Consider the following 112,626-nt stretch of genomic DNA (forward strand, 5'->3'; position numbering starts at 1 on the left):
ACACCAGTGGACCTGCTCAGAATCGGCGCCAAAGACCTTGTCGACCATGCTCCGACTGGATGCCAGTGCGCGCTCCATCAATCTGGTCTGCTCTTCGGCCCAGAAAACGTTCGGAGCCAAGACGTCCTTCATCGACGTTTTCGGCCATGCGTAGGAAGCGACGGAGATTCTTGCGTCGAACGCCTTGGCCAGCTCACGGCAGAATTCGAGGGTCCCGGTAAGGTTACTCCGTGGACATGCATCGACAACGATTTCGCGGAAGTCCGTCACGGTAGAGCTCCTATGGCCTGTTCAAACGATATGCTCATTGTTCTGCGGGCTTGCGTTCCCACCCTGCGTGGAAGCGCTGCCACGCTTCCGCGTAGCTGAGGACAAAACCGCTTCGGTTATCGAGTTGGGCAACCTTCGAGGCGTCTCGACCAAGCCCAGCACAGGCATCACCACCAGAAAGAACGCGAAATAAATGACCGTCGAGATCTGCATCAACACGACATATATGCCATCCGCCGGTTTGGCCCCGAGCCATCCCAAGAAAAGGGCGTTTGCCGCAAACAACCAAAAGAACACTTTATACCACGGGCGATACACTGCGGATCGCACTTTCGATGTATCGAGCCACGGCACGAAGAAGAGCACCGCGATCGCTCCAAACATTGCCAGGACACCCCCTAGCTTCGAGTCGATCGGTCCGATGTTGAACGTCACGGCGCGGAGGATCGCATAGAATGGAAGAAAGTACCATTCCGGGACGATCTTCGCCGGCGTCTTCAGAGAGTCGGCCTCAACGTAGTTGTCTGGGTGGCCTAAGTAGTTCGGTATGTAAAAGACGAAATATGCAAACACGAGTAGAAACACTATGGCTCCAAATGCGTCCTTCACGGTTGCGTATGGTGTAAATGGCAGGGTGTCTGTCTCGTGCTTGACTTCGATGCCTGTCGGGTTGGTTTGACCCGTGACGTGCAATGCCCAGACATGAAGCACAACAACACCTGCAATCATAAATGGAAGCAGATAATGCAGTGCGAAAAATCGGTTCAGTGTCGGATTGTCGACGGCGAAACCGCCGAGAAGGAGCTGCTGTATCCACTCCCCCACAAGTGGTATCGCCGTGAAGAAGCCGGTGATAACGGTCGCGCCCCAGAAACTCATTTGGCCCCATGGAAGCACGTACCCCATGAACGCCGCCGCCATCATCAGCAGGTATATGATGCAGCCCAATATCCAGAGAAGCTCGCGTGGGGCTTTATATGATCCGTAGTATAGCCCCCGGAATATGTGGATGTATACTGCGATAAAGAAGAACGATGCGCCATTTGAATGGAGATACCGGAGCAGCCACCCCGAATTCACGTCGCGCATGATCTTTTCAACGGAGTTGAATGCGGTGGCCGTATTCGTGCTGTAGTGCATGGCCAGCACGACTCCAGTGAGAATCTGAAGGCCGAGCATCAGCGTCAGAATGCCGCCAAATGTGTAGAGATAATTGAGATTGCGGGGAACTGGATAGGAGACAAAGGAATCGTGGACCAACCGGGGAAGCGGCATCCGCGCATCGATCCATCGTCCGAGGCGCGTTTTGGGGCTATACGCTGACGGCGATCGCGACATCTACTTCCCTCTCGACGGTCAGATGGCCTACGTTTCCCCTCGTCGGTAACATCTCAGGTTGCTTGAGGTTCAAGCGCCGGCATTCTTGTTTCGATGCGACAAAAGGACATGCAGAAGTGTCGATGTACGACGCATTCATGGTCGCTGAGGGTAGCCCGTTCGACCCGCTAGGCGCCTTTTGATCGGCGAGGGCGACGATCCCAACCATATGAGGGAGCCTCAGCGTCGATCAGGCCATGCATTGGCGGATGAGTCTGAACTTGTGCTATTTTGGAGCGATCGACATCACGGGTCGGGGAAATGAGGGGTTTGGGAGCTGGTGTATAGAATGATATCCGGCAGGATTGGCTGATTGCGATGCAGATCGATCCAATTGATATCGTCAAGATCTGCAAAGAATGCGGTCTTCGCTTGACAGGCCAGCGGCGCGTGATCGTCGAGGTTCTTCAGCAAGCGATGGACCATCCCGACGCTTTGGAACTTCATCGGCGTGCGACGAAAGTCGATCCACGGATAGCGCTTTCAACGATATACCGAACACTCAGCCTTCTCGAGGAGAAAGGAATCCTTGAGAGGCACATTTTCGGCAGTGGGCCTGCTCGCTTCGAGCGCGCCGACGCTGAACACCATGACCATTTCATCGATGTCGAGTCAGGCCGGGTGGTCGAGTTTCGTTCTGATCAGATTGAGCAGCTTCAGCAACAAATTGCGCAGGAGCACGGTTTTGAGATCATCAGCCACAGGCTGGAAATCTATGTAAAACCGGCGAAAGCGCGAAAGCGGAAACCTGAAGAGGCGCCGCGAGGTCGCGACCGGAGCAAATAAGCGTTCGACACTCTCGCAATCTTCAGTATTGGTTGGGCTACGCAAAGGCCCCTCTACAAGCAGGTTTCAGTGTTCGGGGCGAAGCTACGACTACTGAACTGTCTGGGGATGTCATCGACTGGCCGGACACGGAATATTTTACATGGGAGCATTTCTAGATGACAAGCAAGCTTCGTCTGGACATTCCGGTCCTGCTCCCTGAGATCGACGACGTTGCAGATGCTTGCGTCAAGCGTCTGACTGATGACCTTGAGGTTCGAACGGGTGTCGAGAGAGTCCACATTGTGGCAGGTGCAGGCGCGGAGCCTGCGAAACTATGCCTCCATTACGACCCGGAGATCCTGCCGCTGGCCCGGATCCGCGAGATCGCTCGGACGGCCGGAGCGCAGATTTCAGCTCGCTTCGGGCATCTGACCTGGAATGTCTCCGGGATCGGTCACGAACGTCGGGCCCGCACCGTCGCTGCAAAGCTGCGGTCTTTAGACGGAATACTCGAAGCCGAGGCGAGTGCTGCCGGCCTTGTGCATATCGAATTCGATCGCAGCACGATCTCTGAAGACAGTATCGCGTCTTCGATGCGCGACTTGGGCGTCAAGCGGGTGGGCGACGCCTCGCCGGCGTTGGCGGGAAAACAGGATGCGCATGCCGGCCATGATCATGGGCCTGGGGAGCGACACTCCGAAGGTGATGGCCACGATCATTCGCACGGTGAATTCCTCGGGCCCAACACGGAACTGATCTTTGCGCTCACATGCGGTGCGCTGTTGGGGATCGGTTACGCGATCGAGAAGTTGGTGTCAGGCGCGCCAGGGTGGCTCCCCACCGCCTGCTACATCGCGGCCTACTTCTTCGGCGGCTTCTTCACCTTGCGCGAGGCTATCGACAATCTCCGCCTCAAGCGATTTGAGATCGACACGTTGATGCTGGTCGCGGCTGCTGGCGCGGCAGCGCTCGGCGCGTTCGCAGAAGGCGCTCTGCTGCTTTTCCTGTTCAGCCTGGGCCATGCGCTTGAACACTACGCCATGGGCCGCGCCAAGCGTGCCATCGAGGCTCTGGCGGAGCTTGCTCCATCGGTCGCGACCGTCAGGCGCGAGGGCGAGACGGCAGAAATTCCGGTTGAGGAGCTCGTGGTCGGCGACATCGTCGTTGTTCGCCCGAATGAGCGTCTTCCCGCCGACGGCTTCCTTAGCAAGGGTACGACCAGCGTCAATCAGGCGCCAGTGACAGGGGAGAGTATCCCGGTCGACAAGCGTCCGGTTGCCGATGTCGCAGCGGCTCGTGCGCGGCCTGATTCCGTTGACGGCGCTTCGCGGGTCTTTGCCGGCACGATCAATGGTGCGGGTGCGATCGAGATCGAGGTGACGCGAAGATCTACCGAAAGTGCGCTTGCCAAGGTCGTCAAGATGGTGAGCGAAGCAGAAGCGCAGAAGTCGCCGACGCAGCGTTTCACCGAGAAGTTCGAGCGAATCTTCGTGCCAGCGGTCCTGGTGCTCGCGATCCTGATGCTGTTCGGTTGGGTCGTCATAGACGAGCCGTTCCGCGACAGCTTCTATCGGGCGATGGCCGTGCTGGTGGCTGCCAGCCCTTGCGCGCTCGCGATCGCGACGCCAAGCGCCGTCCTGTCGGGTGTCGCTCGTGCGGCACGCGGGGGTGTCTTGGTCAAGGGTGGCGGACCGCTCGAGAACCTTGGCTCGCTGACGGCGATTGCCTTCGACAAGACCGGGACGTTGACGGAGGGCAGGCCCCGCATCACCGATATCGTCGCCGCCGACGGCATCACCGAGCAGGAACTGCTGGAGGTGGCTATCGCCGTGGAGAGCCTGAGCGACCATCCGCTGGCGGAGGCGATCGTGCGCGACGGCAGGGAAAAGTTGAGCGGAAAGGTTGCCGCCGCCGCGTCCGATCTCAAAAGCCTCACCGGCAAGGGCGTGACGGCGACTGTCGATGGTCAGACAGTCTGGATCGGCAAGGCCGAGATGTTCGGAAGCGAGGGTGTTCCGGCTCTGAGCCGGGCGATGATGGAAGCCGTGACGCGGCTGCGCGACGGCGGCCGCACCACGATGGTCGTCCGCCGCGGCGATCGTGATCTTGGTGTGATCGGATTGATGGACACGCCGCGCGGCGCCGCACGCGATGCCCTAGCTAAGCTGCACGAGATCGGCGTCACGCGCATGATCATGATCTCGGGGGACAATCAGAAGGTCGCCGACGCAATCGCGAAAGACGTCGGACTCGACGAGGCTTGGGGCGATCTGATGCCCGAGGACAAGGTGGAGGCAATCAAGAAACTGCGGTCCAAAGGCAAGGTCGCCATGGTCGGCGACGGCGTCAACGACGCACCGGCGATGGCGAGCGCCACGGTCGGCATCGCAATGGGCGCGGCTGGCTCCGATGTGGCGCTGGAGACGGCCGATGTGGCGCTGATGGTTGATGATCTGTCGCACCTGCCCTTCGCGGTCGGGCTCAGCCGCCAGACCCGCTCGATCATCCTCCAGAACGTCGTCGTCAGCCTCGGCATCGTCGCCGTGCTCGTACCAGCGACGATTTTCGGATTGAGCATTGGCGCGGCGGTTGCGGTGCACGAAGGCTCAACCCTTCTCGTGGTCTTCAACGCCTTGCGACTGCTCGCTTATCGTGATCCCTATCGAGCGGCGGCTTAGACCCCGAAGACACGGCGCACCTCTTACGACGGCCGGTAAGCCGGTAGTCAGTGCGGGTTGGAACCCTCGCGGATGCCGCCGGAACACGCGGAAGAAGGCGTATGACAGGGAGGGTTTGGGGTAGCCTGGCGTTTCGGCTTGCCATTCTCATGATCGTCACTGCCGATCTGCTATCCGGGTGGATCGTACTGAGAGAGGGTCCGGAAAGGCCAAGTTTGGTCTCATCGCCCCAGCAGGTAACGAAGGAAGAGGCCAGGGGGATATGCGTGCCATCTCGGCGAATACAACAATCCAAACTTTCTGAGGGGAAGCTATTGACCCTATAGGAACTGCAGGTCCCAGATTGGACGTCATCGCCATTCAGGAGTCGTCGATGACAGCATCAAGAATTATCGAGTTCAAGATTGGAGGCATGGATTGTTCCAATTGCGTCGGCACTATCGAGAGGGCGGTGCGGAGATTGCCGGGCATCGAGGCTGTAAAGGTTTCGCTGGTTGACAGCAGCGCACTTGTGAAACTCGACACCAGAAAAGTGTCCCAGAACGCGATTTACGAGGCAGTCAAAGATGTAGGCTACCACGTGCAGCGATAAGCAATTCAATCCCCGGTTCGGCCGCATAAGCACAACTGCCCGCGAAAGCCGCCCGCCTAGGGCGATCAGTAGCTGCTGTGCATCGAAAGTGTCGAGATCCTGCCTGATGCGAAAGGCCACCCCTCGCCATCCATCTGAAAGGAGATCGCGGTAGGCGGATAATCTTGGGGAGGGGTCTTGAACCTCACCCAACTAGAGGCGCTACCGGTTCCCACGAAGCTTGCGACATCAAGATTCTTCAGTTGGAACATCCTTGGTGAGACGAGCGGCTTGGCCGATGGGGCGCAGGAGCGTCGGGATGATTGTTGAACTTGGGCATTTTGCGCTCGTGCTGGCCTTCTCCCTGGCGGTCGTACAGTTCGCGGTGCCGCTTGCTGGAACACAGTTTGGCGATCCAAGGCTGACAGCCGTCGCGGATCCGACCGCGATGATGTGCTTTCTGTTCACGATGCTGTCATTTGTCGCACTGACGCTTGCCTACGTTCAGTCTGATTTCTCGGTGGCAAATGTTTGGGAGAATTCGCACTCAGCAAAACCAATGCTCTTCAAGGTCACCGGCGTATGGGGAAACCATGAAGGATCGATGCTCCTGTGGGTGCTGATCCTTACATTCTTCGGGGCTTTGGTGGCTTGGTTTAGCGGCAATTTGCCGGCGACGCTCCGGTCGAATGTTCTTTCGGTGCAAGGATTGGTGGCGGCAGCGTTCCTCCTCTTCATCCTGATGACCTCGAACCCGTTTATCCGGATGAATCCCGCTCCCATGGAGGGGCGGGATCTCAACCCGATACTTCAGGATGTCGGCCTCGCGATACACCCCCCACTACTCTATTTGGGCTATGTCGGCTTCTCAGTCTGCTTCAGTTTCGCAGTTGCCGCTCTCATCGAGGGAAAGATCGATGCTGCCTGGGCGCGCTGGGTGCGGCCATGGACGCTCACAGCATGGATCTTCCTTACCGGCGGCATCTCGATGGGCTCTTACTGGGCGTACTACGAACTTGGTTGGGGAGGTTGGTGGTTCTGGGACCCCGTCGAGAACGCGTCCTTTCTGCCGTGGTTGGCGGGCACGGCCTTGCTTCATTCCGCGATTGTGATGGAGAAGCGTTCGGCGCTGAAAATCTGGACGCTTCTACTCTCGATCCTGACCTTCTCGCTTTCGCTGCTCGGCACCTTTCTGGTCCGATCCGGTGTGCTGACGTCGGTTCACGCTTTCGCGAGCGATCCCGCACGCGGGGTCTTCATCATGATGATCCTCATACTGTTCATTGGCGGTGCACTCATGCTGTTCGCGGTGCGCGCGCCTGGATTGACGCCAGGCGGGCTGTTTCATCCGATTTCGCGCGAGGGGGCGCTGGTCTTCAACAACCTGTTTCTGACAACAGCAGCCGCAACGGTACTGATCGGCACGCTCTATCCGCTGGTGATCGAGGTGGTGACAGGCGACAAGATTTCTGTTGGTGCCCCCTTCTTCAACCTAACCTTTGTCCCTCTCGTGGTCCCGCTGCTGCTCGTGGTTCCGTTTGGGCCTCTGCTCGCGTGGAAGCGCGGCGACCTCTATGCCGTCTCCCACCGTTTGTTCGTGGCCTTGGGAGGAGCTTTGTTGGCAGCGCTCGTGGGCTTTTTCGTCATTGACGGCGCCAGTGCGTTGGCGACCTTTGGCGCCGGTCTCGCGCTCTGGTTGATGTTCGGGGCCCTCACCGACATTGCTTTGAAATCTGGCGTAGGGACGCTAGCTCCGCCTGTCGTCTGGAGCCGCTTCAAAGGCCTTCCGCGTTCGGTTTACGGAACGGCCCTGGCACACTTCGGATTGGGCGTTACGGTGATGGGCATCGTCGCCGTCACATCGCTGGAAATCGAACGGATTGTCGTCATGCGCCCCGGCGAAACATTGCCAATCGCGGACTATACTCTCAGCTACAAGGGCATTGCGCCTTATCAGGGACCGAACTTCTCCGAAGAGCGCGGTCAATTCACATATGTCGACAAGGCTGGTAGTGTCCTCGGTGAAATCATGTCGTCCAAGAGGCTCTACACCGCGCGCCAAATGCCGACCACGGAGGCCGGAATTGCGACGCGGGGTTTCAGCCAACTCTACGTCTCGATTGGCGATACCACGCCCGACGGCGGCCTCGTGGTGCGCGTGTGGTGGAAGCCGCTGATTTTGCTTATCTGGCTTGGCGGCGCGGTGATGATGCTGGGCGGGACCATATCGCTATTTGATCGCAGGCTCCGCGTCGGTGCGCCGGCCGCGCGCAGGTTAAAAGGTGAGACTAGGGCAGAATTGGGGGCTCTAGGACAACACTCTGGAAGCCATCGGAATGCAACCAACTGAACGTATCGTCGCTCAGATCGGAATCGAGCCGCCCCTGGTGATTGGACGCCGATCGACATCTATCGATCGGCGCGAAGTCTCGGCTCGATGGCTATGTGGTACAGTCCTCACCGGTATTACCTCCAGCTTGTTGATGGGAACGGCTTTATTCACTGCTCTCGAAAGTCGCGAACAAGTGGTGAGGACACCGGAACTTCTCGACTCGGAACGAGCTGGAATGAAATTCGATGGTCCGGCCCTCAAAAAGACAAACCGATTGATGCCGACACGCGCCCTGACGAACTTGTCGGAGGGGCGACGTATCGACGTGTCCACCATGACAAAATCTGGGGATGTGGATGTGGTCGCGATGAGGCCATTCGTGCAGATGAAAATGTCCCTGGTCACCGGCCACGCCGCCGGTAGCACGTACCCTCCTTTTGATCCATTGACTATATTCACCGAAGAAGACCCGGTGCAGGATACTTCCTTCGATAGCGCTATTTATGGTACGAATGTCGATGGCGTCGTCCGACTGCGAACGGTAGATTTTCCCCTCGAAGCAGCTGATTTTGAAGCGACAAGCGCCCTTTCCTCCGAAGAAGTGGAAATCGTGGTGCGTGAGCTTTCCGAATTCGTCACTATTGGCAATGTGGAAGTCGCGTCGCTCTCGTATGTCAATCCCAATCGCTTTGGCGCGGGCGGACCCACCGCAAGTTTGGATGCCAGTGCCAATGTCCGGATTGTCCAACAGAACGTCTCTATTGCCAGACGCAATATCGAAGATACTCGATACGCGGAGTATACAGAAGATGTTCTTACGGTTCGTTCAGAGCGCGAAATAGCCAAAACATTTGAAGAAGGAGGTTATGTTGGAGCGAGCTCGGACGGCATAGTCGAAGCACTTGTCGCAACGCTCGGCACCGAGACTTTGCAACCAGGCGATATAGTAAGACTGGGTATCGACAGACGGGGGCTGGCTCGCCATGTTGTTCGTGCCAGCATTTATAGAGCACGCGCGCATGTGGCAACGATAGCACTGAATGACAAGCTGAAATACGTCCAGGGCGATGAGCCCGAGCCCATATCCGCCGTGTCGGAGGCAATTCAAAGCCGCAGCAGGCATCTGGCAAAGGCGCCAGTCGACGCACCAACCATATATGACGGCATCTACCGCGCCAGCCTCTCCCACGGATTGACGGAGCCGATGACGCGCCAGCTTGTACGGTTGCTTTCCACCAATGTCGATTTGCAAGCTCCCATCGGTCCAGAAGACCAGATTGAGATGTTCTATTCCCAGCCTGACGAGAACAACAGGGCTACAAGCAACTCTCGGCTCCTCTACGTCGAAGCCAGGATAGACGGCGCCACCCGCCGCTTTTATCGATTCCAGTTGACCGATGATACCGTTGACTATTTTGATGAAGGAGGGCGCACTACCCGGAGTTTCCTGCTGAGGAATCCTATTCCCACTGGCCGGTTCACGTCCGGCTTCGGCAATCGACGCCATCCTATACTGGGATACGTGCGTCCACACACAGGAGTCGACTGGGCTGCACCGAGAGGCACACCAATCATCGCACCAGGAGACGGAACCGTCGATCGTGCTGGATGGAATGGTGGTTACGGGCGCCAAACAGCGATCCGCTACGGCGATGGGTACCTGACCACTTTCAATCACCAAAGCAAAATTGCGGACGGTGTGATTCCGGGCGCACGTGTTCGCCAAGGCCAGATCATCGGATACGTAGGGTCGACCGGCCAATCAACCGGCAATCACCTTCACTATGAACTGCTCATAAACGGAAAGAAAGTTGATCCGATGCGCGTCCGACTTCCATCGCGGCAAGGGCTGTCCGGTGCTGCATTGACCGCATTCCTAGCCGAGAAAAAGCGAATCGATAACCTGCTCGAAGACGATAGATGGTTCACCGCCAGCACGACGATCCACGACAAAAACATCTAGGGCCTCTTAAGCAAGCTTCTGAATTGCCTTGAATCTCGTCGGTCCGCCAATCCTGATGGGAAAAAAGACCCAAGACCATTGTTGTAATTTCAACCCGACTGGACGCGACATCCCAACCTATAGCAAAGATGAGGCATGACCGCTGTCGCGCCGCGCGAGGTTAGCCTAGGAACTCAAACCCGAGGGCGAAGTATGCGGACCACGACCCCGTCACGCATAGCGGCATGGACGATCGCTGCGCCAATATGAAGAGCGAGCATCGCAAGGATTAGATTCGAACCGAAGACGTGAAACGGCGCGATGGAGAAGGTGACATAGCTTGCAATGAAGCCGATCGCTGCCTGTCCCAGAAGCACGGCGTAGAAGCCGAGGTGAAGAAGCTGGGCCGCCGCTGATTCGAGGCTCTCTCGCTTCAGAACCGGCACGATCCCATGGGAGCGCCAGCGCAGGAACAGCCGCAGCACCATGAGCCCCCCGATCGCCATTCCGGACCAGTTGTGCACGGAGTGAAGCAGCAGGTCGGTCGGGTTCGGCTGAAGCCCTGCATGCACGGCGTCGTGCGTCCGCCCGATGCTGCCGCCCGTCTGGTACTGGACGAGCACGAGGGTCGCGACGAGCCAGTGCAGTGCGATCTGAATGAGCGAGTAGCCAGCTTTCATGGTCAGGTTCTCGCGAAAAGGCGTTGAAATCGAATGAACGGAAAGCCCGATTGCACCTAGTCGGCACCGGGTTCCGGCCGAGACGCGATCAATCGCGCGGTTGCAAGTCTCAGGCGGGGCGCGAGAGCGCCCCGCCCCGTATTTCAGGCCGAGACCGCGAACTCGGTCATCATGCCGGTCTCCAGATGCGGCATGTGATGGCAGTGCAGCATCCAGCGCGCCGCCTCGCCGGCGTCGAGCGCGATCGTTACCATCGCCATTGGCGGCACATAGATCGTGTCGCGCCGCGCGCCGGAAATGCGCTTTGCGTTCACGCCGACGACCTGGAACGTGTGGCCGTGCAGGTGCATGGGGTGGCCCATCATCGACATGTTGTGGAGCATGATCTCGACGCGTTCGCCCGAACGCGCGGTGACGGGTTTATGCTCGCCCCAGACCCTGCCGTCGATGGTCCAGCGATAGGGCTGCATCGTGCCGCCCAGCGTCACCATGGAACTGCGCTGTGCCTCGTGTTCCGGCAGCGGCGCAAGCGCGACGAGGCGCTTTTCCTGCGACAGGTCGGTGTCGAAGGCGGGCGCCTCTTCATCGGCCAACAGGGACAGCCGGGGCACAGCCGCCCCCGACGCGGCAAGAATGAGGCCGGTCCTCTCCCGCGCGCCTTCGCGCAGCGCAAGGATCGGCCAGGCGTCCGCGCCGTCGAGGTCCAGCTCCAGATCGAGCCTCTGCGCCATGGCGACGCCGAACCGCGAACCGGTGAGAGGCTGGATAGCCTGGCCGTCAACCGCGACCAGCCGCGCCTCGACCCGCCCGGTGTCGATCCAGAACACCGTGGCCGCGGACGCGTTCACGACGCGCAGCCGCACGCGGCCATTGCGCTCCACGCGGATCACGTCGGGATCGGAAAGCGTGCGGTCATTGGCCAGATAGGCGTCCCAGTCATAGTCGTTCAGGTCCATCGCCATACCGGCCATACCGGCCATGCCGTTCATGGCCATTCCGTTGCCGCCTTGCATCCCCTGCATCATGTCATGATTCATGCCGCCGCCGCGGCTGTCGTTACCGCTGGCAGCGCCCTGCATGGCGCCGTGTTTCATGCCGGCCTGGCCGGAAGACGAATGACCCCGGGTGATTTCTTCCATCACCTCGGCGGGTGACTTGAAGGCGAAATCGTGCAGGAACATCACCACGTCCTGCCGGTCGGCGCTTGCATCCTCCTTGCTGCGCACGATGAGCGGCGCAGCCAGAAGGCGCATTTCGTGCAAGGGAATGTGCGCGTGCATCCAGTAGGTGCCGGGAATGGTCGCGAAGTCGTAGCCTCGGGTCTCGCCGGGCGCGATTCTGGGCATCGGCATATCCGGAACGCCGTCCTGTTCGTTGGGCGGGATCTGCCCGTGCCAGTGGATCAGCGTCGCCTCGGGCAGGTCGTTGGTGAGGTCGACGCGAAAGCGCTGGCCGGGGTCGAGCACGAGGCCCTGTCCCGATGGCCCCTCAAGGCCCCATACGGTCGCGGCGCGTCCGTTGATATCGAGCACCCGCGAACTGGCTCGCAGGCCGATGGCCGGGGTTTGGGCGAAGCCCTGTCGGGCGAAAGGCGTTACCGCAAGTGCAGCGGCGCTCGCGGCGAGAAAGCCGCGTCTGGACATCAAAGTCATGATCGTCTCCAAGGGAACCGTCCGGTTCCTTGTCTCTGAATTGAAGGTTTGTCCGTCCGGGAATGCCCGGATCGGTGAAAGTTTCAGAGGAGACGCGGCTTGGGAGGTCGTTCGGCCAGAACCGGCTCAATGCCCTGCAACAGGTAAAGGACCTGCGGGTCCGGAACCGAGCGGGTCATGCGATGCGTGTCGCCCTCGCCGGAAATGCCGGCAAAGACCTGCAATCCGGCGCAGATCCACGCGCAGGAAGCCGCATCGCGGGAGCAATCCGTTTGTTCGGTGCAACCATGAGCATCCGCCATGGTATCCGTTTGACTCGCCATGCTCATCATATCGGCTGCCGGCATGGTGGCCATCGAGGCCGGATAGACGCGCGCCAGCGCCGGGGCGATCCCGATCATCAGGACGGTAATGAGCACGACTATCACACGCATGATTCATAGGAATTTCCGCCATCGGACCGCAATGTCCATGCGACATGATCTCCGGTTCCGCAACATCGGCCCCTGAAGCCGGCAATGGCTGCCTTTACTGGCCGAGGCGCGCATCAATCCGTTCCATCTGCTCAATTTCCTCGCGTTGCGCCTTGGTGATCTCACCGCAGAGCGCGACCAGATCGGCGTCGCGCAGATCAGCTTCCCGGCACATCAGGATGGCGCCGGAATGATGCGGAATCATCGAGGCGATGAACTGGCGGTCGTCGATCAGCGCCTGGGCGCGGGTGGCGCCGAAGGATGCTATAGTCAGCGCCAGGAACGCGACGTGGAGGGCGATGTTAAGCCGCTTGCGGGGGAACATGCTCGGCATGGTCGCCAGCATGACGATGCCCATCGGCGCCCACATGGTGATGGCCATGTAGAGCATGTTGATGTTGTTGCGGAAATCCCGCAATCCGTCGATCATCGTGAACATGACGAAATACATGACGATCAGGCCGAGCGCCATGTTGATCCAGAACATCAGATAGGGACGACCGCCGGAGCCGTGATCCAGCTGGCCGGGATGAGAGGACTGCGCCATATCGGTACTCCTTTTTAGTGGCCGATTTAGTGGCCGAGGCCGGCCGGCTTGAGCAGCATCCAGAAGGCCATGGCGACCATCATCAGGTTTTCCGTCAGCGACACGAAGCCCAGCGGCACGTTGCTGTCGCCGCCGACGCAGGCGCATTTCAGATCGCGCTTGTCGATGTAAACCGCCTTGAAAACCGAGACCGCACCGATTGTGCCAATGAAGAGGGCGACGGGTATGGACAGCCACATCAGCGCACCGCCGATCATGAGGATGCCGGCCAGCGCCTCGGCGAACGGGTAGATATAGGAATATCGCACCCAGCGCTGCGCCAGCAGGTCGTAATTGAGAAACATGGTGGAGAAACTCTCCACGTCCTTGAGCTTCTGAAGCGCAAGGAGACACATGGCGAAGGCGATGAACCACTCTGCCCCCTCGACGGTGATCAGGCTGCCGAATGCCGCCCAGCTCGCGGCGAGCGCCATGAGCGCCGCCATCGAGAACAATGCGGCCACGGGCGTATAGGTCGTTGCGTCCTTGTCCTTCACCTCCTTGCCGAAGAAGGCGAGAAGATCGTCATAGCCGCCGATCCGTCGCCCCTCGATGAAAGTCTGCGGCGTCGTTTCGACGCCGTGCTTTGCCTCGAAGGCGTCGATCTCGGCGCGCGAACTCAGTTCGTGATCCTCGACCTCGTAGCCCTCGCGCCTGAGAAGATCGAGCGATTTCAGACCCCATGGACAGGTGTGCTCCGCCGTCACCATTCGGTGGAGTTCGGCGTGTTTTCCAGATGCCATTCTCCGCTCCTTCGATATGCGGCGCCTTTTGCCCTGACGCGCTCTTGCGTAGATGCAATCCTCCCACCACGGATAAACCGCAAAGCCGGCCTGGGAGTTCCATTGGCGATCAGTCCCGGCGGGCTGATGGCAACCTCCCCTGCCATACAAGGGCAGAGGCGGGAGCAGCACCTTGTTGCTGAGGTGACTGGGTTGGGCGCGTGCTTTACCGTAGCAGATCGTCTGACGATGATCTGGCGTCCCTCAAGGCGAACCGAGCATCCCGGTCGGTCTGCAATCCGGCCACACCGGCGTCATCGCAGGCTATGCGGTCGAGGGTCATATTCCTGCCGGGGACGTGCTGCGCTTGATCGCCGAACGCCCTTTGGCGGCGGGAATCGCCGTGCAGGGTGCTCGGTTCGCCGGCATGGAGATCGGCCGGCGGCGCAATGCGTACGTCGTGACCTTGTTCGGCCCAGCCGGTCGCTCGGCCTTCGCCCACTACTAGATCAGGATGAAGGCGATGGGAGGGGTCCCGAACGGTCCATCTCACGATGGCCTTCCACAACTCATGCGGCAGGATCCAGTGCAGGCGCGTGGACAGGACGGTTGCGCTTGAAACGATACAGATCCCTGTCGGTCCTCACGAGCATATCCTTGAACGACATTCCCGGCCGACAGCGCTGCTGGCTGATGGTCATCGATAACGCATAGTCGCCAAGTCCGCTCCGTTTACGGAATTCCTGCATCGTTTCTTCGTTGACACGCCGGCGCAGCATGTCGAAATTCTTGCCGTCGATACGTGCGACGAACGCGCAGAACTCGTCACCGCCAATGCGGGCGATCAGTGCGTCCTCCCCGAGGACGCGCATCAAGGCAGCGGATGCCGCAAGCACGGCCTCGTCTCCCACGCTGTGGCCGTATCGATCATTGATCTGCTTCAGATAGTCGATATCGGCAAGGATGAAGGTGCCTCCCACGCCGATCGACTGCGCAAGCTTGAACTGCTCGATAAAGCTGCGCCGGTTGAGCAGGCCCGTCAGCGGATCCGTCATGGCGCGCCGGCTCAGTTCCGCGTTCTTCTGAAGCATTTCCCGATAGGAGCGATCCAGCTGCTCGAAGCGGGTGAAGATCAGGAGGCTGATCGGAATTCCGACAGCAAACGGCAGAACCAGCCTTACCGCGATGGTGATCGCGTCGGCTTCAGCACCGACGAGCCAACGGGCTCCTGTCGAAATCGATGTCGTCAGGCAGGCCGCAACCAGTGTTGTAATCGCTGTTCTTCGAACCACATAGCTCGAGGGATACCTCAACGCGCGTCTCTCACATCTCGATTGTTCCTGTTTCGCAGGCAGGTATCAATTGGATGGTGCCGATCCAGTTAAGGCGATCGGTAAAATGTCTGCCACGTCGTACTGAAGAAGTGACGCTCAGGGCGTGAACTACAGCTGCACCATGCCGCAAAACGTAGCACCAGGCCCCGCTTCTGCTTCATTCCCCGATCGCGATCGAAAGCGTCAACGACGAGCGTCTGTCGCAAAGGAAAGCCCGGCGCCACGCTCGTACCAGCCCCTGGAGCGGTTGACGATCCAGACGACGGACAGCATGACCGGCACCTCGATCAGCACGCTGACCACGGTGACGAGCGCCGCGCCGGACTGGAAGCCGAACAGGCTGATGGCGGCGGCGACGGCGAGCTCGAAGAAGTTGGACGCGCCGATCAGCGCCGAGGGACCGGCGACGCAATGCTGCTCGCCGACCAGCCGGTTGAGCAGATAGGCCAGGCCGGAATTGAAATAGACCTGGATCAGGATCGGCACGGCCAGCAGGCCGATGATCGCGGGCTGGGCGATGATCTGCTCGCCCTGGAAGCCGAACAGCAAGACCAGCGTCGCCAGCAGCGCGACGAGCGAAACCGGACCGAGCTTTGCCAGAAGCCCGTCGAGCGCGGCCTGCCCGCCGGTGGCCAGCAGGCGGCGGCGCATGACCTGCGCGGCGATGACGGGAATGACGATATAGAGAATGACCGAGAGGACCAGCGTGCCCCAGGGCACGGTGATGGCCGACAGGCCCAGCAGCAGGCCGACGATGGGCGCGAAGGCGACGACCATGATGGCGTCGTTGAGCGCGACCTGGCTCAGGGTGAAATGCGGTTCGCCCCTGGTGAGGTTGGACCAGACGAAGACCATGGCGGTGCAGGGCGCGGCGGCGAGGATGATGAGGCCGGCGATATAGCTGTCGATCTGGCCGGGCGGCAGATAGGGGCGGAACAGCCAGCTGACGAACAGCCAGCCGAGCAGCGCCATGGAAAAGGGCTTGATGGCCCAGTTGATGAACAGCGTCACGCCGATGCCGCGCCAGTAGCGGCCGACCGCGCCAAGTGCTGCGAAGTCGATCTTGAGTAGCATGGGGATGACCATGAGCCAGATCAGCACCGCCATCGGCAGGTTGACGCTGGCGATCTCGGCTCCGCCGATCGCCTGGAAGACACCCGGCAGAAGATGGCCGAGGGCGATGCCCACGACGATGCACAGCGCGACCCACAGGGTCAGGTAACGTTCGAATGTCGACATGATGTTCCCTTAAGCCGTCGCGACGCGGCGGCCATGCTCATCGATAAGCCGTTCGCCATCTTCCTTGACGAATTCTCCCTGTTGCGGCGGCAGCAGGTCGAGCACGGCCTCGGACGGCCGGCACAGCTTTACGCCCCTGGGGCTGACGACGATGGGCCGGTTGATGAGGATGGGATGCGCCATCATGGCGTCGAGCAGTTGCTCGTCGCTCAGCGCAGGGTCGCCAAGGCCGAGGTCGGCATAGGGCGTACCCTTCACGCGCAACAGGGCGCGCACCGGGATGCCCATGCGCGCAATGAGCTGGGTCAGCAGCGCCCGGGACGGTGGCGTCTTGAGATATTCGACCACATGCGGCTCGACGCCCGCATTGCGGATCATCGCCAGCGTGTTGCGCGAGGTGCCGCAAGCGGGATTGTGATAGATGATGACGTCCATGGCCCGCCTCACGCCGCGCTGTTTCGGGAAGAGGACGCGCCCTCGGACTGGCCGATCTCGGTCAGCCTCACGCGCAGCGACGCCCTGTCGAGGCTGGCGACCGGCAGGGACGTGAAGGCCGAGATGCGGTTCTTCATGTAGCGGAAGGCGGCGACGAAAGCGGCTTCCTTCGCCGGTTGTGTTGCAACGTTTTGAATACCGTTTTTGTGGCAAGGAGAGCTTCTGATCTTTCGGAGGATTGAATGTTCAAGGGCCGCCAGTTTGACCAGTCAGTCATCCTGCTTTGCGTGCGCTGGTACCTGGCCTACAGTCTGAGCCTGCGGGACCTGGAAGAAATGATGGCCGAGCGAGGCATTGCCGTTGACCACACGACCATTCACCGCTGGACCGTCCGCTACGCACCGCTATTGCTGGAGCGTTTCAACCGACGGAAGCGGAACGTGACCGGCAGATGGCATATCGACGAGACTTACATCAAGGTCCGCGGCCAGTGGATGTACCTATACCGCGCCATCGACAGTGTCGGCGACACGGTCGAATTCTGGTTCAGCGAGCAGCGTGACCTGCCGTCGGCCAAACGGTTCTTCACAAAGGCGCTGAATCGGCATGGCCGGCCAGGCTGCGTCGTTATTGATGGTAGCCAGACCAACCACGAGGCTATCGTTTCCTGTGACACCACAAATCGCTTGCAGGATCGTTCTCGGCGCCGGCTGAAGCCGATCGAAATCCGCAAGAGTAAGTATCTGAATAATCGGATTGAACAGGATCATCGGCGCATCAAGCGCCGCGTCCGGCCAATGCTTGGCTTCAAATCACAGGCATCAGCCGCGATCATCCTGTCCGGCATCGAGATGGTTCACATGATGCGCAAGCGACAGGCGAGATACGCCTTCAATCCGAATCCGTCCCTAGCCGAACAGTTCGCAATTCTTGCCGCATAATTGGCCTCGGACCGGCCCCCTTTGCGCTTCAAATCAGCCGTTGCAACAAAACCGCCCCCTTTGCGCTTCAAATCAGCCGTTGCAACAAAACCGCCGAACCGTCTCCCGGCTGACGACCACGCCACGCTCAGCAAGCAGATCCTCGACATCGGCCGTGCGGAGTGCAAACCGATGGTAAGCCCAGACGGCGTAGGAGATGATCTCGCGAGGAAAACGAAAGCCCTTCAGGCGCGGCATTGTTGGTGGAGTTCTCATAATGATCGCCTATCCTCACGCAAAGCCGTAATCAACTTGGCAATCCCCGCCCATGTCGTCCTCGGCGGCGAGAGTTTCGTGGCGTTGGCGGAAGGCCTGCAGAACGCGCTGTGGCTGCTTGGTGGTGCTCCCCATGAACATCGCAGCGACAGCCTGTCGGCCGCGTTCCGCAATCTCGACAAGGAGGCGCGCGAGGATCTGACACACATCGGCACCTGATCGAGCCGCCGCAGGGCCCGGTGCGTCCATGCTCAGGTTTATGTGACATCGCCCCCGTAGGATTTACAATGAGTTGGGACTACAGCTCAGGAACAGGCACCCCAAGCGACGGGTGAAGGTCAAGCTCAGGGAGGATCGCCAAGAGGCCATCGGACCGAACGATGTGTGGGCCATGGATTTTGTCCATGACCAGCTCGCGACCGGCAAGAAGCTTCGTGTCCTGACCATTGTCGACACTCATTCCCGCTATTGCCCAGCGGTCGATCCGCGCTTCTCCTATCGCGGCGAGGATGTCGTCCAGACGCTCGAGCGGACATCGCCATCAAGAGTTCTGCAGGATCAATCGGGAGAAAGGTCCAACGTCTCGCCTCGCTTTAGGATCTCGTAGATCACCCCTTCAAGGATCGGCAGGGCCTGCCGATCCTTGCTAAGGAGAAGCGTGGCGAGTGCGCTATGCGAGGACATGGCCCGGACCACTGCCGCCTGCACCGCGCCAGGCAGGTTCCCCTTCATCGCTTGATCCTTACTGTTCTTGTCGATCTGGGCCATCACAACCGGGTTCTGGCGGGTAATCGCGGCGACCTGGTTCACGAAAGCGACCTGGTCCTCGAGCGGGCTAGCCTCTCCGAAGAGGCTGTTCAGGCGCTCGATCAGCTCCTGCATGTAGACCGGGAGCGCTCCAGGCCGCCTACCGCCGCCACCGCCCTTCACCGGGTCGAGGGTCGGCGGCTCCTCATCCTCCCCGTCCTTAGGCTCCTCTCGCTCCAAGATGTCATAGCCAGTCAGCGCGATCCCGTGCAGGTCGATCTCGGAAGCGGGCACCCCGTCCAAACGGTTCGCGAGCAGCTTGGAGAAAGCGGCGAAGACCTCAAGGTCTGGGTCACCGAGATCGATCAGCTGAGCGACATAGGCGTAAAGGCGGCCGAACCGGGACAGGCCTGCCTTGAAATCCGTCAGCGACACGATCGCTGTCTCGAACTGTTCGCGCTCGTGATCGGCGCGCTTCATCCCGTCCTCGTTCCCGACCGCTTTCGCCTTCTGCCAGGCGTTCTCGGCCTCTGTGGCCCGGTTTCGAAGCTCCGTGAGCCGATGGTTATAGGCGTCGGTCGGTTCCTGCGTCGCGGCGTACATCGCCTTGTGCGCTGCCTCGTCATCCGTGCCGCTGGCGGCGGCGGTCGCTGTCCGAAACCGGGCCTTCTGGAAGTCGAGGACGTGTGTCTCGTCATAGACCCCCTGATCGTCGAGGAACTCCTTCAGGTCATAGATGACGTTGAGGTCCTGCACCTCCTCGATCTTGGCGCCCCGGTCATACTGGGCGAAAGCGGCCCGAACCACTTCCGGGTCGTTGATGAAGTCGATGATGAAGGTCTGGTCCTTCCCGGGAAAGGTCCGGTTCAGACGAGAGAAGGTCTGGACGATCTCGACCGCGTTCGCAATCTTCTTGTCTACATACATCGCGACTAGCTTCGGCTGGTCGAATCCGGTCTGGAACTTGTTCGCCACCAGCATGATCCGGTATTCCGGCCGGTCGAAGACGTGGCGCAGGTCCTTGCCGCCCGCGTCAGGGTTCATGTTCGCCTCGGTGAACTCCGCATCCTCCTCAACGACGAACGCATCCCCCTGCAACAGGTCGTCATTCGGGTGCATGACCTCTCGCCCGGTCAGTTTGCCCGAAAAGGCGACGAGGGTCCGGATGTTCCCGTATTCCGGGTTCGCCGCAATGAAGGCGTCGAACGCCCGCTTGTACCGGACTGCAGAGGCCCGGGAGCTGGTGACCACCATGGCCTTCGCTTTCCCGTCCAGCAGGTGGGCCACGTTCTTTGAAAAGTGCTCGATGATGAACCGAACCTTCTGTGTGACGTTCGTCGGATGCAGCGTCATCCACTTCGCCAAGGCCCGCTTTGCTGCCTTCCCGTCGACCCGCTTCTCCTCGACGATCTCCTGCCCGAGGTTGAAGGCCGTCTTGTAGGGGACGTAGCCGCGAAGCACGTCGAGGATGAACCCTTCCTCGATCGCCTGGCGCATCTCGTATTTGTGGAACGAGGCCGGGAGGTTGTCGTCCGCCGCGGGCCTCGTCGGGTCCGTCGGCCGTCCGAACAGCATCATGGTCGAATGTTTCGGGGTCGCCGTGAAGGCGAAATGGGACACGTTCGCCGGCCGTTTCCGAGACCGCTGGACCTCCAGAAGGATGTCCTCGACCGTCATCTCCGACATATCCTGCTTGGCTGACAGGGCCAGCGTTGCCTGCAGTTTCGAGGCCGTGTTTCCGGTCTGGGAATTGTGCGCCTCGTCGATGATCACCGCGAAGTTCCGGTCCCGGAGAGACTTTTCGGTCAGGATCGCCTCCATCGCGAAGGGAAAGGTCTGGATGGTCACCACGATGATCGGGGTGCCCTTCAGCATCGCCTTGCTCAGCTGTTCGCTCTTCGACTTCGACGAGGTCTCCCGGTCGATCGCCGCGATCAGCCCCTTCTGGTGGTCGATCTGCTGGACCGCGTCCTGCAGCTGCCCGTCCAGCACGTTCCGGTCCGTCACGATGATCACCGTGTCGAAGATCGGCGTCCCGTCGTCCCGGCGCAGCTTCACCAGGTCATGCGCCGTCCAGGCGATGGTGGAGGTCTTTCCGGACCCGGCGCTGTGCTCGCACAGGTAGGGGTGCCCCGGGCCCTTCGCCTTCGCGTCGCCGATCATCTTGTTGACCGCGTCGAACTGGTGGAACCGGGGGAAGATCAGGGTCTCCTTGACCGACCAGTTCCCCTTCAAGTCCACCACGTTCTTCTTCTCGACATAGACAAAGCTATGGAAGATCCGCAGGAACGCGTCGGGCTGACAGATCTCCTCCCAGAAATAGGCGACCGGGTATTCCCCGTCGGCCCGGGCCGGGTTTCCGGCGCGGCCGTTGTCGCCCTTGTTGAAGGGCAGGAAGAAGGTGTCGTCGCCCGCGAGCTTCGTGGTCATCCAGATCTCGCTGTCGGACATTGCGAAATGGACGACCGCGCCGCGATGCTGCGTCAGAAGCGGGTGCTTGCGTTTTGTGACCGGGTCGACCGGGAGCCGGTCCTTGCGGTACTGCGCCTTCGCGTGTTCGACCGACTGGGTGAAGTCCGTCTTCAGCTCGACTGTGGCCAGCGGCAGACCGTTCAGGAGCAGGACGAGGTCTATGGCGAGCTCGCGGCCCGCGTGATATTTCAGCTGCGGCACGACCCGTAGCCGGTTCGACCCATAGCGGTGCAGGACGGCATCGTTCCTCTGGTCCTCCGGGGCCGCTTCAGACAGGTCCAGATGCCCCGCGCCCGCGATCGAGAAGCCTCGGCGCAGCGTCTGGACCATCCCTTGCTTTTCCAGGGCCGTCTCCAGCCGGTCCATGATTACCTGCAGGGTCTTGTCACCGTTCATGGCCTGGATCCGGTCCCATTTCTGGGGCTGGGTGGCGCGCAGCCACTGTTCGAGATCCTCTGGATAAATGGCGCGGTCCGCGTCATAGGCGTCGGTCGTGCCGACCAGCCAGCCTGCGGCTGCGAGCTTCTGGACAATGTAGGACTCGAGGTGCTTCTCGTGATGCAGGTCGCTCATTCCGTCACCTCCGTACCGCCGGCCTGCGCCTGCTGCCACTCGTGATAATTCAGCTTCGATCCCCGGACCTTCCACTCCAGCCGCCCGTTGCTGTTCCGGTCCAGCACCACCGCTGCGGCGGCCGAGGGGCTGCTGAACGGCCAGGGTTTTGCGAAGCGCATCCGGTCCTTCGCGTGCGGCACCAAGGCGCCCTCGGCGATCATCTTGTCCTTCAACCCGCCATAGCTCTGCTGGACATACCCGGTCCCGATCAGGGCCTCGGACCCTTCCAGCACCACGAACTCACCGTCCTCTTCGACGGCGGTCGCCTGGACGCCGCTCTTGTGGCGGATTTCGAAATGGACCTCTTCGGCGGTCCTATCATCAGCCGGTTTCGCGACCTGCGTCACGGCGCGCGGCTGAGGTTTCAGCATGTCGAGCCCAATCACTGGCAGGATGATCCGAAGGTTCGCGAGAAATTGCTCCATGTTCGCGACATCCGCTTCGGGCAGGCGGCGGCGGTCGGTGTCGGGTTGGGTCCCGTTGTCCAGCGTCACCCGGCCTGCCTGCGTGGTAACACGGATAAGCCGGGCCTCGAGGTATTCGGCGTGCCCCTTCGACAGGTCGTCGTCGCTGGTGGTGACGGTGATCGCGGTTTCCCAGAAATCGCGCTTCTTCGCGCTCTGTTCGATCCGTTCCGCTACGGAGTTCCCCGACCCGATATAGACTCGGGTTACGCCGGGCTTGTCGGGGTCCGGGCCGGACAGGATGTAAACCCCGGTCCGGTCCACCTCGGACCGGGCTGTCAGATCGCCGAAAGCTGAGGCGCCGCTGACAAACAAGAGACCCGTCCAGCCGTGGATCGTCGCCTTGCGCAAGCCCGTGGGTTTCCCGTCGACCAGGAAAAGCTGGATAGTCCGGCCAAAGGTTTCGCCGGTGGTCATGCGGGCACCTCTTTCACAAGTCTTGCCAGCTTCATTTGGGCAGAAACCGGCATCCTCATACCTTCCATACCGCTCTTGCGCGCCAATCCGCCGGAAAGCCCATGCTAGCAGGATCGGCCAACGGACAACCGTCGATCAGTGCAACAAGGCGCTGTTTCCACTCATTGTCTGGTGCGATCAGGGCCAAAAGGTAATCGAGCATCACCAGTGTGTTGTGCAGGTAGCGCGGATCGGCATCCCGCATGGCGACGGGCAGCTTGGCGGGGTATTTCGGAACTGTCATCTTCACCGTGAAGCGCTTGTTCCACAGCCTTCCATGGTGGGCGCAGATGTTACGGACATGGCTGATATGATGGGCGAAAGACGTGACGACCTTTTCGTCCAGCGCGAAGGGGGCTGCGATAGCGTTTCTATCGCCGCGCAGTTTCAGGTCACTGTAGAATTTCGACAGCAAACCGAATGACATGACCTCTGCCGCCATCCAGACCGGCGGCAGCTTGGGCGAGGTGTATTTGTCGCGATAGTGGGTCGCGAAGGTGTCGCGTGAGCGGCTGAATTCCTTGTTCAACTCGGCAACGGCGGAGGCATGACGCCCGATGTGGGCATAGTGGCCCTGTTCGAGATAGCCATGGGGGCCATAGGTCATGGCCATGTGATGCGCCCATTGCGCGCGCAGGGCCACTTCGACCCGCTCGATGGCGTCCAGGACCAGCAGCCGCAGTTCACGGTCGAAGATATAGAGTGTCAGCACATCCTCGAAGGTTGTCCCGTCACGAAAGGCGTGATCACCGTTGATCGCCGCGGGCACCTCGAAGGGCAGCCAGTAGGCCCTCAGCCGATAGTAGGAGATGAAGTTCAGGTAGTGCTGTGCCTGGGCTTCGTCCCCGACAGTCATGCCGCGACGTTTGAGGAGTTCGATCTGATTCGGGACGGAAACGGCGTGTTTTTCGAACTTCATGCGGCACTCCTGTGCCGCGAAAGCGATACCCTGAAAACAAGTAACCCGCCGGGGTGCGCAGTGCGAAACCGAGGTTCCGTCCGAGGCGTGGCGGGTCTTGTTGAGCCATTAGATAGAGCAGGAAACCTACCAAAGCAATAAGAAACCGACCGGTCCGCGCCAAAAGTCATGCCGCCGCCCTAACGTCAATCTTGCCGGTCACGGCAGCGGTGATCAGGGCCGCGCGCTTCTCGCGGAGGAGGTCGATGCTACGCTCGGTCAGGGAGATCAGGCCGTCGATGCGGGCGGTTTCGGTATCGATCTCCGACAGGATGCGGTCCTGTTCCGCCAGCGGAGGCAGGCACACCTTCAGCGTCCGGAAATGATCCCAGTAGAGCCGCATCCGGAAATCAGCGATGCCGCGCGAGAACCGGCGGATTTCCTCGGCCGCACTCTTGGTGTGAAGAAGGTGTTCGATGAACTTGGTCCGGAACGTGGTGACAGGGGCCGCGACTACATAGGCGGGGCTGACCAATCCCTTGACCGTGACGGCCCCGAACGCGCCCTGCCATGCGCGCATCATGTTGTAGACCAGATCACCGGGCGCGACGCCCTGATATTTGGTCCGGTCTTCGCTGAGGGCGACCTTGCGGTCCCGGTCCTCGTCCGCCAGTTCCCCATCCGTCACACCGTCGTGGATGGACACGGACAGAACCGGCAGTACCGGGTCAGCCGGGCGCGATACCTCGCGGAACAGGGCCGCGATGCGCAGGATATCCCAATGGGCGAGCACGCGGCCCAGCCAGTCTACGCCCGAGTCCTTCATCGGCGCGTCCGGGTCGATGCCCTTCGTCACCGCATGGGTGATCACGGCCGCCCGCTTTTCCTTCAGCAGCGCGATGAACCGGGTCTTCTTCTCGATCAGGCCGTCAATCTCGGCAGTTTCCGAGCGGAGCCGACGAACAATCTGCCGTCTTTCATCCGAGGGAGGAAGCAGGACGAGGATGTTCTTGATCGTGTCCTGATCCAACCCGAACCGGGTCACCCCGGGGGTGTCAACGTAAAGCCGCGCCTTGTTGAGGTGGGACATGATAGAGAACTGAATGTACTCCGCCGTAATCGGGTCAGACGTCCTGATGATCGACAGGTGATATCCACACACGACGCCCGGCATGTCCTCCTGCACAAAGGCAGGAACGCCAATATCCCGAGGGTCCTCTGAATCCTTCGTGATGATCACGTCACCGGCACGGAGCCCGCACTTCTTGATCTCCGCTTGCGAGGCGGTTGCTTCCATGAAATCGAGATCGGGGGTTATGACTTCGTTGTAATAGACGTCGGTATAGTTGCAGAGCCGGACCGATACCTGATCGTCGTATGCTTTTTTGTCGACATTGCTGTTGGAAATGTCGGCAACGAAGCGGAGGCGTTTTGCCTCCCAATCAACCGGAATCTGATCAACCCATTCGATTTCGCTGGGTTTCACCTGGGCATGGCGCCGGTAACTCATTCCGTCACCTCCGCCAGCACCGCCGCGATTTCCGCCTCAACCGCCTTCAGCTCGGCGTCGATGTCCTTCAGATCGCGGGGCGGCTGGTATTCATAGAAGTAGCGGTTGAAGTTGATCTCATACCCCACGATGCCCACTTGGCCGTCGTATTCGTCGCGGAACGTCTCATCCACATAGGCGTCGTGCGCATGGGGCAGAACCTCCTGCGCCATGTAGTCCCGGATGTCCGTGCCGAGGGGGATGTTTTCGAAATCCGTCAGGTCGTCATCGGGGATGATCTCACCCTTCTTGTCGCGCACCGGATCGAGGTCCGGGTCGCGCACGCCGAACGCCTTCTGGAACGCCTTGATCAGGGCGGCGTTCACCTTCCCCAGCCCGGCGTCGCGTTTGACCGCGTTCTTGACCCAGGCCTCGAACCGCTGCCAGCCATGCGCCTCGCCCATGTCCGCCTCGAAGAGCGCGGTCCAGGCGGTCTGCACTTCGGGCGTGAGCTTGCCCCAGGCGGTTTCATCCGCCAGCGCCGCAAGCCCCTCGGCCGAGATCACGATCTTTTTCCGCAACGGGCGCAGGACCTTGACGCGCCGGTAGCCGAAGTCGCGGCTGTCGAACAGGCGGCTCTCCTTCGTCGGTGCGAAGTCGGAATACATCTGGACGATCTGCCGGATCTGGTCATCCCCGACCCGGCGCCGCTTGTTGCCCTCGCTCTTGCGCATTGGCTCATAGAGCGTGGTCGCGTCGATCAGCTGGACCTTGCCCTTTCGGGCGGCCGGCTTCTTGTTGGACAGGAGCCAGATGTAGGTGCCGATCCCAGTCCGGAAGAAGATCTCGGTCGGAAGCGCGATGATCGCCTCGACCACGTCCTCCTCCAGCAGGTAGCGCCGGATCTCGGATTCCCCTTGCCCCGCGTTCCCGTTGAACAGGGGCGAGCCGGACAGGACGATCGCCGCCCGCCCGCCGCCGCGCTCCGGCGTCTCCAGCTTGCTGAGAAGGTGGAGGAGGAACAGCATCGACCCGTCGCTGACGCGCGGCAGCTTGGGGCCGAAGCGGCCCTCGAACCCCTTTTCCTGATGTTCCCGGACCACGGCGGCCTGGTCCATCTCCCATTTCTTGCCGAAGGGCGGATTCGAGACGCAGTAATGGAACCGCTCGTTCGCGAGCTTGTCGTCGGACAGGGTGCTGCCGAGCTTGATGTTCTTCGACAGGTCGCGGCCCGGATCGGACTCGACGGTCTTGAGCAGCATCGAGGCGAGGCAGACTGCGTGGGTCTCCGGTTCGAGCTCCTGACCGTAGGGCACGATGACCGGAGCGATGGAGTAGCGGTCGCGCAGGGCATTCACGTGCTCCATCCCGTCGGACAGAAAACCGCCGGTGCCGCAGGTGGGGTCATAGAGGGTCCGGATGAGCCCCGGGTTGTCGATGAACATCTGGTCATCCGGGTCGAGCAGCAGCTCGATGGCCAGATGGACCACATCGCGCGGGGTCATGAAGTCCTCGGCCGCCTCGTTCACCTCGGCGCCGAAACGCCGGATCAGGTGTTCATAGACGTTGGACATGACCCGTTCCGGAACCGCGTCCGGGTGCAGGTCGATGGCGGCGAAGTTCTGACAGATCTTGTAGAGGACCCCGGCCTTGTCCATCCGGGCCAGCGTGTTGGCGAAGTCGAACTGTTCGAAGATAACCCGGGCGTTGTCGGAGAAGGAGGCGATGTAATCCTCGAGGTTCTGGCGGGTCCGGGTCGCGCCGAGGCTGCGCAGATCGTAATTCGAGGTGTTGTAGAACGGGTAGCCGGTCTGGGTCCGCAGGATCACGCCCAGGTCGATCGGGCTGTCCTTCATCGTCTTGACGGTTTCGCGCACTTGATCCCGGGTCGGTTCCAGCACGCATTCCAGGCGGCGCAGCAGGGTGAAAGGCAGAATTACCTTGCCGAAATCGACGTGCTTGAAGTTCCCCCAGAGGTCGTCCGCGTTCTTCCAGATGAAATCGGCGAAGGAGGTGTTCGTCGTCTGGGTACTCATCTATGCGCCTTCACTGCTATTCGTTTTCGTCTCAAGGTGCTGTTCCAATAATCGTGCTGCCAAACGGAAGCCGTCGACCTGACTCATCCGGTGCCGGACACAGAGTTCCTTGAAGGCCCACCGCTCATCCTCGGTGATCTTCAAATTTAGGTTCGAAAGTTTCGCGGCATCATCACCCATCGGGCATCTCCTCGCGGATAATGACTTACCTTCCATTCTTCCATTGAAGAATTCAATCACATTCCTTTGGGCGGCCCCGTTTCAACCTGATCCACAGTTGGAAAGCGGATTCTTTAAGGGGACTTCAGATCCAGTTCCTTGTTCCGCTCGATCTGTGTTCTTTCGGGTCACGCCGACACCTTCGATGTCGTTGTTTCTGAGAGTATTAGCCAGGACCTCGTATGGCGTCGCTCACCGGTTCGGCTGAGCGCACCTTTTTCGACCAGGTCCTGCAGATCGCGGGTTGCGGTTGCGCGTGAAGTTCCGGTGATCTTGAGATAGTTGTTGGCGCTGAGGCCGCCTTCGAAACCGCCAGGGCCTTCCCGAAACAGGCGAGCGATGGCCTTGGCCTGGCGTTCGTTCAAGTGGTCTCTGTGACGATCGTAGAAGTGCGCTTTGTTGATGAAGAAGCCGACGCGGTCGAGTGTGACCTGTTGGGCCTTCAAGACAACTTCTGCGGGCGATGTCACGTTAACTTCCGGTCAGCGCCTTGCGGTGTAGAGGCGCGAGCATGAGTACGTCCGCCATCAGCTACAAGCGTCACCGCTTTCCTGCCGAAATCATCGCCCATGCGGTTTGGCTGTATTATCGGTTTCCGCTGAGCCTGCGTCATGTCGAGGAAATGCTTTTGGAGCGCGGCATCGTCGTTTCCTATGAGACGATCCGCCGCTGGGGCCGGAAGTTCGGGCCGGACTATGCTGGGCGCCTGCGCCGCAAGCAGCCGGACCGCAATGATATCTGGTACCTCGACGAGGTCGCCATCACGATCGCCGGCAAGAAACATTGGCTGTGGCGTGCCGTCGACCAGGATGGCTATGTGCTCGATGAGATCGTCCAGACCCGGCGCAACACCAAGGCCGCCAAGCGCTTGCTGACGCGGCTGCTGAAGAAGCAGGGGCTCGCACCGAAGCGCATGATCACCGACAAGCTCCGCTCCTACGGAGCAGCCAAGCGGCAGGTGATGCCGCAGATCGAGCACCGCTCGCACAAGGGCTTGAACAACCGTGCGGAGAATTCGCACGTGCCGCTGCGAAAACGAGAACGCTCAATGCAGGGGTTCCGATCGCCGGGGAGCCTACAGCATTTCATCTCGATCTTCTCCGCCTTTCGCAACCTTTTCGTCCCGCCCCGCTCACAACGCTCTGCTCTCGGCATCCGCCGTCATCGCCTCCAGGCCATGGCGGAATGGAACGCTGTAACCATCGGCACCTGATCGAGCCGCCGCAGGGCCCGGTGCGTCCATGCTCAGGTTTATGTGACATCGCCCGCCAGTGGCCCGCAGGCGCGTGAAACTCTCTTGCGCCCTACACCGGACGGGAAAGCAGCAGTAGGGGAAACTATGGCTGACCTTCGCAATATCCAAGCGACCCCCGCACCGGCGAGCGCTCGCACCGAAGCGGCAATCGACGAGGGCCTGCGCGCGTATATGATCAGGGTGTACAACCTGATGGCGCTGGGCCTCGCAATCACCGGCGTGGCCGCATTCGCGACCGCTCAGATGGCCGTTTCCAGCGGGCAGCTCACCGGGTTCGGACAGCTCATCTTCGCCAGTCCATTGCGGTGGATGGTCATGCTTGCGCCGCTCGGCTTCGTATTCTTCTTGAGCGCCCGCATTCAAAAGATGACGGTCTCGGCAGCGCAGACGACCTTTTGGGCTTTCGCTGCGGTCATGGGCCTGTCTCTCGCTTCGATCTTTCTCGTCTACACTGGCGAGAGTATCGTGCGCGTGTTCTTCATCACGGCCGCCTCGTTCGGCGCGCTATCGCTCTGGGGCTATTCGACGAAACGCGACCTGAGCGGCATGGGCTCGTTTCTGTTCATGGGCCTGATCGGCCTCATTCTGGCGATGATCGTCAACATTTTCCTGGCGTCTTCGGCGCTGCAGTTCGCCATCTCCGCAATCGGCGTTCTGATCTTTGCAGGCCTGACAGCCTACGATACGCAGCAAATCAAGGAGATGTACTGGGAAGGCGACGATACGCTGGTGGCGGGCCGCAAAGCGATCATGGGCGCCCTCAGGCTCTATCTGGACTTCATAAATCTGTTCATGTTCCTGTTGCAGTTCCTGGGTAATCGCGAATAGGGGCGCTCGGCCGGATGAACACGCGAAGGGCGGTTCAGGGCCGCCTCTCCTTCATGATCGATCGGTTTGTCGGCGTCTGAGCAGCGAGCGCAACACTGGCTTCGCGAGGGCTCCCGCTGATCATTGTCACTGTGGGAGGGTGAATAGTCACGCTCGTCCGCATCCGTCAGTCGGCAGCCGAATCTACTTTCAGGAATACGCGATCATCCCATGACGAGATGTTTCAAGGGTATGTGCCGCCGGAGAAGCCCGGTCTTTGATCGGCATTGGTCCCGATGACTTTCCCAGATATCATCTTGACCGCTACGGTGCCCAACGGCGTAATCGAAACCTTCCCAAGGTCGGCACGTACACGGTCTGGAATCTCCTTGCTGACTGCATCCGTGCATCCTCACGGCGCTGGATTGTCACGAATCTGTTGCGCTTCGACCGGCTGCGCATGCTGAGCAAACCTACCAGAGAACCGGCCACCTCTAGCATTCTGCTGAGTATCACGTCGGGGTCGAACCGTCACTGCCCACACAAGCGAATTTCTCGGATCCCGGCATCTGTGCGGCCTCTCGTTCCTCCGGTTTGAACCGGCTTTCCTCCTGGTCGTTGAAGACGTGATCTTGCGTGATCACTTGCAACGCGCGGAGTCGTAGTCGTAGCCAATCAGCTCGACGTTCGCATCGACAGTTTCAGGAAACATGTGCCCGTTCTTCCTAAATCATCGAACTGATGTCGGATGCAAAGCTCGGATAGGCGAAGATGAGGCCCTTTATCTGGTTCGCGGTCAGGCCTGCGGCCATCGCCATCGCGAAGAGGTTGATCTGCTCCTCGGCGCCGGGGCCGATCAGGTGGGCACCCAGGATCTTTCCGGTCCCCTTTTCGACCAGAACCTTGTAGGCGGTGTGCTTGGCGCCGACGCGCAGCGATGAATACCAGCCTGCGGTTTTGTCGAAATAGGTGTCGAAATCCAATCCCTCCTCGCGTGCTGCAGCTTCTGAAAGTCCGACTGAGGCCAGTTGCGGCAGTGTGAAGACGACGCTCGGGATCGGTGGATAATTCACCTCCCGCTCGTCCTTGCCGGCGAGCAGGTTCTTAGCCGCGATCCGGCCTTCGTTGGCTGAGACGGGGGTCAGCATCGGGCCACTGTCCGCACAATCGCCGGCGGCGAAGATTGCGGGGTTGGTGGTGCGCATGAAGGGGCTGACCTTGATGCCCATGCGGCTATACTCAACGCCTGCGGCTTCGAGGTTGAGATGGTCGATATTGGGGACGCGACCGGTTGCGTGAACCACTAGATCGCAGTCGACGGTCTCAACGCCTGTCGGCGTCTCGTAAGCGACTGTAAAACCTGTGCCATTCTTCTCGATCTTGAGAACCTTGGCCTCAGTCCGCAGATCGACGCCGAGATCGGCCGTGGCTTCGGACAAGATCGCGACAAGGTCCGGATCAAAATTCCCCAGCGGCCGCTCCATCATTTCCAGAACCGTCACTTCGCGCGCCCCCGCACGCTTGGCGATATGGGCGAATTCCATCGCGATGAATCCGCCGCCAACGAACACCACCCTGTCGGGCCGTTCCGGCAACGCGAGGAAATCGGTACTGGTCGCCAGCAATTCCTCGCCGGGGATGTTCAGCGTCATTGGCCGGGCGCCGGTGGCGATATGAAAGTGTCGTGCCGATAGGACTTCGCCACTGACCTCGATCTTGTCACGCCCGGTGAAGCGTGCCTCGCCGTGCAACACTGTAATACCGGCTTTGTCCAGTCCGCCTTCGATGCGGTCGGGCATCGCATCGGTAAACGTGCGCTTGAAGGCGATCATGTCCGGCCAGTTGACGGAGGTCTGTGCCACCAGCCCCTTGCCGTCGAGGTTGCGGGCCCATTCGACCCCCTCGGTCACGGCGATCAGCATCTTTTTGGGATCGCAGCCCCGCAACGCACAAGTGCCGCCGAAGGGCAGGCTGTCGATGCTGGCAACCGTCCAGCCAGCGTTGGCGGCCATCCGAGCGACACCGTTTCCACCCGTACCACCTCCGATCACAATCAGATTGAACCTTCCGGTATTGCCCATGTTTTCCTCTTTCGATCGGTTGCGGCTGTTAGACCGCATTCACACTCTTCCAGACGAACAGTTTCAGGTTTGTTTTGGGCTCCTCGACTGCCTGGCCTTATGTGGAGTGGCAGCGGTTACATTCACAGCCCTTTTCACGAAGAGTGCCGCCGGTTCTGACGAAGGCCTTTTCAAGCTAGTCGTGGAGGGGATGCGTGACGGCGTTCCATTATTCCTTCCTATCCGGCGCAGCAGGAGAGCTTCGCCACGTCCTTGCCGAAGCCCTGCGCGGCAAGCTTCAGCCCTTCGACCGTGGTGAGATAGGGAAAGATCGTCTCGCCCAGTTCCCGGGTCGTCATGCCGTGCTTGATGGCCAGCACCACCGTCTGGATGCTGTCTGCGCCCTCGGGCGCAAGGATCTGGCCGCCAAGCAACCTGTCGGTCCCGGCATCGGCAACCAGTTTGATGAGCCCACGCGTGTCGCGGGCAGCCAGCGCCCGCGGTACCTGGTCGAGCGGGACGATCGAGGTCTTGGTCGTAAAGCCTGTGGCCTGAGCCGCCCGCTCGGTCAAGCCGACACCGGTCACCTGCGGATCAGTGAACGTCACCCACGGCATGGCCGCGTTATCATAGACGAGGCTGTCGCCGTTCAGCGCGTTTTTCGCCGCGAGCTTGGCGCCGTAGGCCGCCATGTAGACGAACTGGTCACGGCCGGTCACGTCGCCCGCCGCGTAGACGCCAGGCCTTGAGGTGCGCATCCGCTCGTCGACGACGATGCCGCCATTGCCGGACAGCCGCACGCCCGCGTCGGCTAGCCCGAGAGCATCGGTGTTCGGAGATCGCCCCGTGGTCAGAAGAACCTCCTCGGCGGGGATCACTTCCTCCGCCCCGCCGATGGCAATCGTCAGCTCGACACCTCGATCGGTCCGCGCGATCCTGCGATAGGCAAGATCGGTGCGGACGGTGATGCCCTCGTCACGAAGATAGCCGGTCAGGGCCTTAGAAACCTCCGGCTCTGCCTCCGGCAGCAGGCGGCGACGGGTAACGAGTGTCACTTCCACCCCCGCGCGGGCAAACATCTGCGCGAGCTCGCAGCCGATATAGCCGCCGCCGATCACTAGCAGCGAACGCGGCAAGTCGGTTAATTCGAGCGCGGTCGTGCTGGTGAGGTAGGGAACCTCCGCAACGCCGGGAATATCGGGCAAGGCCGGCGAAGAACCGGTCGCGATGATGATCCTGCCGGCCGGGATCGCGGCGCCATTCACGAATACGCCCTGTCCGTTCAGGCGCGCAGGACCCTCAAGATAGACAATCCCGTTATATTCGGGCAGCAGGTCGATATATTTCTTCTGCCGCAGGGTTGTGACCAGATCATCCTTGGCCGCGATGAGACCTGCCCAGTCAATCACATTGGCCTCGCCGGCAAGGCCGGGAAAACGATGCGCGGCGCGCGCACCGTGCAGCGCCTCGGCGGCGCGGATCATCGTCTTCGACGGCACGCAGCCAACATTGACGCAAGTGCCGCCGATCGTGCCGTGGCCAATGAGCGCGACCTGCGCGCCCAGCTCAGCGGCCGTGATCGCGGCCGAGAACCCCGCGGAACCGGCACCGATCACCGCCAGATCATAGCGGCAATTATTTTTTGACTTGCAGCAGTCGGACATGAAAATCTCCTACTGATTTCTGTTATAGACGCGTGGCCGATGTCGCCACAGCAGGTAACCCGCTGCAGCAACAATCATGATGAGAACAGGCAATAGACCGTAGACCGCTGTTGTGAGTGCGCCCACGCCGATCACGCCTACAGCGCCGGCAGGAGCAGCGCCAACCAGCACAATGCTACATCAGAGCGCCAACCAGTCCGAAGCCAGGTATGGACCGGTCATGCATGGGTCTAACTCCCGATCGCCTTGGCAGGATAGCCAGCATCGGTGGAAGCAGCGGCAATAGCCGCGACCGTAGCGGTCGACGGGTCGTAGACAACCGTCGCCGTCTTGGCCTCGAAATCTACCTTGACCGATTTCACTCCCGCAACACCTTCCATGGCCAAGCGTACCGTGATCGGACACGACGCGCACGACATGTTCTCGATGGCAAACGTCTGCGTCTTTTCTGCCACGGCAACTGCTTCTGACGGCGACTGGGCGGAAGCGGAGCTGACTAACGACAACGCAATCATCGTGCTTGTCCCGAGAGCAAGTGCGGCGAAGATAGCTTTCGGCAAGTGTTTCACGTGTTGTCTCCTACTCTAATAGAACAGCGGTGCCCACCAGCCGATCGTGATGGCGAGCACGATGATGACCGTCGCGATCCAGAGCGCGGTCTTGGTGATGATGGCGGAGCGCGGACGGGCGCAGTAGGAACCCGGTTCGCAAACGGTCTTGGGCTTGAAATAGACTTGCCATAAGCCAAGCCCCAGCGGCACGAGCGTCGCGGCCACGATATAGGGCTTATAGGGTTCGAGCATCGTCAGGTTTCCGATCCATGCGCCGGAGATGCCGAGCATCACCAGGAGCAGGGGGACCACACAACAGGCCGATGCCAAGAACGCGCCGATGACGCTTAGCGTTGCGAATCCGCCCTCACTCCGAACCCGATCACTGGCAACCTCCCGAGAGTTGCCACCGATTTCTTTCATCAACGACCATCGTCGATTTTGAATCGCTTCACGTACATCATTCATCATCCAAAACCCTCACGACAATTCTTGGGTCCCATGGTACATAACTCCTGTAGCAACTACAGGCTCAAGAGGGAAATTGCGTCATGACAGAACACGTTCCGGTGAAGGGGCTGCAGCGTAGCCAGCTCTCCAAGCGCACCGGCTGCAACATCGAGACCATCCGCTACTATGAAAATATTGGCCTGATGCCGGAGCCGCCGCGCACCTCCAAGGGATATCGCCTGTATGACGAGACCCACGTGCGACGCCTGCGCTTTGTCCTGCGCAGCCGCGAACTTGGCTTTGGCATTGATGAGATTCGCGGCTTGCTCCACCTGGTTGATCGCAAAAGCCAGACCTGTGCCGAAGTCCAGGAACGGACGAAGCCGCACCTGGCGGAAATCAGAGCCAAGATCGCCGACCTCCGGCGCATCGAACGGCTCCTGTCCCGGACCATGGCGCAATGCTCGGGCGAAGATGTGCCGGAATGCCCGATCCTCGATGCGCTCGCCGCATGACGGCAAGACTTGGCCGGGGTTTTCATCGGTATACCCCGGGAACATGAGGCCAACACCTACTATGAGGCGCAGTGCCGTGCGGTCCGGGCACGCGTTCGTGGCGCGAAAGCCGAATTCTATCACTGGGCCAAGGTCGCCGCCGAAATCGCCCGCATCGCCCCGCGCGCGGAAATGGACACCGACAGGGTGATCGCGATTGTCGCCGAGGAAGAGCGACGCAGCGGTTGACGTGCGGGTGTGCGTGCCGCTTGCGCGCTGCGCCCGGCAAGGGAAGCTTCGCCGTGGCGGGCGAGATCGGTCCGGCCCCGCAATTCTGCCGGGTTGCCCGCCACGCCCTTGCCCGCCTTGCTCTTCGCGGCATGCCGATCCTCGTCCCGGCACGGACCGGGAGCGGGAATCGGTTAAGAGGAGCGCGCGAAGGCGCAGGCGAGATATGGAAAAAGCAGACCTGGAAGAGCTGAGAGGAAAGGTGCCCTGCAGCGCCGTGCTGGAGGACGCGGGGTTCGCGCTCGATCTCAAGGAGAGCAGCCGCAAAGCGATGAAGTATCGCCGCGCCAGCGAGATCATCATCGTGATCCATGACGGCAAGGGCTGGTTCGATCCCTTGTCGGATGCGAAGGGCGACGTCTTCACGCTGGTGGAACATCTCGACGGCGTTCCTTTTGCCGCAGCGCTTTATGTCGTCGCCGAGCTGGTCGGCTTCACGCCGTCCGAGCCGGTCTGGACACGCGCGGCCAGAGACCGCGCGCCCGACCTGACGATCGTGGAACGCTGGCAAATTCGGCGCAAGCCCTGGCCCGGCTCGGCAACATGGCGCTATCTGCGCGACACGCGCCATATCCCCGAGGGTGTTATCCGAAAGGCCATTGCCGCGAACCTCCTGCGCGAAGGCCCGAAGGGTAGCATGTGGGCCGGCCACACCGATCACGCCGGTCAGGTGACCGGCTGGGAGGAGCGCGGTCCCGATTGGCGCGGCTTCGCGACCGGCGGCGCCAAGATGCTGTTCCGTCTCGGGCGGCCCGAAGCGCTCCGGCTTTGTGTCACCGAGGCGGCGATCGACGCCATGAGCCTGGCCGCGATCGAGGACATTCGATCAGACACCCTCTATCTCAGCACCGGCGGCGGCTGGGCACCGGCCACGGTCGAAGCCCTTCGAACATACGCCCACCGGCCGGGCGCTCGTCTTGTGGCGGCCACCGACGACAACGCGCAGGGCGAGATCTATGCCCGCCGCCTGCAGGCCCTTGCGGACGAAGCAAAATGCGGGTTCGAGCGGATGTGTCCGCTGGCGGAAGACTGGAACGCCGAATTGGGAAGAAACCAGGAATCGAGAGGGAGGGAGAAGTCGAAGGAGGACGGCTGCCGCATGCCCGCCGGCCGCCTCAAGGGTGACGCTTCGCCCGGCTGACGCCGGCCCTTGACCCGGCCGGACGGAGAGGCGGCCGCTTGAGAGGGGTCCGGAAGGGCTGAAGACGATGGCGACGTCGAGAGGATGAGCCGCGCTCCAGCCCGGAGGCCAAGGAGCCCACCCATGACCCTCTCTCCCATCCGCAAGATCTATTTCGGAGTTGCCGATCGCCGGCAGATGTTCCGTCTGTTCGATCGCCACGCCCAGCGCCCCAACCGTTGGCAGAACGACGACGGCGCCCTGTTCGCGGGCGAATGGTTCGAGATCGCCCGGCCCGAACACGATTACATGCTCGATATCCTGCCGCCGCTCTGGATGCGCGGTGAGATGTTCGCCCTGGGCGAATTCCTGACCGGCAGCATCACCAGCGTGTTCTATGCGCTGCGCATCAATGGGGCGGACCGCTACTTCCATGCCTATTGCGATCTCGCCCGGCCGGGTTCGCCGGTCGAGATGCGCGATGCCATCGTCGAGCGGGAGCGCCGTCCGGTCAAGGCGATGACCCGCGAGGAGCGGATCGAGCATATCTGGAGCGCCACCGAGGACCGGTATCGCAGCTATGCCGGGGCGGGTTTCCGCCCCGAGAACCGCGGCCAGCGCACCATCATCGTCTATGGCAGGCATGGAAGCAGCTTCGCTCTGCTGGATCATCTGACTGACGTGCAGATCTCGGAAAAGCTTCCCGTTCATCTGCGCCACCTGCCGCTCGCCGAGGCCGCGTGAGGCCGCCATGTTCACCTTCCCGATCATGGCCGTGCGTAAGGTCATCGCGCGCGGAGAAGCCGACGCGGCCGCCAATGGCGGCTTCCGCAATCCCTATTACGGTACCAAGCCGGGCGAGGGCGAAAAGCCCGGCCTTTGGCTCGTTGGCGACGAGGGCGTCTACGTCATCTCGAACGGCAAGCTCGCCGATGGCGAGAGGCCACTCGTCGTCTATTCCGCCGAATGCCACCCGAAGGGCAATCCGGACTGGTGGGACTACAAGCGTCGCCATTTCGGTGGCGATGACGGCATCGAGTTCATCGACGCCGACCTGCTGATCCCGAGTTTCAACCGGAATTTTGGCGCCACGCATCTGAGGGTGCAACTCACCGAGCACGACATCTCGTTCTCGCTGATCACCCGCTGACCCCATCCCGAAACTGTCGCGTGCGTCGCGCCGCCGGCCATCCCGGCGGCGGGCGGGCGTGAACCTTAACACATGGAGAACAACCGATGCCCAATGAGGACCCCTTCACGCTCGATCTCTTCGGCAACACCACCCTTTCATCCGGTCTCGGTCTTGGCGTCACCGCGTTCGCAACGCCGCCCGAACAGCCGGGGGATCGCGATGATGACGCGCCGGAGGACCGAGTGCCGGGTTTACAACGCTGCGGCAAGACCGCCGCCAACGAACGTGGCGAGGACTTCCATCTCGTCGGCGATCGCGGTCTGGCCCGTGGCTGGAGGCAGCGCGCCCATGACAATGTCGCCGCCATCGCGCTCGCCCAGACGATCGAAACCGAAGGCCGTCCGGCGACGGTTGAGGAACAGGCGGTCCTCATCAGGTTCACCGGGTTCGGTGCTTCGGAACTGGCGAATTCGGTGTTCCGGCACCCGGGCGAGGAGGAATTTCGCAAGGGCTGGCAGGACATCGGTTCCGATCTGCAGGATGTTACCTCGGAGCAGGAATACGCTTCGCTCGCCCGCTGCACGCAATATGCGCACTTTACCCCGGAGTTCATCGTCCGGGCCATCTGGGCGGGCTTGCTGCGGCTCGGCTGGCGCGGCGGCCGGGTGCTCGAACCCGGCATCGGAACGGGGCTGTTTCCCGCCCTGATGCCCGAGAACCTGCGCCCGGTCACCCATGTCACCGGGGTCGAACTCGACCCGGTCACGGCACGCATCGCCCGCCTGCTGCAGCCCCGTGCCCGGATCGTCAACGGCGATTTCGCCCGTACAGATCTGCCGGCGCATTTCGATCTGGCGATCGGCAACCCGCCCTTTTCTGATCGCACGGTGCGCTCGGACCGGGCGTATCGCGGCCTCGGTCTGCGGCTGCATGACTATTTCATCGTCAAGGCGATCGACCGTCTGAAGCCAGGCGGGCTTGCGGCCTTCGCCACCTCCAGCGGCACCATGGACAAGGCCGATCCAACCGCGCGGGAAACGATCGCCCGAAAGGCCGATCTTGTCGCCGCCATCCGTCTGCCCGAGGGCAGTTTCCGGGCCGAGGCCGGCACGAATGTGGCAGCCGACATCCTCTTTTTCCGGAAGCGTAAACCAGACGACGCCGAGGGCGACATGTCCTGGCTGGAGACCGACGAGGTCCGGCCTGCAGCCGAGGATGAAGGCCCCATCCGGATCAATCGCTGGTTCGCACGGCATTCCGATCACGTGTTGGGAACCCATACCACGACCTCCGGACCTTTCGGTGAGACCTATACCTGCCTGCCGCAGCCTCATGTCGATCTGGAGCAGGCGCTTGGCGCCGCCATCCATCTTCTTCCGGAAGCGATCTATGACGGCGAGCCGGAAGCCGTCGCCCCGGAAGCCCACGAATTCGATAAGCCCGAAGGGCAGGGCATCCGCGAGGGCAGCTTCTTTGTCGGGAAGAACCAGGCGCTGATGCAGATGCGCGACGGTGAACCCGTCAGCATCACGGTGCGCAAGGGCCGCGCCGCTGACGGCATCTCCGACAAACACGCCAGGATCATCCGCAAGCTGATCCCGATCCGCGACGCCGTGCGCGAGGTCCTCAAGGCGCAGGAGCTTGATCAGCCCTTCAAGCAGCACCAGGTCAGGCTGCGCATTGCGTGGTCGAATTTCGTGCGCGCCTTCGGTCCGGTCAATTCCACCACCGTATCGGTGAAGGAGGATCCCGAAACCGGCGAAGTCCGCGAGACGCACCGCCGCCCCAATCTCCAGCCCTTCCTCGACGATCCCGATTGCTGGCTCGTCGCCTCCATCGAGGGTTACGACCTCGAGACGAACACGGCGCGCCCCGGTCCGATCTTCACCGAGCGGGTCATTGCCCCGCCGTCGGCGCCAATCATCACCTCCGCCGCCGATGCGCTGGCTGTGGTGCTCAACGAGCGCGGACATGTCGATGTCGATCATATCGCTGAGCTCATGCAGGCGGACGCTGATGTCGTCATCGCAGAGCTGGGCGACGCGATCTTTGCCGATCCGGAGACCGGATCCTGGCAGACCGCCGACGCCTATCTCTCGGGCAAGGTGCGCGACAAGCTCAAGGCCGCGGAAGCCGCCGCTGCACTCGATTCGGTGTTTGAACGCAATGTCCGGGCGCTGCGTGATGTCCAGCCGGCCGACCTGAACCCGTCCGATATCACGGCGCGACTGGGTGCCCCCTGGATTCCAGCCGACGACGTGGTCGCCTTTGTACATGAGATGATGGGTGCGGACATCCGAATCCGCCACATGCCCGAGCTTGCCTCCTGGACGGTCGAGGCGCGCCAGCTCGGATATACCGCCGCCGGGACGTCGGAATGGGGCACTGATCGGCGGCACGCCGGCGAGCTGCTTGCCGATGCCCTCAACAGCCGGGTGCCGCAGATTTTCGACACCGTGAAGGAGGGCGATAGCGAGAAGCGCGTCCTCAATGTGGTCGACACCGAGGCGGCCAAGGAGAAACTCACAAAGATCAAGACGGCGTTCCAAACCTGGATATGGTCCGATCCCGACCGCACCGACCGGCTTGCCCGGGACTATAACGACCGGTTCAACAACATCGCCCCGCGAATGTTCAACGGCGATCACCTTCAGCTTCCGGGCGCCTCTGGCGCCTTTTCTCTTTATGGGCACCAGAAACGCGGCATCTGGCGCATCATCTCGGCGGGTTCGACCTATCTCGCCCACGCCGTCGGCGCCGGCAAGACCATGACAATGGCGGCGGCAATCATGGAGCAGAAGCGGCTCGGGCTGATCGCCAAGGCGATGCTGGTCGTTCCCGGTCATTGTCTGGCCCAGGCGGCGCGCGAGTTCCTAGCGCTCTACCCGACTGCCCGCATCCTCGTTGCCGACGAGACCAACTTTACCAACGAGAAGCGGCACCGCTTCCTCGCCCGTGCCGCCACGGCCAATTGGGACGCAATCATCATCACGCATTCGGCGTTCAGGTTCATCTCCATTCCGTCCGCCTTCGAACAGCAGATGATCCAGGACGAGTTGGGGCTCTACGAGGAGCTTCTGACCAGGGTCGAAAGCGACGACCGCGTGTCGCGCAAGCGGCTCGAGCGGCTGAAAGAGGGGCTCAAGGAACGGCTGGAGGCGCTCGCGACGCGCAAGGACGATCTTCTGACCATATCCGAGCTCGGCATTGACCAGATCATCGTCGACGAGGCCCAGGAGTTCCGTAAGCTCTCTTTTGCCACCAACATGTCGAGCTTGAAGGGGGTCGATCCTACGGGCTCGCAGCGGGCATGGGACCTCTACGTCAAGTCCCGCTTCGTTGAAACCAAGAACCCCGGCCGTGCGCTCGTTCTGGCGTCGGGCACGCCGATCACCAACACGCTCGGCGAGATGTTCTCGGTGCAGCGCTTCCTCGGCATAGCGGCGCTGAAAGAGCGTGGTCTGCACGAGTTCGACGCCTGGGCTTCGACCTTCGGCGATGTGACGACCGACCTCGAGCTTCAGCCATCGGGCAAATACAAGCCGGTTACGCGCTTTGCCACATTCGTCAATGTGCCCGAACTCATCGCCATGTTCCGCTCCTTTGCGGACGTCGTGCTGCCGGAGGACTTGCGCCAATATGTGAAGGTGCCGGCCGTCGCGACCGGCAAGCGCCAGATCAGGACCTCCAAGCCGTCCGCCGCTTTCAAGCGCTACCAGACGTTCCTCGACGCCCGCATCAAGGCGGTAGAGGAACGGGAGGGACCGGCGAAGCCCGGAGACGACATCCTGCTGTCGGTGATCACCGACGGCCGCCACGCCGCGATCGATCTGCGCCTGGTCAACCCCGACAATGGAGACGAGCCCGACAACAAGCTCAACGACCTGATCGGCAACGCCTTCCGCATCTGGGTGGAAACCTCACAGAACACCTATCGCAAGCCCGATGGCGATTGCTTTGAGCTGCCCGGTGCCGCGCAGATGATCTTTTCCGATCTCGGCACGATAAGCGTGGAAAAGAGCAGGGGGTTCTCTGCCTATCGCTGGATCCGGGATGAGCTTGTGCGCAGGGGCGTGCCGGCGTCGGAGATCGCCTTCATGCAGGACTACAGACGCGCGCAAGCCAAGCAGCGGCTGTTCGGTGACGTCAATGCCGGCAAGGTCCGGTTCCTGATCGGCTCGTCGGAAACCATGGGCACCGGCGTCAACGCCCAGCTGCGCCTCAAGGCCCTGCATCACCTCGACGTGCCCTGGCTGCCCTCGCAGATCGAGCAGCGGGAGGGGCGCATCGGCAGGCAGGGCAATCAGCATGACGAGATCGATATCTTCGCCTATGCGACGGAAGGCTCGCTCGATGCCACCATGTGGCAGAACAACGAGCGCAAGGCTCGGTTCATCGCCGCCGCACTTTCCGGCGACACCTCGATCCGAAGGCTCGAGGATATGGGCGAGGGCCAGGCCAACCAGTTCGCCATGGCCAAGGCGATCGCGTCGGGTGACCCGCGCCTGATGCAGAAGGCCGGGCTCGAAGCCGACATCGCCCGGCTGGAGCGCTTGCGCGCCGCCCATATGGACGATCAGCGTGCGGTCCGCCGTCAGATGCGCGAGGCCGAACGCGACATCGAGATCGCGACCCGCCGCATTGCTGACACCAGCATGGACATCGACCGGCGCGTTTCGACTGCGGGCGAGGCCTTCGCAATGACGGTCGCCGGCAGTTCCTTTTCCGAGCGTAAGCCCGCCGGGCGGGCACTGATGAAGGAGATCCTCACCCTCGTCCAGCTCCAGCAGGAGGGTGACACGGCAATCGCCTCGATCGGCGGCTTCGATGTCGAATTCTCCGGCGAGCGGTTCGGTGGGGACGGATATCGCTACACCACCATGCTCATGCGCACCGGCGCCGAACACGAAATCGAACTGCCCGTCACGACGACACCGCTCGGCGCAATCTCACGCCTCGAGCATGCGCTTGCGGCATTCGAGGACGAGCGGCTTCGCTATCGCCAGCGTTTGGCGGACGCCGAGCGCAGGCTCTCCTCCTACCGCGCTCGCCAGGGCGAAGCTTTCGCCTTTGCGGGAGAACTTGAAGACAAGCGCCGGCGATTGGCCGAGATCGAAAAGGATCTGGCCGACGATGTTATCGCCAACGCGCCGGGTGTCGATAACGCGGCATGACGCGCGTTGCGCTCAACCCAACCGATCCTCATCATCGATCAGCTCCAGGCGGGACGGGCCGCTCGCGCTCCATTTCCAGAGCACCAGATTCATGTCACCAAGACCGGCTCCCTTCGCGAAACTGCGAACGAGCAGCCCGTTGTAGCCTTCCGCAATCAGGTTGCGCGCGAAACGCTGTGTGGGCGCCTCGCCTGTCTCGATCATCTGGTCGCGCCAGGTCGGATCTGCCAGTGAGGCTTCGTTAAGACCCGCCGCCGTAAGGGCGGCCGTATCTGAGGCGTCGAAGACCATATCGATCTCGGCACGGTAACAGACCAACGTTGTCGGCTGCAGATCGCCCACCTGGTTGGACTCCCTCAGGGCGGTCAGCACGGATGTCGATGTGTAAAGGGCCGGCACACCCTTCGGATTGAACCGGCCCCCATAGCGCTCCGCACCGCGCCCCGACATCGGTTCGCGCGCGAAGACCGGATTGATTGCCCGGTAGAGCTTTCCGGAATAGGTGAGCGCCACGATCAGGCGTGAACGCCGGCGTCGATGGCATCGATAAAATCGAGAACCTCTTCGGCCCGACCGTCGCGAACCAGCTGCATGGCCGTCTGCCCGGAGAATCCAGGCAACGGCTCGGACCGATACCAGGCGTAGGCCATGAGCGCGGACCCGAACCGCGGTTCGACCTTATTGACGATCTCCACCATTTCGCGCAGGCGGCGCTGTGTCTTGTCCGAACGGACGCGATCCTTGCGCTGGATCGCGTCCTTGCCAAGACCGACCGTGCGCGCAATCTCTTCGCTCGTCGTGCGAAAGACGGTTGCGATCTTGTTGGGCGCGAACAACCCGTGATCTGAATATTGTGCGAGGTTCATCCTGCCGCCTCATTCATTGCCATTGTTTCTGACGCAGTATAGCGTCATAGAAAGCGGCATTCAAGGACCGCGCCAGTCGTTTTGCGGGAGAGGGTGAAGACAAGCGCCGGCAACTGGCGGAGACCGAAGCCGAGCTCGCGGACGCAGCGGCAGTGTCCGAACGGGCCGCCGCGTGACGAACTCTCTCTGAGGATAGTCGATCATCCGGAGTTGACCGGAGCCGGTCGGCGGCTAATCTTGCAACATGCCTGAGTAGAAGACGGAGCCTGGCATCTTCGACATTCCGTCATCATAACCGGCGACCGGCATTGCCCCGTCACGCCGAAGATAATCAAGACAGCACCAGCTCCGACTGGCCATGCTGCGGTTTGCTTCCATCCAAAACAAACAATCGGCGCCCGCCTCTCTGGCGGATGCGCGTCAATATATATGGAGCCGGACATGCGCTATGCATTGGTCAACAACGAACGGGTTGAAGCCAGCCACGGTCTTTCTGCCCTGTGCCCGGGCTGCGGACAGCCCATGGTCGCAAAATGCGGCGACCGGCGGGTCCATCACTGGGCGCACCGCGGCAGGCGAACCTGCGATCACTGGTGGGAACCCGAAACCCGATGGCATCGCCAATGGAAGAGCCGATTTCCGGCCGGTTGGCGGGAGTTCGTCCATGTTGCCGCCGACGGCGAGCGACACATCGCCGACGTCAGGACCGGGCACGGACTGGTGCTCGAATTCCAGCACTCCCATTTGCGGCCCGACGAACGCGCCGCGCGCGAGGCCTTCTATCCGAACCTCATATGGGTCGTAGACGGCACCCGCCTCAAGCGCGATGCGCCGCGCTTTGCTGCAGGTGGGCAAATGCTGCGGCCAACGCCCTGGAGGGGAATCTACACGGTCGCCTTCCCGGAAGAGTGTTTTCCGCCGAACTGGCTCGATTGCCGGGCTCCCGCCTTTTTCGATTTCGCCGGTGCGGGACCCGTTGCGCCGGGTGCCATGCCGGTCGAGCGTTATCTTTGGGGGCCTCTGCCCGGGCGGGCGGAGGGCCACGGCGTCGTCGTGGCTCTCGGCCGCGAGACTCTCGTGCGGGCCGCGCGCGAGCGTCCACAGATCCTGGACGCTGTGGGGATCGTCGGCTTCCTTCAGGCGCGGTTCCGGGCGGAACGCGTGGCGGCAATGCAGGAGGGCCACCGGCTCCCATCCGGAAAACCATCGAAGCGCAGGCGCGTGTGGAGAAGGCCGCGGCAACGGCGGCGGTTCTGACGACCGGCAGTCAAGAGCCGTAAACATGATAGGGAGGGGAGGAAGAAGTACCCCTCGCAGAGCGGCCAGGCCGCTGCCGGTTTCACCTCAACCGCGCCGCTCGCGATCCCGGCCCGTCGGTCGTCGCGATGGCTCACGAGCCATGCTCGCCCTGCCGGACAGGGATGCTCCGCCGCAGTTGCACCGGCCCGTCTGCTCCGCGGGCCGGGGGATGTCTTCGGGAAGAAGACGAAAAAGGGGACTGGCGTGGTGCCGGGCCCAAACCCCGAAAGGAGCATCCCGATGGAAATCAAGCTCGTTGATCCGCGCGCGCTCGTCGAAAACCCCGACAGGGCCCGCCGCTCGAAATCCAATCCCCAGGCCGATGCGCTGCTGCTCGCAACGATCAAGGCGGTCGGCATCGTGCAGCCGCCCGTCGTGGCGCCTCAGGCCGATGGCGGCAACGGTTTTGTCATCCAGGCCGGGCATCGCCGCGTCAAACAGGCGATCGCCGCCGGTCTCGACGAGATCGCGGTCATTGTCGGAGAGGCCGCCGAGGATGGCGGCGCCATGCGTTCGCTCGTCGAAACGCTCGCCCATGAGGGGCTCAATCCGGTCGACCAGTGGCGGGCGATCGAGCGCCTCGTCGCCATCGGCTGGACCGAGGAGGCGATCGCCGTGGCGCTCGCGCTTTCGGTCCGCCAGATCCGAAAGCTGCGGCTGCTCGCCAATGTGCTGCCTGCCATGCTCGATCATATGGCCAAGGGCGACATGCCCAACGAAAGCCAGCTACGCACGATCGCGGCTGCTTCGCTCGAGGAGCAGAAGGAGGTCTGGAAGGCGCACAAGCCCAGCAAGGGCGATCCGCAGGTTCCCTGGTGGAGCGTGGCCAACGGCCTTTCCAAGACCCGCATGTATGCGCGCGATGCGAGTTTCGACGACGAGCTCGCTCAGGCCTACGGCATTTCCTGGGTCGAGGACCTGTTCGCGCCCGCCGATGAGGACAGCCGCTACACCACCGACGTCGAGGCCTATCTCGGTGCCCAGCAGGAGTGGATGACGCGGAACCTGCCCAAGAAGGGGGTCATCACCGAGGCCAATACGTGGGGCCAGCCGGAGCTGCCCAAGAAGGCCGAACGGGTCTACGGCAAGCCGAAGAAGTCCGATCACACAGCCATGTATCTCGACCGCGACGGTATGGTGCAGACCGTTCATTTCCGGATGCCGGAGCCGAAAGCAGCCAAGGGCAACGGATCTTCGGGCGAGGATGCCGTGGTGATGCCCAGGACGCGGCCTGACGTCACCCGAAAGGGCATCGAGATGATCGGCGACCTTCGCACCGACGCGCTTCATGAGGCGCTCGGCCGTGCCCCGATCGAGGACGACACGCTGATGGCCTTGCTGGTCCTCGCCTTCGCCGGCCAGAATGTCAGGGTCGATTCCGCCAATGGGGGTGGAGACGACTATTACTATGGTAATCGGCGGATCGCGCGTCACGCGGCGTCGCTCTTCGACACCGAGGGCAAGCTCTCCTTCGACATGGAGACCCTGCGCGTCGCGGTCCGCTCCATGCTGATCGAGGTGCTCTCCTGCCAGGAGAACCGGACCAATAGCGGGATCGTGGCCCGCGCTGCGGGCGATGTGATCGGTGCCGACGGCTTCCTGCCGAATATGGGCACGGAAGAATTTCTGTCCTGCCTGTCGCGCTCCGCCCTCGAGGCATCGTGCGAAGGCACGTCCGTCCTGCCCAGGGCACGGGTCAAGGATACGCGGGCGGCGCTGGTCGAGGCGTTCAACGAGCAGACTTTCGTTCATCCCTCGGCGTTCTTCGCACCCGACCGCGACGCGCTCGCCGCATGGCTGGCCTCCAACACGGTCACCGAGGAGGACGAGGAGCCGGACGGCACGGACGCCGAACCCGTCGACCCGGACCACGACGACAGGGAAGGGTTCCGCGAGGCCGCCGAATAGCCCCACCACCTTTCTCTTTCGAATGCCTGACCCGCCGCCGGTCCACCCCGGCGGCGCTTTCGTTTCAGCAAACAAGAACAGGAGCACACTGTGTCCGCGCAATTCATCTTTGACCACGTGCCGATGGGCGCGATCATCCGCTATTCTGACGGCAGCCTGCGGCCCCCCCCCCCCGGAGCGCCATCGGCGCAAGCTGCGGGCCTGGGAAAGTCGCAACAACACCGGCCGGCTCGTCAGGAAACAGGCCGGCACACGCATCGGTGAAACCACGATACCGGCCGCGATCACGCTTCACGAAGGGGATTTCGGCAGCAAGGCGGTGATCGTCCTGCGGGTCTTCAAGACCTTTTCGGTCGATTGCGACCTCGCCTTCACGGTGGTCGAACGGCCCGCCATCGGCTCCGTCCTCGTGTTCGACCGCCCCGGCGATGAGGCCGAGCTCGTCCATGTCACGACCAGCCGCCAGGCCGCCGATCTTCGGAACCGTTCTGCAGCCTGGCGAATCCCGCGAGAAGGATCGCCGGACGTTCGAGGCGCGGCATGCCGGTGACTGGGTCGTCGTGTCGGCGATCAGGTCACAGCACCACGATGGTTTCGTTGAGGTGATCGCCACACTCGGTGGTGGCCGAGGTGAGGGAATGGAGCGCCGGCGCTTTCTGGTCCCGGCCAGCGAGTACGAGGTCGGCCGTTTCGGCTTCGTCGTCGATCCGGCGCGCCACGCTTCCTATGGCGGACCCTCGAGCTTTGTCGCCTGGGGGCGGTGATGTCGATTCCATGGAAGGCCATGGCGGTCCGCTTCGGCTGGCAGGCTGTGTTCGGGATGGAGGGCGCACATCCCCGTCTTGTCGTCCAACACACGCGGCATCGCCATCGCTTCACAGGCGCCGATGCCTGGAAGCGCGCTGTGCTCGTCTCGATCCGCGCGCCACGCTTCAACTATCCAGCACGGAAACCCAACCGATGACCACCTATCTCGTCGCGGTACACATCCTCGTCGACACGCGCGCCGCCAGTCCCCGTTCGGCTGTCGTAGCTGCTTTGGAGAACCGCCTCGACCGTTGTGCAGCGGCTGTTCCGGCGGCCGGCACGATACTCGACTGGGCCGTCGCCGGCGAGGACCTCGCCGCATCGATGGCACCTGTCGTAATTCCGGCCGACTACATGCCGGGAGCAACGCCATTTCCCGAATGGAACGCCGCGCGAGAGCCAAGCGCGGATCAACGGCTCGGATCCGCCCATCAACGCACCGATCCCGCATGCAAGGCGCCTGTCGGCTGATACCTGCAGATGTCGAAGGAACTGATGCGATCGATGCCTTGTCACGTGAGCTCGCTCGTCGGGCGTGTGCGACCGCCATCGTCAGGAAGAGAAGCGAGAACAGCAGTGTTCGGCCGCAAGGATGCTGGGGTGTCCAGCCACTCGGGATGACGGGCGTGCGGTTCCGAGTCATCGTCATTTCCTTCATGGGTCAGCTTCGGTGGAAGGCCACCCCTGCCGGCCTCCCTTCGGTTTTGGCTTCGGTCCTAAACCGGCGGCCGGAGCCTTCAAGGCCGCTGGCGCGCCGCGGAGCGGCCATGCGCACCAGCCTCGGCAAACCAGCCCCGCGGGACGGCGCGAGGGCAATAAGCCCTGCTTGCCCGCAAGGCTGGTCCGCTCGGCTTTGGTCCGCACGGACCCTGAAGCCTCCTTCTTCCGCCGGCTTTCTTGGACCGCGCCCGAAGGGAGGGCCGGCAGGGGCCGGCTCGGGCCTTCGGAAAGACCGTGAAGGAAAGGACTCTCACATGACCAGAACCGCTCGTTCCAGCCGTCAATCCAGCAAGGTCGTCCAGCTCCGCAAGGGCGCCTCCCTCGAAATGGTCCGCCTCGCTTGTCCCGACAGCGCTCAGGCATCGCTCATCTCCGAAAGCTTCGGCCTCCCCGTCATCGACAGCGACGGCATCCGCGAACTCCATCGCAAGATCATCATTGACACGGCCGACTCCTTGAACGAAGGCCTCGGCGAACGCGCCATGCAGATCCATCTCCAGCGGATCGTCGGCTCCTATGTCGGCTCAGCCCACGGCGCCGGTCAATTCTATTCCCGGGCGGTATCGGAAGCCCGCGATGCCACGGCCAGAAACGCCAACGACGATCGCGACGCGGACCTCGACGGTCCTGTTGGCTTCGACAGCGCCGCCCAGCGCAAGCGCGAGTTCGCGGCCGACATGGGCATTCAGGCCCACGCGCTCCGTTGCGCCGCCGAAGGTGTGGTGGCTGCCTACGAAGAGGTCGTCGGCGAAGCCTGGAAGCCCTTCGAACGCCATGTCGAAAATCCCGGGCAGACCGTCGATCGCAAGGCGGCCGAAATGCAGATGGCCGCCCTTGGCTGAGCGGCTCGGGCGGAGCTCCGGCTCCGCCCATCAAAACAGGTCCGCGTGTATGCCCGTTCTATGGCGCGTTCGTGCGTTGACCCGAACCCAATCAGGGTTTTGAAGGCGTGTAGCACATCAGATTCCTTCCGTTGTGGACGACGACGGAGGCAATGATGAACGCACTCTTGGTGCGACAAGCTCGCCCACAACTTCCTGTCCGCTGTGGCCCTCGCAAGCCTCATCGCGTTCTGGGTCAGATGAGTTTCGACCCTAGCTCGCCATCTCAGGCCGTTTCCACTTCGACGTCTACGCCGATCGCATTGGCGATTTCGGTGTAGAGATCGATGGTCGTCTGCGCGCGCAGGGTAAGAATGAGAGCATAGCGCACTTCCCTGTCATAGCGTTCGAGACGCTTTTTCTCACGCCACCAGCCGCCGGTCGGATAGACCGCTATGCCGTGGCGATTGGCAAGGTCGGCAGCCGTACCCTCCCAAACGTCCGAGTGAAGGGAACCCCGATCCCGAAGGCGCGGCCCCAGGACCCATCCATCGTCCTGTCCACCGCCGTAAGCGCCATCTTCCTCTTCACGCGCGGCCGCATTGATGCGTCCACGGAAGGTATCCACGTCCTCTTCGGGCCGCTTCACAGCAAAACGAAGACCGTGCGAGGCGTAGCGGTGGCGTTTCGTCCAGCCCCGCTCTCCCGGATTTGGCTCAATGAAATAGCTCAGCGTCACGCGCAGCTCGACCTGTTCCTCACCGAGGCCCTCCAACGTTTCCACCGGCCACGGCAGATCGTGGAAAATCATGTCGCGTGTCTTGATCGTTGAGCCGTCCAGGAAGAAGGGCTGCATCGAATTCTCGATCACAAGCGTGACATCATTGTTCTGGCTACGGATCGCCCTGGCCAAATCAGGCACGCCGTATCCGTAACGGCGCAGCAGCACGCGTTTATGATTCTGTTTCGGATTAACCGGAAGATGTCCGCGCATGGCTGGAGTCCAGTCAGCGGAATGAACAATCAGCCCCCTGACCGTTTCGGGCCAAAGCTCCGTCCGGTCGGCCAATACCTGCGCTGCCATGCGAGAAGCTAGGGCAGTTGCAGCGCTCGTGTCCGCGATGACGTTGAAGTAACCGGCCTGCAAACGATTGTTCGTCGTCAGCAAGGTGAGATCATCCAGATGATCGCTGTCGCCGTTTGCAGGATTGACCCCGTAATTGCCACCCTCGAAGACAACATCCGGCTTGATCGGCCACTCATGTTGCCATGGCACCGATGTCCGGCTGAGTGGCGAAAGATCGCCTACAGCGGCCAGCGGGCTCCAGCCGGCAAAGGTCGCACCGGTGATGGTGCATTTCTCAGTCACCGCCCCCACCGTCAGCACGTTCCACGCCTGTGCCGGGCTTTCGATCGGCGCCGCATCATTCTGATCGAGATACTCGGCTGCCGGATAAAGGGCGTTCACGTTGCCTGCCGAAACAGCAACAATGCGCTGAACTTCTCCTTCGCCATAGGCCAACTCATCAAGCGCCGCAGACCATGAAGACGGACGCCCGCGCCAATGATCGCCCGCACTGGTGACGGCAAGACAGAACACCCGCGAACGCTCCGGTGCTTGTATTTCGGCGCGGCTGATCGCTTCCGCCGTGATGTATCCGTACAGATCGGGATCATTGCCCCCCTGATCCGGCAAGATTTTAACTGTCTCCAGCGCATGGCTAAGGCTGATCGGATCGGCACTGACAAGCGGATTGGTAAGGTCCCCATACAGGGCCAGACCGCTCATTTTCGTTCCGTGTCCCCGCCATGTGGGGCTCGTGTCCTCCACCGGCCAAACCCCGTTCCATGACTGTTGGTCTCCTGCATCGAGGACCGGTTCGATCAGGGGGTGAATCCGCGTCGAACCGGAGTCGAGAATGCACACTGATGGCGCGTCGGCATCAGGCACTTCCAACCGGTCGGTCAGTTCGTCACTCCAGTCTCGCTGCTCAGCAGGGTCCATCGCCAGAAATACGGATGGCGTATCTCTTGCGAGCCGGAGTTCGGCAATGGCGTCGGTATTGGCTACGATCATGCCGATCTGATTGGGCGTCGCGAGCACGAGCACGACCTCGCGCTCGGGGAAACGAACGACATGCTCTCTCAGCACGATATCGAGAATGTTCGCCGCATGTTCAAGGATGGGCCGGCCTCCCGTGCGCAACCAGACTTCCCACCAGGCCTGCTGTCCTGCCGCCGGAAACAGCTGAATGTCATCCGTGAAGAGCGAGCGGGCATGAGCAAGCCGCACGTCTTCCAAGGAAGCGACCAGCGGCTGGTTCTTGGGCTTGCCAGTTGGCGTCTCCTGCGTCCGATAATCTTCGACCTTCTTGAGGTAGAGTTCCCGCTTGGCCTCCGGAACGAACACCGTGGCCGACAAGCGCGTTTCCGGATCGGCCTCTGCGGGCCGCACAGCCACCAGCTCGATATGATCCTTGCCACGCTTGTCTTCGAGCTTGTCGAGCAGCGCACGCTGCTCTTTGCCTATATCAAATTCGAGATAGAAGCCGGCCTGCCCGCCGGCAATGTCCGGATTGCGCGCTGCGGCCTGTTCGGCTGCGGCGGCAATCGCGGATGTCAACGCCTGTTCCAGCCGAGCCGCATGCTGCGCGCGATTGCGCGCCGGAAGCACAACTTCACCGCCTCCGCCTCTTGGCCACGTGAACTGCTCCCGCCGCCCGTTACCGGCAATATAAATGTGCTTGAGATTCCGCTGTTCCCCGTTCGGCATCAGTACCCTTACCTATGCGCTGCCGAACCCCGCTCCTGTATGGAGACTGACAAGTCCTCGTCGGTGACATTGCTGCGATCGGCCAGTATCGCCCGCTTTGCGGCCTCGTCAGCCGCGCGGGAGATTTCGGCCTGGCTTAGACCCGCGGTAAGCTCGACAGCCTTGCCCCAGTCAAGCTTATCGGCTTCAAAACCGACCAACCGCGATTGAAGAATCTTCAGTGTCACACCTTCGTCGGGGAGGCCGTACTGGATCACGTCGTCAAAGCGCCGGAACAGGGCCGGGTCGAGCAGTTCCACATGGTTCGTGGCGGCGATGATGAGGCTGTCGCTGTCGTCTTTCTCCAGAAACTGGAGAAAAGAATTCAGGACGCGGCGGATTTCCCCGACATCATTGCGCTCGGATCGCCGTGAACCGATCGCGTCGAACTCATCAAAAAAGTAAACACCACGCGTTTCGGTCATCGCGTCGAATATGATCCGCAGCTTAGAGGCGGTCTCGCCCATGAACCTTGTAATCAGGGTGTCGAAGACGACAGTGAAGAGCGGCAAATGCAACTCGCCGGCCAGGGCGCCGGCGGTCATGGTCTTTCCGGACCCGGGCGGGCCTACAAGGAGAAGCTTCCGTCGCGGCTGTAACCCCCGCTCGACCAGCTTGTGCTGCTGGCGCTGCTCGGTAAGCACTCTCTTGAGGCGCAGCTCCAGTTCGTCGGTCAAAGCCATGCTGGCAAGCCGCGTCTCTGAAAAACTGACCGATACCAGCGCGGCGAGATCGCCTTTAGGCTGTGCGATAGGAACCGGCCTGCGCGCCCGCTCGACCTTGCCGCTGCGTGCCTGATCGACGAGCGCCCGCAATTGCTGGGCAACCTGACCGTGACCTTTGCGCGCCTCATGGGCAGCCACCTGCATCGCGATGGACAGGAACTGATCGTCATCGCGAGCGATGTGGCTCTTCAGGAGCGCTATGAGATGCTTTGAGGCCGTCATATCCGGTCCATTGCGTTAATTCGGCCATACGCCTGACAGGAACGGGCCACGAACACGATCAGCCGACTGATGTCGCAAAACCGCTTGCCGCGCAAGCGCGGATCGCGGGCTGGTATGTCTATTCGGCTCCGGTTGTGGAGCATTTTTAAGATACGATTCATATGTAAAAATTAGATTCCGCGCGAGTAATATTGTATCAACGCCTTACAAATAGATATTAAAACATCGTTGCCTCCAAATCCGAATATAAGAACTTCACAAGACGCTGAGCATGCGGCAAGGCCTGACCATCACGCTACCGTTATCCGCAGCATCCCGGTCCTGAAAGTCCCCGACACCGCTTACTGAGAAATGGAGCGATCCCGCGCGCAGTGCCCAGTCTTGTTCGTAAATGGCGCCGGACGAGATTCGAACTCGCTCTGTATTTCGAAGGCAAGCAAATGTCTGCAGTCCGAGCCTCGCTCCCGAACAGACGCCGGTCCATTCACGGCCCCACAGGACGATCGAGGTGTTGTTCCGGGCATCTAAATGTCGGGCCAATGCGCTCCTCTCATTTGAGCGCCACACGTCAGCTCTGAAACTGATGCAGCGGTCGGGCAAGCAGGGTGCCGCCTGAAGCGCCGGTGCGTGCCCCCTGCACGAAAGCGCGCAGCATCGGGCTCAACCCCCTGAGGACGATCCAATCCCGCTCTTCAGGGATGGCATTCCTGGTGCGGCCGCGGAACTTCCACGATCAACCCATAAAGGGTCCGCTAGCGAAGCTGCGGCCGTTTGGCTTACGCCTTCACGGTGATCGCGTCCGCTTGCCGCACACTGACGGAGCCATCAGAGCGGGAATTGGCCCGCTCCAACGATGGAGCCCTCGGATGTCGCACGATCTTTCCCTCGCCCAGAAACACGCCTGGACACTCGCCCGCACCCTGATGACCCCGGTGGTCCTCTTCCAGTCCGACGACGCATACGGGGTGCTGCCCGCCGATGAAGTCGACGACGCCGAGGTCGACATCCTCTTCGAATACGATCCTTACACTGGTGGACACGCGGTTCACTGAACCGGCTCTCGGTTCACTTTCCGCAGCGGCGGCGCCTGGCGTCGCCGCCCCTCCTTTTTGAGCCGACCGCGGCCCGTCCCGGTCGGTGGCCTGGGCAGAGCCGGCCGCGCCGGCAACGGCTTTGCGCCGTCCTCCCCTTTGGTCCGGCCCTGCGGGTGCAGGCGCGCCCTGAAGCTCCGCCTGACCGGCCCCGTGACGGGGCCGCGATCGGCGCGGCCTCCAAAAACGGAGGTTGAAATGAGCAGGAAAGAAAAGGGCGCGAAGACCGATATCTACGCGCGCATCACGGAAAAGATCGTTGCCGATCTGGAGAAGGGCGTGCGGCCATGGGTGAAACCCTGGAGCGCCGGCCATGCCGACGGGCGGATAACCCGGCCGCTGCGCCACACCGGTGAGCCATACACCGGCATCAACGTCCTGTTGCTGTGGTCGGAGAGCCTGGCGCGCGGGTTCACGGCACCGCTCTGGATGACCTATCGGCAGGCGGCACAGATCGGCGCACAAGTCCGCAAGGGCGAAACCGGCGCGACGGTCGTCTATGCGAGCCGGTTCACGAAAACCGAGACGGACGCGCAGGGCGAGGAATTGGAGCGCGATATTCCGTTCCTCAAAACGTACACCGTCTTCAATTGCGATCAGATCGACGGGCTTCCCGACCACTATTACCACCGGCCCGCGAAGGTCATCGATCCTGCCGAGCGGATCGAACATGCCGACCGTTTCTTCGACAACACCGGGGCGGTGATCCGTCATGGCGGCGCCCGGGCCTTCTACGCGCCGGCAAGCGATCACATCCAGATGCCGCCCTTCGAGACGTTCCGGGACGCCGAATCCTACGTCGCCGTGCTCAGTCACGAAACAGTCCATTGGACCTCGAGGCCCGAGCGGGTTGGCCGCGATCTGAGCCGCTACGCCAGGGACAAGTCCGAGCGCGCGCGTGAAGAGCTCGTCGCGGAGATTGGTTCGGCGCTGGTTTGTGCCGACCTCGGCATTGTTCCCGAACTCGAACCGCGGCCTGACCATGCGTCCTATGTTGCGAGCTGGTTGCGGGTGCTTTCCGACGACCGGCGGGCAATTTTTCAGGCCGCCGCCCATGCGCAACGGGCCGTGACCTATCTGCACGGTCTGCAGCCCTCCGCCACCGGCACGGGACAGTTGGAGGCGGCCTGATGCTTTCCTTTTCGAATGCTGCTGCGGAGGGCATCGAGCCCTCCGCCATCCGACTGCGCGTGCTATCGCTCGGCGCCGGCGTCCAATCGACCACCCTGGCGCTGATGGCCGCCCATGGCGAAATCGGCCCGATGCCCGATTGCGCCATATTCGCCGATACGGGCTGGGAGCCAAAGGCGGTCTATGAGCATCTCGACTGGCTGCGGTCGCCCAACGTCCTACCGTTTCCCGTCCATCTCGTTTCGGCGGGCAACATACGTGATCAGCTCATGGGCGCCGCGAAGGGTAAACGCTGGGCATCGATTCCGGCGTTCGCCAAAACCATCACCCCGGTGGGATCCTCCGTGCCCGTATTCGACGAGGATGCGGCCGGTGCGCTCGTCGAGGTCTCCACACGGCGCACAACACGCGACACTGTTTCCATCGGCATGATCCGGCGTCAATGCACCACGGATTTCAAGATCGTGCCGATCCGCCGGAAGGTCAGGGAGCTTGCGGGGCTCGCCCGCAAGCGCTCGCCCGGCCATCCCGTTGTCGAGCAATGGATCGGAATCTCGTGCGATGAGATCATGCGCGTCAAGCCGAGCCGCGAAACCTGGCAGGTCAACCGCTGGCCGTTGATCGAGATGCGCATGAGCCGGCGGGACTGCCTCGCCTGGCTGCGCCGCCACGATTACCCCGACCCGCCGAAATCGGCCTGCATCGGGTGTCCGTTTCACGACAACGCGCGCTGGCGTGCTGTGCGCGATCATGATGCCGCTGCCTGGTCCGATGCCGTCGAGGTCGATCGAGCCATCCGGACGGCCTTGCGTGGAATTCGGGGAGAGGTCTTTCTCCATCGGTCCGCCGTTCCCCTTGACGAAGCCGATCTGTCGACGCTGTCCGACCACGGGCAACTCGACCTGTGGCCGAACGAGTGCGAGGGCATGTGTGGTGTCTAGGCAGCCTTCGATCCTTTCGATTGCAGTCCGGTCGCGAGATATCGTGGGCATCGGGCTGCGGGCTTCCAGTGGATGCCGGAAGCGGTAATTCTGCCGAAGCTGGCTGACCAGCGGAGGACGGTCAGGGCGATGGTTGTGTTCTTGGGCCGACTGCTCACGGGCACCCTTCGTCGTGCGCGCGAGAACGAGCGAATAGAGCCCGTTTGCAGGCGTGGCGGCTGCCGTGAAGGTCGCCAGCGTCGAGCGCGCGATTGATCCCACCGACGGATGTCGCGGAATAGCAATGGCTCCGGGCCCGAACGCCATGGTCATGTTCCCTTCACCTCGATGTCCTGGAGCTCGCCCGGCGCGGTCTCGATGGGGCATGTCTGACCGGGAACCGGCTCCGCCTCGTCCGGCATCTCGCAACGCCCGTCCGGAACTTTCTTCCCCTGCGAACCGACGTTCGCATTCCTCGCGAACCAAGAAAGTTCATCCCGGCCGTCCTCCATTTCATTGCGGCCTTTCAGGTGCGTGCCGGTCGTTCCCGATCTTTTCGACAGCCATCGAGACCGCGATGGGCGCGGCTCGAAACTTCGAAAGGAACACGACAATGGCAAACATCGGCACCTTCACCACCACCAAGACCGGATTCACGGGTGCGATCAAAACTCTAACGCTCAACGTCAAGGCCCGCTTCGAGCGCGTCGAAAACCCTTCCGAGAACGGACCACATTTCCGCATCTACTCGAATGCAGTTGAGCTGGGTGCGGCGTGGCAGAAACAGGCCAAGCAGACCGAACGCGACTACCTTTCGGTCAAGCTGGACGACCCGAGCTTCCCGGCTCCGATCTACGCCACCCTGATCGAAGTGGAAGGCCAGGAAGGCGTGCAGCTCATCTGGTCCCGCCCCAACGGCAACCGAGACTGACGAGGTCCCAAACGGCCCCGCCGCGAAGGCGGGGCCATTTCTGTGTCGACGAAACGACGGCCGCCAGATGCGACACCGGTCGTCCACTTCACTCCCGCCTGCCGCTCCGCGAGACTTGCGGGTCAAGATAGCCCCGGCGCCGCTTCCTCCGTTCGAGCCGAGTCATCGCATCGCTGGCCTCAATGGGCGTGTCGAAGGTTTCGATCATCGACTGGCCGCGCGTTCCGATCCGGCCCCAATCGCGCACGAGGGACGCCCCGCCGAACAATGTGGGCTGAAGGGAAATGCTGTAGAACCGCCGCATGTTCTGCGACGGGTCGATACGGCGAAGATGAACCGGATGTAGATCTTTCATGCTGGGGAGTCTCGCTTCCTACGGAAGCGGCGTCCAACGACTTTCTTGAATCGATGAACGGTCATCGATTCATGGCATTGATGCCGAGAACCCTTGCGCGATTCTTGGCGACTACGTCCGGTGAAACCGGTTCTCCCCAACGACCGAGATCATATCGTCTCGCCGGAACCAGATGGCGCGGCCGCATCGCAGCGGCGGGTTGCCTGAGGTGAACACGATCTGCTCGTCTCCGCGCATGCGCAGCACCTCTTCCGGAAGGATCAGTGGCCGCGCGGAGAGCTGCCGCGAGCGCGTGCGCGAGGAACCCGACATGCGCGACGTCCGGCTGAGCTGGTCGACTTCGACCGTCGTGTTGCCGCAGCGCCGCGAGATGTAATCGGCGGTCTCCGGGTCGTTGATTGCGGCGAATGATATCCACGAGGCCGACTCGAACCATTTCGAAGTCGCGTCGCGCCCGCCATAGGTTTCGCGCATCTGACCAATGGACTGGAACAGAAGCAGCAGGCTGATGCCGTACTTGCGCCCGGCGTCTCGAGCGGTCTCGAGGATGCGCAGGTACCCAAGCCTTGCGACCTCATCGAGCAGGAACAAGGTGCGCCCCTTCACCTTGCCATTTCGGTTGTAGATCGCGTTGGCCAGGGCGCCGATAATGGTGCGCGCCAGTCCGGGATGCGCCTCGAGCGTCTTGAGATCGAGATTGACGAACACGTCGGTGTCGTCGTCCGCCAAGTCGTCGGTCGAGAAGCTGTTGCCGGAAACCAGCGCGGCATAGTTCGGATAGGAAAGCCAATGCGTCTCCTTGACGGCATTGGCATAGACGCCGGAGAAGGTTTCCGGCGTCATGGCGATGAATGGTGCCACGTTCTCCTTGACGAACGCGGATTCGGAATTGTCGTAGATCAGCTGCAGCCGCTCGCGCAGCTTGGGCTCCGGTTCGGAGAGGTTCGCTCGCATCTGCCGCAGATGCTGGTTTTCCTTTTCCGTATGTCCCGACAGGCACACATCGGCGATCAACACAGTGATGAGCTGAAGCGCGGACGCGCGAAAGAAGTCGTCGCGGATCGAAGCCTGCCGGGCGGTGTCGGTCACGACCCAGGTGGCGACCGCCACCACGTCCTCTTCCTTTGTCCCGCCGAACCGCCCGATCCAGTCAAGCACGTTGAAGCCGGTGCCCGGCTCCTTCGGGTCGAGGACGAAGACCGATCGGCCGGCCTTGCGCCGGTGCCCGATCACCATCGGCGCGACCTCGTTCGACGGATCGAGCGCAACAAGCCCGCCGCCCCATTTGAGCGCGGTCGGGACTGTGACCGAGGTGGTCTTGAAGCCGCCCGACCCGGCGAAGACCAGCCCGTGCGAGGAGCCGAACGAACCGTCGAAACACAGCAGCGGCGATTTTCCCCCAGCACCCCATGTCTCGCGGTCGTCGGCGCGGAAACCGCGCCCGCCGTCCGCCTGCCTGTCGACGCGGCAGGCCTCGCCGACGACGATGCCGCCGGCCTCGGGAAAGAGGCGCCGGGCCGCAGAGATGGTCATCCACGCGCTCTCCCCATGGATGGCACGTTTGCCCCAGACCCGGCGGGGCGCGGCCGACGCGAAAGCGGCATTGCCGCGCAGGGCGACGCGCAGACCGAACACGCCGGCGACCGCCGCAACAACCGCCCCCGTCAGCGTGGCGGGGTCAATGTATTCGACGATCGATGTGCCTGGCGGCACCGTTGCAGCAAATGCGGCGAGCCTGCCGATCTCGCGGACCGCAGCGATTGTGATCACCACCAGCGTGCCGGCGACGACCCCCCAGCCCGCGAGCCGGATCGAGATCGCGCCCCTGGCCGCAAAGAGAAAGACGACACCGGTCCCGCCGGCCGCCGCGTAGGGCAGCGCGATGCCGATCCGGCCAAGCATCAGGCGCGCGTCCGGCGCGCGGGCGAAGCCTGCGAGCCAGTGCTCTATGCCTGTCAGGGCGAGGCAGGCACCAGTCATGATTATGACCGGGGCAAGAAGCAAGGCGAGCTTAGTCGGGGTCATCGGCGAACACCTTCATCCCGATCGCCGTCAGCCGCGCGCGCTCGGCTTCGTCGGTCCTGATTCGGCTGGCGCCGTCGATCAGCAGGCCGAGCAGCAGAGCGCGCTTCTCGTAACGAAGCCCGGCCTTGGTGATCAGCCCACCGAGCTGGATCTTCTCGCGCGTATCCTTCTTGCGCGCCTCTGACTGGTTTGCCTGTCGCATCCGCTCAAGCCTCGCCAGACGGCCCATGAGCCGCGCCAGACGCGACCGGCGCGGATGCTGGCCTGACCGCCCGTCCGCTCCCCTTGCGAAACCGCGCCGCGAGTTCCTCGAACGCGGTCACAAGCGCGCGCTCCTCAATCTCGATATCGCCGAGTCCTGCCTTGAGGGCGAGCCGTCCGATGCGCTCGGCCTCGCGCGTTTCGGCCTGCTTGAGCCGCTCCTGCAGCCTGGCGATTTCTTCCCTGATCTTCGATGACGGCTTCTTCATTCCGGTCGTCTCCTTCTCGACCATTCGCTTTGTAGTGATGGCGAGGATCGGCCGGGATCGCGCGCAGCGCGACCCGGCAGAAATGACGGGTCGGCGAAGCCGACGCTTTGAGAGATCATCCCGGCGTTCCGAAGGAATGCCTCCAAGGGCGCAGTAATACGTCGCTGACGCGACGTTCCGCGCTCGGATCCGACCGGGAAGAGGCGTGGCCTGAGGAACGTTGTCGTTCAACCGCCGGGATCGGTTTCATCGTGGCCATCACGCATTTCACGCCCCAGATCATCGGACGCGCTGACGGGCGCAGTGCCGTTCTGTCGGCAGCCTACCGCCACTGCGCGAAGATGGACCATGCGGCCGAGGCCAGGACGGTCGACTATTCGGGCAAGCGCAATCTCGCCCATGAAGAGTTCCTGCTTCCGGCCGATGCGCCGAAATGGGCCCGCGAAATGATCGCCGACCGCTCGGTCGCGGGCGCCGCGGAAGCGTTCTGGAACAAGGTCGAGGCCTTCGAAAAACGTGCCGACGCGCAGTTCGCCAAGGAATTCATCATCGCCCTGCCGGTGGAACTGTCGAAGGCGCAGAACGTCGCGCTGGCGCGCCAGTTCGTCCATGAGCAGGTGCTCGGCCGCGGGCAGGTTGCCGACTGGGTCTATCACGACGATCCCGGCAATCCGCATGTCCATCTGATGACGACGCTGCGCCCGCTGACCCAGAGCGGCTTCGGGGCAAAGAAGGTCGCCGTAATCGGTGCTGACGGCCAGGCGATCCGCACGAAGAACGGAAAGATCCAGTATCGGCTCTGGGCGGGCGAGAAGGCCGAGTTCCTCGAGCAGCGGCAACGCTGGCTCGATCTCCAGAACCAGCACCTCGCATTCGGCGGCTTCGAGATCCGCGTCGACGGACGATCCTATGCGGAGCGCGGCATCGACCTCGTGCCTACGACCCATATCGGCCCGGGCGCAAAGGCGATCGAGCGCAAGGCGATGCGCGAGGGCAGGGACACCAGGCTCGAACGTCTCACAGCGCATGCGGCTGCGCGCGCGGTGAACGCCGAGCGCATTCAGGCCCGGCCGGAGATCGCGCTTGATCTCGTCTCTCGCGAAAAGAGCGTGTTCGATGAGCGCGACATCGCCAAGGTGCTGCATCGATATGTCGACGATCCCGGCGCCTTCCAGCAGCTCCTGGCGCGGATTCTTCAAAGCCCGGATTGCCTTCGTCTCGAATCCGGGACGGTCGACTTTGCGACCGGCGCGCGCTTGCCGGACAGGCTCACCACGCGCGAGCTGATCCGCCTCGAAGCGGAGATGGTGTCCCGGGCATCCGCGCTCGTGAAGGCGAAGGGGTTCGAGGTCCGGGAGAAGATCGTTGCCGACGTGTTCGCGCGTCACGACCGTCTTTCGAACGAGCAGCGCACGGCCATCGAGCACGTGACCTCCGGCGCGCGGATTGCCACCGTTGTCGGCCGCGCCGGCGCCGGCAAGACGACGATGATGCGCGCGGTGCGCGAGGCATGGGAGGCGGCAGGCTACACGGTGGTCGGGGGCGCGCTGGCCGGCAAGGCTGCCGAGGGCCTCGAGACGGAAGCAGGAATCCCGTCCCGCACCCTGGCGTCCTGGGAGTTGCGCTGGAACGAGGGGCGCAACCGCCTCGACGACAAGACGATCTTCGTTATGGACGAGGCCGGCATGGTCGCGTCGAAACAGATGGCGACATTCGTCGAGGCGGTCTCGAAGGCCGGCGCCAAGCTGGTGCTTGTCGGCGATGCCGAGCAGCTCCAGCCGATCGAGGCGGGGGCTGCCTTCCGCGCCATCGTCGAGCGCACCGGCTATGCCGAGCTCGAGACGATCTACCGCCAGAAAGACGCCTGGATGCGCACCGCCTCGCTCGATCTGGCGCGCGGCAATGTGACGGCCGCGCTCTCGGCCTATCGGGGCTGCGGCAAGGTGATCGGGGAGAAGCTGAAGGCCCAGGCGGTCGAGAGCCTGATTGCATCCTGGAACCGCGAATACGATGCCGAGAAGACCACAATCATCCTGGCCCATCTGCGTCGCGACGTGCGTGAACTCAACCGGCTCGCGCGCGAAAAGCTGGTCGAGCGCGGCATTGTCGGCGTGGGTCATGCGTTTCAGACGGAAGAGGGGACACGGCATTTCGACGCTGGCGACCAGATCGTGTTTCTCAGGAACGAGGGCGCGCTCGGCGTCAAGAACGGCATGATCGGCAGGGTGGTCGAAGCCGGCCCCGGCAGGATCGTCGCCGAGACCGGTGAAGGGGAAGACAAGCGCCGGGTCGAGGTCGAGGAGCGCTTCTACCGCAATCTCGATCTCGGCTACGCCACCACGATCCACAAAAGCCAGGGCGCGACCGTCGATCGCGTGAAAGTGCTCGCCTCGCTCTCGCTGGACCGGCATCTGACCTATGTCGCGATGACCCGGCACAGGGAAGACCTTCAGCTCTTCTATGGCGAGCGGTCGTTCCAGATCGCGGGCGGTCTCGACACGCTTCTGTCGCGGCGCAACGCCAAGGAAACCACTCTCGATTATGCCGCCGGACGCTTCTACCGGCAGGCGCTCAGCTTCGCCAACAGCCGCGGACTTCATCTCATGCGGGTCGCACGCACACTCGCCCGCGACCGGCTGGAATGGACGCTGCGCCAGAAGCGGCGCCTTGCCGATCTCGGCCGCAAGCTTCGCGCCGTCGGCGCCCGCATCGGCCTGGTCGACACCACCCTGTCCGCCGTCCAATCGAAGAAGGAGGCCGAGCCGATGGTCAAGGGCGTCACCACATTCGCCAAATCCATTGCCGACGTCGCGGCCGAGAGGGTCCACGCGGAAAAGGAGGTTGCCAGACAGTGGGAGGAGGTTTCTGACCGGTTCCGCCTGGTCTTCGCCGATCCTGAGGCGGCGTTCCGCGTCATGGACTTCGATGCCGTCCTCGCCGACCCTGCAGTTGCTTCGGAGCGGCTCGGGCAGCTTGCCCGTGAACCCGCCTCCATCGGCGCGTTGCGCGGCCATGATAGGATTCTGGCAAGCCGTGCGGAACGAGAGGCGCGGCACGAGGCCGAAGCGAACGTCCCGGCCCTCGGGCGCGAGATCGAACGCTACCTGCGTTTGCGCGAAGCGGCCACGCGCAGGCTCGAGGCCGATGAAACCGCGCTGCGCCATCGCGTCTCGATCGATATTCCCGCGCTTTCGCATTCTGCTCGCGCCGTGCTCGAAAAGGTCCGCGACGCAATCGACCGCAATGATCTTTCGGCAGCACTCGGGTTCGCGCTGGCCGACCGCATGGCCAAAGCCGAAATCGACGGCTTCAACAAGGCCGTGTCCGAGCGGTTTGGGGAACGCACATTGCTCTCCAATGGCGCGCGCGACACCGAAGGTGCCGTGTTCAGAAAGCAAGCCCTCGGCATGCCCGCGGCCGAACGCGAAAAGCTCGCTACGGCCTGGCCGATCATGCGCACAGCGCAGCAGCTCGCTGCCCACGAGCGCACTGTCCAGGCGCTCAAGGAGACCGAGGCGCTGCGTCAGAGCCAGCGTCAGTCCCAGGTGCTCAAATGACCCGCAGGCGTCGTGCGCTCACAGTTATCTGGATCGGCGCCGCTGTCGTGATCGGCCTGTTCGCCCTCGGCTATTTGGGTGGCCTGCGCATCAACCTCACGCCGAGCTACCCGCTCGGGATCTGGCGGATTGTGCCGCTCGATCGTGAGATTGCCCTCGGCGATCTCGTCATGATCTGTCCGCCGCCAACGTCCGCGTTCCGGCTCGCGCGGCAGCGGGGATATCTGCGGTCGGGGCTCTGTTCGGGATGGCTGAGCCCGCTGATCAAGACCGTCGCCGCGACGCAGGGACAGCGCGTTGAGATCGCCGGTTCCGTTTCCGTCGACGGCGTGCCGCTCGCAGGATCGGAGCTGCGCGCTGCTGACGGCGAGGGCAGGGCGCTCATTCCCTTCGCCGGCGGGGTCGTGCCGCCCGGTCACGTTTTCCTTCATTCTGATTTCGCAGGTTCCTATGACTCGAGATATTTCGGGCCGCTCCCGGCCGCCGGTGTCCTCGGCCTGGCCCATCCCGTCCTCACCATTCACCGGTGACGTTGTGAAGACTGTTAGTCTCACGGTGCTTGCCATTGCCGCCGGAGCAATCGGATGGAGCGGTAACCCCCTCACCCTCCCGCTCGCCTTTGGGTTCCCCGCCCTGTGGGCGAACTCGCCCTCGCGGATCGCGGCCGCTATTGTGTCGGCGGGATATTTCCTTGCCGCGTCACGCGGTCTGCCACAGGGTGTTGTCAATTATTTTGGCAGCGGGATCGCCGAAGCTCTCGCGCTCTGGCTCGGCGCATCGCTCGCCTTCGTCGCCGTGCATGCTGTGCTGTGGACATCGCGGCCGGGAAGGGGACGGACTGTACGATATGCCGTGGCAGCGGTCCTCATGAGCGTGCCCCCCTTCGGCATCGTGGGTTGGGCGCATCCGATAACGGCCGCCGGCATCGTGTTCCCAGGCTGGGGATGGTGGGGCCTTGCGGCGGCAGCGATCGGCCTCCTTGCCATGACGACGAGGTTCTGGCCGATCGCAACGCTCGTCTTGGGAGGAGCGTTTGCCTGGTCCGCCGCAACCTGGACGGAGCCCAGCCTGCCCCAGGGCTGGATCGGTGTCGATACGAAATTCGGGGGTGAACGCGGCATATATGCCGGGTTGTTCCAGCATCGCGAGACGATCGCCGCGGTAAAGGCAGCAGCGGCCCAGGGCAACAAGATCGTGGTATTGCCCGAGGGTGCCGCCGGTGTGTGGACGCCGACCGTTGAACGCCTTTGGGTCCGTGAGCTCAAAGGAGTCGACGTCACCGTCAATGCCGGAGCGATCCTGGTTGACGGGCAGGGCTATGACAATGTCATGGTCGAAATCTCGGGCGAGGGAGCGCGCATCCTCTACCGAGAGAGAATGCCGGTGCCAATCTCAATGTGGCAGCCCTGGCTAACGCTGATTGGCGAGTCCGGCGGCGGGCGGGCGCACTTCTTCGCCAATCCGATCGTCGAAGCCGGCGGTGTGCGGTTGGTGCCGCTGATATGTTATGAGCAGCTGATTGTCTGGCCCGTCCTGCAATCGGCACTCTACGCACCCGACATCATTGTGGCGACGGGAAACGGCTGGTGGACAGACGGCACAAGCATCGTCGCTATTCAGAAGTCAGCAACCATTGCCTGGGCGCGGCTCTTCGATCTTCCACTTATCATGGCGTTCAACATCTGAGAGGAGCAGACAATGGGCGCTGAGCTATCCGCACCCCGTGTCGCTATGCAACTATTGCCTCAGCCTCGAGGAACTGCCAATTTCTGTTTTTTCGGGCTGTACGGTTCGCATCAGGGGACCACGCTACCTGCGGCGATGTCTTCTCGCGAAATTAGATGGCGCGAACCAAGCCGAAATGGAAAGTACAAGCCGATCATGAAGAGCACTTGCGAAGGCTCGGATCTGATCACGCATACTCCTTGATTTTCCGCAGCCGTTGTGCATCTAAAAGATGAACAAACAAGTCATCTTTTAGCCCTTCGAACTCACGCAGCAAAAACAGGGCCTCAGGTGGAGATTTGCGGCCACATAGCTCGGGACAATGGTCGCCTTCATTGAGCCGGAGCTGATCCCGGCGCCATTTCGTCGGGCGTAGGCCAGGTCTTAAATGCGACCGACGGGTCGATCGCTTCGAGCGTACCGTTCGCCACGGCCTGGGCGAGCACGATGGAGGCGCGGCCAGCAGCCCAGAACGTGAGCGGTTCGGGCGCCCGAACGGTGGGTGGCGGCGTGATTGTCGCCGCTGCGGCGGTTACGAGGAGGATTCGATGGTTGAGCATTGCGGCTCCTTTCTTGGGTTCCTCTCGGCTGTGCCTCAGAAGTTGCCTTGGGGCCGGCATAGAATCCTCGACCCTCACCGGGCGGGAATGTCGCTTGGTCCAGTCTTCCTTGACCGGCGATCAGCGGTCGTACGCACTACAGCACTGCAGGAGGAGCATTGAGCATGAGACGGCGCGATCGACATGACGATGATCCAGAACTGTTCGAACTGCTCGCAAACCTAGAGGAGATTGCAGAAGCGACTCGGATTCCCGCGCTCTTGTGCAGGCTACTCGAGATTTATGGGCTGAAGTCCGTCGCCTATCTGGGCTCTGGGCTCTCGGCGCAGCCTGGGCAAGGTCCATACCTCGCGGTGACCTATTCGGACGACTGGGTCGATCACTACAAGGCCCAGCGCTTCGTCGATGTTGATCCTGCTGTGCAGATCGGCATGCGACGCATGCTGCCGATCGACTGGGATACCTTCGATCGGAGAGACAAGAACGTGCGGCGTCTGTTCGGAGAGGCCGCTGAGTTCGGGCTCGGCCGCCGCGGCATCTCTCTTCCCGTCCACGGCCAGCATGGTGACAGGGCCTTGGTCTCGATCACGAGCGACGCCAGCGATCGGGACTGGAGACACTTACGCCTCTACTACATGCGCGACTTCCAAATGCTGGCCCTCCATATGCATCAGGCCATCCTGCGGCTGGAGGGCCAGAGAATGGAGACCGCCAGCCTTTCTCCGCGCGAGCGGGAATGTTTGTCGTGGGTCGCCGAGGGGAAGACGGCGTGGGAAACCGCCATCATCCTGGGTTTGTCGGAGCACACGGTGCGCTGCTACCTCGAGAGCGCCAGACATAAGCTCGGAGCTGCCAACAACACCCATGCGGTGAACAAAGCCGGCAAGGCTAATCTGCTCAGCCAAATACCGTAAATCCGGCAGATACACCGGATTTAGGGTCCTTCTCCCGGGGTTTAGTTGCTTCAGCGTTTTCAACAAACGCTAGGAGCAACACCATGATCACCATCGTCGAAGGCGCGGAGCGCGAGCGTCACTCCACCCTGATTGATGAGATGTTCCGGATGCGGGCAGCGGTCTTCGCCGACCGGCTCGAGTGGGATGTCATCGTGACCGATGGCAGGGAGATTGACCGCTTCGACGCCGAAGATCCCCTATACCTTCTGTCGCTCGACAACCAGACCGGAGCGCTCCAGGGAGCGGTGCGGTTACTGCCGACTACCGGGCCAAACATGTTGCGCGACGTCTTCCCGGTTCTTGTGCCGGGCGGCGCCCCAGCGAGTCCCCTCATCTGGGAAAGCTCCCGGTTCGCGGTAAACCCTGCCGCATTCAACGCATGCGAACGCGCGGAGGCCAACCATGTCGTTAACCGCACGACGATCGAGCTTCTGTGCGGCATCGTCGAGGTCTGCCAGCGCGCCGGCATCGAGCACGTCGTGTCGGTCTTCGATGCGCGAATGGCGCGAATCTTTCGCACGATCGGTTGCACCTTCGAGGTCATCGGGACCCCGGCCCGAATCGGTAGGACGATGACCTATGCCGGTATATTCGATATGTCGGAAGCCATGCGCGAGCGCCTGGGGGAAACTGGCAGGCTTCTCACACCTGTGCTGGCGACTGTTGAGCCGCGGCGGATTCCCCACCCCCGCCACGCCTGATTGACCCATCGCTTTTGTCACATGGTTCTCTGGTCGACGCGACAACCATGTCCTATAAGTGCCCCGAGGCGGTACGCGCTGCCTCGGGGCGTAGAAACCCCTTTTCCGCGGTTGGTGTTGACCGGATCAGCACCGGAGATCCTCTGGCCAATGGCCGGGGGCCTGGGACGCATGTCCAGGCGCCTCGGTGCTAAAGGTCTCAGGGCCGTCGGAAAACGGTTTCTACCCCCCGGCTTGGGGTCATGATCTTTCTTTGTTAGCGGGGGCGTACCGCCAACCAAGCCGCAGGGATTGCATGCGGACAAAACTAGACGTCGACATCGGACCTGGCCGGGCGGCGAGATCCATTCAGGCTCTCCTCACCGGCTTGACGGAGCACGAGCTGAAGCAGGTGGCCATCGCGGTTATTCGGGAGAACAGGAACCGTCTGCAGAATGCCCATGAGCTGTTCGAGGAGCTAGATAGGCTCGTAGCTGCCGGTTCAACAGATGAGCATCTGGCGCAGCTGAGGCATGACTACCGGATCGCGATGCTCAACCTCCATGCGCAACATCAGGTCGTGAGCCTGGTGGTTGAACATCTCGGTTTCGTGCCCGAGGTCGATGGACAACGCCCGGTGCTCAATTAGCTGGCGTTGTCGGGGTTAGATCAGTCCGATTCGTGTGGCAATCGTGCCTGCCTGCCGGTTGTTTGCGGCCCCGAGCTTATTTGTCGCCTCGTCGATATAAGACCGCACCGAGCGATACGAGATGTCCAGCATGAGCGCGATGTCCTGCATTGACATTCCCTCAGCGAACCACCTCAGGCACTCGGCCTCGCGCGGCGACAAGCGAATGGCGGAGGCAAGCGACGCATCGCCGCTCGCCGCTCCCAACCGGGAGTGCACAAAGGCGACCGAAACCGCCGCGGTGACTGGATCGATGTCCTCAGTCAGTTTGGACACAGGCCTCCCGCTCGCAAGAGTGAACACCATGCGGTCCCTGAATCCCACGGGAATCGAGATCGAGATTCCGGACCTGATACCGAACCGGTCGGCCTCAACGAAGAACTTGATCACGTCCCGCCGCCCGTTGCGCCTCGCCTCATCGGCCGACCATGAGAACAGCGGCGGTCCGTGCTTTGCCTTGGTCACCACGGGATCGACCCGGATGAACTCCCGTTCCACATAAAGCTCCTGCCACGCGCGCGGATAGTTCGAGACCGCGAAGCTCTCCGGACCGCGGAGGTAGAGATAGGCGAAGAAGTCGAACCCGGTATCGTCCGCGAAGTCTCGCAACGAACGGCGGGCTGCACGCTCGTCAAGCGGCAGCGAAAGCCTGTCGATGAGATTGAGCAGATTGGAGTTCAAGGGTGGGCGGGTCCAATGGCAAGCCCCGCGACAGAAGGCGACCCTTCTGCACGGAGCGTTGAAAACGAAATGGGTCATCGCTACCGATAGGACCCGGGGAAGACGATGTCCTGGTCGACCAGGACGTTGAACCGGTAACCCGGGCGGATCTCCAGTGTCGGCTGGACGTTGAGGTTGCGCGAGACCGTCTGCTCGGAGATCTGCCCGAAGGTTTCGGCGAAGGAGCGCCTGGCGGCGTCCTCGGCACTGTTGGCCGTGCCGAAGCTGTTGCGATCCTGCGGCAGCATCATTTCGGTCCCGGCGCCGATAAGAGCGACGAGGATCGCCGAGCCGAACGTGCGCAAATAGTGGTTGTCCACCTGGTCCCGGAATCCGCCATAGCCAGCTGAATCGGTCCCCGCCATGCCGCCGATTTGCAGCGTCGATCCGTTCGGAAAGATGAGGTCGGTCCAGATCACAAGCACGCCGTCCTGCCCGAATGTGACCTCGGAATCGTAGCGGCCGAAGAGTTTCGATCCTTGCGGGATGAGGAGGTGCCGGCCCGTCGCGCTGTCATAGACATTCTGCGAGACCTGGGCGGTGATGCGGCCGGGAAGATCGGAATTGATGCCCGTAATCAGCGTGGCCGGGATGACCGACCCGCGCTTGAGCTCATAGGGCGAAATCTGGCCGACGACGGGATTGGGAAGGTAACCAAGGTCCCGGATGTCCTGATTGAAGAAGCGCTCCTTGGCCGCTTGCCCGTTCGCGTCCCTGGCGCCACCAAGCCCCGCCTCCATGGCCGCGGCGTATAGGTCAAGCGCGCTCTGCGGCCGCGTTGTCGACGATTGCGATTGGCCAGGCACCGTGGCTCTGCCGTCGTTGGCGTCAGCCGAAAAGCCGCCCAGCGAAACGGCGATCGGGGAATCGAACGCCGCGTCATTGGCTTGATAGCGCGCCATGCGCTGACGGTGGAGCTCGCGCATGAGCTGTTCTTCTTGCTCTCGCTCAAGTCTGGCTCGCCATATCTCTTCGGGCTCCAGAGCCGCCCGTTGCTGTTCGGCCGTGGACGCATCCGGTGGCTCCGGCATGAACGGGTTTTCCTCTGGCTCCGCCGGCTCAATCGGAATCGGTTGCGGTTGCGCCGGTTCGCCGATGATGCCGTCCGGGACACCCTCCTTGAGCTGGTCGGCATGCGTCGAGGCCGGGCGGGAGCCAGGTGTGAACGCTGCATCGTCATCGCCCAGGCGAATGCCGCGCGAGGACAGGCCATAGAAAATCGCGGCCAGAAAGAGCACCACCAGCATGATCGCTACGACGATCGGCAGGCGATTGAGGCGCCGGATTCGCGGCCCGCCAGTCAGATCGGAGCCACCGAGCTTGAGACTCTCGGTCATGACGGTTCTCTTGCCGCGCGCTGCATGACCGAAAGTGGAGAGATCGGCGTCGCCCCCTCTCCGCCCATCTGGTACATGCGCGTGAGGTCGAGTGTTCGGGTCGACAACCGGACCAGGATGCTACCCTCGAATGCGTCGACGACGTAGGCGAGGGGAACGGTAGCCGTGCCCTCTGTCGTCTGGTCCGTGGCGACGGCATAGCCCCAACCCTTCAGCGATGACTCGAGCGCCTCGCCGAATATGGAGCCGTCCGGCTCAAGCTGGATCGTCGTCGTGCCTGGACCAACCTGCTCGGCAAATCGCCCGACCATGTCCCCTGCGATCGAGGACGCCGCCTCCGGAGTGAGCTCTGCGGTCGCAGAACTCGTGACTAGACCCGCCCCGCCCAGGGTCTGGCACCCGGCCAACAGGGCCGCGAACAGGACGAAAACCACCAGGCGAGGTTGGAGAATAGACTTGTGCATCTCCTACCCTCCCCGCCTGATCGTGACTTTCTCCTGGGAGCGTCCGACGCCCGAGACCAGGATCGCGCTGTCGACGTAGTAGTCGACCACCATCATGGTGCCGTTCATGCGGTAGTTGACGATCCGGTTCTCGCCGCCGGAAATCACGAACAGCACCGGCGCATCCTGGCCTGACAGCGACGAGGGGAACTGGATGTAGGTTTTCTGGCCGTCGCTGTAGATGCGGGTCGGCCGCCACCGCGCCGTTCCGCTCACACGAAACGAGAAATTGAGTTGCTCGGCCGGCACGCCTGCGCCGGGCACGATGCTCGCCTCCATGCGCGTGGCAATCTCGGCAAAGCGGGCATTGACGTCTTCGGGATATTCGAAACCCACCCGCGCCATGTAATTCGTCTGATGGGACTTGAGCTGGATGTGGTAGGTGCGCCGCGAGGTCGTCACCACCATCGAGGTGACGAGGCCGGGTTCCGATGGTTTGACGATCAGATGCACTGCCTGGCTGCCCGGCGCGCCCGACGTCGCCGGTTCGACCTTCCAGCGCACAGTGTCGCCGAGCAGCACGTCGCGCACGATTTCGCCCGGCTGGAGTTCGATGTCGCACACCTGCAGCGGCGAGCAGACCACCGATGGCTGAACCTGGCCGAAGAGGAAGATGACCTTACCGTCGGGGCCGCGCGTCACGACCCCCTGCCCTTGCTGCCACTGGCTGGAGAGGCTCGTGCCACGCTGTTCGTTGACACTCAGGGGCTGTGCCAGGGCCGGCACTGCAATTGTCGAGAAAACAAGCCCGGTGCAGAATGCTGCGCTCCGGAGTCTGGGTAAGTTCATGAAAAGAGTCCTCCGGGCACTCACAATTGCGCCGTCCAGTCGAAATCTCTGAGGTAAAGGCCGATCGGGTTGAGGCGGATGACTGCCTCGTCCTGGGGCGGCGTCAGGGTGACCGTGGCGACGCCCCGAAACCGCTTTACGTCCTGTTCCCTGCCCTGCCGGTCGCGCTCATATTCCGTCCAGTCGACCTGGTAGCTCTGGTTGGAAAGCGGCACGATGTTCGTGACCTCGATGGCCACCGTCATCGTGCGGGCGCGGTCGAACGGAGAGTTGCCCCGAAACCAGGCGTTGACCTTCTCGGTCGCCGGATCGGCGGTGCGCAAGTGCGCATAGGTGCGGTCGATATATTGCTTCTGGACCACGGCATCGGGCGTGACCGAACGGAAATTGCTTACGAAGCTGCCAAGCGTGGCACGCACGACGCGAGGGTCGGCATATTCGATCTGTTGCGGGAAGCCGGCGCTCACCGCCGTGCCGAGCCGATCGACTTCCACGATGTAGGGCACCAGCTGCACCTGCGTGCTCTGATAAAGCGCATAGGAGAAGCCAATCACCGCCATCAGCATCCCCGTCACGCCGACGATGCGCCAGGACGCGGCCGCTTTCACATACGAGCCGTAGCGCTCGTTCCATTCCTGGCGTGCGGCAAGGTAGGGATTTTCCGGTGGGCTCTTTGCGGCCATGGTCACGCCTTGTCGTCTGCTGATTTTCTGGTGGTGGGGCGGCCCTGGCTCTGATCGAGCTTGGAATTGGCAAGGCCGAGCGTCGATGCCCCCCAGGTGCCGGGAACGCCGATCGCCTTGTCCCGCCCGGCCGAGGCGAGCGCGGAGCCGGCTGCCGTCGCGCCGCTGGTCATGCCTGTGAGCGCCGCGGCTCCGAACGAGCTGCCAGCGGCCCGTGCATCGGAATAGGCCGAGGCCCCTGCCCTCGCGCCGCCCCAGGCCAGCGCGGCGCTGCCGGCGGCCATGGTTGCGGCCTGGCCGCCGTGGCGGATCGTCTCCATGCCGCCGGTCACCGATACCCCCTGCACGACACCCTGGACGATGTTGGGTACGTACATGGCGATGACGAACACCACGACGGAAATGCCGCCGATCGCCAGCGTGGAGAGAAACTCGTCGGCGCCCGAGGGGGAGTTGGCGAGATTGATGAGGACTTCAGAACCGATGCGCGCGATCATCACCAGCGCCATCAGCTTCATGCCGACCGAGAACGCATAGACGAGATACCGGACGGCGAAGTCCTTGGTGAAGCTCGAGCCGCCGAGACCCAGCATGATCATCCCGGCGAGCAGCCCGACATACATCTCGGCCATCACGGCCACGAAGATCGCGGCCACCAGGCTGAAGGCAATGACGACGATCACCATGGCGAACACCGCCGCGATCGCCAGCGCGTTGTCCTCGAACAGCCCGAACTGCGCCTTCTCCGACATCTGGCTCGCGACCTGCAGGCCGGCGTTGAAGACGTTCGCTGGCGATGCCGAGCCGCCCCCTGCGCCGATCTGGAAGAGGCTGTCGACCATTGCGCGTGCGAAGTCCGGCCCCTGCTCGAGGATGAAGACGAACAGGCCTATGAACATGATGCGCCGCACCAACTCGGCGAACCACGTGTCGAGCGACGCGGCGCCGAGCGCCAGCCAGACAGCCGCAATGCCAACTTCGATGCCGGCAAGGATCCAGAACAGCGAGCGCGCCGCCTGCATGACGGTCGTCTCCCAGCCCTGCGCGGCGTCCGCGACCTCGTTTTCCAGCGTCGTGAGAAGCGAGCCATCCTGTGCGAGGGCGGGCTGGAGAAAAAACAGGACGCCGAGGCTGGCGGCAATGGCGAGCTTAGTTGTCGGGGGCCTCATCGCCCTGCCCCTCTCCGTTGCCCCAGCGCGGCCGCATCTCCTGCCCGGCGGTGGTGTCATACTCAGTCGGTGTGTCGAGGACTCTGCGTGCCCGGTCCGGTTCCCCGCCAAGGTTCGGGACGACCCAGATCGCAACAGCGATTCCGACAATGACAGTGGCCGCCGCCACGATGATAAGTGTTCTCGTCACCAGCGCGGCTCCATGACCTGGCCGCCCGATGTCGACGGCGCGTTCGAGTTGAAGAAGTCCTCTCGACGTGTCTGCGCGAGATCCTTTGCGGCCTGCTCGGATTGATGCCAGGTCGCCATCATCGTGATCTGCTGGGAGACGAGGCCGCGCAGTTTCTGCGTCTGCGCCACCTGTTGCGCGGCAATCTGATGGCCGACCTGAAGCGCCTGCATCTGTCCGACGGAGCTCTGCGACATCGAGCGAAGTTGGCTCATCGTCGCCTCTTCACTGGCGAACTGATCGGCCGTCAGCCCGGCCGCCCGCAGCGTCGCCGAAATCGTCTCGCGGTTGGTGTCCGACCATGACTGATAGCTCGAGGAAAAATCCTCGCCGTTCGCGAGCCCCGTCTCGAACTCGGCGAAGCTCTCGAAGCGTTGCTTGAGAACGTCGTCGATATTGCCCATCGCAAAGGCGATGCCCTCGCCCTGGTTGACGAGGCTCTGGAGTTGCATGAGGTCGCTTTCGACCTGCCCCCAGATGTGATCGGGCAGCTGCAACGTGTTCTGCAGCATGTTCTCGTAGATGCGGATCTGGTTCTGGATTTGCTCGGAAAGTTGCGTGATCTGCGTCATCTGGTTCTGGATCTGCTCGGCCGACTGGCCTGTGAGCCCCACCAGCTCGGCGTTGTTGAGCAGCTGCGTCCATTCGGTTGCGTTCCCGGTGACCGCACCGGCATGAGCCGAGCCTGGGAGAACCAGGCACGCGCTCATCACCGAGGCGGCCGTGATCCTAATCGCGTGTAAGAATGGCTTCGGCATTGCTGATCCCCCTTTCCATAAGCCACGCAGCCGGCCAGTCCGGACCATAATCCTTGTGCAACTGATCGATGCGTTTGAGGTCTTCCTTGCCCGAGGCGCCTGCGAAGGCGAGCGCGACCGGGCCAAGCGCCATGTCGAATAGCCGTCTGCCCTCGGGGCTTGCGACGTAGTATTCGCGCTTCGGCGTCGCGGTCGCGACGATCTCGATCTGGCGCTCGTTAAAGCCGATGCGCTCATAGAAGTCGCGCGTGCCCGGTTCGCGCGCGGCGCCGTTCGGCAGACAGATCTTGGTCGGGCAGCTTTCCTTGAGCGCGTCGATGATGCCCGAGCGTTCCGCGTCCGAGATCGACTGTGTGGCAAGCAGAACGGCGCAGTTCGCTTTCCGCAGGACCTTCAGCCACTCCCTGATCTTATCCCTGAAGGTGGGATGGCCGAGCATCAGCCAGGCTTCGTCGAGAACGATGAGACTGGGCGCGCCCGTCAGGCGTTTTTCGATCCTGCGGAAGAGATAGAGGAGCACGGGCACGAGATTGCGCTCGCCCATGTTCATCAGCTCCTCGATTTCAAAGGTCTGGAACGCGCCGAGCGCCAGCCCGTCTTCCTCGGCGTCGAGAAGTTGCCCCATCGGCCCGTCGACCGTGTAATGGTGGAGCGCGTCCTTGATTTCGCGCATCTGCACCCCGCTCACGAAATCCGAGAGCGAGCGGCCGCGCGCCGACGCCATGAGGCCGACCTGCCGCGAGATCGCGTTGCGATGATCTGGTGTGATCGCAACACCTTGCATAGCGATCAGCGTCTCGATCCATTCGCTTGCCCAGGCCCGATCTCCCTCGGTCGACAACTCGGCCAGCGGGCAGAACGACAGGGAAGTCCCCTCCCCTGCCCCGACCTCATAATGATCGCCCTCCGCGGCGATCGTGAGCGGGCGCAGGGACCGGCCCTTGTCGAAGGCGAAGATCTGCGCGTTCTCGTAGCGGCGAAACTGGGCCGCAATCAGCGCGAGCAATGTCGACTTGCCCGAACCGGTCGGACCGAACACGAGCGTATGCCCTACATCGTCGACATGAAGGTTCAGCCGGAAGGGCGTCGAGCCCGAAGCGACCTGCATCAAGGGTGGGGATCCGGTCGGATAGAACGGGCACGGCGCGGTCGTGCTGCCTGACCAGACCGAGTTGAGAGGAATGAGGTCCGCCAGATTGCGCGTGTTGACGAGCGGTTCGCGGACATTGGCATAGGTGATGCCCGGCAGGCTGCCGAGATAGGCTTCGGTCGCATTGAGTGTCTCGATGCGCGCGCCGAACCCTTCGGCCTGGACAAGCCGGCGCACCGCCTCGGCCTGGTCGCGCAACCGCGCGTCGTCGGTATCGAAGAGGACGATCACCGGTGTGTAATAGCCAAAGGCGACGAGCTGGGAAGAGGCCTCGGCAATGGCGTCCTCGGCCTCGGCGACCATCGTCATGGCGTCCTGGTCGACCGCGCGGCTCTGGGTCTGGAAAAGCTGGTCGAAGAACGGCCGCACCTTCTGCTGCCATTTCTTGCGGGTGCGTTCGAGCTTTGCACGCGCTTCCTGGTCGTCGAGGAAAATGAAGCGGCTCGACCACCGGTAAGTGAGCGGCATCAGGTCGAGCGAATTGAGAATGCCCGGCCAGCTCTCGGCCGGAAGCCCGTCGATCGCGACGACGGCCAGATACCGCCCGTCGACCACCGGCGAGAGGCCATGGTGGAACTCGGCCGTGGCCAGCCAGTCGAGATACATCGGGATCGCCGGCAGTCGAACCGGATGGCTCTCTCCCACGATGCAGAACCGGATGAACTGGAAGAGTTCATCGTACTGGATCTCGCGGCCGGTCTCAGGGTCGGCGACCGTGCGCGTCACCATGCGCCGGATCGAAAGCACATTGGCCAGATACTGCTCGAACTCGCGGATAGACGTGCGGAAGGTCTCCAGGACCACATCGGCGTAGGTCTCCGAGCGGCTGTCACTGTCAGAATAGACATAGCGTGCGAGGCCCGACCGCCGTCGTTCGGGCGGCCGGTAAGTGAGAATGATCGCGTGCTGGCTCTCGTAATGCCCGCTTTCGGCCTCGAAATGCGCCCGGCGTTCGTTGTCGATCGCGCGTGTCACAGGCTCAGGGAAATGACAGTCCTCGCGTGCGGGATAGGCGACGGTGGGGATGCGCACCGCCTCGACCTGGATCATCCAGCCCGAGCCGAACCGGGACAGAATCGTGTTGATCTGCCTCGACACCTCATTGCGCTCGAGATTGGTCGAGCTTTCCGAGTCCGGGCCGGCAAAATACCAGCCGGCCATCACCGACCCATCCTTGAGCAGGATCACGCCGTCGTCGACCAGGCCCGCATAGGGCAGAAGGTCGGAGAAGGACGGCCGGGTGTTGCGGAACTGACGAAGCGCGACCATTCCAGTCAGGGCCTCCGCCATGGTGAGGCGGTCGGACGGTAGCCCGCGCGGTAGCGAATATGGCGCAGATAGACCTGCCGCATCATCGGATCGGCTTTGGCCATCATGCGAAGCGCAGCCAACACGGCGGTCCAGATAGCGATCCCGAGCAGCACGGAAAACCACGTCAGGACCACGAAGATCAGGATCACCGCGGCAAGACCGGTCAGCAACACCAGCTCCCGATCGGCCCCCATCAAATGGTTCGGGCGCGAAAGCGCCCGATGGATGCGGGATCGTGTGAGAGCAACGCCTGGCTCAGCCATCGCTCCCCTCCCCTGCCCCGGCCGGCGGCGCCTCGTCGGCCGGATAGCCGATCGAGGCGCCGCTCGCGCCGAATAGGCCAACGATCTGCGTGGCGCCGAGGAGGATGCCGGCGACCAACACGACATACATCAGCCGGCGCGCGAAATCGTTGAGCTCTCCGCCAAAGATGAGCATGCCGCCTGCGACCGCAACGGCGGCCAGCGCGATGAAGCCCGCAACCGGACCGGTGATGGACTGCTGTATCTGTTGAAGCGGCCCTTCCCAGGGCAGACCGCCGCCACTTGAGGCGAGCGCTGGCGTGGCAAGCGCGACAAGCAAGAGCGTTGCCGCGACCGGGACGGCGGCCAGAGCGCGGGTGTTATGCGGCATGACTTTCCTCGTCGATCTGGGGATGGTGATCGGTTGCGTAGCGCGCGCCGTCGAAGGCCGTGACACGCATGACATCACGCACCCGCCGCCCGTGGCCGGCACGTTCGATCGAGACGACAAGGTCGACGGCTTCGCCGATGACCTCGCGCATCGGCTGCTGGCTGACCTCCGCGGTCAATTGCTCGAGGCGGCGAAGCGCGGAGACGGCGCTGTCGGCGTGAATGGTCGTCACGCCACCCGGATGGCCGGTATTCCATGCCTTGAGCAGGGTGAGCGCGGCACCGTCGCGGACTTCGCCGACGATGATCCGATCCGGCCTCAGTCGCATCGTGCTCTTCAACAGCCGGGCCATGTCCACTGTGTCGCTGGTATGAAGGGCAACCGCGTTCTCGGCGGCACACTGGATCTCCGCGGTGTCCTCCAGGATGACCAGACGGTCATCGGGCGACAGGGAGACGATCTCCGCAATCACGGCGTTGGCCAAAGTCGTCTTGCCCGACCCAGTGCCGCCGCTGATCACGATGTTCATGCGCGAGGCAACGGCGCTTCGTAGCACCGTAGCTTGACGGTGGGTCATGATCCCGGCGCCCACATATTCCTCCAGCGGGATGAGCCGGGATGCCCGCCTTCGAATGGTGAATGTGGGCGCAGCGACGATCGGTGGCAGCAGTCCCTCGAAGCGGTGCCCTCCGATGGGGAGTTCGCCCGAGATGATCGGCTGGCTCGCATCCACTTCGGTCTGCAACGCATGGGCCACGCTGCCGATAATGATTTCGGCGGCGCCGGGCGCGAGCTCACCAATGGACTCGATCCCCTGCCCCAGCCGTTCAACGAACAGCCGGCCGTCCGGATTGAGCATGATCTCGACGACCAGCGGATCGTCGAGCGCCTGGCAGATTGCCTCTCCGAGTGCGTCCGTCAGTTTGCGCACGAGCCGCGAATGGGAAGGAGTCGAACTCATGGCTCGCTCCTTCCCGAGATTGTCAGGTCACTTTCGCTACGGCCATTCATTGCCGACATTGCATCCACCGCCACTACTCCTGTGCGAGATGCAGTTCTTGCCCGAAGGACCAGAATTGATCACCCCGGCAGAAGTGCCGGGGTGGTTCCCTGATTTGCCCTGGATACCTTCTTGGCAGGGGCGTTGATGCGACTCACTTTTGCTGAGTCGGGTTCAGAATCGGCAGAGTTCCGCCAATTTCGGATCAGTGACGAGGCTCAGCCGGTGCCATCGCTGTCTCCCCCGTCAAAACTGCCAGTATAAAATCTTGGGCCAAATGCGCGGAGGGTGCGGCGTAAGTGACAGAAAAAACGACAAGAAATGGCTCAGAGCCGAAATGTGACGCTCTCTCGGCGCGACTCGTATTAGGGTTTCATTAACCAAAAACCGCTTGCACCCGAACCAGAATCGCCCATAGTAATAACGCTTTCCCGTGCGTTGTTTTGGAAAAAGCGTTATTTCAAGGAGAGAGCTCGGTGGTGCCGGTCATAGAGCAACAAGAGTTGGATTTCGACGAAGAGATCATCCAGCAGGGTGAGTTGATCTCTGACCGGTTGAACATGCTGCGTCTGGAGCAGTATCCGCCTGACGCGCAAAAGGGACTGCGATTGTTCTCGCTTGCCGAAGTGGCTGATTTTATCGGTGTAACACAAAACCACATCAAGAAGCTTCACCTCGACGGAAAGGGTCCTGTTCCGACGGTGTCATCCTCGGGCAGACGCTCTTACACGGCAGAGCAAATGCTGGAGCTTCGCCAGTATCTTGACAAACACGGCCGAAGCGACGTGAAAAACTATGTGCCGTGCCGTCGCGAGGGCGAGCACCTGCAGGTGATCTCTGTTGTCAACTTCAAGGGTGGTTCGGGCAAGACAACAACCACTGCCCATCTCGCTCAGTATCTTGCGCTTACGGGACACAGGGTCCTCGCCATTGACCTTGATCCACAAGCGTCGCTGACGGCACTTCACGGTATTCAGCCTGAGCTCGACAAAAATCCTTCCTTGTTCGAAGCACTGCGCTATGACGATCAGCAGCGCTCGATCAAGGACATAATCCAGCCCACAAACTTCCCGGGATTGGATATCGTTCCCGCGAATTTGGAACTCCAGGAGTACGAGTACGAAACGCCGTTGGCAGCCGCCAACTCGCATGAGGGCCGCCTGTTCTTTACGCGCATCTCGAAAGCCCTGAAGGAGGTCGACGACCAGTATGATGTGGTCGTGATCGATTGCCCCCCGCAGCTCGGCTATTTGACGCTGACCGCCTTAACCGCCTCCACTGCAGTGCTCATCACCGTGCATCCCCAGATGCTCGACATCATGAGCATGAGTCAATTCCTGCTGATGCTTGGCGGTATCCTGCAATCCATCAAAGGTGCCGGAGCCAAGGTCAATCTCGACTGGTTCCGATTTCTTGCGACGAGATACGAGGCGACGGATGGGCCCCAGTCGCAAATGGTTGGCTTCATGCAGGCTATGTTCAGCAAGAGAATGCTGAACAATCAAATGGTGAAGTCTACAGCCATCTCCGATGCCGGTATCACGAAGCAGACAGTCTACGAAGTCGAGCGCACTCAGTTTGTGCGGGCGACCTATGACCGGGCGGTCGAGTCGCTGAACGCTGTGAATAGCGAAATAACCGCTCTTGTTCACAAGGCTTGGGGTCGAAAATGACCGGGAATTTGACAGCCGTGCAAATCGCCAAAAAACAGAGGCAGTTCAACAAGATATCTTTGATTTCGGGTATGACGAATGGCTAGGAAGCATCTTCTCGCGAATATTGGCGTGCAGCCAGCAAAGTCAGCGGAAACCGCCGAGAAGGGGGAGTCGCGCGTCGAATACGCGCGTCGTGGTGCATCGCGTTCAATGATGCAGTCGCTGGATGACCTAGCAGAGAATTCGATGCGGGTCCTAGAAGGTGACGTGGTCGTTTCACTGGACCCTGAAACACTGGATCCCTCCCCTTATCAGGACCGAATTGGTGAGGATCCAGGCAAGGATCAGGAACTCCTCGAAGCCATCAAGGAAGCGGGCCAACATCAGCCCGTGCTGGTTCGGCCGCATCCCAAAGAAAGCAACCGTCATATCATTGTGTTTGGACATCGCAGGGTGCGCGTCGCCAAAAAACTTGGCCAGAAGGTCAAGGCGGTAATCAAGCCTCTCGAAGAGATTGCCCACGTGATTGCGCAGGGCCAGGAGAACTCTGCCAGAGACGACCTCAGTTTTATTGAAAAATCGCTCTACGCAAGACGGCTCCAAGAGTCCGGGATCGACAAAGGCACAATTAAGAGCGCTCTCACCATAGATGATACCTTGCTGTCCAGAATGCTCTCGGTAGCCGAAACGGTCCCTGCTCCTGTTCTCGAAGCTCTTGGCGCCGCCAAGGGTATCGGACGTGATCGCTGGGAAGAACTCAAGAAGATCGTACAGGTGCCCGCGAAATCTGCCCAGGCTCTGGAACTGGTTCAATCGGACGCGTTCACCGCCCTTGAGGAGGCCGATCGGTTTGGCTTCTTGCTTGAAAAGCTCAAGGTCTCGGGCGCAAGGAAGCCTAAGAAACAACCACCCACGGAAAGGGCCTGGAGCCTATCCAACGACGCCGTGAAGGTTTCAACCAAGGACAACGGAAAGGCTTTCACCTTAGCTTTGAAAGCCAAGGACGCCTCGCAGTTTGGCGCCTATCTCTCGAGGAGACTAGAGCGCCTCTATCAGGAATTTCAGGAAAACGGAGAGGAGGGCAGCGACTGAATCAACGGCCGGAACTCCGGCCAGAAGGAAATTTGGCAAAGAAAAAGGCCACCGAAATCGCTTCCGGAAGCCCTCTCTTGTTGTGGTGACTAGAGAATCGCACTTCCGAGAATCACAGTCAAGGCTCTTCTGAGTCGTGAGCGCCGATTCGGCGAGCAGTTTTCTATTGCCTAGCGATAGGTGAAGAAAAATGCAGACGCATACCCCAACGACGCCCTTTGGGCGGCGAACGATGTCGCTTGGCATGATGGCAAGCCAGGCTGCGGCAAAGACCGTGCCGGAAGGTGCGCAGGTCCAGAAATGGAAGGTGTTCCACACGATCCGGGAAGCGCGCGACCTGATCGGCGCCACGGACCGCTCGCTGGCCATTCTCAATGCCCTGCTCTCGTTCCATCCAGAAACGGAGCTCTCGGGCGACGGTGAACTGATTGTCTGGCCGTCGAACGAGCAACTCATGGCTCGTGCAAACGGCATGCCGGCGACAACGCTGCGGCGGCACCTGGCTGTCCTGGTCGACTGCGGACTGATCATTCGTCGCGATAGTCCGAACGGCAAACGCTTCGCCCGCAAGGGCAGGGGCGGGCAGGTCGAACAGGCCTACGGGTTCGATCTGGCCCCGATCGTCGCCCGTGCAGAGGAATTCGAGGAACTGGCGGACGCGGTTCGAGCCGAAAAGAATGCATTTCGGCTTGCCAAGGAACGCCTGACGCTACTGCGCCGCGACATCGTCAAGCTCATCGAGACCGGCATCGAGGAGAACGTTCCGGGCAATTGGGGCAGGGTACAGCAGACCTACCAGGCTATTGTCGGCCGCCTGCCGCGATCTGCCCCTAGGCAACTCATCGAGGACATCTGCTGCGATCTCCACGGTCTCTACACGGAGATCCTCGAGGTGTTGGAATCATTTGCAAAAACACAGAATCCGGACGCCAATGAGTCCCATTCTGGCCGCCACATACAGAATTCAAACCCAGACTCCATATCTGAATCTGAAGAAGGCTCTCGAAAAGAAGATGAAGCGGGCGGCAGCGCCGCGGAGAACGACAACCTGCGGAGCTTGCCGAAGCGGGAATTGCCCTTGGGGATCGTGCTTGATGCCTGCCCGGACGTGAAAGATTTGGTGCCAGGGGGTGAGATTCGCCACTGGCGGGACTTTCTGGCGGCCGCGGAGGTGGCCCGGCCACTGCTTGGGGTCAGCCCCAGCGCCTGGCGAGAAGCGGGCGAGGCAATGGGGGAGGTGCAGGCTGCGATTACGCTCGCGGCGATCCTGCAGCGCTCCGACCAGATCAACAGCGCCGGCGGTTATCTGCGCAGCCTGACGGACAAGGCAAGGGAGGGCAAATTCTCCACATGGCCGATGGTTATGGCGCTTTTGCGCGCCAAGCTGGACGCCAGCAGGTCTTCCGCCGCGAAGGCTCCAGAGCCGCAAAGCGACGGGAACAAGGCGGGCGAGCGTTTGGAAGTCTCGGACGCGCTGCTGCGATCGCTGGAACGCCCGAGACGGTGAGGGTACCTCGATGAGCCGAACTGCCTCGTTTCCCCCGGCCACCTTTTGGCGGAAACATTGTGCTCAGTCGCCGTCGACAAGCTCGTCGAATGCCTCGAGCAGTGCGTCGACGATCGCTTGGCCAAGAGCGTTTGCGGTTTCACCGATCCGTCGTTCGCCTTCGTTCCGGACCGCTGTAGCGAGTTCCGAACCTTGGTCCTCTAGGATCGATCAGGCCCGCGCGATCGCCCATTGCGCGAAGTCGTCCCGGCTGTTGACAGTCATCGTTTCCATTGCAGCGCTCTCCGGGTTTGTTGGCGTATGCTGGCGACGGTGGGCACCCGCGATCTGTACCGCGTTCGCGCCCCAACGTCATTCCGGCTTCCGTGCTCAGGCTGCCTCGAGCAGGCCGCTGCGCTTTGCCCGGTCGAGAAGATTCTTGACGGAGGAGGGCGCCCATCTCGTACCACCCCGCGGCGTGCGCTCATGAAGGCGCTCGAGCTGGTTTGCGATTTCTCGCAAGGTGAGCTCCGGATTGGAGGAATGGATGCCCGCCACAAGCGTCATCAGGCGATCCTCGGGCGGTCGAGGCGGTGACTTCCTCAGGAGCGACTTGTCGGCCATGCCTTCGCTGACCATCCATCTTACCGCACGCCGCAGGCGCTCCGGGGTCCAATCGAAGCCGCGTTGCTTCAGCACGCGCGAGATATCGTCCCAGGTGTGGTCCGGGCGCATGCGCCGAACGATCGGAAGCCATTGATTGGCAGTGGACTGGATGCGCGCGCCGTAGGCCGCCTTCTGAGCAGCCGTCATCCTGGCCAGTGCCTCCGGCCTGCGTTCGCGAATACCGGGATTGCCTGGTAGTCGGCCTTTTGCCTTGGCAGCTTTGACGCCTGCCTTCGTCCGCTCCGAGTTGAGAGCCCGTTCCAGCTGGGCGACGGCGCCAAGGACCTGCAGCGAAAACATGCCCTGCGGCGTCGTGGTATCGATGGGATCGCTCAACGAGCGGAAATAGGCGCCTTTGGACGTCAGCTCCTCGATGACATTGAGCAGGTGGCTCACCGAGCGCGCCAGGCGGTCGAGGCGAACCACAACAAGGGTGTCGCCGGCGCCGATCTCGCGAACAAGCCGGGCGAGGGCGGGGCGGGTCCGCGAGGCGCCAGACCCATGCTCCTGGATGATAGTATCGCATCCGGCCGACCTCAGCTCCATCTCCTGCGCTTCCGTCGCCTGCTCGTCCGTGGAGACGCGCGCATAGCCGATAAGCCGGCCCTGTGGCCGACGGGAAGAGGGATTGGGCGGTGTTTTGGCCATTTGGAGCGCCTGATTGCAGTGTTGAAGGCGAGTTTACAAACATAGAAGATACGGATAACCGATCGTTTGTAAACGTCTCCTGAGTGCCTTTCTGACACTTGGAAGTGCGAAAAACCCCGGAAAAACAAGCTCTCTCGTCGATCTGAGCACGGATTGCCAGGTCTCTGTTCAATCCCGGAGGCCGCAGCGCTCATTATATATAGAGGGGCTGAAGAATTACTGGTGTGACGGAAGCGAAAAGCATGTTAGCTTCCGTAGTGAAATCGAAGCATCGTTATATCAATGACTTATGAAATCGGGAAATTGACCCATGAGACCCTCTTGGGGCCGATTGCGGCCGCAGAGGACGCGCTTGCCCGGCTTGATGAGCGCGTTGCCCGATCCGAAGTCGGTGCCGGCTTCGCCGAGCGGGCAGATTTCTTCGATTCCGTCTCCAGTATGTGGGTCGGCGGCGAACTCGTCCATCTCGAGGATCTGGTTCTCCACGACGCACAGATGGACATTCGCGCGCCGAGCCATGAGCTCGTCATTGCGCACCGCATCGTCCGGGCCCGGCGCCGCGTGTCACGAAACGATCCCGGCTGGGCAGTTTCGCGATCGGGCATACTGGCGCTTGCCGGTGTTGCCGAAGAGCCACCGCTCGAGAGCGAACCGTCCGACAGGGGAGGGGAGGGGGTCGAACTCGACTTGGTCGATCACGATGCACTGTCGCCCGAGCTGGCCGAGATCGATGAGGTCCTCGCTCGCACGAAATGGCTGGTCGATGGCAATGACCCCGCAGAGACAAGGAAGCAGGAGCCCGAGCTCAGTGTCGGCGAGCTGCTCATTCGCGATCCGGATTGGGACGAAGGCGAACGGATCGGCGAGTGGCTCGAGCTGGCCAAGCAGGTTGAACGGCTTCCAGCCACATTGGCGGCGGCCGTTCTCTGGGATGCATGGGAACATCTCGAACCCCTGCAGCGTCAGCACTGGCTCGGTCAGGTGCTTGTTTCGGGCTTCCTGAGAACTCGCAGAAAGGTCCGATCGCACCTGTTGGCGTATGCCGTGGGCTTGCGGGAAATTCCGCGTGAACGACGCCGCGCCCGTGATCGGACTGTACGATTGGTCGCCTTCCTAGATGCGATGAGTGCGGCCGCCGCAGCTGGAATGAAGGACATCGACCGACTGACTTTGGCAAAACGCCAACTCGAGCGGAAGGCAGCGGGCAAACGCACAACAAGTAGTCTTCCAGTTGCCATCGATCTTCTATTGTCGCGACCCATCGTGTCGGCACACATGGTCGCGAAGGTGGCAAGGATCACGCCGCGCGGCGCCCGGAATTTGGTCGAAGAACTAAGTGTTCGCGAGATGACCGGGAGGGGGCGTTATCGAGCTTGGGGGATCCTGTAACCGTCTTGTTCAGTCAACCCCGTTTGCGGCCTGCAGGCGATGTCGCGGGAAAGTGCTCTGTTCGGGCTAACACCATTTAATCCGGCCGTCGCGAAGCCAAAAATGGCTGCGGCAACCGGTCTTCCTCCAAATACTAGGATGCAATGTGGGGTATCCACTTGCTTCCAATCTCACGGACCACCTTGGTCTAGCCTCCGGGATCAATAGCAGCTCGAGGCGATCGCCACATCCGCACGGACATCTAAGTGCAACTGCCCAGTCATCACCATCGTCACGAGCGAGGAAGATATCTCGTGTTCGGATGATGTCCGGTGGGGTGTCGGCGTCCACGACAATCATTTTTCGGGCGGGGGCAACCTTTGCCCAAAGCTTCAGGAACCAAAGTGGCAGTTTCATGCGGCTTCGTCCTGTAGTTCCGCAAGAGAAGGCATCCCGAGCAGAGGTTCAGCGAGTCCTCTGCCGAGCAGTGGCTTTGGACTGTGTTCGAACGCGCTTTCGGGGAAGTAGTCTTCGTCCATGGCGGCGAGCGAAAACAGGGTACGCGCATACGGCCAGTTTCCGTCGAGACGGAACTTGAACAACCTCGAAAGCCATTCGTTTACAGCTGCACTTGCAGCACGCATGTTGAGACTGATCACTGAGGGGGCCTCGTCGGGAATACCTTTTAAATAACCCTCTTTGAGCTGATCCTCTGCCTCCTCGGGTGCATGTCGAAGGAGATACTCCCGGCGTAGCGCTTCAGGTGTTACCACGCGCCGGTCTTGCAGGGACGGACCACCCGGCCTCACAAAGTCGATTCGGCCGCAAACATCTGCAATGAGACGGCCTCCTTCCGATGCAAGTCTTGTTGGTATCGTCACCCCCACATCTATCAGGGGTACCAGAGCGCACTGGGCGATGTGATCGCAAAATAGCCGGCCTTCGGAACTGTCGACACAGCAGAACATGACGTCGGCGGTGCTGGCGGCTACAATGGCACCCGGCTCGCTGATGGGCCGGTCGATCTCAATGATCTCAATATCGCTTCGATAGGTGCGGATCGCCTTGGCCATCATTGTTACCTTCAGCGTCTTCGCCAGAGCGTCGTCGGCGGTCGAGTTGACGATCCGATTGAGATTCTTGCCTTCAACGATATCGAAATCGATCAAAATCAGCCGACCTATTCCAAGTCGGGCAAGTATCTCCGCAACAATGGATCCGGTGCCGGAAACGCCGATAACGCAAGCGGTTCGGCGCGAAAGGCATGCCCGCATAGCATCGGAGAAGGCAAGCACTGGCTGCAGGCCAACTGGCGAGAGTTCTGTAATGTCTTCGCCTACGAGCGTTGTAGTCAGGCGCAAAGGCCTCGCGCCAGGACGGGTGTACAGCCGAGCGCAAATGGCTCCGTCAGGAGTCATCGTCGCGCTGCCGTGCGGCCCGTCCGGCAAGGCTTGAAAAAGAGCAGTAATGGTCCTTTCGTCACTTTGATTGTCCACCTCTGAGAAACCGTAGAACCCACCGGGGTGAGAATGTATGAGGAAAACCGAGTCGCCGGTCGCTTCCGCCCGATCTATGGCTTCTTCGATGCGGCGACCTGGCCAGCTAATCTGTACATTGCTGCGATTGCTGCATTCGGCATACGGCACCAGAATTAGATCCCGGACGCAAAAGCGATACCTCGTCGAACCCGCGCGTCCACAAATGAGGATCGCCGCCGCTTCAAGCCCGTCGCCCGAAAATAGGTGGGTACGTAGGGCATCAAACTGTGGCTCCAACAGAACAAGGGTCGGCTCAGATCTCATCGCCAACTTCCCGGAGCAGAGACTCCTCAATCACTGCCAAATGCGTCACGACACTGTCGGTTTGAGGATTCCAGCGAGTTTTTCCATTCAGATGCCGGGACCAGCGCTGATAGCTCACTCCCTCGATAGTCTTGGTAGACTCGGTTTTGGATATGGATGCGCCGCTTGCAAGTCTCAGGTGTGGGGCGCAGTAGAACATGTCAATTGCGGCGCTGGGGTAGGTGGCTGGGATGTCGATGGCGATATCGACCGACGAATGGTTGAAGCCCGCAGGTAGTCCCATCGAGCGGATGATCAGCCAGCGCCTTCCACCTTCGATGATTGAATCCCAAATCAGGGCACGCTTTGCCAGATAAGCTTCGTCCTTTTTCAGCAGTCGGAATTGACGGCGAAGGCCACTCGGGCCCTCGCCATTGTTGATCTCCGCAGGGGTAAGGCGGAGCTTCTCGATACCGGGCGTACTGAGATCGATAGTATCGGTGAGTGCCACCTGCTGTTTCGGCTGTCCTACCTTCTTGAGGATCGCGATCCATCCGGCGTCCGGGTCGAAGCCGGCTTGCGCCAGTGCGTCCTTAACGACGACCGAAGGGGTCATCAGAGTGATAATGACGCCCTGAACGTTCAGCTTCCAGCTGCGCGGTTTTGAATACAGCTTCTCCAATTCACGGCCGCCCAGGTCGATGGAAGCGCCTGGAGCAATTTCCTCGTCCGGTTCGTCTGACCGCTCAAGGAAGAGTGCCTTGGTCTCTGGGATGCGCCCGATCAGCCGCACGAGATCTTCGGAGATCCTGCGCGCACCCCAAGCGTATCTTTTGCCGTCGATCGACCAGTTCCAGATGCGGTCGGTCTTGAAAGCGAAGAAGCGCTCGGCTCCGCTGGCGCGGATGTCGATCGTCTCGGTGAGGTCGACAACGATCAGGCCGTCGTCCCTTGTCAGCATGAGCAGGACGTAGTCCTCAGCCGGGTTGCGTTCGAAAAGCTCCAGTACCTGCCGCCCAGTCGGCATGGGATCGCTGAGAATACGCTTTTCGTCGAAGCCGTCGCCGTCCCACAGACGGACACGATAGTGATTTGACTCGGGAATTGGCTGGCTACGGGTGCCGGCCGCGTACTGTTCGAGATCGATTGCGTCAGACATAGCGTCATCCTTCTTTGGTTCGTTGCAGACCGTTTTGGCCGCCGTGGTACAGATATAGTAGCCAAAAAGTAGCTATACAATAGCTAATAGATATATTTTTTATGTTGACTATTCAGCCAGAATTGCTATGTGAAGGGCTGTCAGGAGGTGATGCGTATGGCAAAGAAGACAATGACTCTGAATCTCTCCGACGAGGAGATGGAAGTGCTGGAGCGCCTTTGTGAAAAGAAGGATCTCAGCAAGACAGCCCTGATCCGTCAGTCGCTACGGCTCTATCAGCGGATCGAAGAGCGGCTCGAAAAAGGTGACAAGCTGTTTTTTGAGCACGAGGCCAGCAAGGAAAAGGCCGAGGTGATGATGCTATGACGTCAGATCGAAAACCTGACGTGACCCCCGTGGGCCTGTTCGATGTGGCGGGCAATCGAATGGTTGATGCGGAACTCTGGGACGCAATAGCGGAAAAGAACCTGGCTGATTGGGAAGCCGAGTGGATCCCGGAGCTTTTCAAGCTTCTGCAAGCGCTCAATCGCAAAGGGGTCGAGCGGCGATTTTGGCCACAAAGTCGCCACTGGGACTGGCGCGATAAGATGAAAGCGATTGAAGGCCGATTGGCGAACCAGTCGTTTTCGATCGTGTGTCAGGATATGACTCAGGCGATGATGACCACAGACGTGACAAAGCGGGCACAGATTGCCAGCCAGAAAAATGATCATCTCGTTTATGTTGACTTCCTGGAAGCGGCACCGTGGAACCGCCGCGAAATGACCCAGATGCCGCCGCGCTTTTCCGGAGCCGGCTCGATTCTTATCCTCGCCGCGATCGAGCAGAGTAAGATGGAGGGCTTCAGAGGCCGCATCGGATTGCATTCGCTTCCCCAAGCCAATGATTTCTACGCCAATAAGGTAGGCATGACGGATCTGGGGCAGGACGCGGCATATCAGAACCTTCGGTATTTCGAGATGACTCCCGAGCAGGCCGAAGCGTTCATAGAGAAAGGACGAAAGAAATGAAGATCGAAGTGACAAAGGACTGGTGCGAAGCCATGGCGCGGCAGGAAGCCGACGTCGAGGTCGGCGCTGGCCTTATCGCTGCTGATCCGATCTTCAATGGAGAAGCAGCACATGACACGACATTTGATGAATCGCGCATAGCGCTCGGTCGATTTGTTCATCTCATGCGGAGAAGGGATAAGCTTTCGTTGGAAGCATTGGCCGAACGCGCAGATGTAGACCTTGCCGAGCTGATGAGCATCGAGTTCGATGCCCATTATCTACCTGAGTCGCGGACGCTTTATCAGCTAGCGCATACCTTCAAGGTATCGCACAAAAAGCTGATGGGTTTGTCGGGACTGACCAAGCCCAAGGACGTTCAGTATGTCGAAGAGGCAGTGAGATATGCTGCTCGATCAGAGTCGATTGAGACGCTCAGCGCGGAGGAACAAGCCGCTTTGGAAGGGCTGATTTCCGTACTGAGTGAAAAGTAATGCCGTGAAAGGACTACGATACGGTGGCGAAGAACGAAATACTGCGGGCGAGAACGGCCGCGGATATCGATGAACGCGTTGAACGTGTCCTAAACGGCTTGGGCAATCCCGAACCGCCTCTCGATTTGCGGACGGTTCGGGAACTTCTCAAACTCGACCGCGGCTACTACTCGGCAAATGATCCGGGCCTCCTGCAAGAGACCGTTTCCAAACTGAGAATCGCTGGTAAGCAGGTGCTCCTGAGGCCAACTTTGCTCATTGAGGCAGTCCGGAAAATGGACATTCGTGCGCTATATATTCCAGATCAGAAGCGCATACTCATCGACAAATCACAGCCGAAGCTGAAGCACCGATGGAACGAGGCACACGAGATCGGGCATAGTGTCCTGCCTTGGCACGAAGGCGCAATGCTTGGCGATGATGAGTACACACTCATCCCTGCCTGCCATGCTCGACATGAAGCCGAAGCGAACTTCGCTGCTGCACGGTTGTTGTTTTTGCGAGAAAAGTTTGTCGAGGAAGCACAGGCTCATGAGGCCTGCATCGAATCGATGAAGAAGCTCAAGGAGCGTTTCGGGAACACCTATACAACAACACTGTGGCGCTGCGTGGAGGCGTGGGGAGCATCAGTCCCAGTTGTAGGGCTGGTTACCGGACATCCACACCCTGATCAACGAAAACCGGACTTCGATCCTGAGAACCCGTGTCGGCATTTCATCCAGTCGCCTGCATTTGCGCGGCAGTTCTCAACAGTTCCAGAAACGAGCGTCTTTGAGGAAGTAGTCGAGTATTGCTCTCCAAAAGGCGGGGGCCCCTTGGGCGAAAGCGACGTGCTATTGGTCGACGACAATGGAGACGGCCATATATTTGAGTTTGAGAGCTTCCATTTCTATCATCAAACGTTGACCATTGGCATATATCGGCGCCCCCGGAGAAATTTGGTTGCAGCATAATTTTTATCGATGATTGAGTTCAACTTCCCTGATCAGCGGAGATGTTGTCCAGCATATTCTAATAACGTTCGACTCCAAGAACAGGGCTATTTCAACTGGGTCAAACCGGACAGCCCGACCTATCCGCGGCTCCGGAACCGAACAGACGCATACGTTGGTGGCTCTTACGCAATCTCATGAATTCTTGCATTTGGCACGACTTGCACTGCAATCTCGCACAGGTGCCGGTGATGGGTGAGATATATCACCTGGCCCACCTGAGCCATCTGCCCGAATAGCCGAAAGACTTCCTCTGATCGCGGTTCGTCGAACGTTTCCATAATGTCATCAGCGACGAACGGTACAGAAGGCCTTGCTGCCGCGAATTCCTCGTATCCGGCTAATCGAAGAGCCAGGTACAGCTGAAACTGAGTGCCCTTGGACATTTCGACGGCGAGTTTGGAACCGCCTTGCCGCGACAGTCCGATCAACGCCTCACGATCCTTGTCCGGCCGTGTGGCAAGTCCGGAGTATTCATCACGCGTAATCAACCGGAAGGCTTCGGATGCCCGGTTCATCATCGCACTACGGTGTTTTTCCCGATATGCGCGGATACCGTGTTCAGCGACCAGGCTTCCGGTCTTCAGGCGTAGATATCGCAGCGCCAGATCCTCGATTTCCAGAAGTAATGTGCGGCGGTTTGCTTCGATGCGGGCGACAGCGTCATCGCCTCCGATCGCGTCCAATGCGTCAGTTGCGCGAGCCCTGTCAGCGAAGAGATCCTTTGCGCGTCCGTCGAGGTCGGCAAGGCGCGTATCGAGTTCAGCTTGTTCTGCCTGCAGTTCGCCGAGGTTGATATTGCGGAGGCCGGCTACCGCCTCCTCGATGAATTGCCTCTGCGTCTCCCCGAGAATCTGCCGCTCGAGTTTGCCGAGTTCCGTGATCAACTCGTCCCTTTTCTTGCAGCGCTCCAACGCCTGTCGGACATCGGCGAGCTCGTTGACCTGGAAGAATTCAGTCATCTCCTCCTTGCGGGAGTCATGCACCGCGACCTCTCCATCCAGATGCTCATACTCGAGTTTGAGATCGACAAGGGCCTGGTTTCGTTCCTGTCGTTTCGCGTCTGTCTGCCTGGCTTCTTCGTGCCGTCGGATTAGTTCCTTGGCTGCGGCGAGCGGATTGTTGCCATCGTACGCTTCTTCGAGCGCCGTATGCAGCCGCTCGACTGTATCAGCGAAGGCTGACTGATCGGATTCCATCGACGCAATGCGATGACTCAGGTCTTCCTGCGCGCGCAACGCCTCGGGGAGACCGGTCATCGCGTCGAGGAGTTCTCGTATCGCGCCGACACTGCTTTGGCGATCGGAAAACCAGGTGTTGGAGAGGGTGCTCCCCCAAGCACGCTGCCACTCTTCGAATGCGGCTACGGCTTCGTCCAATGCCGTTTTTCGCTGAGACGCTGCGGCTTGAAGCTCCGCGAGGCGTTTGTCCGCTTCGACGCGTCTGGTTCGGGTGGTAGCGTGTTCCGTGAGAATGTTGTCAGCTGCCTGCATCAATGCAGCCAAATCCAGTCCCTCGACATCGATCCCAAGCCTGATCAAGGATTCAGAGAGAAGACCCTTTTCCGTTTCTATAACTGACCTCGCTTCGTCAATGTCGCTCAGAGATCGACGGAGGTCATCATGTGCAACCAGTGCCGAGGTGCGGGCCTCGGCCCAGCTGCTGACTGTTTTTAGCCAGGCATACGTGGGTTTGTCCGCAGGCAGTTCGATCTCGGTTGGCGTCTCGGACCGGATTTCGCGGCGCAAGGCTTCCAGTTCACTGTCGGTCTCCTGCAGCAATTGATCTTGCTGCTCGAGGTGCGCCTTTGCGACCGACAATGCCGCTGACAGAGACCGCAACTCCTCGAGCTCTTTGAGACCGTTTAGTCGTATATCGACGATCGCATCGGCCGATCGCATTTCCCTTTCGAAACGATCAGCCGTTTCTCGATCCAAGCTGGACAAGTGGTGTGCCCACGCTTCGTCACGTTGAACTAGGGCAGCTTTCGCCTCCTCGTCATCCTTGATGGCCGATGCTTCGCGCAGGGAAGAGATCCTGACGGTGTCCTCATTGCACTTTGTTGAGAGCTCCCGCTTCCGCTCGCCGATTTGTGCGCGTCTCTTCTCGATCCCTTCAAAAATCAGTTTCCATGCGGCCAGTTGATCGGGTTGGGGCGGCGAGATCTTGCGTAGTTCCGTCCCCTCGCCAGCCCAGGGATGGAGGTTGTGGATAGCATTATCAAAGGCGCGTCTCTTCTCGGGAAGGGCTCGCTCCGCAAGGCGAAGTTCGGCAGCCAGATTTCCGTCGCGCAGGCGTTTCAGTACGGTTTGAAGCTGTGCGATCTTGCCCGCGTCGACCGCGACGCCTTGTCCGTCAAGCGCCTGTCGAGCGCGCTGCTCATCTTCCAGAGCCTGCCGGGCGGACGCTTCTTCCTTTTCGGCTGATTGGTGCGTGACATCGATGCCGGTTTTTTGGGTGATCAGATCACGAAGCGCTCCGATCGTGGAGGCTGAAACAAGAAGTGTCTTGGGGTCGTCGACATTGGATTGTCCCAAGGTCACGAGAATGAGATCGATCTTGCGGGTGCATTCAGCCAGCGCGTCGTTCCGTTTCGGGAGATCGTCTGCAGCCGTCGTGTAGCGTGCGGCGGCGTCTCCAAGCCGATCGAGATCATCTGCCATCTCGAGCAGACGGTCCTCGACGATCAACCCCGCGAGTTCGTCACGAAGCTTCTGCTCACGCTGTTTGAGGCCGATAGTCTGTGTTTGAAGCCGCGTCTCCTCGACGATGAGCTCGGGAAGAGCGGTCGCCCATTCCGCCGGAGGGTTTGGCATGTCCTTGTATTCTGACAGCTTCTCCTGCCCCTGAAGGTATTCGGTCGCCAAAGGGTAGGCGCGCAGGGTACGGATTATCTCCTCATGACGCACCTTGGCTGCCGCGATCTCCTTCATGGCAGCGTCATAAGCAGTCTGTGCTTGCTCAAGTGCTGCCGTCAGAGCCTTGTAAGAGGAGGCCTGCACATCGATTTCGTCGCGCTTTGATTTCAGCTCCGCAATCTGTCGCTTCAGACCTGCGATTGCGGTCGAACTCGCGCGCTTCCGGAAAATGCCGTCGGCTTCGGCCGCCGCGGTTTCGAGAATGGAATTGACGCCAGCCAGGCCTGCACTTGCCGAGAACAACAACTCGCCCAGATCGCCCTTGCTCTCCAGGATCGCGTTGCCTCCATCCTCGAGTGTCTGATCGTCGAGCGAAAACATCATGCGATAGGCGTCACGTGTCAGACCGGCGAGCGGGACGCTCAGAACCGCCTCGTTGACCGGCTGCCCGTTCGCATCCAGGAGGGAATTGCTGCGCTGCTTGACGCGCCTCAACTCGTGGGCCGATCCATCGAACTCCAGACAGGCGCCGATCTCCATGGCTTTGCCTTGATGAAGAAAGCTGTAGCGCGTGCGTTCCTCGATGCCGAACAGGAGATCGAGATAGGCGGAAAGCGCCGTCGATTTGCCGGCTTCGTTCAGGCCGTAGACGATATGCAGATCCGGTGTGTCGCTTTCATGCTCCCCGAAGTCGATTGAATAATCCGTGAACTTGCCGTAGCGGGTAAGATCGAGCCGGCGCAGGCGCATCAGTCGACCTCCGGAGCGTTGGCTTTGAGCCGAGCAAGCATGTCCTCGCTTCCTTCGGACAGCAGCTGATCGACCAGCGCCTCGAACTCGTCTTCGTTGTTGCCGCTGAAACCGCGCGCTTCCGGCGGCAGGTCATCGCGCAGTTCCTTGACGAGGTCCTGCACGATTTGTCGAACGCCATGCTGTTGAATGATGTCGCCTCGCATCAACTCGCCGAGTTCAAGGACTGGATCAGCGGTCGCGCTTCCAACCGGTTTGCTGACCGGCGCCGTTGTCGCCAAATCGATCTTTTCGACCCAGGTGTTGCCCAAGCTCTCTGCGCGCTGCTCGGTTTCAGCCAGCAGCAAATCGCGATCGCGTCGCAGCCGCCACGACAACGGGGTCGCACCTGTCAATCGAAGACGAGCCACAAGATGCTGAGATCGTGTTTGCTCGCGTGCTCCAGAAATCCCTGCCTCAATCAGATCGGCTGCCTCTCGCCAGGTCTCCGCCGATGACATGTCGACCGGGACGCGTTCGAACTGGGCGGTGCTTGTCGTGCGTTCTTCGATCCTGAGGCTTTGATCGTCACTGACCGTAACGAGGGTGACTGTCTTTTCCCCGGCTTCATTGATGTCCCGTCCCTGAGGCATTCCTGGCATGACCGCTACGCGATCGCCGGCGTATTCGGTCCGGACATGGACGTGTCCAAGTGCCCAATAATCGAATCCCCAGCCCTGGAGGTCGGATAGCTTGCAAGGCGCGTAAAGATCGTGCCCAGGAGCGCCCGCCAAGCTCGTATGCATGATCCCGATATTGACAGCATCCGGGGTAGGGCGGTGATACTTCTCAAGAAGGCTTTCCGGAGCCTGAGGCTTGGCGAAACTAAGGCCGTGAATAGAAAGTGCGAGCCCGTCCTTGGTGATGTCGACGCAATGAGCGCGCCCGCCGAATACTGTGACCGATGGCGGCAGGATCAGTTCCTGCGTTATGCGCGAAAGGGCATCGTGATTGCCTCGAATGATAAAGGTCGCGATGCCGGCTTCGTTGAGCCGCTGCATCTGGCTGGCCAGAAACCGGGCGGTTTTCATCGACGTCTGGTCGCCGTCATAGAGATCGCCGGCGATAATCAGCGCATCCACCTGTTCATCAATACACAGGTTGACGATCGTCACCAAAGCCTGCCGCGTGGCGTCTCCGATCAGCTCGGCGAGGCCGCGGCTACGCAGCGCCAACGAGCGCAACGGCGAGTCGAGATGAATATCGGCTGTGTGGATGAACCTGAATGACATCGCGGCATTCTGCCTATTTTGTGGTGAACGAGCAAAGGACATGTATTGGGTAAAGCTATATGAATTTTTAGCATGTTCACTAGGCCACGTCGGTTTGTGTAACTATTTAATTTCAAGTCATAAGAACTTAGCGAAACGATCGGTGGGCGTTTCCAATCCTTCGTGTTGTCTCGTCATCAACGCCGGCGTCCTGCGCATACTGCGGCCAGTTCGCAACAACCTCGCTGACATTGGAAATGAGTGTCTTTGCTTTGGCTGGCTTGATCGATGCGGTTTCCGCGAAGGCCAGCAGGTCGTCCACAGCGAAGCCGTCGCGTTTGCCGTTCAGGCTCATCTGATGTTGACCGGTCCAGTCGCCGCTCGGATTGTAGGAGTAGTTCACGTCGAATGCTGGCGACAACGTCCACTCGCCCGACTGATCCATCAGGAAAGCGATGTTTTTGACGTGATCATCCTGGTTTCTGGCGATGATGTTGAAAATTGCCCGGAGAAACTGCTGCTCAAGCGCAGGCGCGCCGAGACCGAGTTCGCGGATTGTCAGGATGGCCTGCTCATAGGAGTAGCCACGCGGATCGTTGAAGTCGTAATGCTGCAGGGCGCAAAGCGACTGCATGTGGAGCTTATGTGTCACGCCGTTCTCATCGACGGGTCTGTCAAAGCGCCGCGTCATGAAATGGCTGCGTCCACCCTCATGATGCAAACGGCATGGCGTCATTTCGATGCCCGCGGCCGTCGCCATCAGATAGTAGCCGTACTCGATCAAGCCGAACCCTTGCGGATCGGGTTCTTCCTTGTCGCGGTTATTGTCGATGCCATCGAATTTCATCAACCAGTGTTCGAAGCCGTCGCCAGCATCGATCTGGCCATGACGGAATTCGCCGGTGGTCTGGTTCCAGGCCAGGATAGCCTTGGCGCGCGCTCCTCCGGCCGATGTGCCAACTCTGAGAATATCGTCGATGGCGGCAATGTCGTTCTCGCCCTCGAGCACGCCCTCCAGACTGGCCTTCTCGTTCAGGACCAGATTGGCCAGGCGTACGAGGTTGGCGACCTCGACTTTTCGAGCCCTCCGGTTCGAGCCCATCAGCGCCGGCTTGAATTCAAGGGCGCCCATGCCTCGGGTTCCGACATAGCAAAGGCGCTCCACCGGATTGAAGCTTTCAGGTCTGCGGCCCTGTTCTGCCAGCCAAGCGTTGATCAGCCGATCGCCATATTTGTCGGGAAGAGCGTCCGCCAGCATTCCCGGTAGTCCTTTGAAGGTTGTCCGGGGCAGGGCAGGAAAGGAATAGGGGTCCGGACTCAAAGGCATGACCAACGGCGACAACTCTATCCCAGATTGGGCGAATTCGGGGTCATACTGGAAGACGGCAAACCCATCGTCCGGCAGCCACGAAACGGCCGCGACCTCTCGCCCCCAGAGATTGATTGATGCATCGGTTGAAGGTTCAGCCATGGTCTACTTCTTTGTGCCCCATTCCCATTGCTTGGTCTTCTTTGTTGGCTTGGTCGAACTCGATCGTTGACGCTCGACCCCCTTTGTCCGCACCCGCTCTATTGGCCTGACACGCGGATCGGGAACGAGGAGGTCGACGTTTTGCTGGATTTTCAGCGAAATCAGGACGCGGATGAGCGAGTCGAGTGTAGGATTATCTCCGGATTCAAGGCGTCTCAATGTGCGCTCGGAAATGCCTGCGTCCTGGGCGAGCTCGGCCTGCGTAATGTTTCGGGAGAGACGCAGCCGCTCGAGCTTTTCGCCGATGTCCCGCGAAATTGTTTCTGGTGTTTTCACGCCCATGTATCTATTATCGGCCATATATGACCTCACAACCCGATTTCGCCGCGTTTACAGGCCATATATGGCCGTCTGCTATGCGCCAGTGAAAATCCTTCAATCGGTCATATAAGGCCGATTATGTTTAAAATCAATCATTATCGGCCGTAAATGGCCGATTAAAATGAGTTGGAGATTATCCCCTTACGGCTTTCGAGGATTGGACAGCGTCTTGAGCAACAAAAGAGCAAAGGGTCCCGACATTGGATTGCATCAAGCCAAACGGCTCTGTCAGTTACCCCAGCAGCAACGCTTAGACTTCATCGCAGAAGGCTTGCCCATCATCCTGGACAGCGCACAGGGCTTTTGGGCCGCGTCGCAGAAGCTGGAAGATCTCCCGCGCGAAGCCAAGGTCCTTGAAGGGTTCGCCGAAGAGGAGGCTGCGAAGATCCTCATTCTCATGGATGCGGTGCGGTGTCCGCCCAAACTGATATCCTCAAAGCTCAACCGTATCATCGGATGGTTCTACGACCATCTTGCGCGCCTCATCTACGCCGATGCGGTTAGCTGGAAACCGATGGACCTCGCTCAATTGCGCGAATACGTCGACCACCAGCGCCGCGGACACTACGTCGAAGGATATGCGGGCGAATACATCATGCCCAATTGGGCAGTCTACGAGCGCGAAAGCGGTCTCTACGCTGATGTTGAAGCCTACCAGGATGATACCCTTCTTTGGAGTGAGCCCCGTCGATCCGGGCACGATCGCTCGATATTCCCCTCAATGACGCCCGGCGCGCTGCGAGTGGCGGAGGCCATGCAGCACCTCGGCATCTTCACTTCGAAAGGCCTGAAGGCAACTTCGGAAATTTGGGGTTCACTTGAGTACCGGGAAAGCGAGGATCACCACGATGGAAGGGTTCTTACCGAAAAGCTCCTGACCAGATTGGAGAAAGAGAAGCTTATCCGCGACACCGCGGAGGACCGGCATGTCGGAACGCTCTACAACGATTGGCAGATCCCGATGTACAATCTCGACTTCTCAATCATTCCGGTGACCCTCGAAGAGCTGCAGGCCGAACAGGAGAGAGAGTATTGGGCAATGGTTGGTGATCCGCGGTAGGCATGATGGATCGGCTCACGCTCAACTATGTCTGGAATCAGAAAGTGACCCCGGTTGTCTTGCGACGCACCGGAAAGGGAGAGCGTCTGCGGGTGAGATTGCCATTTGCTGAGACGAATCGGCAATGGCTGCAGAACGGTCGAAGGACCCAACCCGAATGGATCGGTGGTAGGCACGCTTATTGGGAACTGCCTAAAGCGTGGTTCAATGATTTCGTAGATCGGGCCCTGGAGCGTTTTGGCAAGGTCTACATTATCCAGCCTTACCGAGAACAGGAAATATGCGCGCGCGCCTGCCAAGAGGCCCGCGGTCATGAGTGTCAATGTTCGTGCATGGGAGCGAATCATGGAGCCGGCAACGACGGCAGCTGGTTCGAAGTCTCCGAGACCTTTTCGACGCGTTGGGGTGACAGAGAGCTCGCCTGCCGCCTACTGACCGCACGCTAGGACGCTACTGACCAAAGTTTCGATATAAATTTTGGTCAGTCCGTTGCCGTGGTCTTGTCGCTTCTTTGTCGTAGCAGGCCCCGATACTCAAACATCCGCGAAGGTGCCATTGTGGCTGAACGACGTCATCAAACGAAATACTCTCCCTGCGTCGATCAGACCGAGGACGAGATTGGAGCCTACTATCGCGCTGCCAAAGAGAAGGACAGAGCCGTCGTTCGACAAACGCAGGGCCACATGTTGATCTACAAATTAACCGAAATCGAAGGGATCAACCCGTCGCGTGGCCGGGTGTATCAGTTCCTCAGGTATTTCACCAACGCCGCTATAGCCAAAACCAGCAAAACGAGGACAAGCAACATCACCAGTCCGCCGCCAAAAAAGCCCATTTCTCCACCGTACATCATAGCTCTCCTCCGTTGTTTTCATTTAACGGTCTGGGGGTGATTGGTCATCGCTCGTGGCTCGTGATCTTTCGATTCGACAGGAACCAGTACTCAAAAGCGAACACAGCGATAGTGGCCACCGCGGCAGTCACGACGATGGCCATATCTGTGCGGATCTTCATAACCACAAAGACAGCCAATACGATTGTGTCCAGGGATATTGCCGAAAGCAGAATGCTTCCGCGCGCTCCGATGTCATGGCGCAGGTTTCGGAAAACACCCCAATGAATGACGATGTCCATCACCAGATAGAAGAACACACCGAGAGACGCGATCCTGCTCAGGTCGAAGAAGATCGTAAGGAGTGCCGCTACGACGACCGTGTAGACCAGCGTATGTTTCTGAATTCTCCCGGCCATACCGAAATGGCTGTGCGGGATCAGCTTCATGTTCGTAAGCATTGCGAGCATGCGTGATACAGCGAACACGCTTGCGAGCAGCCCCGATGCCGTGGCAACGATGGCAAGCACGATTGTGAGATAAAAGCCCGCTTGGCCGAGCGCCGGTTTGGCTGCCTGAGCGAGTGAGTAGTCCTTTGCCTGAATGATTTCCGGGATCGTCAGGTTGGATCCGACCGCGAATGCCACCAGCAAATAGACGACGACGCATATCGATACCGAGATAACAATCGCCCGGCCGACATTGCGGTGCGGGTCGACGATCTCGGCGCCGCTATTGGTTATCGTCGTAAACCCCTTGAAGGCGAGAATTGATAACGCGACCGACGCAACAAACCCCGCTAGAGGATAGTCGACTTCCGATTTCGACGGTTCAAATTGCAGACCGCTGGCCCAGAGCGCAGCAATCCCGAACAGGGCGATACCCCCTATTTTCAGGAGGGCCATGATCAATGAAAAAAGGCCGATCGAGCGGTTCCCGGATATGTTGACCAGAAACGCGAACACTATCAGTCCGACGCCCAAAACCGGCACGAGCAATTTTGTGTTTTCAGTCCCAAACAGCTGAAGCGTGTAAGTCCCGAATGTGCGGGCCACCAAGCTCTCGTTGATCACCATCGAAAAAGCCATCAGCAAAGACGCGCTGGCGGCTACAACGCCGGGACCGTAAGCCTTTTCAAGGATCATCGCGATACCGCCGGCAGACGGATAAGCGTTCGACATCTTGATGTAACTGTATGCGCTGAAAAACGTTACGACCGCGCCGACGAGGAACGACAAAGGAAACCAGGTGCCCGCCAGTTCAGCGATCTGACCGGTCAACGCGAAGATACCGGCACCGATCATCACTCCGGTCCCCATCGAGACTGCGCCAGTCAGCGATATGCTGTTTTTCTGATAGTCCGTCGTCACGCCGCAATCCTTGCTTTCATCCTGATTGCGTCGAAATCAGGCCAGATCGATCGCTTTCTTCAGCATGTCACGGACATCTGCTGCGACAGCGTGAAGGTCAGGGTTGTCGACCGCCGCCATCGAAGCAACGGGATCGATGGCACTTAGCTCCGTTCCACCCTCGATAGTGCGTAGGATCACGTTGCATGGAAGCATCGCTCCGATACGGGGCTCCATGCCGATGGCCTTGTAAGCCATGTTCGGATTGCAGGCGCCGAGGATGCGATAACCGTCCATCTCGGCGCCAATCTTCTTCTTCATCGTTTCCTTGACGTCGATTTCGGTAAGAACGCCAAAACCCTGCTCCTTAAGCGCCTCGCGAGTACGGGTATCCGCCTCGTCGATTGGGACGTCAGGAAGAATACGGTTGTAGGTGTATTTCATCTCAATTGCTCATTTCGACCAAGATCGGGACCGGCGCGGGTGACATTCGCGCGCAGTCGGATTGGATGGAATTCTCAAGCGGTCTCAAGAAGGCTAGAGTCGTATCCGGCCTCCTTGATCGCGACGTTCATATCTGAAGCCGACGAGCCGCTGTTGATTTCCACGGTCTTGCTCGCCAGGTCGCAGGCGATTTCGGCGTCAGGATCGACGCTTTTCACCGCTTTTTCGATCGTCGCGACGCAATGACCGCAGCTCATTTCAGGGACGCTGAATTTCATTTTTCTAATCTCCAATGGTGTTGACTGCGCGGAAAATAGAGATTCCACCAACTGGAAGGTCAAGGAAATTTGGCTCGGAAATAATCTTGCGTCTCTCCCTTGACCTTCCAGTCACTGGAACGACTATCTCGCTCAAAAGTTTTGAATTGGAGGCGTCGATGACCGGCAACCAGTCTGTTTTACTTTCCATCGAGGGCATGTCCTGCGCATCCTGCGTCGGGCGGGTCGACCGAGCGCTTTCCGGGCTTGAAGGAATTGGAGACGTTTCGGTCAATCTCGCGAACGAAACCGCGAGGATGACCGTCGACGGTCCAGAGCGGCTCGCGGAGGCCGCCGACACGCTGGACAAGCTCGGCTATCCGGCACGGCGGGCGAGCGTCACGCTGAACATCGCATCAATGTCATGTGCATCCTGTGTTGGACGCGTGGACAAGGCTATCGCCGCCGTACCGGGTGTTCTGGAAGTCAACGTGAACCTGGCCTCCGAAACTGCGACTGTGACTTACCTCGAAGGGGTGACCGGCCCCGCCGCCTTCATCGCGACGGCCACTGAAATCGGCTATCCCGCTGAAATCGCGGAAGCGTCCAGTTCGGGCGACCGCGTCGCACGCAAGGAAGAGGAAGCGCGCGAGATCAGACACCGCACGATCCTGGCGGCTGTCCTCGCCCTGCCCGTGTTCGTGATGGAGATGGGCAGTCACTTGGTTCCTGGAATGCATGAATTCATCGGGGGCACGATTGGCCACGAGGCCAGCTGGGTTATCCAGTTCCTGCTGACCACCGCTGTGCTGCTCGGGCCAGGCAGGGTGTTCTACCAGAAAGGCATCCCCGCTCTCATCAAGGGGGTACCAGACATGAACAGCCTTGTCGCGGTCGGAACCGGCGCGGCTTACATCTACTCTGTCATTGCGACTTTCCTGCCCTCGCTTCTGCCGGATGCGGTTCGCGCGGTCTATTTCGAGGCCGCCGCGGTGATTGTGGTGCTGATACTTCTGGGACGGTTCCTCGAGGCGCGGGCAAAGGGCCGCACCGGCGCGGCCATCCAGAAATTGCTCGGGCTTCAGGTCAGAACCGCGCGTGTCTTGCGCGACGGCGAACCGGTGGAAGTGGCGATAGAGGAAATCCGGCTCGGCGATGTTCTCCTCGTGCGTCCGGGCGAGCGGATTGCCGTGGACGGCGAACTCGTCGAGGGCGAGAGCCACGTTGACGAGAGCATGATCACCGGGGAGCCGGTGCCCGTCACCAAGGCAACTGGTGATCCGGTAACCGGCGGCACGGTCAACGGGGCCGGAAGCTTTCGGTTCCGTGCAACGCGCGTCGGCGCCGACACGACCCTTTCGCAGATAATTCGTATGGTAGAAGAAGCGCAGGGTGCGAAGTTGCCGATCCAAGGCCTCGTCGACCGGATCACGCTCTGGTTCGTGCCGGCGGTCATGGCGATCGCTGCATTGACGGTATTGATTTGGCTGATCTTCGGCCCCGAGCCGGCGCTGACCCTTGCGCTGGTGGCAGGCGTGTCTGTCCTCATCATCGCATGCCCCTGTGCGATGGGTCTTGCCACGCCGACGTCGATCATGGTCGGCACCGGACGCGCGGCCGAGATGGGTGTTCTGTTTCGCAAGGGCGATGCATTGCAAATCCTGAGTTCGGTCGACGTGGTCGCATTCGACAAGACCGGCACTCTCACCGAGGGGCGCCCCGAACTCGTCGACGTGATCGTGGCCGAAGGCTTCGACCGCACTGATGTGCTGGGCCGCGTGGCCATGGTCGAAGAGCAGTCGGAACACCCCATCGCCGAAGCAATCGTGCGCGGCGCGCGTCGTGAAGGAGCAGCGCGTCATGAGGTGTCGGAATTCAACTCCATGACGGGATACGGGGTTCGCGCCCGCGTCGGAACGACCGAGGTTCTGGTAGGCGCCGATCGGCTGATGCAGCGCGAGGGCCTGGACCTGGGCGCTCTGGCCGCGGAGGAAGCGCAACTGGCCCGGCGCGGTCATACCGCCCTCTACGCCGCGATTGATGGAAAGGTGGCTGCGGTATTCGGCGTGGCGGATCCGGTGAAATCCGCAAGCGCTGCGGCCATTCAAGAGTTGCACAAGCTCGGATTGAAAGTGGCGATGATCACAGGAGACAAGCCAGAGACAGCCGAAACCATCGCAAGGGAGACCGGGATCGATCATGTGATCGCCAGAGTTCTTCCCGACGGCAAGGTCGCTGCGCTCGACGAACTGCGCACGAAGGGCCAGAGGATCGCTTTTGTCGGCGATGGCATCAACGATGCGCCGGCGCTGGCCCATGCCGATGTCGGCATCGCAATCGGAACCGGGACCGACGTCGCCATCGAATCCGCAGACGTCGTGCTGATGTCGGGCGACCTTCGCGGCGTGGTCAACGCGTTCGAGGTTTCCCGCCGGACGATGCGCAATATCCGCGAGAACCTTTTCTGGGCGTTCGGATACAACACCGCCCTGATCCCGGTTGCGGCCGGCGTACTATACCCCGCGTTCGGTGTGCTTCTGTCACCCATTTTGGCGGCAGGTGCCATGGGACTGTCTTCTGTCTTTGTGCTGACGAACGCGTTGCGGTTGCGACGGATCGCTCCGGCAATGGATGAAAGGGCTTCTGCCCACCCAACTCCCGCACAACTCGTGCCGGCGCCGGCCGAATGAGAAGGAAACTGACGATGAATATTGGTGATGTCTCACGAATTTCAGGCCTGCCTGCGAAGACCATACGCTACTATGAGGACATCGGCCTCATCCGGCCGCTAAGGGGCGAAAACGGCTATCGCAGTTTCCAAGACAAGGATCTGCACAAGCTGGCGTTTCTCGGCCGCGCCCGTGCATTGGGCTTCACGATCGAAGATTGTCGGAACCTGTTAGCTCTCTATGAGGATGATGGACGGGAGAGCGCTGCCGTGAAGCATATCGCCGAAGACCATTTGGCGAGGATCGACGAAAAGATCGCGCAGCTCCGTTCCATGCGGGCCACTCTCGCTGAACTCGTCAATGCTTGTGCGGGTGACCATCGTCCGGACTGCCCGATACTTAATGATCTTGGCCATGGAGATCGACCTGCAAGCGACCAATTGAAAAAGCCAGCAGGTAATTGCAGCCACTAAATCCACCTCCAATGGAGGCCGACATTTAAAAGCCTTCACCGGTCGGAAAACGGTAGGTCAGGGTCGCGTTGATAGAGATCAAGGATCGCTTCGTTTTTGCGAGTAAGCTGAAAAAAAGTAGGTTATGAAATGACCGTCAAAGCCCAAAGAGAAGCCCGATTGAGAGCGCTGCCGCGTTCGCGGTCGGTATTGTGGGCGATGATAGCAATGTTCTACGTCCTCGCGCCGTTATTCCACCAATTTAGCGAGAACATTGACACTGGTTTGCACGCGGTCATCAGCGTGAGCCATTCATATGATGGTTCCGATGGCAATCGCGTTGTACCTGCTCATTCCAAGGTATGCAGTACGGCCAGTCATTGCCTGTTACCGGCTGTTCTCCTGGCCGGATTTTCTGGCATTGACGCAAGTCGTCAGCATCAGCACTTTATTACGAAACAGCTTCCGGAATGGCTGTTCCCGTCGTTTCCATCTCCCCCTCCAAAGTCTGCCTGAAACATAGGGTAACCCTGTCCGGCTGACGATGGCGCCAACCCGCGTGAGCGAATACTGAGCGCCACTGCGGCTCTTTCCGCAATAGCTCAAGAGTCTGACTTGCCTCGTCGGATCTGCGATAGCGCCCGCTGAAATGCGGGACGCAATTCGCATTCGTCGCCCCTGTCGGTTCGGACAAAGCCGAAAATGCAACAGCCCGTGCGGGCGATGCATAAGGAGCGGATAATGGAAGCAATAGTTTATTTTCTCGTCTGGGCCGGACTGATCCTGCTCATGATGCGGTTTGGCTGTGGCGCCCATGTAATGGGACATGGCCACAACTCTCGAACAAAGCAGTCGGAGGGAGGTAGTAATACTGATCTGCGCTGGATCGCGCCTGAAAGTGCCATTGATCCCGTGTGCGGGATCACAGTCCATACGAATGCGGCGAAGTCCGCAGTGCATGACGGGCACGTGTTCTACTTCTGCTCGCGAGAATGCCGCGAACGCTTTGAGGCGGCACCTGATACATATCTAAATCAGGAAACTGCGACCTTGGAGACAGGGGAGGCTGTTCATGGCTGACTCACGCAACTCCAGTCCGGGCTACGCGATCAGGGTCGCTCCGCAGGTGTCGAACACACCGCGTATTCCGGTCATCGCATTCGGCATGAGCCTTGGCTTGTTTCTGGCGATCACGTTCGTCCTGTGCGTCGGCTTTGATCTCATCTTTCCGGGAATGGCGATGTACCAGACATGGCTGAAACTTCTTCCCGGATTCACCTGGTTGAGTATCCCGAGCTTCCTGCTCGGTCTGGTCGAGGCATTTGCCTACGGCTGGTATGTCGCGCTGATTTTCGGCCCTCTCTTCAACTACTTCGCGGCACGCAGGTTCTGTTGAACACGGCCATATTAATGGAGACCAAAATGAAAACAGAAATGAAATTCGCGTTAGCGACAGCAACTCTGACTTTGCTCGGAACCGTGCCGACATTCGCGACCACCGTCTACATTCCAGAGGGGAGCGCTGGAGAAATCCTTGTTGTGGATGCCGACACCGGTTCGGTCGAGGCGCGCTGGCCAGGTTTTGAGGCTGTCCACGGTCTGGCCGGAGTACCAGGCGCACGTTACATCGTTGCGGGCAGTTATTCCGAGGTGGCGAAAGAAGAAGCAGAGGCGCCGGCGAAACCGGATGGCGTATCGCAAGACGAACACGAAGCGCATCACGCCTCTAGGGCGGCGAGTGTCATGCCCAAAGATGCCGGAGTAAGCATTCTAACGATAGTCGAAGCGGAGACCGGCGCGGTAGTGCGCCGGATTGAGGTTCCCGGCGCCGTCCATCACGTGGCTATGTCTCCGGACGGCCGCTACGCCGCAGTTACACATCCGACCACAGACGGGATCAGTATCATCGATCTCGACACCTTGGCATTCAAAGCGTTCGTGCCGACTGGAACGAGCCCAAACTATGCCGTGTTTGCGCGCGATGGTAGATCGGTATTCGTTACGAACGCCGACAGCGGAACCATTAGTGAGGTTGACGTCGACAAGACGTTCGTCAAGCGCAATATCCTTTCCGGCGAGGCGCCGGAGCATGTTGTCATTTCGCACGATGGCAAGCGGCTCTATGTCGCCGATGCCTATGCCGGCAAGGTCCACGAGGTCATCATCGCGGACGGGAACATTTCCCGGTCTCTGGATGTCGGTGGCGAAATCCATGGGCTGGATCTGTCGGACGATGATGGGACGCTATTCGTTAGCGGCAAGGGCGATGACAAGATTGCCGCTATTGACCTGAGCAGCGGCAAAGCAAAATTCGCAGCCTTAGCTCCCGCCCCCTATCACCTGACGACAATAGCCGGGACGAACAGCCTCTTCGTCTCAAGTCGCGAAGAGCCCAAGGTCTGGATCGTCGACCAGGAAAACCTCGCAGTAACGGGCGAGATCGCTGTTTCAGGTGAAGGTCACGAAATGGTGGTGCTCCCCTAAGAGCAGCCGGAAAAAGACGAAAGGAGACTGTCATGTACAGATATGCAACTTCAAACGCCATGACTTCAGCCCTTCTCGGTGGAGCGATCATGTTCGGCCTGGTGACCGCTTCGTTGGGCCAGGAAAGCGGCATGATGGACGACGGCATGATGAGCCCGGGTTTGATGATTCCTCAAATGAATCCGATACGAGGCAAGCAGCTGTTCGCGAGCAAGGGATGCGTTGTGTGCCATTCGATAAACGGTGTCGGCGGCGAGGACGCTCCGGCCCTTGATGCGTCGACGATGCCCCTACCGATGAATCCGTTCGAATTTGCTGCGCGCATGTGGCGGGGTGCAGAGGCGATGGTCGCAATGCAGCGTGATGAACTCGGTGCGCCGATCGAGCTCGATGGTAGCGAACTGGCCGACATCATTGCGTTTGTCCACGATGCCGACGTTCAGGCCGAATTCTCCGAAGAGGACATTCCCGAGCGTATCGAGGAACTGATGCACGAATCCGATGAAGAGTAGACGCCATCGCGGCGGTGGCGGTGCGTAGTCCGCCAAGCAGACCTTGAAACAGGAGCGAGAGGGAACGCCGGACAATCCGGCGTGAACTCCGTCCAAAGCGCAAGGAGCAATAATATGTCCGCAATAGTCTCAGATGCCGACAACTCGGTCACCAAACGCGATTTCATTTACGTTGCAACAGGGGCGATGGTGGTCGTGGGAGTAGGGGCGTTCGCCTGGCCGTTTATCGACAGCATGAATCCTTCGGCAAGTATACGAAGCCTCGCAACGGTCGAAATCCCGTTGGGCGGCATTGAGGTCGGCCAGCGAGTGACGGTCATGTGGCGTGGCCGTCCTGTGTTTGTCGACAGACGGACGGAAGCTCAAATCGATGCGGCAGTCGCTGACGACGATGCTGATCTTATCGATCCTCAAAGCGATGCAGATCGTGTGCAGAATCCCGAGTGGCTGATCGTGGTCGGGGTGTGCACGCATCTCGGCTGCATCCCACTCGGGCAGAAGGATTCCGATCCAAGGGGCAATTGGGGTGGCTGGTACTGCCCGTGCCACGGTTCGCAATACGACACGTCCGGGCGTGTAAGGCGGGGCCCTGCACCCAAGAACCTCGTCGTTCCGCCCTACGAGCTTATGGACGGCGAAAAGGTAATAATCGGCTGATCTGAGACGTAGGGGTGGCGCCGATGTTGTTAGGTTTTCCAGAAAGATAGATGGAGAAGATGGTGAATATTCGAGGAAGTCTTCCAAAGGTTTTTGTGCTGGGATTTTTTGCGCTAGGAGCTGCGGTCCTGCTTTCAAAAGCGTTCCAGCCAGAACCGGAAGCGATGGTCGTGGCGGTGTCAATGCCGGAACTGTCGGGTGAAGCAAGCGTCGGTCAGATACTCTTCAATAACAACTGTGCCAGTTGCCATGGCGATCGTGCATCCGGAACGGACAAAGGGCCTCCGCTGATCCACGACATTTACAATCCGGGACATCACTCGGATGATGCGTTCTATCTGGCAGCCATGAACGGTGTGGTCCAGCACCACTGGCCATACGGCAACATGCCGAAGCAGGAGCAGGTCACGCGGGACGAGGTGGCGAAGATTGTCCAATATGTTCGCGAGTTGCAGGTCGCCAACGGCATAACGTTCAAACCGCACAACATGTGACACGACAAGGAGCGATTGCGATGACCTCCCAGCACGAGCACCATCATCACACGGCGGACGCCGAAGGCACCTCTTCTGCCGGCCAAGGCCAATATGACGAAGTTCCGGCCGGAAATAGCGGACCCGTCTATACCTGCCCAATGCACCCTCAAGTGCGCCGTACACATTCCGGATCATGCCCGATATGCGGCATGGGACTGGAACTGGAATCGGCAACGATGGTTGAAGAGGGGCCGAATCCCGAACTTGTCGATTTCACTCGGCGCTTATGGATTGGCGCGGCCCTGAGTATTCCACTCCTGATCCTGACCATGGGTCCCTTTGTGGGTCTTTCCGGCGTTCGCGAGATCTTCGGAGAACGAGCAACGCTGTGGATCGAACTTGTGCTCGGCACGCCAGTCGTTCTCTGGTCGGGTTGGCCATTCCTTGTCCGCGGCTGGAATTCCTTCCGTACGATGAATCTGAACATGTTCAGCCTGATCGCGATGGGCGTCATGGCGGCATGGACATTCAGTGTCGTCGCCGTGCTGTTTCCAGGTATCTTCCCCGATGGCTTCCGGGATCCAGAAGGTCATGTGGGTGTCTATTTCGAAGCAGCAGCCGTCATCGTTACCTTGGTGCTCCTCGGGCAGGTGATGGAACTGCGTGCTCGTGAGGGTACTGGCAAGGCAATCCGGGCACTCCTCGATATGGCGGCAAAAACGGCCCGCGTGATACGCGACGACGGCACGGAAGAGGAAATTCCGCTCGAACATGTTGGGGTTGGCGACCGCATTCGTGTGCGCCCCGGCGACAAGGTTCCCGTGGATGGCGTGGTGGTCGATGGTCGTTCATCGATCGACGAAAGCATGATCACCGGCGAACCCGTCCCAGTCGAGAAAGTTTCAGGCGATCCAGTGACGGGCGCAACCATCAACGGCACTGGCAGCCTTATCATGGAAGCTACACGCGTCGGCGCCGACACAATGCTGAGCCAGATCGTCGAAATGGTCGCCAACGCACAACGGTCCCGGGCGCCAATCCAGAAATATGCCGACAAAGTATCCGGCTATTTCGTGCCGGCGGTGATCGCTATCGCTGTACTTGCTTTCCTGGGCTGGGCGTTTTGGGGCCCGGAACCCGCCCTTTCATATGCGCTCATCGCCGCGGTCGCGGTACTGATCATAGCCTGTCCCTGCGCCCTCGGTCTCGCCACCCCAATGTCGATCATGACGGCAACGGGACGCGGAGCTCAAGCAGGCGTGCTCATAAAGAATGCGGAGGCGCTCGAGAGGTTCGAGAAAGTTGATACGCTAATCGTCGACAAGACAGGCACGTTGACCGAAGGCAAGCCGCGATTGGTGGCAGTCGTGGCGGAGAATGGCCATGACGAGACCGAAGTGCTGCGTCTGGCGGCTTCCCTTGAACGGGGTTCGGAACACCCGCTCGCCGAAGCCATCGTAAGAGGAGCCGAAGAGCGAGGCGTGGAGTTGGCCGCGGCCGGCGACTTCGAGGCCGTTACCGGCAAAGGCGTCAAGGGTACAGTGGATGGCAGAGCCGTGGCGCTCGGCAATCTCGCGATGATCCGCGAACTTGGCCTGGAGGCGGGGGGCTTGACCGAAAAAGCCAATGGCCGCCGTGACGAGGGCGAGACGGTCATGTTCGTTGTCGTCGACAATGGCGTCGCCGGACTCGTATGCGTCGCCGATCCGGTGAAAGAAACAACCCCCGACGCGCTGAAGGCTCTGCATGAACTTGGATTCCGCATTATCATGGCGACCGGAGATAACGAACGAACGGCGAAAGCCGTTGCTGCGCGCCTGGGCATCGACGAGATCCGCGCCGACGTGCTTCCCGAAGACAAGGCGCGCATCATCCAGGAATTGCAGCAGCAGGGTCGCAAGGTCGCGATGGCCGGCGACGGCGTGAACGACGCTCCGGCTCTGGCTCAGGCCGACGTTGGAATCGCGATGGGAACCGGGGCGGATGTCGCGATCGAAAGCGCTGGGTTTACCCTGGTCAAAGGAAATCTTGACGGCATCGTCAGGGCTCGCCGTCTGGCCCACGGAACGATGCGCAACATACGGCAGAACCTGTTTTTCGCCCTGATCTACAATACGTTGGGCGTTCCGGTAGCTGCAGGCGTACTCTTCCCGTTCTTCGGCATCCTGATTAGTCCGATGTTCGCCGCCTTTGCGATGAGCGCTTCTTCGATCTCAGTTGTCGTCAATTCGCTCAGACTGCGGCAATTGGATCTGAAATCCTGATGGAGCCGTTGTCCTGGTCTTGTCGGAGAACGGTCGCGGCCAAGCTTGTCGTTATTGACTCGGTTTCGGCGTGACGTCAGGGTAATTGTTCACACGGTTCCCGCGATGCCGAGCGCGAAGCGGGATGAAAAGGGAATGTGACGGGTGGACCCAGACCGGGCATCCAAACCACAGCCGACCCCGCGACTGTAGAATGGCGCGGCGCCATAACTCCCGAAAACGGGAGCGCCACTGGAAACATCCGGGAAGGCGATAGCGCTGGAAAACCGCCATGAGCCAGGAGACCTGCCATGTGAACGGACGGAGAGATGTTCAAGTGACTGAATGAGCAACACGGAGGTTGTCATGCTCGCAACACAATCTGTTTCGCTGCGGGTTTCGGCATCAGCACGTCTGACGACTACGCTGTTCGCTGCAATATTTGGCATAGCGTTGCTTTATTTCGCTGCGTTTGCTCATTCCGACGCACTGCACAACGGCGCCCACGACACGCGCCACGCAATCGTCGCGCCCTGCCACTAAGGCGCCACGACGTAGATGTTGACCCGGGTAATTCTGGCCGCGCTTGTAGCGGGATTGCTCGCTGGTGTGTTCGCGACCGCGGCGCAATCAGTGCGGGTTATCCCGTTGATCCTCCAAGCCGAAGCTTATGAAGAGGGGGTGTCACACGCTGAGACCGAGGACGAAGTCTGGGCGCCCGAAGAAGGCTTGCAGCGGACGTTTTTTACGTTGCTCTCGAATCTCGTGACCGGTGTTGCATTCGCACTGATTCTAACGGCTATCACTCTGATATTAGACCAACCGGTGTCGCTCCGGCATGGCGCGCGTTGGGGGGCGGGTGGGTTCGCGGTTTTCGTTCTCGCCCCAAACTTCGGTCTTCCGCCTGAATTGCGCCTGCATGGATCGGACAGTCTGCCCGATGGCGGTAAATCCCCTTCGATCAGGGCGGATGTGCTGAAGGAAAAGGGCTGGACTGTGTCCAATCTGGCTTATGCGCTGAAAACAGGCATCCAACCGGACGGCGACGCTTTTGGTGGTTCGATGGGGGAAGTGGTGCGTGACGGAACTTCCTTTCTCAGTCAGGACGATCTGACGGCAATCGCGACCTTTCTGCTGGAGCGGGAGAATGATTGACAGACGCAATTTCCTGGCGGGAACCGGGGTGCTCGTGTCAGCAGGCGTCCTGCCCGGTCTTGCTGTGGCAAAGGCGGGTGCGCAGGAGTTTGATCTGATCGCCGGATCGGTCCAGCGAGCACTTTACGAGCAGCAGCTCTCAGATCTCTGGGCCTATAACGACATTGTACCCGGTCCTGAAATCCGGGCCCGAAAGGGCGAGCGGATACGCGTCAACTTTCGCAACAATCTTGAGGAGCCCACATCCATCCACTGGCACGGGATCCGCATCGAAAATGCGATGGACGGGGTGTCCGGCTTGACCCAGGAACCCGTGCAGCCCGGAGACAGTTTCATCTATGAATTCGAGCTGCCGGATTCCGGTACATATTGGTATCACGCGCACAACAAGAGTTGGAATGAGGTCGGGCGTGGCTTGTATGGCCCGTTGATCGTGGAGGAGCGAACCTCCACCTTTGATCGCGACCATGACATCACCCTCATCATTGATGACTGGCGCTTGCGCCAGCCTGGCGTTCTGGACACGGACAGCTTTGGTTCCTTGATGGATTGGAGCCACGGAGGGCGTCTCGGTAACTGGCTCCTTGTGAATGGCAAGTCACGTCCGGTCTTGAAGCTGCGCAGTGGCGAAGCCTATCGCGTTAGACTGATCAACGCCTCGAACGCACGTGTTCTGGAACTCGATCCCAATCGGTTCGGCGGAAAGGTAATTGCCTATGACGGACAGGCGCTGCCGGAATCCGTCGTTCTGCCTTATTCCCCGCATCTTCTCGGACCAGCGCAACGGATCGACCTTATG

At 60.8% G+C, this 112,626-nt stretch carries 105 protein-coding genes, 6 pseudogenes and 1 riboswitch (2 of these 112 running past the window's edge); of the genes and pseudogenes, 55 read left to right on the forward strand and 56 right to left on the reverse strand.

Annotated features, from left to right (window positions below):
- Positions 1 to 270 carry the start of a universal stress protein gene (locus P2W41_RS18290; protein ID WP_223006729.1) on the reverse strand. Its footprint begins 537 nt before the window's first position, so the window shows 270 of its 807 coding nt (coding positions 1-270); the start codon lies at positions 268 to 270; its stop codon lies off the left edge, out of view.
- 21 nt (positions 271 to 291) lie between these two features.
- Complete coding sequence (locus P2W41_RS18295; RefSeq protein ID WP_223006728.1) at positions 292 to 1,608, reverse strand: cytochrome b N-terminal domain-containing protein; 1,317 nt, start codon at positions 1,606 to 1,608, stop codon at positions 292 to 294.
- A 357-nt stretch (positions 1,609 to 1,965) separates the two neighbouring features.
- Here P2W41_RS18295 and P2W41_RS18300 point away from each other — a divergent pair, with 357 nt between their 5' ends.
- The 5 genes from P2W41_RS18300 (at position 1,966) to P2W41_RS18320 (ending at position 9,959) form a co-directional block, all read left to right on the forward strand.
- Complete coding sequence (locus P2W41_RS18300; protein WP_223006727.1) at positions 1,966 to 2,433, forward strand: Fur family transcriptional regulator; 468 nt, start codon at positions 1,966 to 1,968, stop codon at positions 2,431 to 2,433.
- 158 nt (positions 2,434 to 2,591) lie between these two features.
- On the forward strand, positions 2,592 to 5,093 hold the full coding sequence (locus tag P2W41_RS18305) for a heavy metal translocating P-type ATPase (protein WP_223006726.1): 2,502 nt from the start codon (positions 2,592 to 2,594) through the stop codon (positions 5,091 to 5,093).
- 373 nt (positions 5,094 to 5,466) lie between these two features.
- Positions 5,467 to 5,685, forward strand: a complete 219-nt coding sequence (locus tag P2W41_RS18310; protein WP_223006725.1) for a heavy-metal-associated domain-containing protein — start codon at positions 5,467 to 5,469, stop codon at positions 5,683 to 5,685.
- 301 nt (positions 5,686 to 5,986) lie between these two features.
- Positions 5,987 to 8,014, forward strand: a complete 2,028-nt coding sequence (locus tag P2W41_RS18315; RefSeq protein WP_223006750.1) for a heme lyase CcmF/NrfE family subunit — start codon at positions 5,987 to 5,989, stop codon at positions 8,012 to 8,014.
- Positions 8,001 to 9,959, forward strand: coding sequence for a M23 family metallopeptidase (locus tag P2W41_RS18320; RefSeq protein ID WP_223006724.1), 1,959 nt, complete (start codon positions 8,001 to 8,003; stop codon positions 9,957 to 9,959). Before P2W41_RS18315 ends, P2W41_RS18320 begins: the two co-directional genes overlap by 14 nt.
- Positions 9,960 to 10,132: 173 nt before the next feature.
- Here P2W41_RS18320 and P2W41_RS18325 read toward each other — a convergent pair whose 3' ends face one another.
- The 5 genes from P2W41_RS18325 to P2W41_RS18345 all read right to left on the reverse strand — a co-directional run bounded on the left by P2W41_RS18325 (position 10,133) and on the right by P2W41_RS18345 (position 14,072).
- Complete coding sequence (locus tag P2W41_RS18325) at positions 10,133 to 10,618, reverse strand: cytochrome b (protein ID WP_223006723.1); 486 nt, start codon at positions 10,616 to 10,618, stop codon at positions 10,133 to 10,135.
- A 143-nt stretch (positions 10,619 to 10,761) separates the two neighbouring features.
- Entirely contained in the window at positions 10,762 to 12,270 is a 1,509-nt protein-coding gene (locus tag P2W41_RS18330) for a multicopper oxidase family protein (protein ID WP_223006722.1), read from the reverse strand.
- Between the two features lie 83 nt (positions 12,271 to 12,353).
- Complete coding sequence (locus P2W41_RS18335; protein ID WP_223006721.1) at positions 12,354 to 12,704, reverse strand: hypothetical protein; 351 nt, start codon at positions 12,702 to 12,704, stop codon at positions 12,354 to 12,356.
- Positions 12,705 to 12,798: 94 nt separating this feature from the next.
- Complete coding sequence (locus P2W41_RS18340) at positions 12,799 to 13,290, reverse strand: DUF305 domain-containing protein (protein WP_223006720.1); 492 nt, start codon at positions 13,288 to 13,290, stop codon at positions 12,799 to 12,801.
- 26 nt (positions 13,291 to 13,316) lie between these two features.
- Positions 13,317 to 14,072, reverse strand: a complete 756-nt coding sequence (locus P2W41_RS18345; RefSeq protein ID WP_223006719.1) for a MauE/DoxX family redox-associated membrane protein — start codon at positions 14,070 to 14,072, stop codon at positions 13,317 to 13,319.
- 322 nt (positions 14,073 to 14,394) lie between these two features.
- Here P2W41_RS18345 and P2W41_RS18350 point away from each other — a divergent pair, with 322 nt between their 5' ends.
- Positions 14,395 to 14,559 carry a hypothetical protein gene (locus tag P2W41_RS18350; RefSeq protein WP_404935045.1) on the forward strand — a complete coding sequence of 55 codons (165 nt, stop codon included), beginning with the start codon at positions 14,395 to 14,397 and terminating at the stop codon, positions 14,557 to 14,559.
- A gap of 61 nt (positions 14,560 to 14,620) precedes the next feature.
- Here the strand turns inward: P2W41_RS18350 and P2W41_RS18355 are convergent, their stop codons facing one another.
- The 4 genes and pseudogenes from P2W41_RS18355 to P2W41_RS18370 form a co-directional block, all read right to left on the reverse strand.
- Positions 14,621 to 15,364, reverse strand: coding sequence for a GGDEF domain-containing protein (locus tag P2W41_RS18355; protein WP_223006718.1), 744 nt, complete (start codon positions 15,362 to 15,364; stop codon positions 14,621 to 14,623).
- A 204-nt stretch (positions 15,365 to 15,568) separates the two neighbouring features.
- Positions 15,569 to 16,624 (reverse strand): ACR3 family arsenite efflux transporter, encoded by a 1,056-nt coding sequence (arsB, locus tag P2W41_RS18360; protein ID WP_404935037.1) that lies wholly within the window; start codon positions 16,622 to 16,624, stop codon positions 15,569 to 15,571.
- A gap of 9 nt (positions 16,625 to 16,633) precedes the next feature.
- Positions 16,634 to 17,059: an arsenate reductase (glutaredoxin) gene (arsC, locus tag P2W41_RS18365; protein ID WP_223006716.1), complete on the reverse strand. Its 426-nt coding sequence runs from the start codon at positions 17,057 to 17,059 to the stop codon at positions 16,634 to 16,636.
- Between the two features lie 8 nt (positions 17,060 to 17,067).
- Positions 17,068 to 17,229, reverse strand: a pseudogene (locus P2W41_RS18370) (arsenate reductase ArsC); the annotation flags it as partial.
- A gap of 72 nt (positions 17,230 to 17,301) precedes the next feature.
- Here P2W41_RS18370 and P2W41_RS18375 point away from each other — a divergent pair.
- Positions 17,302 to 18,000, forward strand: coding sequence for an IS6 family transposase (locus P2W41_RS18375; RefSeq protein ID WP_009453084.1), 699 nt, complete (start codon positions 17,302 to 17,304; stop codon positions 17,998 to 18,000).
- A 93-nt stretch (positions 18,001 to 18,093) separates the two neighbouring features.
- On the opposite strand, the pseudogene P2W41_RS18380 reads toward P2W41_RS18375, so the two are convergent.
- Positions 18,094 to 18,255, reverse strand: a pseudogene (locus tag P2W41_RS18380) (IS6 family transposase); the annotation flags it as partial.
- A gap of 48 nt (positions 18,256 to 18,303) precedes the next feature.
- Here P2W41_RS18380 and P2W41_RS18385 point away from each other — a divergent pair.
- A pseudogene (locus P2W41_RS18385) lies at positions 18,304 to 18,459 on the forward strand (IS21 family transposase); the annotation flags it as partial.
- A gap of 64 nt (positions 18,460 to 18,523) precedes the next feature.
- Positions 18,524 to 18,826, forward strand: a pseudogene (locus tag P2W41_RS18390) (DDE-type integrase/transposase/recombinase); the annotation flags it as partial.
- Here P2W41_RS18390 and P2W41_RS18395 read toward each other — a convergent pair.
- The 7 genes and pseudogenes from P2W41_RS18395 to P2W41_RS18425 all read right to left on the reverse strand — a co-directional run.
- Positions 18,814 to 22,047, reverse strand: coding sequence for a type I restriction endonuclease subunit R (locus P2W41_RS18395; protein WP_223006715.1), 3,234 nt, complete (start codon positions 22,045 to 22,047; stop codon positions 18,814 to 18,816). The pseudogene P2W41_RS18390 and the gene P2W41_RS18395 sit on opposite strands and share 13 nt — an antisense overlap.
- Complete coding sequence (locus P2W41_RS18400; RefSeq protein ID WP_223006714.1) at positions 22,044 to 22,970, reverse strand: GIY-YIG nuclease family protein; 927 nt, start codon at positions 22,968 to 22,970, stop codon at positions 22,044 to 22,046. The genes P2W41_RS18395 and P2W41_RS18400 overlap by 4 nt, the downstream gene beginning before the upstream one ends.
- 55 nt (positions 22,971 to 23,025) lie before the next feature.
- The gene (locus P2W41_RS18405; protein ID WP_223006713.1) at positions 23,026 to 23,928 is read right to left on the reverse strand and encodes an Abi family protein; all 903 of its coding nucleotides are present in this window, start codon (positions 23,926 to 23,928) and stop codon (positions 23,026 to 23,028) included.
- A gap of 166 nt (positions 23,929 to 24,094) precedes the next feature.
- Positions 24,095 to 25,417, reverse strand: coding sequence for a restriction endonuclease subunit S (locus tag P2W41_RS18410; protein WP_223006712.1), 1,323 nt, complete (start codon positions 25,415 to 25,417; stop codon positions 24,095 to 24,097).
- The gene (locus P2W41_RS18415) at positions 25,414 to 27,432 is read right to left on the reverse strand and encodes a class I SAM-dependent DNA methyltransferase (RefSeq protein ID WP_223006711.1); all 2,019 of its coding nucleotides are present in this window, start codon (positions 27,430 to 27,432) and stop codon (positions 25,414 to 25,416) included. Before P2W41_RS18415 ends, P2W41_RS18410 begins: the two co-directional genes overlap by 4 nt.
- Positions 27,433 to 27,612 (reverse strand): hypothetical protein, encoded by a 180-nt coding sequence (locus tag P2W41_RS18420; RefSeq protein WP_018001757.1) that lies wholly within the window; start codon positions 27,610 to 27,612, stop codon positions 27,433 to 27,435. It lies immediately after the preceding gene.
- Between the two features lie 167 nt (positions 27,613 to 27,779).
- Positions 27,780 to 28,109: pseudogene (locus P2W41_RS18425) on the reverse strand (DUF4172 domain-containing protein); the annotation flags it as partial.
- Between the two features lie 53 nt (positions 28,110 to 28,162).
- Here P2W41_RS18425 and P2W41_RS18430 point away from each other — a divergent pair.
- Both P2W41_RS18430 and P2W41_RS18435 read left to right on the forward strand, forming a co-directional pair.
- Positions 28,163 to 28,864, forward strand: coding sequence for an IS6 family transposase (locus P2W41_RS18430; RefSeq protein ID WP_223006710.1), 702 nt, complete (start codon positions 28,163 to 28,165; stop codon positions 28,862 to 28,864).
- Between the two features lie 126 nt (positions 28,865 to 28,990).
- Entirely contained in the window at positions 28,991 to 29,734 is a 744-nt protein-coding gene (locus P2W41_RS18435; protein ID WP_223006709.1) for a Bax inhibitor-1/YccA family protein, read from the forward strand.
- Positions 29,735 to 30,438: 704 nt separating this feature from the next.
- On the opposite strand, the gene P2W41_RS18440 is transcribed toward P2W41_RS18435, so the two are convergent.
- The 4 genes from P2W41_RS18440 to P2W41_RS18455 form a co-directional block, all read right to left on the reverse strand.
- Positions 30,439 to 31,794 carry an NAD(P)/FAD-dependent oxidoreductase gene (locus P2W41_RS18440; protein WP_223006708.1) on the reverse strand — a complete coding sequence of 452 codons (1,356 nt, stop codon included), beginning with the start codon at positions 31,792 to 31,794 and terminating at the stop codon, positions 30,439 to 30,441.
- A 218-nt stretch (positions 31,795 to 32,012) separates the two neighbouring features.
- A complete protein-coding gene (gene merA, locus P2W41_RS18445; protein ID WP_223006707.1) occupies positions 32,013 to 33,437 on the reverse strand; it encodes a mercury(II) reductase in 1,425 nt (474 codons plus the stop codon).
- 230 nt (positions 33,438 to 33,667) lie between these two features.
- Positions 33,668 to 33,892: a heavy-metal-associated domain-containing protein gene (locus P2W41_RS18450; RefSeq protein ID WP_404935038.1), complete on the reverse strand. Its 225-nt coding sequence runs from the start codon at positions 33,890 to 33,892 to the stop codon at positions 33,668 to 33,670.
- 129 nt (positions 33,893 to 34,021) lie between these two features.
- Entirely contained in the window at positions 34,022 to 34,411 is a 390-nt protein-coding gene (locus P2W41_RS18455; protein WP_223006706.1) for a mercuric transporter MerT family protein, read from the reverse strand.
- Between the two features lie 128 nt (positions 34,412 to 34,539).
- Between P2W41_RS18455 and P2W41_RS18460 the strand changes: the two genes are divergently transcribed.
- The 6 genes from P2W41_RS18460 to P2W41_RS18485 all read left to right on the forward strand — a co-directional run bounded on the left by P2W41_RS18460 (position 34,540) and on the right by P2W41_RS18485 (position 42,646).
- Positions 34,540 to 34,953 (forward strand): helix-turn-helix domain-containing protein, encoded by a 414-nt coding sequence (locus P2W41_RS18460; RefSeq protein WP_223006705.1) that lies wholly within the window; start codon positions 34,540 to 34,542, stop codon positions 34,951 to 34,953.
- A gap of 9 nt (positions 34,954 to 34,962) precedes the next feature.
- Positions 34,963 to 35,181: a hypothetical protein gene (locus P2W41_RS18465; RefSeq protein WP_223006704.1), complete on the forward strand. Its 219-nt coding sequence runs from the start codon at positions 34,963 to 34,965 to the stop codon at positions 35,179 to 35,181.
- A gap of 205 nt (positions 35,182 to 35,386) precedes the next feature.
- Positions 35,387 to 36,361 (forward strand): DUF3991 and TOPRIM domain-containing protein, encoded by a 975-nt coding sequence (locus P2W41_RS18470; RefSeq protein ID WP_223006703.1) that lies wholly within the window; start codon positions 35,387 to 35,389, stop codon positions 36,359 to 36,361.
- 123 nt (positions 36,362 to 36,484) lie between these two features.
- Positions 36,485 to 37,084, forward strand: coding sequence for a DUF1419 domain-containing protein (locus P2W41_RS18475; RefSeq protein WP_223006702.1), 600 nt, complete (start codon positions 36,485 to 36,487; stop codon positions 37,082 to 37,084).
- 7 nt (positions 37,085 to 37,091) lie between these two features.
- Positions 37,092 to 37,490 carry a DUF3085 domain-containing protein gene (locus tag P2W41_RS18480; protein WP_223006701.1) on the forward strand — a complete coding sequence of 133 codons (399 nt, stop codon included), beginning with the start codon at positions 37,092 to 37,094 and terminating at the stop codon, positions 37,488 to 37,490.
- 86 nt (positions 37,491 to 37,576) lie between these two features.
- A complete protein-coding gene (locus P2W41_RS18485; protein WP_223006700.1) occupies positions 37,577 to 42,646 on the forward strand; it encodes a DEAD/DEAH box helicase family protein in 5,070 nt (1,689 codons plus the stop codon).
- A 12-nt stretch (positions 42,647 to 42,658) separates the two neighbouring features.
- Here P2W41_RS18485 and P2W41_RS18490 read toward each other — a convergent pair whose 3' ends face one another.
- Positions 42,659 to 43,159, reverse strand: a complete 501-nt coding sequence (locus P2W41_RS18490; protein WP_223006699.1) for an RES family NAD+ phosphorylase — start codon at positions 43,157 to 43,159, stop codon at positions 42,659 to 42,661.
- A 2-nt stretch (positions 43,160 to 43,161) separates the two neighbouring features.
- A complete protein-coding gene (locus P2W41_RS18495; RefSeq protein WP_223006698.1) occupies positions 43,162 to 43,512 on the reverse strand; it encodes an MbcA/ParS/Xre antitoxin family protein in 351 nt (116 codons plus the stop codon).
- 441 nt (positions 43,513 to 43,953) lie between these two features.
- Here P2W41_RS18495 and P2W41_RS18500 point away from each other — a divergent pair, with 441 nt between their 5' ends.
- Complete coding sequence (locus P2W41_RS18500) at positions 43,954 to 44,769, forward strand: competence protein CoiA (protein ID WP_255606520.1); 816 nt, start codon at positions 43,954 to 43,956, stop codon at positions 44,767 to 44,769.
- Between the two features lie 282 nt (positions 44,770 to 45,051).
- Complete coding sequence (locus tag P2W41_RS18505) at positions 45,052 to 46,719, forward strand: ParB N-terminal domain-containing protein (protein ID WP_223006696.1); 1,668 nt, start codon at positions 45,052 to 45,054, stop codon at positions 46,717 to 46,719.
- Positions 46,720 to 46,852: 133 nt separating this feature from the next.
- On the opposite strand, the gene P2W41_RS18510 is transcribed toward P2W41_RS18505, so the two are convergent.
- Positions 46,853 to 47,167 (reverse strand): hypothetical protein, encoded by a 315-nt coding sequence (locus P2W41_RS18510; RefSeq protein ID WP_404935039.1) that lies wholly within the window; start codon positions 47,165 to 47,167, stop codon positions 46,853 to 46,855.
- Position 47,168: 1 nt separating this feature from the next.
- Here P2W41_RS18510 and P2W41_RS18515 point away from each other — a divergent pair.
- The 4 genes and pseudogenes from P2W41_RS18515 to P2W41_RS18530 form a co-directional block, all read left to right on the forward strand.
- Positions 47,169 to 47,483, forward strand: a pseudogene (locus P2W41_RS18515) (hypothetical protein); the annotation flags it as partial.
- Positions 47,483 to 47,683 (forward strand): hypothetical protein, encoded by a 201-nt coding sequence (locus tag P2W41_RS18520; protein WP_252928172.1) that lies wholly within the window; start codon positions 47,483 to 47,485, stop codon positions 47,681 to 47,683. The pseudogene P2W41_RS18515 and the gene P2W41_RS18520, both read left to right, overlap by 1 nt.
- Positions 47,680 to 47,997, forward strand: coding sequence for a hypothetical protein (locus tag P2W41_RS18525; protein ID WP_223006695.1), 318 nt, complete (start codon positions 47,680 to 47,682; stop codon positions 47,995 to 47,997). The genes P2W41_RS18520 and P2W41_RS18525 overlap by 4 nt, the downstream gene beginning before the upstream one ends.
- A gap of 503 nt (positions 47,998 to 48,500) precedes the next feature.
- A complete protein-coding gene (locus P2W41_RS18530; RefSeq protein ID WP_223006694.1) occupies positions 48,501 to 49,088 on the forward strand; it encodes a hypothetical protein in 588 nt (195 codons plus the stop codon).
- A 265-nt stretch (positions 49,089 to 49,353) separates the two neighbouring features.
- Here the strand turns inward: P2W41_RS18530 and P2W41_RS18535 are convergent, their stop codons facing one another.
- On the reverse strand, positions 49,354 to 51,741 hold the full coding sequence (locus P2W41_RS18535) for a S8 family peptidase (protein ID WP_404935040.1): 2,388 nt from the start codon (positions 51,739 to 51,741) through the stop codon (positions 49,354 to 49,356).
- A 107-nt stretch (positions 51,742 to 51,848) separates the two neighbouring features.
- Positions 51,849 to 52,826 carry an AAA family ATPase gene (locus tag P2W41_RS18540; RefSeq protein WP_223006692.1) on the reverse strand — a complete coding sequence of 326 codons (978 nt, stop codon included), beginning with the start codon at positions 52,824 to 52,826 and terminating at the stop codon, positions 51,849 to 51,851.
- 866 nt (positions 52,827 to 53,692) lie between these two features.
- Here P2W41_RS18540 and P2W41_RS18545 point away from each other — a divergent pair.
- The 4 genes from P2W41_RS18545 to P2W41_RS18560 all read left to right on the forward strand — a co-directional run bounded on the left by P2W41_RS18545 (position 53,693) and on the right by P2W41_RS18560 (position 56,899).
- Positions 53,693 to 53,878, forward strand: a complete 186-nt coding sequence (locus P2W41_RS18545) for a hypothetical protein (protein ID WP_223006691.1) — start codon at positions 53,693 to 53,695, stop codon at positions 53,876 to 53,878.
- A gap of 237 nt (positions 53,879 to 54,115) precedes the next feature.
- Positions 54,116 to 55,048 carry an ArdC family protein gene (locus P2W41_RS18550; RefSeq protein ID WP_223006690.1) on the forward strand — a complete coding sequence of 311 codons (933 nt, stop codon included), beginning with the start codon at positions 54,116 to 54,118 and terminating at the stop codon, positions 55,046 to 55,048.
- Complete coding sequence (locus P2W41_RS18555) at positions 55,048 to 55,989, forward strand: hypothetical protein (protein WP_223006689.1); 942 nt, start codon at positions 55,048 to 55,050, stop codon at positions 55,987 to 55,989. The genes P2W41_RS18550 and P2W41_RS18555 overlap by 1 nt, the downstream gene beginning before the upstream one ends.
- A 592-nt stretch (positions 55,990 to 56,581) precedes the next feature.
- Positions 56,582 to 56,899 carry a DUF736 domain-containing protein gene (locus P2W41_RS18560; RefSeq protein ID WP_223006688.1) on the forward strand — a complete coding sequence of 106 codons (318 nt, stop codon included), beginning with the start codon at positions 56,582 to 56,584 and terminating at the stop codon, positions 56,897 to 56,899.
- Between the two features lie 88 nt (positions 56,900 to 56,987).
- On the opposite strand, the gene P2W41_RS18565 is transcribed toward P2W41_RS18560, so the two are convergent.
- The 4 genes from P2W41_RS18565 to traC all read right to left on the reverse strand — a co-directional run bounded on the left by P2W41_RS18565 (position 56,988) and on the right by traC (position 59,749).
- The gene (locus tag P2W41_RS18565) at positions 56,988 to 57,254 is read right to left on the reverse strand and encodes a WGR domain-containing protein (RefSeq protein WP_065818553.1); all 267 of its coding nucleotides are present in this window, start codon (positions 57,252 to 57,254) and stop codon (positions 56,988 to 56,990) included.
- Between the two features lie 111 nt (positions 57,255 to 57,365).
- The gene (gene traG / locus P2W41_RS18570; protein WP_223006687.1) at positions 57,366 to 59,279 is read right to left on the reverse strand and encodes a Ti-type conjugative transfer system protein TraG; all 1,914 of its coding nucleotides are present in this window, start codon (positions 59,277 to 59,279) and stop codon (positions 57,366 to 57,368) included.
- Positions 59,266 to 59,481 (reverse strand): type IV conjugative transfer system coupling protein TraD, encoded by a 216-nt coding sequence (gene traD, locus P2W41_RS18575; RefSeq protein ID WP_223006746.1) that lies wholly within the window; start codon positions 59,479 to 59,481, stop codon positions 59,266 to 59,268. The genes traG and traD overlap by 14 nt, the downstream gene beginning before the upstream one ends.
- A gap of 4 nt (positions 59,482 to 59,485) precedes the next feature.
- Entirely contained in the window at positions 59,486 to 59,749 is a 264-nt protein-coding gene (gene traC / locus P2W41_RS18580; protein WP_223006686.1) for a conjugal transfer protein TraC, read from the reverse strand.
- Between the two features lie 251 nt (positions 59,750 to 60,000).
- Here traC and traA point away from each other — a divergent pair, with 251 nt between their 5' ends.
- From traA to P2W41_RS18595, 3 genes are read left to right on the forward strand one after another with little or no spacing between them, the layout of a single operon-like run.
- Positions 60,001 to 63,306, forward strand: coding sequence for a Ti-type conjugative transfer relaxase TraA (traA, locus tag P2W41_RS18585; RefSeq protein WP_223006685.1), 3,306 nt, complete (start codon positions 60,001 to 60,003; stop codon positions 63,304 to 63,306).
- The gene (traF, locus tag P2W41_RS18590) at positions 63,303 to 63,836 is read left to right on the forward strand and encodes a conjugative transfer signal peptidase TraF (protein WP_223006684.1); all 534 of its coding nucleotides are present in this window, start codon (positions 63,303 to 63,305) and stop codon (positions 63,834 to 63,836) included. Before traA ends, traF begins: the two co-directional genes overlap by 4 nt.
- 4 nt (positions 63,837 to 63,840) lie before the next feature.
- The gene (locus P2W41_RS18595) at positions 63,841 to 64,992 is read left to right on the forward strand and encodes a conjugal transfer protein TraB (protein WP_404935041.1); all 1,152 of its coding nucleotides are present in this window, start codon (positions 63,841 to 63,843) and stop codon (positions 64,990 to 64,992) included.
- A gap of 371 nt (positions 64,993 to 65,363) precedes the next feature.
- On the opposite strand, the gene P2W41_RS18600 is transcribed toward P2W41_RS18595, so the two are convergent.
- Positions 65,364 to 65,591, reverse strand: coding sequence for a hypothetical protein (locus P2W41_RS18600; protein ID WP_223006682.1), 228 nt, complete (start codon positions 65,589 to 65,591; stop codon positions 65,364 to 65,366).
- Between the two features lie 164 nt (positions 65,592 to 65,755).
- Between P2W41_RS18600 and P2W41_RS18605 the strand changes: the two genes are divergently transcribed.
- From P2W41_RS18605 to P2W41_RS18615, 3 genes are all read left to right on the forward strand, one after another.
- On the forward strand, positions 65,756 to 66,505 hold the full coding sequence (locus P2W41_RS18605; RefSeq protein WP_223006681.1) for a LuxR family transcriptional regulator: 750 nt from the start codon (positions 65,756 to 65,758) through the stop codon (positions 66,503 to 66,505).
- Between the two features lie 83 nt (positions 66,506 to 66,588).
- On the forward strand, positions 66,589 to 67,248 hold the full coding sequence (locus tag P2W41_RS18610; protein ID WP_223006680.1) for an acyl-homoserine-lactone synthase: 660 nt from the start codon (positions 66,589 to 66,591) through the stop codon (positions 67,246 to 67,248).
- A 295-nt stretch (positions 67,249 to 67,543) separates the two neighbouring features.
- Complete coding sequence (locus P2W41_RS18615; RefSeq protein WP_223006679.1) at positions 67,544 to 67,876, forward strand: transcriptional repressor TraM; 333 nt, start codon at positions 67,544 to 67,546, stop codon at positions 67,874 to 67,876.
- 15 nt (positions 67,877 to 67,891) lie between these two features.
- Here P2W41_RS18615 and P2W41_RS18620 read toward each other — a convergent pair whose 3' ends face one another.
- The 12 genes from P2W41_RS18620 to trbB form a co-directional block, all read right to left on the reverse strand.
- A complete protein-coding gene (locus P2W41_RS18620; RefSeq protein ID WP_223006678.1) occupies positions 67,892 to 68,596 on the reverse strand; it encodes an autoinducer binding domain-containing protein in 705 nt (234 codons plus the stop codon).
- 80 nt (positions 68,597 to 68,676) lie between these two features.
- Complete coding sequence (gene trbI / locus P2W41_RS18625; RefSeq protein ID WP_223006677.1) at positions 68,677 to 69,972, reverse strand: IncP-type conjugal transfer protein TrbI; 1,296 nt, start codon at positions 69,970 to 69,972, stop codon at positions 68,677 to 68,679.
- Positions 69,969 to 70,436: a conjugal transfer protein TrbH gene (trbH, locus tag P2W41_RS18630; protein WP_223006676.1), complete on the reverse strand. Its 468-nt coding sequence runs from the start codon at positions 70,434 to 70,436 to the stop codon at positions 69,969 to 69,971. The genes trbI and trbH overlap by 4 nt, the downstream gene beginning before the upstream one ends.
- A gap of 3 nt (positions 70,437 to 70,439) precedes the next feature.
- The gene (gene trbG, locus P2W41_RS18635; RefSeq protein ID WP_223006675.1) at positions 70,440 to 71,264 is read right to left on the reverse strand and encodes a P-type conjugative transfer protein TrbG; all 825 of its coding nucleotides are present in this window, start codon (positions 71,262 to 71,264) and stop codon (positions 70,440 to 70,442) included.
- A gap of 20 nt (positions 71,265 to 71,284) precedes the next feature.
- Positions 71,285 to 71,947 (reverse strand): conjugal transfer protein TrbF, encoded by a 663-nt coding sequence (locus P2W41_RS18640; protein ID WP_119396918.1) that lies wholly within the window; start codon positions 71,945 to 71,947, stop codon positions 71,285 to 71,287.
- Between the two features lie 2 nt (positions 71,948 to 71,949).
- Positions 71,950 to 73,116 (reverse strand): P-type conjugative transfer protein TrbL, encoded by a 1,167-nt coding sequence (gene trbL / locus P2W41_RS18645; RefSeq protein WP_223006674.1) that lies wholly within the window; start codon positions 73,114 to 73,116, stop codon positions 71,950 to 71,952.
- Complete coding sequence (trbK, locus tag P2W41_RS18650; RefSeq protein ID WP_223006673.1) at positions 73,097 to 73,306, reverse strand: entry exclusion protein TrbK; 210 nt, start codon at positions 73,304 to 73,306, stop codon at positions 73,097 to 73,099. The genes trbL and trbK overlap by 20 nt, the downstream gene beginning before the upstream one ends.
- Complete coding sequence (gene trbJ, locus P2W41_RS18655; protein WP_223006672.1) at positions 73,303 to 74,103, reverse strand: P-type conjugative transfer protein TrbJ; 801 nt, start codon at positions 74,101 to 74,103, stop codon at positions 73,303 to 73,305. The genes trbK and trbJ overlap by 4 nt, the downstream gene beginning before the upstream one ends.
- Positions 74,075 to 76,522: a conjugal transfer protein TrbE gene (locus tag P2W41_RS18660; protein WP_223006671.1), complete on the reverse strand. Its 2,448-nt coding sequence runs from the start codon at positions 76,520 to 76,522 to the stop codon at positions 74,075 to 74,077. The genes trbJ and P2W41_RS18660 overlap by 29 nt, the downstream gene beginning before the upstream one ends.
- Before the next feature lie 5 nt (positions 76,523 to 76,527).
- On the reverse strand, positions 76,528 to 76,827 hold the full coding sequence (locus tag P2W41_RS18665) for a conjugal transfer protein TrbD (protein ID WP_009452543.1): 300 nt from the start codon (positions 76,825 to 76,827) through the stop codon (positions 76,528 to 76,530).
- Positions 76,820 to 77,197, reverse strand: coding sequence for a TrbC/VirB2 family protein (locus tag P2W41_RS18670; RefSeq protein WP_009452544.1), 378 nt, complete (start codon positions 77,195 to 77,197; stop codon positions 76,820 to 76,822). Before P2W41_RS18670 ends, P2W41_RS18665 begins: the two co-directional genes overlap by 8 nt.
- Positions 77,187 to 78,158 (reverse strand): P-type conjugative transfer ATPase TrbB, encoded by a 972-nt coding sequence (gene trbB / locus P2W41_RS18675; protein ID WP_223006670.1) that lies wholly within the window; start codon positions 78,156 to 78,158, stop codon positions 77,187 to 77,189. Before trbB ends, P2W41_RS18670 begins: the two co-directional genes overlap by 11 nt.
- A 515-nt stretch (positions 78,159 to 78,673) precedes the next feature.
- Between trbB and repA the strand changes: the two genes are divergently transcribed.
- From repA to repC, 3 genes are all read left to right on the forward strand, one after another.
- Positions 78,674 to 79,870, forward strand: a complete 1,197-nt coding sequence (gene repA / locus P2W41_RS18680; protein ID WP_223006669.1) for a plasmid partitioning protein RepA — start codon at positions 78,674 to 78,676, stop codon at positions 79,868 to 79,870.
- A gap of 78 nt (positions 79,871 to 79,948) precedes the next feature.
- Entirely contained in the window at positions 79,949 to 80,944 is a 996-nt protein-coding gene (gene repB / locus P2W41_RS18685; RefSeq protein WP_223006668.1) for a plasmid partitioning protein RepB, read from the forward strand.
- A 190-nt stretch (positions 80,945 to 81,134) separates the two neighbouring features.
- The gene (gene repC, locus P2W41_RS18690) at positions 81,135 to 82,451 is read left to right on the forward strand and encodes a plasmid replication protein RepC (protein WP_223006667.1); all 1,317 of its coding nucleotides are present in this window, start codon (positions 81,135 to 81,137) and stop codon (positions 82,449 to 82,451) included.
- A gap of 369 nt (positions 82,452 to 82,820) precedes the next feature.
- Here the strand turns inward: repC and P2W41_RS18695 are convergent, their stop codons facing one another.
- On the reverse strand, positions 82,821 to 83,744 hold the full coding sequence (locus tag P2W41_RS18695; RefSeq protein WP_223006666.1) for a recombinase family protein: 924 nt from the start codon (positions 83,742 to 83,744) through the stop codon (positions 82,821 to 82,823).
- Positions 83,745 to 84,026: 282 nt separating this feature from the next.
- Here P2W41_RS18695 and P2W41_RS18700 point away from each other — a divergent pair, with 282 nt between their 5' ends.
- Positions 84,027 to 85,133: an RHE_PE00001 family protein gene (locus P2W41_RS18700; protein WP_009452551.1), complete on the forward strand. Its 1,107-nt coding sequence runs from the start codon at positions 84,027 to 84,029 to the stop codon at positions 85,131 to 85,133.
- A 66-nt stretch (positions 85,134 to 85,199) separates the two neighbouring features.
- Here the strand turns inward: P2W41_RS18700 and P2W41_RS18705 are convergent, their stop codons facing one another.
- The 3 genes from P2W41_RS18705 to P2W41_RS18715 are packed head-to-tail and all read right to left on the reverse strand — an operon-like array spanning position 85,200 to position 88,052.
- A complete protein-coding gene (locus tag P2W41_RS18705) occupies positions 85,200 to 85,529 on the reverse strand; it encodes a DUF6527 family protein (protein ID WP_074896918.1) in 330 nt (109 codons plus the stop codon).
- The gene (locus P2W41_RS18710) at positions 85,526 to 86,914 is read right to left on the reverse strand and encodes a ThiF family adenylyltransferase (protein WP_009452552.1); all 1,389 of its coding nucleotides are present in this window, start codon (positions 86,912 to 86,914) and stop codon (positions 85,526 to 85,528) included. The genes P2W41_RS18705 and P2W41_RS18710 overlap by 4 nt, the downstream gene beginning before the upstream one ends.
- Positions 86,904 to 88,052 carry a multiubiquitin domain-containing protein gene (locus P2W41_RS18715; RefSeq protein WP_009452553.1) on the reverse strand — a complete coding sequence of 383 codons (1,149 nt, stop codon included), beginning with the start codon at positions 88,050 to 88,052 and terminating at the stop codon, positions 86,904 to 86,906. Before P2W41_RS18715 ends, P2W41_RS18710 begins: the two co-directional genes overlap by 11 nt.
- A gap of 156 nt (positions 88,053 to 88,208) precedes the next feature.
- On the opposite strand from P2W41_RS18715, the gene P2W41_RS18720 reads away from it, so the two are divergent.
- The 4 genes from P2W41_RS18720 to P2W41_RS18735 are packed head-to-tail and all read left to right on the forward strand — an operon-like array spanning position 88,209 to position 90,488.
- The gene (locus P2W41_RS18720) at positions 88,209 to 88,418 is read left to right on the forward strand and encodes a ribbon-helix-helix protein, CopG family (protein WP_009452554.1); all 210 of its coding nucleotides are present in this window, start codon (positions 88,209 to 88,211) and stop codon (positions 88,416 to 88,418) included.
- Between the two features lie 29 nt (positions 88,419 to 88,447).
- Positions 88,448 to 89,062: a GNAT family N-acetyltransferase gene (locus tag P2W41_RS18725; RefSeq protein ID WP_404935020.1), complete on the forward strand. Its 615-nt coding sequence runs from the start codon at positions 88,448 to 88,450 to the stop codon at positions 89,060 to 89,062.
- Positions 89,059 to 89,535: a helix-turn-helix transcriptional regulator gene (locus P2W41_RS18730; RefSeq protein WP_009452556.1), complete on the forward strand. Its 477-nt coding sequence runs from the start codon at positions 89,059 to 89,061 to the stop codon at positions 89,533 to 89,535. The genes P2W41_RS18725 and P2W41_RS18730 overlap by 4 nt, the downstream gene beginning before the upstream one ends.
- Before the next feature lie 23 nt (positions 89,536 to 89,558).
- A complete protein-coding gene (locus P2W41_RS18735; protein ID WP_009452557.1) occupies positions 89,559 to 90,488 on the forward strand; it encodes an ImmA/IrrE family metallo-endopeptidase in 930 nt (309 codons plus the stop codon).
- 164 nt (positions 90,489 to 90,652) lie between these two features.
- Here the strand turns inward: P2W41_RS18735 and P2W41_RS18740 are convergent, their stop codons facing one another.
- The 4 genes from P2W41_RS18740 to P2W41_RS18755 all read right to left on the reverse strand — a co-directional run bounded on the left by P2W41_RS18740 (position 90,653) and on the right by P2W41_RS18755 (position 97,216).
- A complete protein-coding gene (locus P2W41_RS18740; RefSeq protein ID WP_223006665.1) occupies positions 90,653 to 94,135 on the reverse strand; it encodes an AAA family ATPase in 3,483 nt (1,160 codons plus the stop codon).
- Positions 94,135 to 95,406, reverse strand: a complete 1,272-nt coding sequence (locus P2W41_RS18745; RefSeq protein WP_009452559.1) for a DNA repair exonuclease — start codon at positions 95,404 to 95,406, stop codon at positions 94,135 to 94,137. The genes P2W41_RS18740 and P2W41_RS18745 overlap by 1 nt, the downstream gene beginning before the upstream one ends.
- Before the next feature lie 127 nt (positions 95,407 to 95,533).
- Positions 95,534 to 96,856 carry a type II toxin-antitoxin system HipA family toxin gene (locus P2W41_RS18750; protein WP_040673315.1) on the reverse strand — a complete coding sequence of 441 codons (1,323 nt, stop codon included), beginning with the start codon at positions 96,854 to 96,856 and terminating at the stop codon, positions 95,534 to 95,536.
- Positions 96,857 to 96,859: 3 nt separating this feature from the next.
- On the reverse strand, positions 96,860 to 97,216 hold the full coding sequence (locus tag P2W41_RS18755; RefSeq protein ID WP_143088114.1) for a helix-turn-helix domain-containing protein: 357 nt from the start codon (positions 97,214 to 97,216) through the stop codon (positions 96,860 to 96,862).
- A 190-nt stretch (positions 97,217 to 97,406) separates the two neighbouring features.
- Between P2W41_RS18755 and P2W41_RS18760 the strand changes: the two genes are divergently transcribed.
- A complete protein-coding gene (locus P2W41_RS18760; RefSeq protein ID WP_202802961.1) occupies positions 97,407 to 98,297 on the forward strand; it encodes a hypothetical protein in 891 nt (296 codons plus the stop codon).
- Positions 98,298 to 99,194: 897 nt separating this feature from the next.
- Here P2W41_RS18760 and P2W41_RS18765 read toward each other — a convergent pair.
- The 3 genes from P2W41_RS18765 to P2W41_RS18775 form a co-directional block, all read right to left on the reverse strand.
- A complete protein-coding gene (locus tag P2W41_RS18765; RefSeq protein ID WP_009452563.1) occupies positions 99,195 to 100,499 on the reverse strand; it encodes an APC family permease in 1,305 nt (434 codons plus the stop codon).
- Between the two features lie 36 nt (positions 100,500 to 100,535).
- Positions 100,536 to 100,922, reverse strand: a complete 387-nt coding sequence (locus P2W41_RS18770) for a DUF302 domain-containing protein (protein WP_009452564.1) — start codon at positions 100,920 to 100,922, stop codon at positions 100,536 to 100,538.
- Positions 100,923 to 100,996: 74 nt separating this feature from the next.
- Positions 100,997 to 101,200 (reverse strand): heavy-metal-associated domain-containing protein, encoded by a 204-nt coding sequence (locus P2W41_RS18775; protein ID WP_009452565.1) that lies wholly within the window; start codon positions 101,198 to 101,200, stop codon positions 100,997 to 100,999.
- Positions 101,201 to 101,358: 158 nt separating this feature from the next.
- Here P2W41_RS18775 and P2W41_RS18780 point away from each other — a divergent pair, with 158 nt between their 5' ends.
- The 13 genes from P2W41_RS18780 to P2W41_RS18840 all read left to right on the forward strand — a co-directional run.
- Positions 101,359 to 103,869, forward strand: a complete 2,511-nt coding sequence (locus P2W41_RS18780; RefSeq protein WP_009452566.1) for a heavy metal translocating P-type ATPase — start codon at positions 101,359 to 101,361, stop codon at positions 103,867 to 103,869.
- A 14-nt stretch (positions 103,870 to 103,883) separates the two neighbouring features.
- On the forward strand, positions 103,884 to 104,321 hold the full coding sequence (gene cueR, locus P2W41_RS18785) for a Cu(I)-responsive transcriptional regulator (protein ID WP_009452567.1): 438 nt from the start codon (positions 103,884 to 103,886) through the stop codon (positions 104,319 to 104,321).
- A 129-nt stretch (positions 104,322 to 104,450) separates the two neighbouring features.
- Complete coding sequence (locus tag P2W41_RS18790; RefSeq protein ID WP_223006664.1) at positions 104,451 to 104,816, forward strand: hypothetical protein; 366 nt, start codon at positions 104,451 to 104,453, stop codon at positions 104,814 to 104,816.
- A 225-nt stretch (positions 104,817 to 105,041) separates the two neighbouring features.
- Positions 105,042 to 105,380, forward strand: coding sequence for a YHS domain-containing protein (locus P2W41_RS18795; protein ID WP_040673326.1), 339 nt, complete (start codon positions 105,042 to 105,044; stop codon positions 105,378 to 105,380).
- The gene (locus tag P2W41_RS18800; protein ID WP_009452569.1) at positions 105,373 to 105,696 is read left to right on the forward strand and encodes a DUF5676 family membrane protein; all 324 of its coding nucleotides are present in this window, start codon (positions 105,373 to 105,375) and stop codon (positions 105,694 to 105,696) included. The genes P2W41_RS18795 and P2W41_RS18800 overlap by 8 nt, the downstream gene beginning before the upstream one ends.
- A 26-nt stretch (positions 105,697 to 105,722) precedes the next feature.
- A complete protein-coding gene (locus tag P2W41_RS18805; RefSeq protein ID WP_157174155.1) occupies positions 105,723 to 106,784 on the forward strand; it encodes a YncE family protein in 1,062 nt (353 codons plus the stop codon).
- Between the two features lie 89 nt (positions 106,785 to 106,873).
- Positions 106,874 to 107,296 (forward strand): cytochrome c, encoded by a 423-nt coding sequence (locus tag P2W41_RS18810; protein WP_202802962.1) that lies wholly within the window; start codon positions 106,874 to 106,876, stop codon positions 107,294 to 107,296.
- A 114-nt stretch (positions 107,297 to 107,410) separates the two neighbouring features.
- Positions 107,411 to 107,953: a ubiquinol-cytochrome c reductase iron-sulfur subunit gene (petA, locus tag P2W41_RS18815; protein WP_009452572.1), complete on the forward strand. Its 543-nt coding sequence runs from the start codon at positions 107,411 to 107,413 to the stop codon at positions 107,951 to 107,953.
- A 50-nt stretch (positions 107,954 to 108,003) separates the two neighbouring features.
- Positions 108,004 to 108,447: a cytochrome c gene (locus P2W41_RS18820; RefSeq protein WP_009452573.1), complete on the forward strand. Its 444-nt coding sequence runs from the start codon at positions 108,004 to 108,006 to the stop codon at positions 108,445 to 108,447.
- A gap of 20 nt (positions 108,448 to 108,467) precedes the next feature.
- Positions 108,468 to 110,693, forward strand: a complete 2,226-nt coding sequence (locus P2W41_RS18825; protein ID WP_074896920.1) for a copper-translocating P-type ATPase — start codon at positions 108,468 to 108,470, stop codon at positions 110,691 to 110,693.
- A 77-nt stretch (positions 110,694 to 110,770) separates the two neighbouring features.
- A riboswitch (cobalamin riboswitch) is annotated at positions 110,771 to 111,001 on the forward strand.
- A 37-nt stretch (positions 111,002 to 111,038) separates the two neighbouring features.
- A complete protein-coding gene (locus P2W41_RS18830; RefSeq protein ID WP_040673333.1) occupies positions 111,039 to 111,215 on the forward strand; it encodes a CbtB domain-containing protein in 177 nt (58 codons plus the stop codon).
- 66 nt (positions 111,216 to 111,281) lie between these two features.
- On the forward strand, positions 111,282 to 111,827 hold the full coding sequence (locus P2W41_RS18835; protein ID WP_404935021.1) for a CbtA family protein: 546 nt from the start codon (positions 111,282 to 111,284) through the stop codon (positions 111,825 to 111,827).
- A protein-coding gene (locus tag P2W41_RS18840) for a multicopper oxidase family protein (RefSeq protein WP_223006663.1) crosses the window boundary here: on the forward strand, positions 111,820 to 112,626 show its 5' portion. Its footprint extends 579 nt past the window's final position; only the first 807 of its 1,386 coding nucleotides appear in the window; it begins with the start codon at positions 111,820 to 111,822; its stop codon lies beyond the right edge, outside the window. The genes P2W41_RS18835 and P2W41_RS18840 overlap by 8 nt, the downstream gene beginning before the upstream one ends.

Source organism: Nitratireductor sp. L15S-10, from assembly GCF_045011005.1.
Taxonomy (GTDB): domain Bacteria; phylum Pseudomonadota; class Alphaproteobacteria; order Rhizobiales; family Rhizobiaceae; genus Nitratireductor.

Excerpts from the sequence above, each read along its gene's own strand:
- P2W41_RS18415 (WP_223006711.1), bottom strand. The coding sequence starts at position 27,432 with ATGAGTACCCAGACGACGAACACCTCCTTCGCCGATTTCATCTGGAAG.
- P2W41_RS18430 (WP_223006710.1), top strand. The coding sequence starts at position 28,163 with ATGAGTACGTCCGCCATCAGCTACAAGCGTCACCGCTTTCCTGCCGAA.
- trbG (WP_223006675.1), bottom strand. The coding sequence starts at position 71,264 with ATGAACTTACCCAGACTCCGGAGCGCAGCATTCTGCACCGGGCTTGTT.
- P2W41_RS18775 (WP_009452565.1), bottom strand. The coding sequence starts at position 101,200 with ATGAAATTCAGCGTCCCTGAAATGAGCTGCGGTCATTGCGTCGCGACG.
- P2W41_RS18605 (WP_223006681.1), top strand. The coding sequence starts at position 65,756 with ATGAGACGGCGCGATCGACATGACGATGATCCAGAACTGTTCGAACTG.
- repC (WP_223006667.1), top strand. The coding sequence starts at position 81,135 with ATGCAGACGCATACCCCAACGACGCCCTTTGGGCGGCGAACGATGTCG.
- P2W41_RS18780 (WP_009452566.1), top strand. The coding sequence starts at position 101,359 with ATGACCGGCAACCAGTCTGTTTTACTTTCCATCGAGGGCATGTCCTGC.
- trbJ (WP_223006672.1), bottom strand. The coding sequence starts at position 74,103 with ATGCCGAAGCCATTCTTACACGCGATTAGGATCACGGCCGCCTCGGTG.
- trbH (WP_223006676.1), bottom strand. The coding sequence starts at position 70,436 with ATGCACAAGTCTATTCTCCAACCTCGCCTGGTGGTTTTCGTCCTGTTC.
- P2W41_RS18720 (WP_009452554.1), top strand. The coding sequence starts at position 88,209 with ATGGCAAAGAAGACAATGACTCTGAATCTCTCCGACGAGGAGATGGAA.
- P2W41_RS18295 (WP_223006728.1), bottom strand. The coding sequence starts at position 1,608 with ATGTCGCGATCGCCGTCAGCGTATAGCCCCAAAACGCGCCTCGGACGA.
- P2W41_RS18475 (WP_223006702.1), top strand. The coding sequence starts at position 36,485 with ATGACCCTCTCTCCCATCCGCAAGATCTATTTCGGAGTTGCCGATCGC.
- arsB (WP_404935037.1), bottom strand. The coding sequence starts at position 16,624 with ATGTCGACATTCGAACGTTACCTGACCCTGTGGGTCGCGCTGTGCATC.
- P2W41_RS18805 (WP_157174155.1), top strand. The coding sequence starts at position 105,723 with ATGAAAACAGAAATGAAATTCGCGTTAGCGACAGCAACTCTGACTTTG.
- traD (WP_223006746.1), bottom strand. The coding sequence starts at position 59,481 with ATGCGACAGGCAAACCAGTCAGAGGCGCGCAAGAAGGATACGCGCGAG.
- P2W41_RS18715 (WP_009452553.1), bottom strand. The coding sequence starts at position 88,052 with ATGTCTGACGCAATCGATCTCGAACAGTACGCGGCCGGCACCCGTAGC.
- P2W41_RS18665 (WP_009452543.1), bottom strand. The coding sequence starts at position 76,827 with ATGGCTGAGCCAGGCGTTGCTCTCACACGATCCCGCATCCATCGGGCG.
- P2W41_RS18410 (WP_223006712.1), bottom strand. The coding sequence starts at position 25,417 with ATGAGTTACCGGCGCCATGCCCAGGTGAAACCCAGCGAAATCGAATGG.
- repB (WP_223006668.1), top strand. The coding sequence starts at position 79,949 with ATGGCTAGGAAGCATCTTCTCGCGAATATTGGCGTGCAGCCAGCAAAG.
- P2W41_RS18455 (WP_223006706.1), bottom strand. The coding sequence starts at position 34,411 with ATGAAAGAAATCGGTGGCAACTCTCGGGAGGTTGCCAGTGATCGGGTT.
- P2W41_RS18470 (WP_223006703.1), top strand. The coding sequence starts at position 35,387 with ATGGAAAAAGCAGACCTGGAAGAGCTGAGAGGAAAGGTGCCCTGCAGC.
- P2W41_RS18340 (WP_223006720.1), bottom strand. The coding sequence starts at position 13,290 with ATGGCGCAGTCCTCTCATCCCGGCCAGCTGGATCACGGCTCCGGCGGT.
- P2W41_RS18800 (WP_009452569.1), top strand. The coding sequence starts at position 105,373 with ATGGCTGACTCACGCAACTCCAGTCCGGGCTACGCGATCAGGGTCGCT.
- P2W41_RS18770 (WP_009452564.1), bottom strand. The coding sequence starts at position 100,922 with ATGAAATACACCTACAACCGTATTCTTCCTGACGTCCCAATCGACGAG.
- P2W41_RS18660 (WP_223006671.1), bottom strand. The coding sequence starts at position 76,522 with ATGGTCGCGCTTCGTCAGTTCCGCAACACCCGGCCGTCCTTCTCCGAC.
- P2W41_RS18320 (WP_223006724.1), top strand. The coding sequence starts at position 8,001 with ATGCAACCAACTGAACGTATCGTCGCTCAGATCGGAATCGAGCCGCCC.
- trbB (WP_223006670.1), bottom strand. The coding sequence starts at position 78,158 with ATGAGTTCGACTCCTTCCCATTCGCGGCTCGTGCGCAAACTGACGGAC.
- P2W41_RS18615 (WP_223006679.1), top strand. The coding sequence starts at position 67,544 with ATGCGGACAAAACTAGACGTCGACATCGGACCTGGCCGGGCGGCGAGA.
- P2W41_RS18745 (WP_009452559.1), bottom strand. The coding sequence starts at position 95,406 with ATGTCATTCAGGTTCATCCACACAGCCGATATTCATCTCGACTCGCCG.
- P2W41_RS18485 (WP_223006700.1), top strand. The coding sequence starts at position 37,577 with ATGCCCAATGAGGACCCCTTCACGCTCGATCTCTTCGGCAACACCACC.
- P2W41_RS18830 (WP_040673333.1), top strand. The coding sequence starts at position 111,039 with ATGCTCGCAACACAATCTGTTTCGCTGCGGGTTTCGGCATCAGCACGT.
- P2W41_RS18700 (WP_009452551.1), top strand. The coding sequence starts at position 84,027 with ATGACTTATGAAATCGGGAAATTGACCCATGAGACCCTCTTGGGGCCG.
- traF (WP_223006684.1), top strand. The coding sequence starts at position 63,303 with ATGACCCGCAGGCGTCGTGCGCTCACAGTTATCTGGATCGGCGCCGCT.
- P2W41_RS18640 (WP_119396918.1), bottom strand. The coding sequence starts at position 71,947 with ATGGCCGCAAAGAGCCCACCGGAAAATCCCTACCTTGCCGCACGCCAG.
- traC (WP_223006686.1), bottom strand. The coding sequence starts at position 59,749 with ATGAAGAAGCCGTCATCGAAGATCAGGGAAGAAATCGCCAGGCTGCAG.
- P2W41_RS18705 (WP_074896918.1), bottom strand. The coding sequence starts at position 85,529 with ATGAAACTGCCACTTTGGTTCCTGAAGCTTTGGGCAAAGGTTGCCCCC.
- trbL (WP_223006674.1), bottom strand. The coding sequence starts at position 73,116 with ATGAGGCCCCCGACAACTAAGCTCGCCATTGCCGCCAGCCTCGGCGTC.
- P2W41_RS18310 (WP_223006725.1), top strand. The coding sequence starts at position 5,467 with ATGACAGCATCAAGAATTATCGAGTTCAAGATTGGAGGCATGGATTGT.
- P2W41_RS18750 (WP_040673315.1), bottom strand. The coding sequence starts at position 96,856 with ATGGCTGAACCTTCAACCGATGCATCAATCAATCTCTGGGGGCGAGAG.
- P2W41_RS18550 (WP_223006690.1), top strand. The coding sequence starts at position 54,116 with ATGAGCAGGAAAGAAAAGGGCGCGAAGACCGATATCTACGCGCGCATC.
- P2W41_RS18540 (WP_223006692.1), bottom strand. The coding sequence starts at position 52,826 with ATGACGGCCTCAAAGCATCTCATAGCGCTCCTGAAGAGCCACATCGCT.
- P2W41_RS18530 (WP_223006694.1), top strand. The coding sequence starts at position 48,501 with ATGACCAGAACCGCTCGTTCCAGCCGTCAATCCAGCAAGGTCGTCCAG.
- P2W41_RS18730 (WP_009452556.1), top strand. The coding sequence starts at position 89,059 with ATGAAGATCGAAGTGACAAAGGACTGGTGCGAAGCCATGGCGCGGCAG.
- P2W41_RS18810 (WP_202802962.1), top strand. The coding sequence starts at position 106,874 with ATGTTCGGCCTGGTGACCGCTTCGTTGGGCCAGGAAAGCGGCATGATG.
- P2W41_RS18330 (WP_223006722.1), bottom strand. The coding sequence starts at position 12,270 with ATGACTTTGATGTCCAGACGCGGCTTTCTCGCCGCGAGCGCCGCTGCA.
- P2W41_RS18740 (WP_223006665.1), bottom strand. The coding sequence starts at position 94,135 with ATGCGCCTGCGCCGGCTCGATCTTACCCGCTACGGCAAGTTCACGGAT.
- P2W41_RS18710 (WP_009452552.1), bottom strand. The coding sequence starts at position 86,914 with ATGAGATCTGAGCCGACCCTTGTTCTGTTGGAGCCACAGTTTGATGCC.
- P2W41_RS18325 (WP_223006723.1), bottom strand. The coding sequence starts at position 10,618 with ATGAAAGCTGGCTACTCGCTCATTCAGATCGCACTGCACTGGCTCGTC.
- P2W41_RS18375 (WP_009453084.1), top strand. The coding sequence starts at position 17,302 with ATGTTCAAGGGCCGCCAGTTTGACCAGTCAGTCATCCTGCTTTGCGTG.
- P2W41_RS18545 (WP_223006691.1), top strand. The coding sequence starts at position 53,693 with ATGTCGCACGATCTTTCCCTCGCCCAGAAACACGCCTGGACACTCGCC.
- traG (WP_223006687.1), bottom strand. The coding sequence starts at position 59,279 with ATGACCCCGACTAAGCTCGCCTTGCTTCTTGCCCCGGTCATAATCATG.
- P2W41_RS18420 (WP_018001757.1), bottom strand. The coding sequence starts at position 27,612 with ATGGGTGATGATGCCGCGAAACTTTCGAACCTAAATTTGAAGATCACC.
- P2W41_RS18610 (WP_223006680.1), top strand. The coding sequence starts at position 66,589 with ATGATCACCATCGTCGAAGGCGCGGAGCGCGAGCGTCACTCCACCCTG.
- P2W41_RS18400 (WP_223006714.1), bottom strand. The coding sequence starts at position 22,970 with ATGACCACCGGCGAAACCTTTGGCCGGACTATCCAGCTTTTCCTGGTC.
- trbI (WP_223006677.1), bottom strand. The coding sequence starts at position 69,972 with ATGACCGAGAGTCTCAAGCTCGGTGGCTCCGATCTGACTGGCGGGCCG.
- P2W41_RS18525 (WP_223006695.1), top strand. The coding sequence starts at position 47,680 with ATGACCACCTATCTCGTCGCGGTACACATCCTCGTCGACACGCGCGCC.
- P2W41_RS18520 (WP_252928172.1), top strand. The coding sequence starts at position 47,483 with ATGTCGATTCCATGGAAGGCCATGGCGGTCCGCTTCGGCTGGCAGGCT.
- P2W41_RS18495 (WP_223006698.1), bottom strand. The coding sequence starts at position 43,512 with ATGAACCTCGCACAATATTCAGATCACGGGTTGTTCGCGCCCAACAAG.
- arsC (WP_223006716.1), bottom strand. The coding sequence starts at position 17,059 with ATGGACGTCATCATCTATCACAATCCCGCTTGCGGCACCTCGCGCAAC.
- P2W41_RS18600 (WP_223006682.1), bottom strand. The coding sequence starts at position 65,591 with ATGCTCAACCATCGAATCCTCCTCGTAACCGCCGCAGCGGCGACAATC.
- petA (WP_009452572.1), top strand. The coding sequence starts at position 107,411 with ATGTCCGCAATAGTCTCAGATGCCGACAACTCGGTCACCAAACGCGAT.
- P2W41_RS18505 (WP_223006696.1), top strand. The coding sequence starts at position 45,052 with ATGGAAATCAAGCTCGTTGATCCGCGCGCGCTCGTCGAAAACCCCGAC.
- P2W41_RS18440 (WP_223006708.1), bottom strand. The coding sequence starts at position 31,794 with ATGGGCAATACCGGAAGGTTCAATCTGATTGTGATCGGAGGTGGTACG.
- P2W41_RS18790 (WP_223006664.1), top strand. The coding sequence starts at position 104,451 with ATGACCGTCAAAGCCCAAAGAGAAGCCCGATTGAGAGCGCTGCCGCGT.
- P2W41_RS18480 (WP_223006701.1), top strand. The coding sequence starts at position 37,092 with ATGTTCACCTTCCCGATCATGGCCGTGCGTAAGGTCATCGCGCGCGGA.
- P2W41_RS18825 (WP_074896920.1), top strand. The coding sequence starts at position 108,468 with ATGACCTCCCAGCACGAGCACCATCATCACACGGCGGACGCCGAAGGC.
- P2W41_RS18555 (WP_223006689.1), top strand. The coding sequence starts at position 55,048 with ATGCTTTCCTTTTCGAATGCTGCTGCGGAGGGCATCGAGCCCTCCGCC.
- P2W41_RS18565 (WP_065818553.1), bottom strand. The coding sequence starts at position 57,254 with ATGAAAGATCTACATCCGGTTCATCTTCGCCGTATCGACCCGTCGCAG.
- P2W41_RS18560 (WP_223006688.1), top strand. The coding sequence starts at position 56,582 with ATGGCAAACATCGGCACCTTCACCACCACCAAGACCGGATTCACGGGT.
- P2W41_RS18435 (WP_223006709.1), top strand. The coding sequence starts at position 28,991 with ATGGCTGACCTTCGCAATATCCAAGCGACCCCCGCACCGGCGAGCGCT.
- P2W41_RS18460 (WP_223006705.1), top strand. The coding sequence starts at position 34,540 with ATGACAGAACACGTTCCGGTGAAGGGGCTGCAGCGTAGCCAGCTCTCC.
- P2W41_RS18345 (WP_223006719.1), bottom strand. The coding sequence starts at position 14,072 with ATGGCATCTGGAAAACACGCCGAACTCCACCGAATGGTGACGGCGGAG.
- cueR (WP_009452567.1), top strand. The coding sequence starts at position 103,884 with ATGAATATTGGTGATGTCTCACGAATTTCAGGCCTGCCTGCGAAGACC.
- P2W41_RS18670 (WP_009452544.1), bottom strand. The coding sequence starts at position 77,197 with ATGCCGCATAACACCCGCGCTCTGGCCGCCGTCCCGGTCGCGGCAACG.
- P2W41_RS18405 (WP_223006713.1), bottom strand. The coding sequence starts at position 23,928 with ATGAAGTTCGAAAAACACGCCGTTTCCGTCCCGAATCAGATCGAACTC.
- P2W41_RS18305 (WP_223006726.1), top strand. The coding sequence starts at position 2,592 with ATGACAAGCAAGCTTCGTCTGGACATTCCGGTCCTGCTCCCTGAGATC.
- merA (WP_223006707.1), bottom strand. The coding sequence starts at position 33,437 with ATGTCCGACTGCTGCAAGTCAAAAAATAATTGCCGCTATGATCTGGCG.
- P2W41_RS18500 (WP_255606520.1), top strand. The coding sequence starts at position 43,954 with ATGCGCTATGCATTGGTCAACAACGAACGGGTTGAAGCCAGCCACGGT.
- P2W41_RS18820 (WP_009452573.1), top strand. The coding sequence starts at position 108,004 with ATGGAGAAGATGGTGAATATTCGAGGAAGTCTTCCAAAGGTTTTTGTG.
- P2W41_RS18695 (WP_223006666.1), bottom strand. The coding sequence starts at position 83,744 with ATGGCCAAAACACCGCCCAATCCCTCTTCCCGTCGGCCACAGGGCCGG.
- P2W41_RS18395 (WP_223006715.1), bottom strand. The coding sequence starts at position 22,047 with ATGAGCGACCTGCATCACGAGAAGCACCTCGAGTCCTACATTGTCCAG.
- P2W41_RS18300 (WP_223006727.1), top strand. The coding sequence starts at position 1,966 with ATGCAGATCGATCCAATTGATATCGTCAAGATCTGCAAAGAATGCGGT.
- P2W41_RS18335 (WP_223006721.1), bottom strand. The coding sequence starts at position 12,704 with ATGCGTGTGATAGTCGTGCTCATTACCGTCCTGATGATCGGGATCGCC.
- P2W41_RS18755 (WP_143088114.1), bottom strand. The coding sequence starts at position 97,216 with ATGGCCGATAATAGATACATGGGCGTGAAAACACCAGAAACAATTTCG.
- P2W41_RS18510 (WP_404935039.1), bottom strand. The coding sequence starts at position 47,167 with ATGGACGAGCTCGGCCTCATCGCCGGGGCGGTCGAACACGAGGACGGA.
- P2W41_RS18795 (WP_040673326.1), top strand. The coding sequence starts at position 105,042 with ATGGAAGCAATAGTTTATTTTCTCGTCTGGGCCGGACTGATCCTGCTC.